The organism is Bacteroides ilei, from assembly GCF_900128495.1.
In the GTDB taxonomy this organism is placed as follows: domain Bacteria; phylum Bacteroidota; class Bacteroidia; order Bacteroidales; family Bacteroidaceae; genus Phocaeicola; species Phocaeicola ilei.
In genome coordinates, this window is sequence record NZ_LT635801.1 from 1,726,371 (window position 1) to 1,841,713 (window position 115,343).

The 115,343-nt window shown below is 45.6% G+C and carries 89 protein-coding genes and 3 pseudogenes (1 of these 92 only partly in view); 45 read left to right on the forward strand and 47 right to left on the reverse strand.

From position 1 onward, the window contains the following. A protein-coding gene (locus BQ7489_RS07450) for a radical SAM mobile pair protein A (RefSeq protein WP_072530506.1) crosses the window boundary here: on the forward strand, nt 1–33 show its final stretch. 636 nt of this gene lie to the left of the window's left edge; the window shows 33 of its 669 coding nt (coding positions 637–669); its start codon lies off the left edge, out of view; its stop codon occupies nt 31–33. Further along, the gene (locus BQ7489_RS07455) at nt 30–905 is read left to right on the forward strand and encodes a radical SAM mobile pair protein B (RefSeq protein ID WP_072530507.1); all 876 of its coding nucleotides are present in this window, start codon (nt 30–32) and stop codon (nt 903–905) included. Before BQ7489_RS07450 ends, BQ7489_RS07455 begins: the two co-directional genes overlap by 4 nt. A 33-nt stretch (nt 906–938) precedes the next feature. Here BQ7489_RS07455 and BQ7489_RS07460 read toward each other — a convergent pair whose 3' ends face one another. Then, nucleotides 939–1,298, reverse strand: coding sequence for a winged helix-turn-helix transcriptional regulator (locus BQ7489_RS07460; RefSeq protein WP_072530508.1), 360 nt, complete (start codon nt 1,296–1,298; stop codon nt 939–941). 163 nt (nt 1,299–1,461) lie between these two features. Here BQ7489_RS07460 and BQ7489_RS07465 point away from each other — a divergent pair, with 163 nt between their 5' ends. Next, the gene (locus BQ7489_RS07465; RefSeq protein WP_072530509.1) at nt 1,462–1,845 is read left to right on the forward strand and encodes a nuclear transport factor 2 family protein; all 384 of its coding nucleotides are present in this window, start codon (nt 1,462–1,464) and stop codon (nt 1,843–1,845) included. Between the two features lie 12 nt (nt 1,846–1,857). Beyond that, nucleotides 1,858–2,397, forward strand: a complete 540-nt coding sequence (locus tag BQ7489_RS07470; protein WP_072530510.1) for a flavodoxin family protein — start codon at nt 1,858–1,860, stop codon at nt 2,395–2,397. A gap of 142 nt (nt 2,398–2,539) precedes the next feature. Here BQ7489_RS07470 and BQ7489_RS07475 read toward each other — a convergent pair whose 3' ends face one another. Beyond that, the gene (locus tag BQ7489_RS07475) at nt 2,540–2,920 is read right to left on the reverse strand and encodes a winged helix-turn-helix transcriptional regulator (RefSeq protein WP_072530511.1); all 381 of its coding nucleotides are present in this window, start codon (nt 2,918–2,920) and stop codon (nt 2,540–2,542) included. Between the two features lie 101 nt (nt 2,921–3,021). Beyond that, entirely contained in the window at nt 3,022–3,888 is an 867-nt protein-coding gene (locus tag BQ7489_RS07480; protein WP_072532063.1) for an AraC family transcriptional regulator, read from the reverse strand. Between the two features lie 119 nt (nt 3,889–4,007). Here BQ7489_RS07480 and BQ7489_RS07485 point away from each other — a divergent pair, with 119 nt between their 5' ends. After that, nucleotides 4,008–4,823 (forward strand): SDR family oxidoreductase, encoded by an 816-nt coding sequence (locus tag BQ7489_RS07485; protein ID WP_072530512.1) that lies wholly within the window; start codon nt 4,008–4,010, stop codon nt 4,821–4,823. A 21-nt stretch (nt 4,824–4,844) separates the two neighbouring features. Next, the gene (gene uxuA, locus BQ7489_RS07490; protein WP_204352744.1) at nt 4,845–6,032 is read left to right on the forward strand and encodes a mannonate dehydratase; all 1,188 of its coding nucleotides are present in this window, start codon (nt 4,845–4,847) and stop codon (nt 6,030–6,032) included. Between the two features lie 94 nt (nt 6,033–6,126). Here the strand turns inward: uxuA and BQ7489_RS07495 are convergent, their stop codons facing one another. From BQ7489_RS07495 to BQ7489_RS07515, 5 genes are read right to left on the reverse strand one after another with little or no spacing between them, the layout of a single operon-like run. Beyond that, nucleotides 6,127–7,446, reverse strand: coding sequence for a TolC family protein (locus BQ7489_RS07495; RefSeq protein ID WP_072530513.1), 1,320 nt, complete (start codon nt 7,444–7,446; stop codon nt 6,127–6,129). Between the two features lie 41 nt (nt 7,447–7,487). After that, nucleotides 7,488–8,585, reverse strand: coding sequence for an efflux RND transporter periplasmic adaptor subunit (locus tag BQ7489_RS07500; RefSeq protein WP_072530514.1), 1,098 nt, complete (start codon nt 8,583–8,585; stop codon nt 7,488–7,490). 47 nt (nt 8,586–8,632) lie between these two features. After that, the gene (locus tag BQ7489_RS07505) at nt 8,633–9,877 is read right to left on the reverse strand and encodes an ABC transporter permease (RefSeq protein WP_072530515.1); all 1,245 of its coding nucleotides are present in this window, start codon (nt 9,875–9,877) and stop codon (nt 8,633–8,635) included. Between the two features lie 2 nt (nt 9,878–9,879). Then, entirely contained in the window at nt 9,880–11,130 is a 1,251-nt protein-coding gene (locus BQ7489_RS07510) for an ABC transporter permease (protein WP_072530516.1), read from the reverse strand. 13 nt (nt 11,131–11,143) lie between these two features. Beyond that, nucleotides 11,144–11,863: an ABC transporter ATP-binding protein gene (locus BQ7489_RS07515; RefSeq protein ID WP_072530517.1), complete on the reverse strand. Its 720-nt coding sequence runs from the start codon at nt 11,861–11,863 to the stop codon at nt 11,144–11,146. Between the two features lie 168 nt (nt 11,864–12,031). Between BQ7489_RS07515 and BQ7489_RS07520 the strand changes: the two genes are divergently transcribed. After that, nucleotides 12,032–13,000, forward strand: a complete 969-nt coding sequence (locus BQ7489_RS07520; protein ID WP_072530518.1) for an ROK family protein — start codon at nt 12,032–12,034, stop codon at nt 12,998–13,000. Nucleotides 13,001–13,090: 90 nt separating this feature from the next. Here the strand turns inward: BQ7489_RS07520 and BQ7489_RS07525 are convergent, their stop codons facing one another. The 3 genes from BQ7489_RS07525 to BQ7489_RS07535 form a co-directional block, all read right to left on the reverse strand. Next, nucleotides 13,091–14,764 (reverse strand): glycoside hydrolase family 43 protein, encoded by a 1,674-nt coding sequence (locus BQ7489_RS07525; protein ID WP_072530519.1) that lies wholly within the window; start codon nt 14,762–14,764, stop codon nt 13,091–13,093. A gap of 19 nt (nt 14,765–14,783) precedes the next feature. Next, on the reverse strand, nt 14,784–16,010 hold the full coding sequence (locus BQ7489_RS07530; RefSeq protein ID WP_072530520.1) for a DUF4861 domain-containing protein: 1,227 nt from the start codon (nt 16,008–16,010) through the stop codon (nt 14,784–14,786). A gap of 114 nt (nt 16,011–16,124) precedes the next feature. Next, nucleotides 16,125–17,738 (reverse strand): glycoside hydrolase family 28 protein, encoded by a 1,614-nt coding sequence (locus BQ7489_RS07535; RefSeq protein ID WP_072530521.1) that lies wholly within the window; start codon nt 17,736–17,738, stop codon nt 16,125–16,127. Nucleotides 17,739–18,227: 489 nt separating this feature from the next. On the opposite strand from BQ7489_RS07535, the gene BQ7489_RS07540 reads away from it, so the two are divergent. The 3 genes from BQ7489_RS07540 to BQ7489_RS07550 are packed head-to-tail and all read left to right on the forward strand — an operon-like array spanning nt 18,228 to nt 20,845. Next, nucleotides 18,228–19,085: an enoyl-ACP reductase FabI gene (locus BQ7489_RS07540; RefSeq protein ID WP_072530522.1), complete on the forward strand. Its 858-nt coding sequence runs from the start codon at nt 18,228–18,230 to the stop codon at nt 19,083–19,085. Between the two features lie 8 nt (nt 19,086–19,093). Beyond that, nucleotides 19,094–20,080 (forward strand): gliding motility protein GldB-related protein, encoded by a 987-nt coding sequence (locus tag BQ7489_RS07545; protein ID WP_072530523.1) that lies wholly within the window; start codon nt 19,094–19,096, stop codon nt 20,078–20,080. Nucleotides 20,081–20,140: 60 nt separating this feature from the next. After that, on the forward strand, nt 20,141–20,845 hold the full coding sequence (locus BQ7489_RS07550) for an SAM-dependent methyltransferase (protein WP_072530524.1): 705 nt from the start codon (nt 20,141–20,143) through the stop codon (nt 20,843–20,845). A gap of 31 nt (nt 20,846–20,876) precedes the next feature. On the opposite strand, the gene lipA is transcribed toward BQ7489_RS07550, so the two are convergent. After that, entirely contained in the window at nt 20,877–21,728 is an 852-nt protein-coding gene (gene lipA / locus BQ7489_RS07555) for a lipoyl synthase (RefSeq protein ID WP_072530525.1), read from the reverse strand. A gap of 277 nt (nt 21,729–22,005) precedes the next feature. Here lipA and BQ7489_RS07560 point away from each other — a divergent pair, with 277 nt between their 5' ends. The 3 genes from BQ7489_RS07560 (at nt 22,006) to BQ7489_RS07570 (ending at nt 26,768) form a co-directional block, all read left to right on the forward strand. After that, a complete protein-coding gene (locus BQ7489_RS07560; protein ID WP_072530526.1) occupies nt 22,006–25,206 on the forward strand; it encodes a TonB-dependent receptor in 3,201 nt (1,066 codons plus the stop codon). 33 nt (nt 25,207–25,239) lie between these two features. Then, complete coding sequence (locus BQ7489_RS07565; RefSeq protein ID WP_113745282.1) at nt 25,240–26,004, forward strand: glycerophosphodiester phosphodiesterase; 765 nt, start codon at nt 25,240–25,242, stop codon at nt 26,002–26,004. Nucleotides 26,005–26,120: 116 nt separating this feature from the next. Continuing rightward, nucleotides 26,121–26,768, forward strand: coding sequence for a hypothetical protein (locus BQ7489_RS07570; protein ID WP_072530527.1), 648 nt, complete (start codon nt 26,121–26,123; stop codon nt 26,766–26,768). 120 nt (nt 26,769–26,888) lie between these two features. Here BQ7489_RS07570 and BQ7489_RS07575 read toward each other — a convergent pair whose 3' ends face one another. Next, complete coding sequence (locus tag BQ7489_RS07575) at nt 26,889–29,090, reverse strand: S9 family peptidase (RefSeq protein WP_072530528.1); 2,202 nt, start codon at nt 29,088–29,090, stop codon at nt 26,889–26,891. A gap of 344 nt (nt 29,091–29,434) precedes the next feature. Between BQ7489_RS07575 and BQ7489_RS07580 the strand changes: the two genes are divergently transcribed. Continuing rightward, nucleotides 29,435–31,009 carry a DUF3943 domain-containing protein gene (locus tag BQ7489_RS07580; RefSeq protein ID WP_083580487.1) on the forward strand — a complete coding sequence of 525 codons (1,575 nt, stop codon included), beginning with the start codon at nt 29,435–29,437 and terminating at the stop codon, nt 31,007–31,009. Nucleotides 31,010–31,147: 138 nt separating this feature from the next. Here the strand turns inward: BQ7489_RS07580 and BQ7489_RS07585 are convergent, their stop codons facing one another. Together BQ7489_RS07585 and BQ7489_RS07590 are read right to left on the reverse strand one after the other, a co-directional pair. Further along, on the reverse strand, nt 31,148–32,587 hold the full coding sequence (locus BQ7489_RS07585; protein WP_083580489.1) for a RagB/SusD family nutrient uptake outer membrane protein: 1,440 nt from the start codon (nt 32,585–32,587) through the stop codon (nt 31,148–31,150). A 28-nt stretch (nt 32,588–32,615) separates the two neighbouring features. After that, on the reverse strand, nt 32,616–35,741 hold the full coding sequence (locus tag BQ7489_RS07590) for a SusC/RagA family TonB-linked outer membrane protein (protein ID WP_083580491.1): 3,126 nt from the start codon (nt 35,739–35,741) through the stop codon (nt 32,616–32,618). A 643-nt stretch (nt 35,742–36,384) separates the two neighbouring features. Here BQ7489_RS07590 and BQ7489_RS07595 point away from each other — a divergent pair. Then, a complete protein-coding gene (locus BQ7489_RS07595; RefSeq protein WP_072530532.1) occupies nt 36,385–36,981 on the forward strand; it encodes a hypothetical protein in 597 nt (198 codons plus the stop codon). Between the two features lie 378 nt (nt 36,982–37,359). After that, nucleotides 37,360–38,046 carry a hypothetical protein gene (locus BQ7489_RS07605; RefSeq protein WP_072530534.1) on the forward strand — a complete coding sequence of 229 codons (687 nt, stop codon included), beginning with the start codon at nt 37,360–37,362 and terminating at the stop codon, nt 38,044–38,046. Nucleotide 38,047: 1 nt separating this feature from the next. On the opposite strand, the gene BQ7489_RS07610 is transcribed toward BQ7489_RS07605, so the two are convergent. Further along, nucleotides 38,048–38,494, reverse strand: coding sequence for a GNAT family N-acetyltransferase (locus tag BQ7489_RS07610; protein ID WP_072530535.1), 447 nt, complete (start codon nt 38,492–38,494; stop codon nt 38,048–38,050). Between the two features lie 373 nt (nt 38,495–38,867). On the opposite strand from BQ7489_RS07610, the pseudogene BQ7489_RS17315 reads away from it, so the two are divergent. After that, nucleotides 38,868–39,005 (forward strand): annotated as a pseudogene (locus BQ7489_RS17315) (transposase); the annotation flags it as partial. A gap of 62 nt (nt 39,006–39,067) precedes the next feature. Here BQ7489_RS17315 and tnpC read toward each other — a convergent pair. From tnpC to BQ7489_RS07630, 3 genes are all read right to left on the reverse strand, one after another. Further along, on the reverse strand, nt 39,068–40,915 hold the full coding sequence (gene tnpC / locus BQ7489_RS07620) for an IS66 family transposase (protein WP_072530536.1): 1,848 nt from the start codon (nt 40,913–40,915) through the stop codon (nt 39,068–39,070). 90 nt (nt 40,916–41,005) lie between these two features. Beyond that, nucleotides 41,006–41,284 carry a transposase gene (gene tnpB / locus BQ7489_RS07625; RefSeq protein ID WP_230315480.1) on the reverse strand — a complete coding sequence of 93 codons (279 nt, stop codon included), beginning with the start codon at nt 41,282–41,284 and terminating at the stop codon, nt 41,006–41,008. Between the two features lie 47 nt (nt 41,285–41,331). After that, nucleotides 41,332–41,694 (reverse strand): hypothetical protein, encoded by a 363-nt coding sequence (locus BQ7489_RS07630; protein ID WP_072530538.1) that lies wholly within the window; start codon nt 41,692–41,694, stop codon nt 41,332–41,334. Between the two features lie 77 nt (nt 41,695–41,771). On the opposite strand from BQ7489_RS07630, the pseudogene BQ7489_RS17755 reads away from it, so the two are divergent. Beyond that, nucleotides 41,772–41,870: pseudogene (locus tag BQ7489_RS17755) on the forward strand (IS982 family transposase); the annotation flags it as partial. Between the two features lie 73 nt (nt 41,871–41,943). On the opposite strand, the gene BQ7489_RS07640 reads toward BQ7489_RS17755, so the two are convergent. The 5 genes from BQ7489_RS07640 to BQ7489_RS07660 are packed head-to-tail and all read right to left on the reverse strand — an operon-like array spanning nt 41,944 to nt 49,199. Then, a complete protein-coding gene (locus BQ7489_RS07640) occupies nt 41,944–44,967 on the reverse strand; it encodes a DUF4450 domain-containing protein (protein ID WP_021847689.1) in 3,024 nt (1,007 codons plus the stop codon). Between the two features lie 37 nt (nt 44,968–45,004). Continuing rightward, complete coding sequence (locus BQ7489_RS07645; protein ID WP_022040266.1) at nt 45,005–46,030, reverse strand: zinc-binding alcohol dehydrogenase family protein; 1,026 nt, start codon at nt 46,028–46,030, stop codon at nt 45,005–45,007. Nucleotides 46,031–46,060: 30 nt separating this feature from the next. After that, nucleotides 46,061–47,311 (reverse strand): L-fucose:H+ symporter permease, encoded by a 1,251-nt coding sequence (gene fucP, locus BQ7489_RS07650; protein ID WP_072532067.1) that lies wholly within the window; start codon nt 47,309–47,311, stop codon nt 46,061–46,063. A gap of 17 nt (nt 47,312–47,328) precedes the next feature. Beyond that, nucleotides 47,329–48,252 carry an amidohydrolase family protein gene (locus BQ7489_RS07655; protein ID WP_072530540.1) on the reverse strand — a complete coding sequence of 308 codons (924 nt, stop codon included), beginning with the start codon at nt 48,250–48,252 and terminating at the stop codon, nt 47,329–47,331. A gap of 14 nt (nt 48,253–48,266) precedes the next feature. After that, nucleotides 48,267–49,199, reverse strand: a complete 933-nt coding sequence (locus BQ7489_RS07660) for an aldo/keto reductase (protein WP_022040264.1) — start codon at nt 49,197–49,199, stop codon at nt 48,267–48,269. Nucleotides 49,200–49,382: 183 nt separating this feature from the next. Here BQ7489_RS07660 and BQ7489_RS07665 point away from each other — a divergent pair, with 183 nt between their 5' ends. From BQ7489_RS07665 to BQ7489_RS07675, 3 genes and pseudogenes are all read left to right on the forward strand, one after another. Beyond that, the gene (locus BQ7489_RS07665; protein WP_072532068.1) at nt 49,383–50,414 is read left to right on the forward strand and encodes a LacI family DNA-binding transcriptional regulator; all 1,032 of its coding nucleotides are present in this window, start codon (nt 49,383–49,385) and stop codon (nt 50,412–50,414) included. Nucleotides 50,415–50,575: 161 nt separating this feature from the next. Beyond that, nucleotides 50,576–52,026: pseudogene (locus tag BQ7489_RS07670) on the forward strand (IS4 family transposase). A 55-nt stretch (nt 52,027–52,081) separates the two neighbouring features. Next, a complete protein-coding gene (locus BQ7489_RS07675) occupies nt 52,082–52,885 on the forward strand; it encodes a hypothetical protein (RefSeq protein ID WP_072532069.1) in 804 nt (267 codons plus the stop codon). Between the two features lie 84 nt (nt 52,886–52,969). Here the strand turns inward: BQ7489_RS07675 and BQ7489_RS07680 are convergent, their stop codons facing one another. The 3 genes from BQ7489_RS07680 to BQ7489_RS07690 all read right to left on the reverse strand — a co-directional run bounded on the left by BQ7489_RS07680 (nt 52,970) and on the right by BQ7489_RS07690 (nt 55,861). After that, nucleotides 52,970–54,205, reverse strand: a complete 1,236-nt coding sequence (locus BQ7489_RS07680) for a DUF4377 domain-containing protein (RefSeq protein WP_083580496.1) — start codon at nt 54,203–54,205, stop codon at nt 52,970–52,972. A 396-nt stretch (nt 54,206–54,601) separates the two neighbouring features. Further along, nucleotides 54,602–54,796: a type II toxin-antitoxin system antitoxin gene (locus BQ7489_RS07685; RefSeq protein ID WP_072530541.1), complete on the reverse strand. Its 195-nt coding sequence runs from the start codon at nt 54,794–54,796 to the stop codon at nt 54,602–54,604. A gap of 105 nt (nt 54,797–54,901) precedes the next feature. Further along, nucleotides 54,902–55,861: an SPFH domain-containing protein gene (locus BQ7489_RS07690; RefSeq protein WP_072530542.1), complete on the reverse strand. Its 960-nt coding sequence runs from the start codon at nt 55,859–55,861 to the stop codon at nt 54,902–54,904. Between the two features lie 502 nt (nt 55,862–56,363). On the opposite strand from BQ7489_RS07690, the gene BQ7489_RS07695 reads away from it, so the two are divergent. Next, nucleotides 56,364–57,302, forward strand: a complete 939-nt coding sequence (locus BQ7489_RS07695) for a tRNA modification radical SAM protein MnmL/YtqA (protein WP_072530543.1) — start codon at nt 56,364–56,366, stop codon at nt 57,300–57,302. 13 nt (nt 57,303–57,315) lie between these two features. Continuing rightward, nucleotides 57,316–58,506 carry an FprA family A-type flavoprotein gene (locus tag BQ7489_RS07700; protein WP_072532071.1) on the forward strand — a complete coding sequence of 397 codons (1,191 nt, stop codon included), beginning with the start codon at nt 57,316–57,318 and terminating at the stop codon, nt 58,504–58,506. Nucleotides 58,507–58,603: 97 nt separating this feature from the next. Here the strand turns inward: BQ7489_RS07700 and BQ7489_RS07705 are convergent, their stop codons facing one another. The 3 genes from BQ7489_RS07705 to BQ7489_RS07715 all read right to left on the reverse strand — a co-directional run bounded on the left by BQ7489_RS07705 (nt 58,604) and on the right by BQ7489_RS07715 (nt 62,159). Then, the gene (locus BQ7489_RS07705) at nt 58,604–59,452 is read right to left on the reverse strand and encodes a mechanosensitive ion channel family protein (RefSeq protein ID WP_072530544.1); all 849 of its coding nucleotides are present in this window, start codon (nt 59,450–59,452) and stop codon (nt 58,604–58,606) included. A 76-nt stretch (nt 59,453–59,528) separates the two neighbouring features. Further along, nucleotides 59,529–60,140, reverse strand: coding sequence for an L-threonylcarbamoyladenylate synthase (locus BQ7489_RS07710; RefSeq protein WP_072530545.1), 612 nt, complete (start codon nt 60,138–60,140; stop codon nt 59,529–59,531). Between the two features lie 12 nt (nt 60,141–60,152). Continuing rightward, nucleotides 60,153–62,159 (reverse strand): AAA family ATPase, encoded by a 2,007-nt coding sequence (locus tag BQ7489_RS07715; RefSeq protein WP_072530546.1) that lies wholly within the window; start codon nt 62,157–62,159, stop codon nt 60,153–60,155. A gap of 736 nt (nt 62,160–62,895) precedes the next feature. On the opposite strand from BQ7489_RS07715, the gene BQ7489_RS07720 reads away from it, so the two are divergent. The 4 genes from BQ7489_RS07720 to BQ7489_RS07735 all read left to right on the forward strand — a co-directional run bounded on the left by BQ7489_RS07720 (nt 62,896) and on the right by BQ7489_RS07735 (nt 66,881). After that, nucleotides 62,896–63,258 carry a BlaI/MecI/CopY family transcriptional regulator gene (locus BQ7489_RS07720; protein WP_072530547.1) on the forward strand — a complete coding sequence of 121 codons (363 nt, stop codon included), beginning with the start codon at nt 62,896–62,898 and terminating at the stop codon, nt 63,256–63,258. A gap of 154 nt (nt 63,259–63,412) precedes the next feature. Continuing rightward, nucleotides 63,413–64,348, forward strand: coding sequence for a hypothetical protein (locus tag BQ7489_RS07725; protein ID WP_072530548.1), 936 nt, complete (start codon nt 63,413–63,415; stop codon nt 64,346–64,348). 46 nt (nt 64,349–64,394) lie between these two features. Next, nucleotides 64,395–65,261, forward strand: a complete 867-nt coding sequence (locus BQ7489_RS07730) for a TlpA family protein disulfide reductase (protein ID WP_162617783.1) — start codon at nt 64,395–64,397, stop codon at nt 65,259–65,261. Between the two features lie 12 nt (nt 65,262–65,273). Continuing rightward, entirely contained in the window at nt 65,274–66,881 is a 1,608-nt protein-coding gene (locus tag BQ7489_RS07735) for a TonB family protein (protein ID WP_072530550.1), read from the forward strand. A gap of 141 nt (nt 66,882–67,022) precedes the next feature. Here the strand turns inward: BQ7489_RS07735 and scpA are convergent, their stop codons facing one another. Further along, complete coding sequence (gene scpA, locus BQ7489_RS07740) at nt 67,023–69,173, reverse strand: methylmalonyl-CoA mutase (protein ID WP_072530551.1); 2,151 nt, start codon at nt 69,171–69,173, stop codon at nt 67,023–67,025. Nucleotides 69,174–69,178: 5 nt separating this feature from the next. After that, nucleotides 69,179–71,050, reverse strand: coding sequence for a methylmalonyl-CoA mutase small subunit (mutA, locus tag BQ7489_RS07745; protein WP_072530552.1), 1,872 nt, complete (start codon nt 71,048–71,050; stop codon nt 69,179–69,181). 179 nt (nt 71,051–71,229) lie between these two features. On the opposite strand from mutA, the gene BQ7489_RS07750 reads away from it, so the two are divergent. Then, on the forward strand, nt 71,230–72,909 hold the full coding sequence (locus tag BQ7489_RS07750; protein ID WP_072530553.1) for a putative transporter: 1,680 nt from the start codon (nt 71,230–71,232) through the stop codon (nt 72,907–72,909). 133 nt (nt 72,910–73,042) lie between these two features. Next, nucleotides 73,043–74,686, forward strand: coding sequence for an ABC-F family ATP-binding cassette domain-containing protein (locus tag BQ7489_RS07755; RefSeq protein ID WP_072530554.1), 1,644 nt, complete (start codon nt 73,043–73,045; stop codon nt 74,684–74,686). A 116-nt stretch (nt 74,687–74,802) separates the two neighbouring features. On the opposite strand, the gene BQ7489_RS07760 is transcribed toward BQ7489_RS07755, so the two are convergent. The 7 genes from BQ7489_RS07760 to purL form a co-directional block, all read right to left on the reverse strand. Continuing rightward, a complete protein-coding gene (locus BQ7489_RS07760; RefSeq protein ID WP_083580691.1) occupies nt 74,803–76,320 on the reverse strand; it encodes a potassium/proton antiporter in 1,518 nt (505 codons plus the stop codon). Nucleotides 76,321–76,351: 31 nt separating this feature from the next. Next, nucleotides 76,352–77,377 (reverse strand): iron ABC transporter permease, encoded by a 1,026-nt coding sequence (locus BQ7489_RS07765; RefSeq protein WP_072530555.1) that lies wholly within the window; start codon nt 77,375–77,377, stop codon nt 76,352–76,354. Nucleotides 77,378–77,390: 13 nt separating this feature from the next. Next, on the reverse strand, nt 77,391–78,530 hold the full coding sequence (locus BQ7489_RS07770; protein ID WP_072530556.1) for an ABC transporter substrate-binding protein: 1,140 nt from the start codon (nt 78,528–78,530) through the stop codon (nt 77,391–77,393). A 131-nt stretch (nt 78,531–78,661) separates the two neighbouring features. Then, a complete protein-coding gene (locus tag BQ7489_RS07775) occupies nt 78,662–79,243 on the reverse strand; it encodes a chromate transporter (RefSeq protein ID WP_072530557.1) in 582 nt (193 codons plus the stop codon). Further along, on the reverse strand, nt 79,240–79,806 hold the full coding sequence (locus BQ7489_RS07780) for a chromate transporter (protein ID WP_072530558.1): 567 nt from the start codon (nt 79,804–79,806) through the stop codon (nt 79,240–79,242). Before BQ7489_RS07780 ends, BQ7489_RS07775 begins: the two co-directional genes overlap by 4 nt. Before the next feature lie 6 nt (nt 79,807–79,812). Then, nucleotides 79,813–83,796, reverse strand: a complete 3,984-nt coding sequence (locus BQ7489_RS07785) for a hybrid sensor histidine kinase/response regulator transcription factor (RefSeq protein ID WP_072530559.1) — start codon at nt 83,794–83,796, stop codon at nt 79,813–79,815. Nucleotides 83,797–83,998: 202 nt separating this feature from the next. Next, nucleotides 83,999–87,703, reverse strand: a complete 3,705-nt coding sequence (gene purL, locus BQ7489_RS07790; RefSeq protein ID WP_072530560.1) for a phosphoribosylformylglycinamidine synthase — start codon at nt 87,701–87,703, stop codon at nt 83,999–84,001. 135 nt (nt 87,704–87,838) lie between these two features. Here purL and BQ7489_RS07795 point away from each other — a divergent pair, with 135 nt between their 5' ends. From BQ7489_RS07795 to BQ7489_RS07820, 6 genes are all read left to right on the forward strand, one after another. After that, entirely contained in the window at nt 87,839–88,498 is a 660-nt protein-coding gene (locus BQ7489_RS07795) for a LysE family translocator (RefSeq protein WP_072530561.1), read from the forward strand. Nucleotide 88,499: 1 nt separating this feature from the next. After that, entirely contained in the window at nt 88,500–89,048 is a 549-nt protein-coding gene (locus tag BQ7489_RS07800) for a DUF4924 family protein (protein WP_072530562.1), read from the forward strand. Nucleotides 89,049–89,078: 30 nt separating this feature from the next. Then, nucleotides 89,079–89,933: a dTDP-4-dehydrorhamnose reductase gene (gene rfbD / locus BQ7489_RS07805; protein WP_072532072.1), complete on the forward strand. Its 855-nt coding sequence runs from the start codon at nt 89,079–89,081 to the stop codon at nt 89,931–89,933. Nucleotides 89,934–89,956: 23 nt separating this feature from the next. Next, entirely contained in the window at nt 89,957–91,525 is a 1,569-nt protein-coding gene (locus BQ7489_RS07810; protein WP_072530563.1) for a peptide chain release factor 3, read from the forward strand. 226 nt (nt 91,526–91,751) lie between these two features. Further along, a complete protein-coding gene (locus BQ7489_RS07815; protein ID WP_072532073.1) occupies nt 91,752–92,372 on the forward strand; it encodes a hypothetical protein in 621 nt (206 codons plus the stop codon). After that, nucleotides 92,369–92,656, forward strand: coding sequence for a winged helix-turn-helix domain-containing protein (locus BQ7489_RS07820; RefSeq protein ID WP_072530564.1), 288 nt, complete (start codon nt 92,369–92,371; stop codon nt 92,654–92,656). The genes BQ7489_RS07815 and BQ7489_RS07820 overlap by 4 nt, the downstream gene beginning before the upstream one ends. A 200-nt stretch (nt 92,657–92,856) precedes the next feature. Here the strand turns inward: BQ7489_RS07820 and BQ7489_RS07825 are convergent, their stop codons facing one another. The 4 genes from BQ7489_RS07825 to dinB form a co-directional block, all read right to left on the reverse strand. Further along, nucleotides 92,857–94,071 (reverse strand): clostripain-related cysteine peptidase, encoded by a 1,215-nt coding sequence (locus BQ7489_RS07825; protein ID WP_072530565.1) that lies wholly within the window; start codon nt 94,069–94,071, stop codon nt 92,857–92,859. A gap of 45 nt (nt 94,072–94,116) precedes the next feature. Next, nucleotides 94,117–94,527 (reverse strand): hypothetical protein, encoded by a 411-nt coding sequence (locus tag BQ7489_RS07830; protein WP_072530566.1) that lies wholly within the window; start codon nt 94,525–94,527, stop codon nt 94,117–94,119. 165 nt (nt 94,528–94,692) lie between these two features. Continuing rightward, entirely contained in the window at nt 94,693–95,553 is an 861-nt protein-coding gene (locus tag BQ7489_RS07835) for a sigma-70 family RNA polymerase sigma factor (RefSeq protein ID WP_072530567.1), read from the reverse strand. A gap of 323 nt (nt 95,554–95,876) precedes the next feature. After that, nucleotides 95,877–96,962, reverse strand: coding sequence for a DNA polymerase IV (dinB, locus tag BQ7489_RS07840; RefSeq protein ID WP_072530568.1), 1,086 nt, complete (start codon nt 96,960–96,962; stop codon nt 95,877–95,879). A 111-nt stretch (nt 96,963–97,073) separates the two neighbouring features. On the opposite strand from dinB, the gene BQ7489_RS07845 reads away from it, so the two are divergent. The 10 genes from BQ7489_RS07845 (at nt 97,074) to glmM (ending at nt 108,438) form a co-directional block, all read left to right on the forward strand. Then, entirely contained in the window at nt 97,074–97,637 is a 564-nt protein-coding gene (locus BQ7489_RS07845) for an L-threonylcarbamoyladenylate synthase (RefSeq protein ID WP_072532074.1), read from the forward strand. A 14-nt stretch (nt 97,638–97,651) separates the two neighbouring features. Beyond that, nucleotides 97,652–99,451: a chloride channel protein gene (locus BQ7489_RS07850; RefSeq protein ID WP_072530569.1), complete on the forward strand. Its 1,800-nt coding sequence runs from the start codon at nt 97,652–97,654 to the stop codon at nt 99,449–99,451. A gap of 19 nt (nt 99,452–99,470) precedes the next feature. Next, nucleotides 99,471–100,442, forward strand: coding sequence for a methionyl-tRNA formyltransferase (fmt, locus tag BQ7489_RS07855; RefSeq protein WP_072530570.1), 972 nt, complete (start codon nt 99,471–99,473; stop codon nt 100,440–100,442). Nucleotides 100,443–100,635: 193 nt separating this feature from the next. Next, nucleotides 100,636–101,181 carry an RNA polymerase sigma factor gene (locus BQ7489_RS07860; RefSeq protein ID WP_072530571.1) on the forward strand — a complete coding sequence of 182 codons (546 nt, stop codon included), beginning with the start codon at nt 100,636–100,638 and terminating at the stop codon, nt 101,179–101,181. Further along, complete coding sequence (locus tag BQ7489_RS07865) at nt 101,178–102,503, forward strand: porin family protein (protein WP_083580500.1); 1,326 nt, start codon at nt 101,178–101,180, stop codon at nt 102,501–102,503. Before BQ7489_RS07860 ends, BQ7489_RS07865 begins: the two co-directional genes overlap by 4 nt. Before the next feature lie 60 nt (nt 102,504–102,563). Beyond that, nucleotides 102,564–103,226 (forward strand): ribulose-phosphate 3-epimerase, encoded by a 663-nt coding sequence (rpe, locus tag BQ7489_RS07870; protein ID WP_072530572.1) that lies wholly within the window; start codon nt 102,564–102,566, stop codon nt 103,224–103,226. A 55-nt stretch (nt 103,227–103,281) separates the two neighbouring features. Continuing rightward, a complete protein-coding gene (locus tag BQ7489_RS07875; protein WP_162617784.1) occupies nt 103,282–105,198 on the forward strand; it encodes a ComEC/Rec2 family competence protein in 1,917 nt (638 codons plus the stop codon). A gap of 47 nt (nt 105,199–105,245) precedes the next feature. Beyond that, entirely contained in the window at nt 105,246–106,283 is a 1,038-nt protein-coding gene (locus BQ7489_RS07880; RefSeq protein ID WP_072530574.1) for a DHH family phosphoesterase, read from the forward strand. Between the two features lie 81 nt (nt 106,284–106,364). After that, a complete protein-coding gene (locus BQ7489_RS07885; RefSeq protein WP_072530575.1) occupies nt 106,365–107,039 on the forward strand; it encodes a BamK family beta-barrel-assembly machinery protein in 675 nt (224 codons plus the stop codon). Nucleotides 107,040–107,049: 10 nt separating this feature from the next. Further along, a complete protein-coding gene (gene glmM, locus BQ7489_RS07890; RefSeq protein ID WP_072530576.1) occupies nt 107,050–108,438 on the forward strand; it encodes a phosphoglucosamine mutase in 1,389 nt (462 codons plus the stop codon). Between the two features lie 78 nt (nt 108,439–108,516). Here glmM and BQ7489_RS07895 read toward each other — a convergent pair whose 3' ends face one another. The 4 genes from BQ7489_RS07895 to BQ7489_RS07910 all read right to left on the reverse strand — a co-directional run bounded on the left by BQ7489_RS07895 (nt 108,517) and on the right by BQ7489_RS07910 (nt 115,097). Next, nucleotides 108,517–108,924 carry a hypothetical protein gene (locus BQ7489_RS07895; RefSeq protein ID WP_072530577.1) on the reverse strand — a complete coding sequence of 136 codons (408 nt, stop codon included), beginning with the start codon at nt 108,922–108,924 and terminating at the stop codon, nt 108,517–108,519. A gap of 105 nt (nt 108,925–109,029) precedes the next feature. Beyond that, on the reverse strand, nt 109,030–110,163 hold the full coding sequence (gene hemW, locus BQ7489_RS07900; RefSeq protein ID WP_072530578.1) for a radical SAM family heme chaperone HemW: 1,134 nt from the start codon (nt 110,161–110,163) through the stop codon (nt 109,030–109,032). Between the two features lie 207 nt (nt 110,164–110,370). Next, complete coding sequence (locus BQ7489_RS07905; RefSeq protein ID WP_072530579.1) at nt 110,371–112,956, reverse strand: glycosyl hydrolase 115 family protein; 2,586 nt, start codon at nt 112,954–112,956, stop codon at nt 110,371–110,373. Nucleotides 112,957–112,958: 2 nt separating this feature from the next. Beyond that, on the reverse strand, nt 112,959–115,097 hold the full coding sequence (locus BQ7489_RS07910; protein ID WP_072532076.1) for a glycoside hydrolase family 43 protein: 2,139 nt from the start codon (nt 115,095–115,097) through the stop codon (nt 112,959–112,961). Between the last annotated feature and the right edge of the window lie 246 nt (nt 115,098–115,343).

Consider the following 115,343-nt stretch of genomic DNA (forward strand, 5'->3'; position numbering starts at 1 on the left):
CTGCCTGCACAATTTATTGAACGCATACGATGAATATTGAAACAATTAAGAAAATAGATGTACAGAGCATTATGACAAAATCTACGTTGCCGGTTGGCGGATATTCGGTCAATCCTTACGTAGGCTGTCCTCATGCCTGCAAGTATTGCTACGCATCATTTATGAAACGTTTCACAGGGCATCCAGAGCCGTGGGGTGCGTTTCTGGACGTGAAGATCTGGAAACCGATAACGAATCCGCATAAATATGACGGTGGACGTATTGTGATAGGTTCCGTGACGGACGGTTACAATCCGTATGAAGAACAATTTCGCCGTACCCGTAAATTACTTGAAGAATTGTGTGGAAGCAATGCCGAAATTATGATATGCACGAAGTCCGACCTCGTGTTGCGCGACTTGGACCTGTTGAAGCAGTTCTCTAAAGTCACGGTTTCGTGGTCGGTCAATACACTGGATGAGGATTTTCGTAAGGATATGGACAACGCCGTGAGTATAGAACGTCGCTTGAAAGCGATGCGTCAAGTTTATGAGTCAGGTATCCGTACTGTATGTTTTGTGTCGCCCATTTTTCCGGGATTAACTGATGTGAAGGCGATTATCGAAGAAGTAAAGGGATATGCCGATTTAATCTGGCTTGAAAATCTGAATCTGCGCGGACAATTCAAAGGAGGGATAATGACGTATATCCGTGAGAAACATCCTGAACTTTTTCCGTTGTACGAGGAAATATACAACAAGAAAAGGCTTGATTATTGGCAGGCATTGGAGCAGGACATATCCCGGTATGCACAAACGAAAGGTTTTCCCTATCGAGTGAACGATTTGCCTTACGGACGCTCTGAGAAAGGGAAACCGGTGATTGTCAACTATTTCTATCACGAGAAAATCAGGCTGGGCCGATAAGATTAGAAAATCAAATACGGTGTTGCAGGGCATTCATTCGTTCCTGGCAACACCGTATTTCCGTTCGAATACTTCCGTATTCTGGTTGCCCCATTCAATCATGGAGTCGATAATCGGAATCAGGCTGCGCCCCAAATCAGTCAAGGCATATTCTGTCCGCAAAGGTACCTCATGGTACGTGGTTTTGGAAACGAGTCCGTCTTCTACCAGCTCCTTCAACTGGATGTCGAGTACTCGGGGAGTCGCTTCCGGAAAGAGTTTGTGCAGTTCGCTGGGCCGCAATGATTTATGCCTCAGCTCATCCAGCATACACGATTTCCATTTGGAGTCTATCAAACTCATGGTCAGTCGGAGCGGGCACTCCAAGTCTACGGGTATTTTTCTTTCGTACATAGTTTATAAGGAGTAAATAACTACATTATTGCAAAGATAATGATAACTTCCGGAATATATGTATACCGAATAATTTTTCGGTGAGTGAATAAATTTTCGGTACTTGTGTGAGTCACTTCCATCGTATACATTTGCGGCATTATAAATGCTTAAATTATGGACTATGAGAGCAAGTATAGAAGAGTATAAAGCTGTGGAAGAGGCAGCCTTGAAATTTGTGAAGAGTGTGGCTGAAGGTAATAGCCGTTATGCCAAAGAGTTGTTTATTGACGAAGCTGTCCTGTTCGGTTTCCTGGACGGAAAGCTGGAGCATGGAAGCATCGAACAGTTCTATAGAAATGTAGATACGGTCAGTGCGGGTAAGGAGTTTAAGGCCCGTATTGATATTGTAGACATTGAAGAGACCCTTGCCGTGGTGCGCGTGCTGGAAGAAAAATGGGGAGGACGCATTGATTTTACCGATTATCTTCTGCTGATGAAGATGGACGGGGAGTGGAAATGTGTGGCTAAGGCTTATAATCAGAATTCAGATACTATTCAAAAATAAGGAGGATACCCTATGAAAATTACAGTGATTACCGGAAGCCCGCGGAAAAAGGGAAACAGTTTTGCCATGACTGAGGCGTTTGTAAAAGCCGCCGAACAGCGTGGGCATACTATCCAGCGTTTTGATGCTGCTTTTTTGAAAATTGGTGGCTGTCATGCTTGCATGACGTGTTACAAGACAGGAAAAGCCTGCTCTTTCGACGATGACTTTAATCTTATCGCCCCCGCCATATTGGAATCGGATGCGGTGGTTTTTTCCATGCCAGTATATTGGTATTCCATTCCTGCACAGATCAAAGGTGTCATTGACCGTTTGTTCTCGCTTGTAGTGGGTGGAAAGGACATTGCCGGAAAGAAATGTGCCTTGATTACTTGTTGTGAGGAGGAAGATCCTACCGTAATGGATGGTGTTCGTATTCCTTTGGAACGTTCGGCCGCTCTGCTGAAATGGGACATGGTAGGAGAGGTGTTGATACCTGGTGTATTGAACGAAGGAGAGATTGAGAAAACTGACGGTTGCCGACAGGCTGCCGCATTGGGCGAAAAATTCTGATCTGTTTTCGGCTTATATCCGTTGCAGGATACGGGTTCTATCTTTAATGAAGAAATGAAGCCTCTACCTGCAACGGATATTTTTTTACCCAGTTTCATGATACAAAGGCTTCCGTGTGGAGGATTATATATTTTTATCAGAATTATATACTTTTATCGGCCGATTCATTCTGTCGGTCTTGAAGGATATCATTCATTTGTTCCTTTGCCCACTGTATCAGAGAATTTAAATGTGGAAGCAAGGATTTCCCACGGGAGGTCAGGGAATATTCTACCTTTGGAGGAATTTGCGCATACACTTTCCGGCTGACAAGTCCGTCTTCTTCCAGTGTACGGAGTGTGACTGTCAGCATTTTCTGGGAGATGTCTGGAATCATGCGGTGAAGTTCGCCGAAACGCATCACCGGAAATTGTTCTAAAGTAAAAATAATCAGGATGGACCATTTGTCGCAGATACGGGCCAGAACATTCCGGATCGGACAGTTTTTTATGTAAAAATCTTCACTCAGTTTGTTTTTATCCATAGGGTTGCTTTATACGGTTACTTTACAAAAGTAAATATAAATCGGATGTGATGCAAACTTCCTGTTTCCTAAAAATCATATGAAACAATAATGTGATTGTATTATTTCAATATATTCTTTTTATATTCAGTGGGTGACATTCCGGTATGCTTCCGGAAGCTCCTGTTGAAGTGGGAAAGAGATTCGAAACCACATTCCAGGCATAGTTGTGATATGTTGATGTCTTCTGCGGCTAACAGTTTGCAGGCATATCCGATGCGCATATCGAGTATATATTCTTTCAGAGTCTTGTCTGTATTGGCTTTGAAATAGCGACAGAAGGCGGCCGGGTTCATTGCGGCAAATGATGCTATTTCATTCAGAGTGATAGTCCTGGTGTAGTTTTTATGCAGGTAAGCGATGATTTTTTCAATCTTTTTATCTTTAAACGTTTCCGATGTCGGGGCGTAATTGGGGGATGCCGCCATTTTCCTTTCGTTGCATCCGGTCAATGCTTCCAGCAGGGAAAGTATCAGAATGATTTGGGATATACCCTGGCTGTCAGGAATCTGTCTGATGGTCTGTTGGATAGATGGGTATTTCTTCAAAGAAAAACAGATGCCACGCTGGCTTTCTTCCAGCATATGTTGGATGGGAAGGAACTGGATGTAATGTGAGAAGGAATATTGCATAAAATCTTTTTCAAGCTGGATAATCACTCCTTTTACCCGTAGTGAAGGATCTGTTTCGTAAGCTGCTGCACTTTGCATGCAATGGGGTAGGTTGGGACCGGCTAGAATCAGTGTTGCATCGAAATAAGGGATTACGCTATCGCCTATCAGGCATTGTCCGGATCCTTTTTCAATATAAACCAGTTCGTACTGGCTATGGAAGTGCCAAGGGTATGTGAATGCATGATAGTCGTAACTTCGGGCCTTGATGGGATTGGTGCTGGTTACCGGAAGTTGCTCATTGAGGATTTTTTTCATATTTTGTAATTCACTTTTGATTTTCGCAAAAATACGCAATATTTCTGCAAAAATACGCATATAACTAGATTGGTTTCTATATTATTTTTGCCACAGAAACCTAATAAACAAAATAATATATGAATGACATGTTTGATATATCCGGGAAGGTAGCGTTGGTTACTGGCGGATCTGGTGTTTTAGGCAGTAATATTGCAGAAGGGTTCCTCCGTGCGGGAGCAAAAGTGATTATTATAGGTGCTCATCAGGAGCGTGTAGACAAGGCTTTGGAGCATTTGAAGACGATAAGTGATTCTGTATGGGGAGTAGCTTGTAATGTTCTTGATATGGAAAGCCTCCAGGCCGTAAAGGACAAGATATTGGCCCAATGGGGTAGAATTGATATTCTGGTCAATGCTGCGGGAGGTAACATTCCGGGAGGAACATTGACTGTCGACCAGAATATTTTTGACATGAAGGTAGCCGATTTGAACAAGGTGGTTGATTTGAATCTGTATGGTTCGGTTTATCCGTGTCTGGTGTTTGGTGAAATCATGGCCAAGCAGCAGTCGGGCAGTATCGTAAATGTTTCTTCCATGGCTGCATACGAGTCGATTACCCGTGTTCCGGGTTATTCTATGGCGAAGAGTGCTGTTGAGAACTTTACCCGCTGGCTGGCTCAGGAAATGGCTATCAAATTCAGTGAGAAGATCCGCGTAAATGCTATTGCTCCGGGATTCTTTATAGGTAACCAGAACCGGGCTATTCTGATTAATCCGGACGGTTCGCTGACTGACCGCAGCAAGAAGGTCATAGCAAAGACTCCGATGAAACGTTTCGGAGATATTTCTGAATTGAACGGAGCTGTACAGTTCTTGTGTAGTGATGCTGCCAGTTTCGTTACAGGTGCTGTCCTTCCGGTCGACGGTGGTTTCAGTGCATTCAGTGGTGTATAAAAGAAAGGAGATTTTTGCGTTATGATGGAAAAAACTTGGAGATGGTTTGGAAAGAAAGATAAGATTACGCTTTCTATGTTGCGGCAGATTGGAGTGGAAGGGATTGTTACCGCTTTACACGATGTCCCGAACGGAGAAATCTGGACAGAAGAAGCCATCAATGATTTGAAGTCTTATATTGAATCATATGGTCTGAGATGGTCGGTGGTGGAAAGTCTGCCGGTCTGTGAAGCGATCAAATATGCCGGACCGGAACGCGACCATCTGATTGAGAACTATAAAATCAGTCTTGCCAATTTAGGAAAATGCGGCGTGAAGACGGTTTGTTATAATTTTATGCCAGTCATAGACTGGGTCCGTACCGATTTGCAGCATCCTTGGCCCGACGGAACCTGCTCCCTTTACTATGATCGTGTCCGTTTTGCCTATTTCGATACGATGATTCTGAAACGTGAAGGTGCTGAAAAGGACTATACTGAAGAGGAATTGCGTAAGGTGGCCGAACTGGACAAAGTCATAACAGAGGCTGAGAAGGATGAACTGATCGATGCTATCATTGTCAAGACTCAGGGATTTGTCAATGGAAATATTCGTGAAGGCGACAAGAATCCGGTTGCTATATTCAAACGTCTGCTGGGATTATATAAAGGCATCGATCGTGATGCTTTACGTGAGAATATGCGGTATTTTCTAGCTGCCATTATGCCTGTGTGTGAAGAATATGGTGTAAATATGTGTGTACATCCGGATGACCCTCCGTTCCAGATTCTGGGTCTTCCACGTATTGTAACCAATGAAGAAGATATTGCCTGGTTCCTGAATGCGGTTGATAATCCACATAACGGACTTACTTTCTGTGCCGGTTCCTTGAGTGCTGGCGAACATAATGATACACGTGAACTGGCGAAGAAATTTGCCCGCCGTACTCACTTTGTCCATTTACGTAGTACTGCCGCTATGCCGGGAGGTAATTTCATTGAAAGTTCCCATTTGGAAGGAAGAGGACATCTTATAGACCTGATCCGTATTTTCGAACAGGAAAAGCCAGGATTACCTATGAGAGTAGACCATGGTCGTCTGATGTTGGGCGATGAAGATAAGGGATACAATGCCGGGTATTCATTCCACGGACGTATGCTTGCCTTGGCTCAGGTAGAAGGCATGATGGCTGTAGTTGAAGATGAAATGAAGCGGGGAATCAAGTGCTGATTCTTCCTGTAGGATATGAAAAATGACGGACTGTCTGTTTCGTGCGATGAAACAAGATATGTCCGTCATTTTTGTCTATGATAGTTTGTCACATTTACAGGTCTAATGGGATACCGCGGTAGAAATCCAATATCTTGGTCCGGAAAATATAATCGTATTTGGCTTGTAAACGGTCGGAAACGGCTTTCAACCAAATGGTGCGTGCTTCGTTGTATTCTGTACCGTTGGCTTTCCCATATGCATACTTCTCTTTCATCAGGTCGAACGATGCTTTGGCGGCTTCATCGGCTACACGGCTGCTACGGTATTGTGTTTCGGAACTCAACGCATTATAATAAGCCTGTTGGATTTCTTTGTAGAGTGTCTTTTTACTTTCTTCCAATTGCCAGTTCAGTGTAGTTTGTTGGATCCGTGCACTACGGACACGGTTGCGTGTCGAAAAACGGTTGAATATGGGAATACTCAGTGACAATCCTACATACTGGCTGAAATTATCCTTAAGCTGCGATCCGAAATTTCCGTTTTCTCTGCCTGATACGTTATAATAGTTCGTACTGATTCCAGCTCCCAGATTCAATTGTGGATAGTATCCGCTTTGGGCTATGCGGATACTTTTTTGGGCACCTTCCAGACGATATTGTGCGGCTTTGATGGATGGTTTGGTCAGAACAGCTTCAGCATAGATGTCAGTGGGTGATATCAGCAGGCTGTTGTTGGATATGGAGTCTATCTGGGGTGATACAATGCTGAAGTTGTCTGGGGAAGACAGTTCCAGTAACTGGCTCAGATCCAATAAAGACAACGTATAGTTATTGTCGGCCTGTACAGCCGAAAGTTCGTCTTGGGCTACACGGGATTTGGCTTCGTAAAGTTCGGCCTCCGAAGCCTTTCCGTTGTTGAAGAATGCCTGTTTCTGTGCCAGCATTTCTTTACTCAGATCTACTTGGCTGTGGGCAACTTTGGCCAGTTCTTCGTTGAACAGTATTTGCAGGTAGGCCGAAGCGATCTGCAGACTGATGTCTTCTTTCGCTTTGTTCAGGTCTTCAATCGCTGCTTTCAGATTCAGTTTTGAGAGTGCAATGTTATTGGTTATCTGAAATCCGGTAAAAAGTGGGATACTGGTTGACAGGCTGAGTCCTGTATTTTGTGTGTTGATGCTTTGATACGTATTGTCCGACTGTAGGCTTCGCCCGAAGTTGAATGAATGTGACATACTTCCGTTCAGATCCGGGAGGCGGCTCCATTGGGCTGTGTTCAGTTCTACGGCACTTTGGTCTCTGGCAGCTTCCTGTTGTTTGATGGTCAGGTTATGCTCGATGGCATATTCGATACATTTCCTCAAATCCCATGCTTCCTGTGCTTGGGCTGAAAATATCGTCAATGCGCTTAGTGCCAATATATATTTGGTTTTCATGATTTCCTGCTCCTTTATGTTATAGATAAATTAAGTGTATGCTATTCTTCTGTTTTCAGGCCACGGACTAATTCATCGGCTTTCAGCCCTTTCTTGATTTCAATCTTGATTCCGTTGCTGATACCGGTTGTGACCTGGCGGCGTTCGAATTTCTGGACAGGAACACTGTCGGTCAGTACATAGACAAAGGTGGAATCTCCTTTGAATTCGAGTGCATTTTCAGGGATACACAGTACATCGTCGGCACGTTGTAGCTCCATTTCTGCGTTGGCACTGTAACCGGAACGGATGGTTACATCTGCAGGGACCTTGATGGCTGCTTTGATTTCAAACTGGTTGGCACCGTTGTTTTCAACGCTTTTTGGTGAAATGTATTCCAGTGTCGCATCGAATTGCATATCCTGTAGCGCTCCTAAGGTAATCTTTACCGGTATGCCTTCGTGGATACGTCCTACTTCAGTTTCATCTACATTGCCCCGGAAAATCAGGTCACTCATGTCGGCGACAGTAGCGATTGTCGTACCGTCGTTGAATGTATTACTCATGATAACCGAATTACCGACCTTGATAGGTACGTCCAGAATAAGTCCGTCAATAGTAGACCGGATCAGAGTACTGCTGAATGAAGCGCTGTTCTTGGTGATACCTTCCTTGACGATTTCCAGATTGTCTTTGGCTGCCTGCAACTCTTCGCGTGCCTGTTTGGCCGCCAGCAGAGTCTTTTCATATTCTTCGTTGCTTACCAGTTTTTTCTGGTGTAGCTGTTCCATTCGTTCCAGGTCGGTTTCAGCCTGTTTGCCATTGATTTCGGCCAGACGGACACGACTTTCTGCAGAGTTGAGTTGTCCCAATTCAGGGATAACCTTAACTTTAGCGATAACTTCCCCTTGTTTTACGGTTTGTCCGGCCTCTTTATATACTTCGGCTATGATTCCCGAAATCTGAGGCTTGATCTCTACTTCATCACGTGGCTCTATCTTGCCGGTAGCAACTGTGGTTTGTACTAATGTGTCTTTTTCAACTTTAGAAACTTCGTATGATGTTTCTTTCGGTTGAGATTTCTGGTAGAGGAAAACGAATGTTCCCACAAATACAAGGCCGATGATGACCAGCGCTGCAATTTTTACATATTTCTTCATAATTGTCTATGGTTTTTCGTTATTTATGGATTGTTCGGGGATTGGGTCTATTCATCACGGATTGCTTCTATCGGTTTGATGGCCATAGCACGATAGGCCGGTGCCAGCCCTGCCAATAGCCCCAGCAATATGAGCAGTATACCTGCCCCTATGGCCTGCCAGAAGCTGATCAGAAAATGTGCGGGTTCAGTAGGCGTAGAAACGACCTGTTCCATGATGTCGAGTAGGAATACAGCAAAGGAGAGTCCGGTCATTCCAGCTATGATGGTCAGTACAATACTTTCCGAAAGGATTTGCATCAATATATCATTGGGCTTTGCACCGATGGCACGGCGTATGCCTATTTCTGTAGTGCGTTCTCTCACCGTTACCATCATGATGTTGCTCACGCCGATAGCTCCAGCCAGTAATGTTCCCAACCCGACCATCCATCCAAGAACACGGATTCCTGAAAACAGATTGTCTATCATGCTGAACATGGCCTCTGCATTAACTTGAATTAGTGCCTGTTCGTCCTCGGGATGGATGAAGTGGGCTTTTTTTACTACTTCTCCTATTTTCTCTTCGACTTCGCTGATAGAGTACCCTTTTTTTGCCGTATAGCACAGCAGTTGTATCTTGTTTCCGAAATTATAGTTATTCTGCATGGTGCTGAACGGGATGGTTACCGTTGTTTCCGAGCGTCCCTGTATGGAAATATTGCCGTTTGCCATGCTGACCCCAATTATCTGGTAGTAAATACCGTTGACTTCGATATATCTGCCACAAGGATTTTCTCCACCAGGGAACAGAGTCTCGTAAATCCGTTTTCCTATGACACATACTTTCCGTTGGTCACGTATGTCCATATCATTGATGAAGCGTCCCATTACAATATCTGGTTCTTCAATTTTCCCGTATTCAGGGTAAAGTCCTTTCAGTGTCCCTGATATCTTTTTGTCCTGGTAGACGGCATTGATTCCCCATCGAGCCAAGGTCGGTGTTACAATATCCACTTCATCTACATTTTTACGGATACGGTCCACATCCAGATTCTCCAAGTCCCAGAAACGTCCTTGTTGGAACCCTTTATAGGCTTTGCTGGTCTGGTTGCTACCCAAGAACCCGGAGTTGGTAGCGAATCCTTGGAATTGCCGGGAAAGGATGTCCTGTAGCCCCTGAGCTCCTCCCATCAAAGCTACAAGCATGAAGATTCCCCAAAAAATACCGAATGCAGTGAGCAGGCTTCGGGTTTTGTTACGCGTGATGGTAACTAATATTTCTTGCCATGTGTCTAGATCAAATCTTTTCATAACTAATCGGCTCTAAGTGCTTCTATAGGTCGGATACGCACTGCTTTGAGTGCTGGAAACAGTCCGGCCAATGTTCCTGCGATGATTAATGTCAGTGTTGCTTCTATGGCGATACTGAGATCAACTGTCGGGTCTTCGAAGAACGTCATGGAATATACTCCCATGTCCATGGTCTGTTTCCCGGCTACTATATTCATATATTCGGTTACTGCAATGCCGGCTACCATACCTATATATCCGAAAAAGGTGGTAATCAACACACTTTCCGAAATGATCAGTTGCAGGATAGATCCTGGTTTTGCTCCCAATGCTTTTCGGATTCCGAATTCATGGGTACGTTCGCGTACTGTAATGAGCATGATATTGCTGACCCCTACAATACCGCTAAGAAGAGTGAAGATACCTATGACCCAGATGGCAATGTGCAAGGTATTTTGTCCGGCTTGTTGCTGAAGGTATTGGGTGAACCGGTTCCATATCCAGATGGCACTTTCATCATCGGCAGCAAAAAGTTTGCTTCTGCCCATCATGGCACGGTATTCATTCATCAGGGTATCGTTGGCTGCTTCACTTTCTACTCCTTCTGTTATGAAGGAGATATTATCAATGCTGTCTCCTTTATTATATACTAGTTGTACTGTAGTAAATGGTACCAGAGCAGAGGGGGAGAATGTATTCTGGTCGGAATAGACTCCTACTACCTGATAGATAGTTCCTTGTGCATTGACATATTTCCCGATAGGATTATCATTGTCCATGAGTTGCTTTACGGTCTTTTCATGTAGGATAATGACTTTTCGTCTTTCGTTCATGTCTTTCAGGTTGATGAAACGTCCTTTTTTCAGGTTGACAGCTTCCAGTTCCGTGTAGTTCGGAAATACGCCGTCAAGTGTGATGCTCACGCTTTCTTTTCCATAATTCAGGTATACACCGCTTTGGCTGACTGTGGCGCCCGATGAGGGAAGACGGTTGGAAAACCTTTGTTCTGCCTGTAGACGGTCCTGGTCTTTCAGGGTAATGTCTCTTCCTTCCTTCAAGCCTTTATAAGGTTTGGATGTTCTTCCAGGGTAGATTTTCATGGAATTCATCTTCATGTTTTCCGATTGTCCTTCGAATGCGTGGATTAGTCCGTTTCCGGCCCCCAGCAGTACAATCAGCATGAATATTCCCCAGGCTACAGCAAAGCCGGTGAGAACAGTGCGCAGTTTGTTGCGCATGATGGTACCATAGATTTCTTGTATAAGGTCAATCATATTGCAGATGAGTTTATTTCATGTAACCGTTTACTCCGAATGGAGATGCATTGTGGTTGATATTGTCTTCTATGCGTCCGATAATTCCATCCTTGATGTGAATGATTTTGTTGGTTTGGTTGGCAACACCGCTTTCATGGGTCACCACTACAATGGTGAGGCCTTCATTGTCATGCAGATCTTTCAATATATTCATCACTTCGATTGAAGTCTTGCTATCGAGGGCTCCTGTAGGTTCGTCGGCCAGAATTATCTGTGGTTTTGATATCAAGGCCCGGGCTATGGCTACCCGCTGTTTCTGCCCGCCCGACAATTCGTTGGGCATGTGGTGTGCCCATTCCTTAAGACCCAGCTTGTCGAGGTATTCCAATGCCAGTTCGTTGCGTTTCTTCCTGTTCACACCTTGGTAGAACAAGGGGAGCGCCACGTTTTCCATGGCGTTCTTGAATGAGATAAGGTTGAATGATTGGAAAATGAACCCGATCATGCGGTTGCGGTATTCGGCGGCACGGGTTTCACTTAGGTCTTTGATAAGTACTCCATTCAGATAATATTCTCCCGAATCATAGTTATCCAGGATGCCTAATATATTTAATAAGGTAGATTTTCCGGATCCTGATGCTCCCATGATGGAAACGAATTCTCCTTTCCCTATTGTCAGATTTATTCCTTTCAATACATGTAGAGGAGCTCCGTTATGGTATGTCTTGTTGATATTTTTAAGTTCGATCATAATTCTGGTTTTTGGTTTTGTCTGTGTAATTTCTATATGCTACTTGTTTAGACGCAGCTAAGGTATAAAAGTTACATTCAACGTTGAAATAAATGATGAAAAATTTGTTCGCTTGTACTCTAATCTGTACATTTGTTGGCACAACTAACCTTTAAATAATATAATGTCATGACAATAAACATGGAGAAGCCGTATGTCGTAGGAATGGATATAGGCGGCACAAATACGGTATTTGGAGTAGTCGATTCACGTGGAAATGTATTGGCTACCGATTCGGTCAAAACCCAGCAATATTCTGATGTCGATGAATATGTCGATGCAGTTTGTAAGAAACTTCTTCCGTTGGTACAGAAAGTGGGTGGAGCCGGTAAGATCAAAGGTTTGGGAATAGGAGCACCTAACGGGAACTATTATAACGGTAATATAGAATATGCAGCCAATCTTCCGTGGAAAGGGATTATACCGTTGGCCGCAAAATTTGAGGAACAGTTGGGAATTCCGACTGCCCTGACCAATGATGCCAATGCTGCTGCTATCGGTGAAATGACTTATGGAGCAGCAAGAGGGATGAAGGATTTCATCATGATAACATTGGGTACAGGTGTAGGTAGCGGTATTGTCATCAACGGTCAGTTGGTGTACGGCCATGACGGTTTTGCCGGTGAATTGGGGCATGTTACTGTAAAGGAAGACGGTCGTCTTTGTGGTTGCGGACGTAAAGGTTGCCTTGAAACCTATTGCTCTGCAACAGGAGTGGCGCGTACAGCCCGTGAGTTTCTGGTGGCACGTTCCGAACCGAGCTTGTTGAGAAATATTCCGGCAGAAGAAATTCAGTCGAAAGATGTGTACGAGGCAGCGCGGAAAGGGGACAAACTGGCTTTGGATGTCTTCAAGTTTACCGGTGAAATTTTGGGAAAAGCTTTGGCCAATTTCATTGCATTCTCCAGTCCGGAGGCGATTGTACTGTTCGGCGGGTTGGCCAAGTCAGGTGATTATATTATGAAACCTATCCAGCAGGCTATGGACGACAATGTATTGCCGGTATTTAAGGGGAAGACCAAGTTGCTGCTTTCCCAACTGAAAGATGCCGACGCAGCTGTTCTTGGTGCCAGTGCATTGGGTTGGGAAGTAAGATGATTATTTATTCCGGCCGATACCGGATGAAGGAAAAGATAAAACATGAAAAGGCGGATTCTGATTCTGGGAATCCGCCTTTTCATGTTTTTGTTACTTGTCGATTCTGAACCAATCGATATCTGCCCAACCGCCGTCATTGGTGACGATGTGTGGACGTGTACAGAATGTCCCTACCTTGGCACCTATCCATTTTCCTTCCCGTACCTGGAATTCTTTTCCCAAGGGCTTGAATTTCTTTCCATTGGTGCTGTAGCTTAACTGGCATTTGACAACCAGATCTGAACCTCCTTCACTTTTGCTTATCTTTTCACCGGTTGTTGTAATCTGAGCTTTCAAATAGATTTCGCCGTTTTTGAGCGGGATGCTTTCGTTTACAGTCTCTTTATTCCCTTTGTCTGCTTTCTTACATTCCACTTGCGACAAGACAAGTCCGTTTTCTGTATTTTCCAGTATGATACCTGCGTAGTCCATTCCCATGACGACTAGTCCGGTGCGCTCTCCTTTATATTTGGCGATGGGGGAGAATTTAAGTTTGACTGTCGCACTGAAGTCGGGTGCAGGAAATTTCTGTAGTAACAGGTTCGGGACATCCCAGAGACTGTTATAGCTTTCACAGACCGGGGCTGAGTAGAGACGGAGCATACCGTGTTCCTTGTCGGCGAAGTACCATTTGTCATCAATGTTCCCGTTGAACTGCCATTGTAATCCCAGTTCGTTATTGTCGAATTCGTCACTTTCCTGTGGGGTGCAGATAGGATAAGTCTTGCCGACATCGGGCTTCTTGTAGGTCAGCACAGGTTCTCCGCAACCGTCACCGTCTTTGTCTTCACCTATGACAGGCCAGTCGTTTATCCATTTCATCGGTTGCAGGTGTACCAGACGCCCGGCGGCTCCTACATCCTGGAAATGTATGAACCAGTCCTCTCCTGAGGGAGTATCTACCCAACCACCTTGGTGCGGGCCGTTAACCGGACTTTTTCCTTGGGCCAGTACCGTGCGCCATTCATAAGGGCCATAGACATCTTTTGAGCGTAGCACTACTTGCCATCCGGTAGGGACACCTCCAGCCGGGTGAAAGATATAATAATATCCGTTACGTTTGTAGAATTTAGGTCCCTCACAAGTCTGGTGAGCTTCGTGTCCGTCGAATATGATACGTGACGGTGATATGGTCTGTGTAGCTTCAGAATTCAGTTCGCATACAGCAATTACGCTCTTGAGACCTGCACGGCTTCCGGCAAATGCATGTGCCAGGTAAACACGTCCGTCATCATCCCATAGGGGAGTTGTGTCAATGATTCCTTTAGCTGCTTTTACCAGAACCGGTTCAATCCAAGGACCTTTTACGTCTTTAGCTTTGGTCATGAAGATTCCTTGGTCGGGATCTCCCCAGAAAATATAGAACTCTCCGTTGTGGTGGCGGATACAGGGTGCCCATACGCGGTTACCGTGCTGTGGGGCGACGTCGGTATGAGGAGCCAGTGAACGTGGTACGGCTACTCCGGCAATAGTCCAGTTCACCAGATCTTTCGAATGAAGAATCTGCAGCCCTGGCAGGCAGCCGAAGCTGGATGAGGTCATATAGTAGTCGTCGCCTACACGGCATACGTCCGGATCGGAATAATCGGCATAGAGGATCGGATTTTTGTAGGTTCCGTCTCCTTGGTCGGCAACCCATACCTTTGAAACATAGTTTTGCGTTTGTGCTGCTACAGGTATAAGACAGTTACCCAAGAGTAGAGAAAAAATAAGAAATGGCTTCATGTTATTTATAGATTAGGTGTTATTTAATGAGTCTTATTTTGATGGGTTGTTCCAGTGTTTTTTTCCATTCACGTACATAGGCAAACCATGCTTCCTGGGTAGAATAGCCGAAAGTTTCCTTGCAGGAGGTGAATGATGTATAATAACGGAATGATGTCTGTCCGGGTGCACTGATGGTATACAGGAAACTTTCCTTGTCGGAGGTCTCCTTTACGACCAGTTTTCGGGGAATGTAAGTGGCCAGTCCTACGGTTTCTTTTTTGTATTTTACCGTATCTTTTACTGGCCAGTCTGTACCCCAACTGGCAACCAGTCCTTCGTGATCCGAGAATTTTCCGGCTTTGCCGGTTATATTCTGAACTCCGGTACAGAATACTTCCTTATCCAGAGGACGGTCGAAAATGGCGTCAATCTGCACGTCACGGTGTCCGGCATATAAGGTGTACCGGTTAATCATGTTCAATTCTGAATTCTGGTATTTCCATCCTCTCACTTCAGCGTCTACAATGGTACGTACCGGGCCGTCTGCTATTATGCGCTGTCCTCGGATAGCAACCGGTTTGATAAAAGTGGATTCTGTGCCGTTCCAGCCTCTCAGAGTACCGGTTCCACAACTGTTGTTGACTAGAATGACATCGTCACCGTAACCTTTTTTCAACTGTTCATCTGTAGGGTAAAACTGGGTGGCTTCTATTTCCAGGCCTTTGTTGAACTTTCCATAAAGATCGGTTGTTTGTTTTTCGTTAAAATAGATCCGGTAGGCAACCAGTTCACTTTCGAATGCTACGCCATGGTGATGTTGTACATTATAAGTGTCATCGTTTCCATCGGCATATATGGCATATCCTCTAGCGTATTTGTTCTTTTTGGACGTACGGAACATCATTTCGGCATATACACGGGCAGGGTATTCTTTTCCACTCTTGTCGGCTGATAAGGTGATGTCCAGGGTCTTTTGTGAAGATGCCGGAAGGTTGATGACAAAGGCCAGTTCATCGGATTTGAAATCACCGTTCAGATCATCTATTTGTGACGGGACTTCCACCTTTCCGTCCATGACTACTGCCGATTTCACGTTGAATTCCGTGCCGATTGACAGGAGATCGATTACGACCGGTTCGTCCGTCTTGGCGGTATTCCATGGATTTTCTATGACAACTTGTATTTTCTTTTCCGTATTTTGTGCAAAGGCGTTGATGCCCCCGGAAATCAGGGCTAGGCAAATAATGGGTAATGTTTTCATAATTGTCTCCGTTAACTAAAGATTAAATGAGAGCTGTTTATGCGACAGGAGGTTGTTATCCATAACGATTACAACCTCCTGTCTTGTCATAAGGCAAAGATCTGGAATCTTTTCAGGTTAGAATTTGTATGATTCCGCTTTGTCTCCGATGTTCTTGTATGTTTTTCCACCTACGGTCACATTCTTTACATTTTTCATTTTCAGGTTGTTCCCGTTTTTTGTGGTAATGACTTTCACATTCTTTAGCGTGGCTCCTTCAGCCTGGTTCAGGATAACTCCTTCTTTGGCATCAGAAATTGTCACGTTTTCAATGTAGATATTTTTGATAGGCATTTCAGGCAGACCGTTGAAATAGATGGCCCGGCCTACTCCTTTGGCCTTTACATTCTTGATGAATATATCCTTGAAGCACGGAGTTTCTTCAGTTACAGGAGGGATGTTTGCTGTAACGTTTGCGTCGGCTGTATCTTCTTCGCCGGGAGCTTTGCCTCCGTAGAACAGATCGAATATCAGGCCTTCATTCGGAATGTTGATCATGTTGATGTTGTTGATATGGATGTTTTCAACTACACCGCCACGTCCACGGGTACTTTTGAAACGCAAGCCTACGTCAGTACCGAGGAATGTACAATTGTCGACATAGATATTCTTCACACCGCCCGACATTTCGCTGCCTACTACAAAGCCGCCATGTCCGTGAAGAACGGCATTGTCACGTATGATTACATTCTGGCAGGGCTCTCCACGTCGCCGTCCGTCGGCATCTTTTCCCGATTTGAGGCAGATTCCGTCATCACCGGCGTCGAAACTGCTGTTCAGGACCAATACGCGGTTACATGATTCGATGTCCAGTGCATCGCCGTTCTGTGAATACCATGGGTTGGATACGATTACCTTGTTTATTGTAAGATCTTCGCATGACAGCGGATGCAGACACCAGCTTGGTGAATTCTTGAAGGTGACTCCTTCCAGCAATACTTTCTTGCATTTCTGGAAACTCAGCAGTACAGGGCGCAACCAGTCGCGGATGCTGTTCCAGTCTTCATCTGTTTCAATTCCTTCGGGCACGTTGAAATCCTTACATGCCAGAGCTCCTTTGAGCGAACCTTCGCTTGGATACCAGATTCCGGCTTTTTCATCTACAACACCACCTTTAGCCAGCAGGGCTTTCCACTGTCCGGCTGTCATTTTACCTTTTTTTACCGGACGCCATGTGTCACCGTTACCGTCCATTACTCCTTTACCGGTAATGGCAATGTTTTCGGCACCGGTTGCCGAGACCGGAGACTGGCAACGACGTGTTTCCAGACCTTCGAAGGAAGTCTTGATGATCGGATATTGGGTATGGTCGGCTGTAAAGAGCACCAGCGCATTGTTTTCAAGGTGCAGGTTGATGTTGCTTTGCAGTACAATCGGTCCAGTCAGCCATAACCCTTCCGGAACCACTACAGTGCCTCCGCCTTTCGATGCTACTTCCTTTATGGCTTTGTCGAATGCTTCCGTATTTAGGACCAGACCGTCGCCTACAGCACCGAATTCAGTAATGGAACGTGTATAGTCAGGAAATGTAGGTTGCTGAACCTTGTCCATCTGGAAAGGCAAGTCTTCATAGATCTCATCCGAAATCTTTTCCGGATTGGCTGCTTTTGTTTGGTTGTTCGGACAGCCCCAAATGAAGGCTGCGATTCCAACAGAGAGAATCCATTGTCTCATTGTGCTTACTGTAATCATGAATACTGTTTTATAATGTTAATATTTGTTCTTGTCCTTTGGCTTTGACATTTGTTTCATTAGCCGTTCATTTTATTATCCTATATACCTGTCCACTGTCTTTCACAGATAATGGACAGGCAAGGATAATCCGTTAATTAAATTCTAACCTTAAAATAAATATTATGAAAAAACCTCTTGTTATGCAAATGTAGAAAATCAAATTCTCTTGGATGTGAATATTTTGGTACAATAGGTGAAAAAAATGTGCAATTTCTATCATTTGTTATGGGAAAAACAGACTTGTGTTGTATTTATTGTGTATTTCTTATTCCCGTAAAATGTTTTTTGATACATAGGCGTTGTAAAGACATTATGGCAGTTCTTGGAACTGATACGTCCTTTGTCGTTCATCTGTGATTTTATCCTTTTCTTGTTTTTACTCCCTGAAAATGGAGGTTTTATAAAGAATTGTTTATATCTTTGTCCCAAATTTACAATTGATAAAATATGAGTTATAATTTACTGAAAGGAAAAAGAGGTATTATTTTTGGTGCTCTGAATGAACAGTCCATTGCATGGAAAGTTGCTGAAAAGGCTGTTGAGGAAGGAGCGGTAATTACCCTGTCTAATACTCCGGTTGCAGTACGTATGGGAGAAATTTCGGCTTTGGCTGAAAAGTTGAATTGTGAGGTTATCCCTGCCGATGCTACAAGCGTTGCCGATCTGGAGAATGTATTCAAACGTTCAATGGAGGTTTTGGGAGGTAAGATTGATTTCGTTCTGCATTCTATCGGTATGTCTCCTAACGTACGTAAAAAACGTACTTATGACGATCTTGATTATGACATGTTGAACAAGACTTTGGATATATCTGCTATTTCATTTCATAAGATGATCCAGTCGGCCAAGAAGCTGAATGCCATCAATGACTATGGCTCAATCCTGGCTTTGAGCTATGTGGCTGCACAGCGTACTTTCTACGGTTACAATGATATGGCCGATGCTAAGGCTTTGCTGGAGTCTATCGCACGTAGTTTCGGATATATATATGGACGTGAACATCATGTCCGTATCAATACCATCTCCCAGTCGCCTACGATGACAACTGCGGGATCGGGAGTGAAGGGGATGGACAAACTGTTTGACTTTGCCAACCGTATGTCTCCTCTGGGAAATGCTTCTGCCGATGAGTGTGCCGATTATTGTATTGTAATGTTCTCTGATCTGACCCGTAAGGTTACCATGCAGAATCTGTTCCATGATGGTGGTTTCTCCAGTGTGGGCATGAGCTTGCGTGCTATGGCTACTTACGAAAAGGGACTGGATGAATATAAGGACGAAAACGGAAATATTATCTACGGATAAACTGAGACATGCAAAGGTTTATATTCATATTAATAGCTGCTATTGTTCTTGCTGCCTGTCAAAGTGACAAGCAGCAGGGCAATGCATCTTTTGATAAGGATATAAAAGTGTTCCGTTATGACCGTTTGCAGTACGAAGCTACTGCACTGAACAGTTTTTCGGCTTTGCAGAGAATGAATCTGGATTGTCCTAGGGCAACGAAAATACTGATAGAGGATGTATTGGGATTAGGGCGTGTGGATGATCCTGAAATCAATGACAAGTTGTGTGCCTATTATTCGGATTCTATCCTGCTTCGCATTATGAGAGATGTTGGTGTGGAGTTTAAGGATATGAGTGATATTGAAGAAGGGCTGACCAAGGGCTTTCGGCAGCTGAAGAAGGAATTTCCGTCTATTGTTGTTCCTCAGGTATATTCCCAGGTTTCGGCGTTGAACCAGTCGGTGGTGGTAGGCGATAGTCTGTTGGGGATTAGTCTGGATAAATATTTAGGGGCCGGTTATCCTTTATATCAGCGTTATTATTATGGGTATCAGCGTCGTTTTATGGAACGTTCCCGTATTTTGCCCGATTGTTTCACTTTTTATCTGCTGAGTCAGTATCCGTTTCAATGGAGGTTGGGACGTCGTACTCTTTTAGATGTTATCATGTATCAGGGTAAGATTAATCTGGTGGTACGTGAAATCCTGGATATCAAGTCGAATGAGGAAATGTTAGGATATACGCAGGAAGAAACTGACTGGTGCCGGAAGAATAAAGGTAAGCTGTGGAAGTGGATGATGGTAAACGGACATTTGTCAACAACCGATCCGATGGTGATCCGGGCTTATACGCACGCTGATCCAACAATGGTTTTTAATGGCGAAAAAATACCTCCTACAATTGGTATATGGCTGGGTATGCAGCTCGTTGAAAAATTTTTGAACGGACATCCGGAAATGTCACTAGAAGAACTGATGCATGTTTCTGATTTCGGTGTCTTGGATATAGATTGATAGATTAAGAAGAAGATTCTTTTACCTGGATTCCTGGGTTATTGATTTAATTTTTTATTCATGGAAACAGCATTGTATTTACTTCCTGTTACCTTGGGGGATACTCCTGTCGAAAATGTTCTTCCGGTTTATAATAAGGTTATTATCCGGCAGATCAAGTTCTTTATTGTCGAAGACGTAAGGTCGGCCAGACGTTTCTTGAAGAAGGTAGACAGCAGTATCGATATCGATAGCCTGACTTTCTATCCCTTGAACAAGCATACTTCTCCTGAAGCTATTTCGGGGTATCTGGATCCGTTACTTGCCGGAAATTCCATGGGGATTATTTCGGAAGCCGGTTGTCCGGCCGTTGCCGATCCGGGAGCGGATGTGGTTGCAATAGCACAACGTAGGAATCTGAAGGTTGTTCCGTTGGTCGGTCCTTCATCCATTATCTTGTCGGTTATGGCTTCCGGGTTCAATGGCCAGAGTTTTGCTTTTCATGGATATCTCCCGATTGAACCGGGAGAACGGGTAAAGTTCCTGAAGGAATTGGAACAACGGGTCTATACAGAAAACCAGACTCAGTTGTTTATCGAAACTCCTTACCGTAATAACAAGATGCTTGAAGATATTCTCAAAACATGCCGTCCACAAACTAGGTTGTGTATCGCGGCCAATATTACCTGTGAGGGTGAGTATATCAGGACCAGAACCATCAAGGAGTGGAAAGGAAAATTACCTGATCTGACCAAAATTCCTTGTATTTTCCTGATCTACAAATAAGAAAATCCTTTCCTGATCATCTTCTTTTCCTTTATTGGAACCGGATGTGTTTTTCTGCATGGTAAGATGAGCGTACAAGTGGACCGCTTTCTACGGTTGCAAACCCCTTTTGTTCTCCGATTGTTTTATAACGTTCGAATTGTGACGGCTCGATGTAGGCAGCTACCGGATAGTGTTTTCTGCTTGGTTGGAGGTATTGTCCGATAGTCAGTATCCTGCATCCGTTTGCCAGCAGGTCGTCCATGCATTCTTCTACTTCTTTTTCGGTCTCTCCCAGACCGACCATAATGCCCGATTTGGCGGTGACTCTGCTTTCAGCAATGGTCCGTATCACTTCCAGGCTGCGGTCGTAGGTAGCTACGCTTCTTACTGCTGGAGTAAGTCGTCGCACAGTCTCCATGTTGTGCGAGATGATGTCGGGATGTGTCTCCGCTACTTTTTTAATCAGTCCGATATTTCCCTGAAAATCAGGAATCAATGTTTCCAGAGTTATACCTGGGTTGAGGTGCTTCACAGCTTCTATAGTCTTTATCCAGTGTTCTGCTCCAAAATCAGGAAGGTCATCACGGTCTACCGAAGTTATGACAGCGTGGCTCAGCTTCATAAGGCGGATGGATTCGGCTACCTGTTCGGGTTCATTCGGGTCCAGCGGTAGCGGTTTTCCGCTCATGGTGTTGCAGAATTTACATGAACGAGTGCAGATGGCTCCTCCTATCATGAATGTAGCCGTACCTTTTCCCCAACAGTCTCCTAGGTTGGGGCAACGTCCGCTACTGCAGATTGTGTGCAGTTTATGGGTGTCGACAATTCTTTTAGTATCTGTATAGCGTTGATTGGTTCCAATCGAGATTTTCAACCAATCAGGTTTCTTTATATGTTCCATAGTCATATTTATTCATTTACCTGGTCGATAGGTTGTGTTATAAGATACAAATGTAGTTATTTTCTTCATAGGCTTGTCTTTTCTGCGGTAAATCTTGTTTCGATTTTCTCTTATTATGTATGATGGACAGTGGTATTTATGTCCTGGAAGCAGAACGTTTTTCGTCTCTGTAATATATTTTTCATATAAATTATACTCCTTCTTTATATTTCATTTATCGGAGTGTAATACTCTGCTTTTACTTTTGTTGCGTCAATTTAGAAATACTTAACCAAAAATGATGACAACAAAAATCAAACAATTATTATTAATCTTTACAGCGCTGTTCATTTATATGGGGCAGCTGATGGCTCAGGATAACCGTGCCATCATTTCGGGTATTGTGACCGATGAAACCGGAATGGGGGTTATCGGTGCAGCTATACAGGTAAAGAATGAGTCTACCGGTTTTAGTACCGGATCAATTACAAATGAAAATGGTGAATACACGATCAAACAGCTTCCGTTAGGAGGTCCGTATAGTGTTACGGTAACTTATGTAGGTTATGGTGATCAGAAGAAAACGGGTTACACGCTGAATCAAGGGGATTTGCTTCGGCTCGATTTTCAGCTGAAAGAGGAGAGTGTGGTGATGGAGGCTGTAGAGGTAGTGGCAAATTCCTTGAAGAATACCATTGCCACTACGGGTGCGGCTACTTCCGTAACGGAACGCGATTTGGAAAAGTTGCCGGTGAACGGACGTAACTTTACTTCGCTGGTGGATCTTTCTCCGCTCAGCACGGGTTCCAGCCTGTCGGGACAGCTGGCTTCGTCTACCAATTATACCATCGACGGCATGACGGCCAAGAACCCTACTTCGGGAGGTAGTACCACGAGCCGTAACAGTGTGCCTTATGCCATCTCCATGGAGGCTATCCGTGAGTTCAAGGTGGTGACTAACCAGTACGATGTGACAAACGGACGTGCCGGTGGAGGTACGGTGAGCACCGTCACCAAGTCGGGTACCAATACGCTGACCGGTAGTGCGTTCACCTTTGCACGTGCCAACTGGTTGTCCAGTCCGTACGATATCCGTGGTAACAAGCGCGACAACGACTTTTCTACTTATCAGTTCGGTGCTTCGCTGGGTGGTGCGCTGGTAAAAGACCGTGTGCACTTCTTCATCGCATGGGATCATCAGGCAGACTCTCGTCCGTTGTATATTGCAGATATCCAGAGTGCTGCCGATGAGAAGCGTTACAGCCTGACAACCGATGTGCGCGACCGTTTCCTGCAGATTGCACGCGACAAGTATGGAGTGTCTTCGAATCCGCAGTTCGGGGCGTTCGACAAGAAGCAGAGCACCGATGCGGTGTTTGCCCGTGTGGACTGGCAGATCAATGCAACGAATCTCTTGACGTTTACCGATAACTTTGTAAACGATATGAACAATATGGGACTAGGGGATAATACGGCTATCTGTCTGTACGAAACGTATGGCAACGTGCATTCGCTGAACAACAGTGCCATGGCGACCTTACGTTCGGTAGTGGGTCCGAGGGGTACCAACGAACTGAAGGTGCAGCATCTCTATACGCTGGAAAAATCGATGCCGGGCGATGAGCTTCCGGCCGCCAATATCCCGCGTGCCATTGTGAGCAACGTAGAGTCGCAGATCGACGGCAACGTGGCGACTACCAGCATTCAGCTGGGGGGGCAGCGCTACTGTCCTGAAAACTTCTACAACCATGTGCTTCAGGCGGTAGATAATTTCTATTACAACACGAACAAAATCAACTATACGTTTGGTGTGGACATGATGTATACACACATGAATTCACGCTATGGCAGTGAAACGAACGGACGTTTCTACTTCAACGGACTGGACGCTTTCGAAAATCTGGAACCGTACCGTTATGTCCGTGAACTGTATCTTACTCCCGACGACCGGGTGAAGCAGAATATCCTGAATGCAGGGGCTTATGCACAGTTGCAGACCAAGCTCTTCCCGGGATTTGAACTGATTGCTGGCTTGCGCCTGGACAATGCTACTTATTTTAATAAGGGTACGTTCAACCAGACGGTATACGATGAACTGGGACTGAGAACAGACAACGGCTTGTCTACTTTCCAGGTTCAGCCGCGTTTGCAGTTTACGTGGGATATCAACGACAAGCATCGGGACATCATCCGTGCCGGTGCCGGTATCTTTGCTTCCGATATCAACAACTATGCCATGATTAACAATATGGTGTTCGACGGTACACGTACTGCCTCACTGGATATCACGCTCGATAAAACGGCTGCCAACTATCAGGAGATGCTGGACCTGATTCGTCCGGATTTTTCTTCTTACCGCAAGGATCCGTCTACCGCACCGGGTGCCGAACTCTTTGACAATCCGAATGTAGAGAAGCTTTCTACCATCAACATGAACGGGGCCGACTGCAAGGTGCCTGTTATCTACAAGGCTAATCTCTCTTATACTCATTTCTTTAATGACCGCCTGAAAGTAAGTGTTGCAGGATATATGACGCTGGGACGCAACAACTACATGTATGTAGACCGCAACATGGTGGACGAGCCGTACTTCCGTATCGCTGCCGAAGGAAATCGAGGTGTATATGTGCCTGCCAATACCATCGATGAGAATGGTGTAGCCGACTGGAAGGAGAGCAGAAAGACCGACAAGGTGGGGCGTGTGCTCGAAATGGTGAGCGAAGGTAAGGTGAATCAGTTTGCGTTTGTCATTGACGGTACGTGGCGTTACTTCAAGGACGGTGAGCTTTCGTTCAGCTATACCTGGAACGATACCAAGGACAATACTTCCTACAACGGAAATGTGGCAAACTCGGCTACACTTTCTCAGATGGTGGTCGACGATCCGCGCGATTTGAGCCGTATGAGCTATTCCAGCAACCAGTTCCGTCATAAAGTAGTAGTGTATGGTACGGCTCCTACTTTCTGGGGTATCAGCGTCGGTGCACGCTTCTCGGGTATCGGTGGTACACGCTACTCGCTCATCGTGGGTGGAAATGTAAACGGAGACTTTGTCGATTCGAATGATTTGGCCTATATTTACGATCCGAACGATCCGAATACGCCGCAGTACCTGAAAGACGGTATCAACAACATTCTTTCCAATCCGGATGTGGAGGAAAGCACGAAAGACTATATCCGCAAGAGTTTCGGTAAGGTAGTCGAACGGAACGGGGGCGTGAACGGATTCTATGGTACACTCGACTTACGTTTGGCCAAGAAATTCCAGCTTTACAAGAAGCACAGCCTGGAGCTTTCTGTCGATATCTTCAATGTAATGAACATGTTGAACAAGAACTGGGGAGCAGGACATAACCTGAGTTCCCAGAAGATTTATACCATTAAAAGCTTCGACAAGGAGAAGAAGGAATACGTATACAATGTCAATGCGAATACCGGTGTATCGAGCCTGAACGGTACTCCTTATCAGGTTCAGATTGGTTTGAGATATGCGTTCTGATAATAGATAAACTGAAAAATAATAATGATGATTATGAAAACAAGAAATTTACTGATGGCCTGTGCCTGTGCTTTCTTTGCACTGGTGGCACAAGCACAGACGCAGGTGATTGCTCACCGCGGATTCTGGAAGACGGAAGGTTCGGCACAAAACTCTATTGCGGCGCTGAACAAGGCGGCCGAGGCAAAAGTATATGGCTCTGAGTTTGATGTGCAACTTACTGCCGATGGAGTGGTGGTCGTAAACCATGATGATTCCATAAACGGTCTGGTTATAGGAGAAACGGCTTATGACAGGTTGAAGGATCTGAAACTGAAAAACGGAGAGAAACTTCCTACACTGGCTGATTATCTGGCAGCCGGGAAGAAGTTGCCCGACGTGCAGCTGATTCTTGAAATCAAACCTCACAAGACCAAGGCACAGGAAGACCAGATTGCCGAATCGACCGTGAAGATGGTAAAGGAATACGGCATGGAGAAACAGGTGGAATATATCTCGTTCAGCATGAATGTGTGCGAACAGCTTGCACGCCTTACTCCGGGTTCGGAAATCGCTTACCTGAAGAGTGACATTGCTCCCAAGGAAGTGAAGGCTAAGGGACTGACGGGTATTGATTATTATTACAAGGTCTTTTACAAGCATCCCGAATGGGTGAAGGAGGCCCATGATCTGGGTATGAAGGTCAATGCATGGACGGTAGACGGTAAAGAGGATATGGAGAAGATGATCGGTCTGGATGTGGACTATATCACGACCGACCAGCCTTTGGAAGCTTCTGCATTGTTTGAAGGAAAATGACTTGAAAAAGTATTTCCTGTTTGTAACAGGTTCTAAATGAATTTATCATATCATGGAAATAGGAGTGTAATATTGCACTCCTATTTTTGTATCGTAAAATTTAAAGCGAAGAATCAATGAAAACTGCATTTGTAAAAAGTATTGTTCTTGGATTGTTTGTAATGGCTTCTGTAATGGTTGTGAAGGCTGAAGAAGCCGGGAAAGATGCTTCTGGTAAAAACAATGCTGTTGTGAAAGTATTGGTGGTAGGACTTGATAATGTAAATTCAAACTATTTTCCTGAGAGTATGATCACTGAAGAAACGGGGATTCCGGAAGACAGTATAGGTGAAACATATAACCGTATTATTACGGATAATATTATCCAGGCCAATAAGGATAAAGGGGTTGCCTTTATCTCTTCAGAGAATATCTCCGATGCAGACCAGCTGCTGGGTAATGTGGTAGTAAACGGAGAGAATGAGGAAAGCTATGCCGATGTAGAACAGATTGACCATAAGAATTATCAGCAGCTGATGGATGAGGCTCAAGCCGATTATGTCTTGTTTCTCAACCAGCATTACCTGAAATGGCAGGAAAAGCCTTTGCGCACTTTGTTCCATTTTGTAAGCTATTCGCTTTACGACAAGAACCAGCAGGAAGTGACAAAAGGGAACAATTATTTTACCTGCATGAATCTGGAAAAAGCCGACAGGTTGACTAAAGCCAGCCGTAAGAGTTCTTCGAAAATTGCTTCAGCAATAGTCAAGAGCATCGACAAATGAATAGATACCGACATCGAGTATTTTGAATGATAGCATACAAACTTAAAAAGTCACAGACTATACAAACGTACTGTCTGTGACTTTTTTTATGTTTCGTGTCAATCTGTTGAATCCGTCGGATTACAGGTTCTGTATAAAGAAACCGGCTACACGGTTCATCAGATGGATGCGTGTGTTTCCTCCTGTAATACTGTGGTTACGGTTGGTGTATACCTGCATATCGAACTGTATACCTGCCTGTACCAGTGCTTCACTGTATTCCGCGCTGTTCTGGAAATGGACATTATCGTCGGCCGAACCGTGGATAAGTAACAGTTTTCCATGCAGTTTGGGTGCACGCAGGATAGCCGATCCTGCCTGGTACCCGTCACCGTTTTCTTTTGGGGTCCGCATGAAACGTTCTGTGTAGACACTGTCATAGAATCTCCAGTCGGTAGGAGGAGCTATGGCTACGCCTGCCTTGAAAATCGGGGTACCTTCGCTCATGGACATCAGGGTGTTATAGCCGCCGAAGCTCCATCCCCATATTCCGATACGGCTTCCGTCAATGTATGGAAGTCCGCTCAGGTATCTGGCTGCTTCAACCTGGTCGTGAGATTCCTTGACTCCAAGGAACATATAGGTGCATTTTTCGAATTCGGCTCCACGTCCTCCGGTTCCACGTCCGTCTACACATACCATGATGTAACCTTTGTCGCACATGTATGCTTCAAACATACCTCCGTCTCTGAAACTGCCTACACCCCAGTTGTCAAGTACCTCCTGTGATCCGGGACCGCTGTACTGGTGCATGATGACCGGGTATTTTTTGTTCGGGTCGAAATTGGCCGGTTTCATCATCCATCCGTTCAGTTCCACGCCTTCCGTCGTCTTGAATTTGAAGAATTCTTTGGTTGGCATATTGAGTCCTGCTATCTGTTTTTTCAGCTTGGCATTGTCCATCAGCGTGGCCAGTTCCTTACCTTTATTGTCGTTGACAGTGATGAGGGTAGGGGTCGACAGGTTGGAGAACTTGTTGATATAGTAGGTCAGTGTGCTGTTGAAGATTGCTGTATTGGTACCTGTACGGACAGACAGTTTCGTTTTCTTGCCTTTTGCATCAATCTTGTAGACAGCGCTGCGCAGTGGGCTTTCTTCATTACTGCTGTAATAGAATATGTTTCTGTTTCTGTCCCATCCCAGAAAATCTTTCACTTCAAACTTGCCTTTGGTAATCTGTTTTACCAGGTTACCTCCGATTGTATAGAGATACAGGTGGTTATAACCGTCGCGTTCACTCATCAATACTATGTTTTCAGGGTAGAAGGCTATGTTTGAATAGGCCTGTTCCTTGATATATTGGGGAGCGTTTTCGCGGATAGTCAGTTTGCAGAGCCCGCTTCTAGGATTGGCCATGTACAGGTCAAAACGGTCCTGATGGCGGTTCAAGGTCATGATAGCCAGTTTTTCCGGATTGGAGGTGAATTTGATGCGTGGAATATAGCCGTCGGCATCCAACGGGAGATCCATCTGGCGGGTTACGTGCGATTTGATATCGTAGGTGTGTACGGTGACTGTAGAGTTCACTTCACCGGCCTTCGGATATTTGTAACGGTATTCGCCTGGATAGGTGGTATATTCCTTCTTCTCGGGAGCCAGACCTTTATACCATGGGAAACTGTACATGGGTACCTTGCTTTCATCAAAACGGATGTAGGCAATCATTTTACTGTCGGCACTGAATTCGAATGCACGGTTAAAGCCGAATTCCTCCTCATAGACCCAGTCGGGGATGCCGTTCAGTACTTTATTGAATTCTCCGTCCTTGGTTACCTGCGATTCGCTGTTGCCGAACAGCAGCTTGACCAGATAAATGTTGTTGTTTCTCACAAAGGCAATCTGGAATCCGTCCGGAGAAAACAGCGGGGCTTGTTGCGGACCGTTGTTTGAAAGGGGCTCCAGTTTGTTGTTCTGTACATTATAAATGTAGTATACGGCGGTAAAAGAACGCCGGTAGATCGGCTTGGTTTCGGTCTGGATCAATATCAGCTTTTCATCCGGCGACATGATGTAGTCGTCGAATTCCTTGAAGTTACACTCTCTGGCAGTGTTGACATCAAAAACGGTAGCGACTTCCTTACCTGTCTTGAACGAATACTTGACAATGCGTTTCTTGTCGGCACTGATCTGCGTGTAATAGTTGCCGTCGAGCATCGGTTTGATGCCGTAGATATTTTCGGCCCGGTAGGTTCCTTTGGCTACATCTTCCAGGCTGACCTTCTGCTGTGCCTGGATTCCAGAAATGAAGGCCAGCAGAAAACATAGAACAAACAGTTTTTTCATCGTTGGTTATACGTTAGTATTAATATTTTCCATATCTGTATTTGCAAAGTTACGGAAAATCGATGGAATAACCTTATAAGATAGAATCATACTTGATATTTTATGCTGTGTTACAATATTGGCACGGTTGATCTGGTCGGGGCAAAGAATAGACAGTAAGTCATTGTAGCTGTATTCGGCTGCTTATTACCAATTGCTGTCTGTGACAGTTTGTTGTTCCGTGAGGGCAAATGTTAGAAGTGTCGTTTTGGGTCTTTTCTATGAATTTTATATTTTTGTAGACTGTTATCGTAAGCGTATCGGCGGTGATAAAGTAAGTGTATAAGATAAAGTAAGTGTATAAAATGAAGGAAGAGATTCTATGGATATTCGCGCATCCGTTTCGGTGGATCCGGTGGTGTATGTTGATGCTGGTATTATTTCTTGGAATATTCCACATGCAGGCAGGTGTTCCGTTTGCCCTCGATTCCACACTCTGGAAGGACAGCCTGTTCCATTACGAGGAGCCTGCATTGATCAAAAATAAATCGTTTGTAAGGGCGGCAAGTGAGGTATTCGGACTGAATATCGGACTTTGGGCGTTCGACCGGTTTGCTTTGAAGGGACATTATGCCTATATTTCCCTGAAAACCATCGGGGCAAATTTCAGGCACGGATTTGAATGGGACAACGACCACCTGAATACGAATATGTTTGCCCATCCGTACAATGGCTCCTTGTATTTCAATGCGGCCAGGTCGAACGGATTTAATTTCTGGCAGTCGGAACTTTTTGCCATTGGGGGAAGTGCCATGTGGGAACTGTTCATGGAACGGGAATATCCTTCTACGAACGACATTATCGCCACTCCGGTGGGAGGGGCTGCTTTGGGGGAAGTGTTCTACCGGACTTCCGACCGGGTACTGGATGACCGCAGTTCCGGGGCTGAGCGCGTGGGACGCGAGGTGGCAGCCTTTGTACTATCGCCCATGAGGGGCGTCACGCGTATGATTACCGGAAAGGCATGGAAGAAAAGTCCCGTTACCGGGCGCGAGTTTGGAAGACCGCCGTTGAATCTTGAATTCTCACTGGGGACACGTATCCTGTTGTATCACGACGATCATCGTACCACACATGCGGGGGCCAGTGCGCGTCTGAATATGGAATATGGCGACCCGTTTACCGATTCAAAGATTCCCTATGAATATTTCTCCTGTCTGGCTGAATTCAACGTCATGAAATCGCAACCCTTGTTGAGTCGGGTGGAAATCATCGGAAGGCTATGGTCAAAAGAGTTGGTCGATACCCGTAAATGCGATCTTTCCGTCGGTCTCTTCCAGCATTTCGATTTTTTCGACTCGGATACCATCAGTAAGTACAGTCCCGATGCGTTGGAGCATTGTGTGGTTCCTTATAAGTTGGGGACGCCGGCTTCGGTAGGAGGAGGTGCCCTGTTCCGTTACCAGGATCACCGTTCCCGGCTGCTTGCGTCGCTTCATTTGAACGGAGTCATTTTGGGAGGTATCCTGAGCGATTATTACCGCTATTATCACCGTAATTATAACTGGGCTTCCGGTTTTTCTTTAAAATTCGGTTTCAAAGGTCATTTCCTGCATGACAAGCTCTCCTTTGCGGTCAACAATCAATTTTACAAATTCTACACCCGAAATGCCAACGGATCAAATATAGACTGGTCTGCCACTCCGGGAGGAAAGCCTGTCAATGTAAATGGTGATGAGTCGATCGGGACTTTTGCGCACTGGGAGGGACAACTCACTTACAAGTTGGTAAAGTCGTTGTCTTTTACCGCTAAATTTGATCTCTATAGAAGAAGCACTTATTACGTGGGAGACTTAAAATATGAATATGGAACTACCTACAACTGGTTTGTCGACAGCAGACAGCAGAGTTTCCAGCTTATGCTGACGTACACGCTTTGAGCGCCGTTTCATGTGAAAGTGAAGTACTTAAATAGCTGATATACCTTATATTTGAATCTTTAAAAATACGAAAAAGCCAACTGATTCTTAATTTGGAAAGTTGGAATCAGTTGGCTTTTCATGTTTTTACCGGACAACCTATTCGCTTAAGGCTGTGTTGACAGTAGTTTCATAAAGTGGGAACGGCCAGCAATAAGTCGTTTTATCCGATGGTGTGGCAACGACAGTCCAGCTTCCATCTGTTTGTGGATGACGGTAATCTTCCGCTCTTCGTGAAATATCATAGCCACGAATTCCTTCTGCCATGAACTCCCAACGGCGTTCATTGTCTATTACTGTCCAAAGCGCTTCACCAGTCTCTTTATACGTTACCAGAGGATCCTTGTCTGCTGCGATTGAACGGGTACGGACTTGTTTTACACAATCGATGGCCTTACTCTCATCTCCTGTATTATAATAACATTCCGCAAGATTCAGCAAAATTTCTGCATAGCGGAATACAGGAATCCATTCATATCGGGTGGAACGTTCGTTGTATTTTTCGCAATACGTATAACCACGTTCGTCTGTATAGAGGAAGTTTGTGCGGTCATCACCTTCAATGCCATAAATGGTTGCAATGCCGTTGATGTTATTGACAACCGTAATCTGTCCTGATTCATGATAGAAATACCCGACCGGATGGGTCTGGCTGTTCGATTTATCGCTTTCGCTCATCGGTATCGAGAATATATTTTCAGCAGTCTGTGCATAAGGTGAATCGAACATGGTAGAGATTGAAGGGATCAATGAAAATCCGCTGATTGCATTTCCTTCCGCAATGGCAGCATCCCAATCTTCCATGCACATATAAACTCGCATCCGTAGGGCGTGTGCCGATGCCTGTGAAGCCTTGGTTGACGAAAAGCCTGTCGACTCATAGTTTGCAGGCAGTGCGTCAATCTCTTCCGTGTCGGCCAGTATCTGTTTGAATACTTCCGAAATGGTAGAAGCCGGACAATCATTATGTCCTGCACCGGTAATCGCTTCGATCCTTAAAGGTACATTCGATGCATTAGGGTCGGTTTTATATGGCAAGCCATACAGCTGACTCAGATAATAATAGGATATTGCCCGGACGAATTTACATTCCTGTACATAGCGTCGTGCTGTCTCTGCATCGCACGGCAATGAATTCGCGTAAGTTTTCTCGATACCGTCAATGATCATGTTCGCGTAATTGATGGCCAGGTATGCGTTACGGAATAAGGCATCGTTTTCAATGCTTGATGCATTGACCGAATGACTGTAGGTATCACGCATTGTATAACCGTTGTCTCCGTAGTTTATCATATCATCAGAGCGGTTATCACCGGCTAATGTAGCAAAACCTCCCATAAAATAACCGTCGCTTACTGAATTACTGCCTTTAAGAGCTGTATATGTTCCCTCTATTGCCGCTTCAAGCCTTGTGGCGCTTCCGAAGATGGATGCCTCCGTTACTTTCAAATCGGGGGTCTTGTTGATAAAATCTTCGCTACAGGCGGTTACTAAGCTCATTGTGACCGCTGCTGCTATATAGTAGATATATTTTTTCATATCAGTGGAATATTTAGAAAATGTTGGTTTAGAATGATAAGTTGATACCAAAAGAGTAAGTCCTTGTCAATGGGGCTGTATTTTTATCGATTCCGGAAATAGTATTCGAGCTATCGGCGCGGGAGTTGATTTCCGGGTCCATGCCGCTATATTTTGTTATGCAGAACAAGTTTGTTGCTGTAGCGTAAAGACGTAGCTGCGAGATACCGATCTTTTTGGACCAATTCTTTGTATTGAAGGTATAGCCGATCATAAGATTTTTCAAACGGAGGTAGTCACCGTTTTCGATAAAGTCACTGATAGGATTGGCCGAACCGTTTGAATAGTTATCATTCACTTCCGGTTTTGCATAATCGGATACGTCACCCGGTTTTCTCCAGATTGTTTTATAAACATCGGTAGAATTGTTCCAGAAACGCATATCCGACATGGTTGCTTTCATACCGTTATAAATTTTGTTTCCACCTGAGAACTGGAAGAAGAGTGTGGCGTCCCAGCCTTTCCAGCTAAAGTTGTTTGTCCATCCACCATAGTATGTCGGTTTGGTGTTACCCATGATGTGTGGGTGCCAGTCGTTAATATCCAAGGTTTCGCCTGTTGTGCGGTCATAAACCGACGCTCCGCGTCCATAGGTATAGACCAGTAGAGCTTCTCGTGTAGGATTTCCGTTTGCATCGTCGAGCAATATTACACGGCGTCCTGTTTCCGGATCAACACCTGCGGTGGGATAAACATAGAGCTGTGCCATAGACAGACCTTCTGTTGTTATGTTGCTGGCTCCTGTACCGTCTTCTATGATATCACTTTCCAGTTCAAGTACTTTATTCCTTACGAAGGTAAAGTTTACGCTGCTATCCCATGAGAACCCATTGATATGCAGAATATTTCCACCCAGCGAAAATTCCAGACCCTGATTCTGTGCCTTGCCAAGGTTGGTCGTGATGGAGAAATTTGGAATACCGGTTGAGTAAGCCTGGCTGGAATTTAGAATCAGGTTCTTTGATCTTGACCTGAAGTAGGTAATTTCAAAATTGAAGCGGTTGGCTATTTGTCCGGTAATACCGATATCTGTTTTTGCTGTCTGTTCCCAGCCCAGTGATGAGTCGGCAATGGAAGTCGGGTAGTAAGCACCTGTACCGTTATAGTAAGTCGAACTGTAAGTCGATAAGGAAGCATATGTACTTACATTGGTATTACCAACGATACCATAGCTGGCTTTAAAACGCATGTCGGTGATTGCATTCTTTAAAGGTTTAAAGAAATTCTCATCAGAAATACGCCATGATGCCGATACTCCCCAAAAGTTACCCCATTTATCGCCTAACGCTGAAAGACCGTCCCTACGGAAACTTCCTTCCAGGTAATAGCGGTAATTCCAGTTGTAAGTGAGACGGCCAAGGTAGGAAATCATAGACCGTTCCTCACGTCTGTTGGTTGAGGCACTACTTGAATAGGTAAGATAAGGAGCTTCCTCGTATACCATTTCCTTATCGGCAAGAGTTGAGGCACTGTAGTAGCGGCGTTTAAACTGCATTTCCTGTGCCTCCATACCAATTGTTGCAGCGAAGTGGTGATTTTGGGCCAGATCGAACTGATAATTGGCAGTGTTGGTCCATGTCCAGGTCTTGCGGGTTGTTGCATAGGCGTAAAGATTTCCCTCTGAGGCATAACCATCACCACCGTGGGGTGAATACATGGTTGTTGAGTTGGTGATGAACCAGTCAACTCCATATTGTGAGCGGATGTTCAATCCTTTTATCGGGTGTAAATCCAGAAAGCCACTGGCAATGATACGGTTGTTTTCCATGCGGCTGGCCTGTTCATCGATATAAGACATCGGGTTATAATAAGTACAGCCTATTTTGTTGTTTCCGTAACCAAGGTAGTTTCCATTATCCATGTATGGAGTTCCATCTTCATTGAAGGCTGGAAGGTTGGAAGGCAAAATGGCTGCCATACGTGAGAACCCGTTGATAGAGAATGATCCTGAACCATAACCGGAATCGACATTCTTTTGTTGCGTGTTGGAGTAACTGGCGTTGAATCCTCCACTCAGCCAATCTGTAGGATTGAAGTTGGTGTTGGCTTTAAATGAATAGCGCTTGAATTCATCGCCTACCGTAATACCATCTTGGTCCATAATGCCCGTACTGATGTAATAGTTTGCGCCGTCATTTCCGCCTGAGATACTTAAATCATGATTCATGATACTTCCTGTCTGGAAAAGTAGCTTGCTCCAATCGGTATCGACTACATTTCCATTGCTGTCGTACATCAATCCATAGGCATATTGGTCATAGAATCCTTTGTCGTCCAGACGAGAAGCGGTATTGGAAACAGAGAGATTCTTTAATTCGACGTATTGTTCTGCGTTCATGGCCTCAATCATGTTGGTCGGTGTACTGATAGTATAGCTGCCGTTGTAGGATATTTTCGCTTTTCCTTTTTGACCGGTGTTTGTTGTAATCATGATAACACCGTTGGCGGCCCGTGAACCATAAAGGGCTGTTGCAGCTGCATCTTTTAAAATCTCAATTGATTTGATATCTGCAGAGTTGATATCCGCCAGTGGGTTTTGTCGGGTGCTTGATGTTCCATCCATTGATATAATCATGCCATCGACTACATACAATGGGGTTGTACTGTTTGAAATGGAGGAAACACCACGGATATTGATGACTGGAGTCACGCCGACGGATCCAGAAGGTGAGGAAATCATTACACCGGAAGCACGTCCTTGTAGCATTTCGTCGACCGAAGGGCCAGGCAAGTTCTTGATAGCTTCTCCTCTGACCGATGAAACAGCTCCTGTCAGGTTTTTGGATGATGTGGTACCGTAGGCAATGACTACAATTTCATCCAGATTCTGACTGTCTGATTTTAATGTGATTTTTAAATCAGGTTTGATTCCTACTGTTTGAGGAACCATACCCACAAATGACACTTTGATTTGTTTGGAGCCTTCCGGAGGTGTTAATGTAAAACTACCGTCTATACCCGTAATTGTTCCTCTATTAGTTCCAACAATGATAATTGAAGCACCAATTACAGGTTCACCATTCTCGTCGAAGACTTTTCCTTTAAAAGGAGTCTGTGCCATGGCTAGAGTTGAGCATAAAGCTAAACCAATACCTAAGGGAATTACCTTTCTCATAATGAAAACTGTTTTTGCGTTGTAAATTACGCGTGTTGTTAATTTAAAATAAATACTGCTGAACAATCTTTAATACAAAGATATATATTTTTGTTTTATAAATGCAAATAAAAATAGAAATTTGTTTTGAAATACTTTTTTATTATGTCTATTTGCTATGTATATCTTAATATATGTATCATAATGAGATTTGTTTTATGGAGGGTGTATTTTTGTATTGCAAAATAAAGTTAATGGGTGTGCTCTGTCGTTGCTCGTATATTTCTCAAAGGATATTCGTTTTATAATCAATTGAAAGATAAAGGCTATGATAAATTTGAAAAAATGGCCGGAAGCCGGTTTATATGTCAGACAGAGATGAAGGTACGAATAGATTAAAGGGATATTCAAGTGGGTGATATAAATCCCTATCAGGGAATGTGATGTTTTTATTATTAACAAATATTAATAAGTTCTCGTAGGGATATTTTGCCCAAGAATTGTTTTTAAATAAAAGTCGCCATGGAGAAACTTGCATGTATCCCTAAAAATCGGGTTACTTTAGTCTTATCTATTGCGACAAATATCCTTTGGACTCTTGTTGTCTATTCTTAGAAATGAATTACAAGAGTTTTCCAGTAATCAGGAATAAAACCGAAAAAATATGAAGACAAAACACATTTTTCTGGCAGGGACATTATTTTTACTCAGTCTTGGAGAGATATCGGGACAGGAATCTCGGAGTACGGTAAAAAACGATCCGAAATTTCATGTGCTATTGGACTATCACTACAATCTGGGATTGGCGACCAAACAACAATGGCAAAACAGTGGCATGTCAAAAGGAGGGCACTCTCTTCACCTGACTGCCTTATATGATTTTACCTCCAGGATAGCTGCCGGAATCGGTATCGGAGCCGACCGGTATACCTATCCTCATTTCAATACCATTCCCGTTTATGCGACGTTCCGTTATAAACCTGTTTCAAGTATTCCGAACGGTTATATCTATACGAATTTGGGTTACGGATGTTTTTCCAATGAGGCCATAGCGCCTGGATGGTTGTGGGATTTAGGCATCGGCTATACGAAAATGTTCCGCCAGCATTTTGGATTGAATTTTCAGATAGGATACAACTTAAAGGAATTTGGCGGTATTCCTTCTTACAACTATAATATCGATACTGAAGAGATTACTTATCTGGGTACAATAAGTGATTTGCGTCATTCGCTTTCTGTGGGAATAGGATTCGTATTCTGACTCTTGGTACATCCAAGGGGAGATTTCTGTTTGTGGGTCATGACTTGTCAATGCGGGTTAATCCTATTTATTGCTGTCATAACTTCTGATGAAATCGGGATTTCCATCCTTCAGCTTGTAAAATTCAATAATATAATCCTTTAGCATATTATCATCGTTCTTATGTTTGAAAGAATATGGAACGGGTGACTTGACGTGACCAGATTCCTCTTTTATATACACTTTTGCTACATCGTAATCAGAGAATTTTAAAGAGTCAAATCTGTTTTCTTGCTGATTTCTGCTGTTATTATAAAATGGCCAATTATGCAATTGAAAATTCTCTAAAATACATATATATTTGTATCCGGATACCAATTCATTGATGGCAAAAACTACATGGTAAAAAAAGAGATAATTGATGACTGGCAAGAGAGATTTCCTATTTTGTCTTCTTATACACCTTCTACGTTATATATGAAGGTAGACATCGTTTTGTGGGGATTACGGATTGATAAAATTTTTTCAAAAGAATATCGTATTCTCTTCGAATGTCTGCCATTATGGGAGGATTCCGTACAGAAAAGAAACATTCCCGTTTTTTACACTGAACTTTGGGGTAAGAATGGAACCCAATTTTTTATAGATTATGCTTCTCATGACAAATTGTTTCAAACAGCTTCTGAGTTTGCCGAGAAACAGTTCGGGCTATTCTTTCACCCTGAAGTTACAGTCAGCGATGTATGGAAATGGCTTGATCAATTATCTTCTTCATTAATCCCAAAACATAATCCGATTAATCTCTACCGTATTTTTGAGTTCAAACTTGCCTTGGCTCTTTTTTTTAATGACAGGAGTTTGATGGATAAAGCAAAAAAAGAGGTTAATAAAGAAATCAGGCATTGGGACGTGCTGCATTTTCAAAAGCTATTTTCAAAATCTCCTGATGAGTGGCGTGCAGAATTGTATGCAAAGTTTGGAAATCGGGATTCTTTTATCCGGTCGGTTGATTCCAATATGAATGATAAAAGAATTATAAGATTAAAAGAAGCTCATTTCTGTACCTTGGGTTTTCCTAAAATATGAATTAAGAGAAATCTTTTCGCAAATACACCATGTCGGTAAGCTGTTTCCCATCTTCATAGATCGGTTGATCATAATTATCTATGAAGAAGTTTTTCAGTCGATGTGAAATACGAAAGCCGCAATGTTTGTAGAAAGAGAGAGTAGAAGGCGTATCTCCTGTACCGACATACATGACAGAACATCTCCCCTGATAATATTCGAAAAGATAATCAACGAGCTGTTTCCCGTATCCTTTGCGTTGAAAAGAGGGATAAACGGCTATGTTTTTTATTTCGTAAATACTTTCTCCTTCACACGTAACTACAGAGATTGCCTTAAGTTCATCATCATAAAGAGCAAACATTTCACCACGTTCCAGGTATTTGTCTATCATACTCTCTTGCTCATCTGCTAACAACAGCAAATCCAAGAATTGTTTCTTGTTAGAAGTAATAAGTTTTATTTCCATGTTACTATCATTTATAGTTCTATATTTACTTGAAGTAGATCCGGACTTCTTTTAATAGGTTGCCTGTACCGTTCTTCAGGAGCTAACCTATAAAAATTGGTATATCTTGAATAGTCTGAAAGCACATTTGTTTTGCTGCGATGCGTGCAATATATTGATTTAGCAAGTGTATTTTATGATATCTGATTCTATATATCCCCAATAAGGAAATATATCACCTTCTTTAGAGATATATTCCCCTTTTTTATAGGAATTATGCGCTTCCATATTTTAGGCATAAGCTCTTAAAAAAAAGTCAGTGAGTATGTTAACATATATGTGTTAAATGCATCCATTTTCATATAATAGTCATTTTAGGAAGTTGTTTTCTTGCAAGATCCTGATCAGAAAAAGAGCCTTGATTGAAACAGTGAATGACGAGCTGAAGAACATTGCACAGATAGAACACTCCAGGCATCGTTCATTCAATAACTTTATAGCCAACTCTTGTAAGTTTCCAATTTTAGGGTAGCCCCTTTTAGACGGGTGCCAGCAGGCACCCGTCTAAAAAAGAGTTCACAAATTTAACGATTATTATTTGCATATTGTCATGGGAAGCAGGTTTTCGTAATCCGTTCTTCCCTTTTTTAATTCTCTGAGCAGCCTGCAGAAGTAATCCCTGAAGGAGACACCTACCTGTTTGCAGGTTTCTATAAAGGTATTATAGATTGCGGAGTTCTGTATTCCTTTCACGCTTCCGAAGAACAGACTGTTCTTTCGTTGGACAGTGATTGGTCTTATCGCTCTTTCCGCCGCCATATTGTCTATTGAGTATTCTCCGTCATTTCTGTAGGCGAAGATCTGATTCCAGAAGTTCTTCAGATAGTTAAGGGCCTTGCTCATAAGTTCACTTCGGCTCTCATCCGGATTTGCAAGCAGATCATAAAGCTCTGTCCTTATCTTATCAATGATTTCCGTCGTTTCCTTACTGTTTCTTCTGTGGTAAATCTCGTCTGCGGTAAGTTTTTCCCGGCGGTAAGTATCTTCCATGCCGTATAACTTTCCTATCAGCTCAAGGAAGATTCTTGCCTGCAGGCTTCCCTGGTCGAAGGCATACTTGAACTTAGCCCTTGCATGAGCCAGACAACAGAGATGCTCTATATCCATAAGTTCGTTGTCAAGATACATATATACGTTATAACCGTCACTCTGCAGTGATTTGATTTTTGCATCACCAAGGAACTCCTTCAACACATTTCTGCTCCTTCCTCCATGTTTCTGCAAACCTTCATCGTCCGTTGTGTCCTCATAAAAGAAGATGACAATACGGGCTTTTCTGTTTACCAGACACCACATATAGGTCTTGCGTTTCTTATTGTAAGCGTGGTAACGAAGCCATGTCTCGTCCACATTCACGTTCGCACCGTCCTGAAGGGCAATTTTCTTGAGGGCAGGTATCAGCTTGTTCAGCTGCATGGCACCTTTGTCGGCCCAGTTCAGCAGGTTCTGCACAGAAGTGTTCCAGTCCATATCCGACAGACGGTTTTTAGCTTCCCTGTATGCTGGCGTTGACATCTGGAAGCGGTTGAACATAAGATACGAGAGCATGTTTGCCGTAATGCTTGTACCCGGTACAATCTCATTGTAGATGTCAGCCCGGGCGTCATCTTTCATGGGAAGGAACATGCTTTCAATCCTGCCGTCGGCATGCTTTACCTTAAGCACTTCAAAGTGATGTTCCTCAATATGGCTCACGATATTTCTTATTTTACGATAGCTCGATGATATCACTACAGACCCCTCAGGAAGCATTGTATAATCGGACTTGTGTATTATCGGGGTGCCTACACAGTTCTTGTTGTATCTCATTCCTTTTCTATACGGTCTTTCCTTGGAATGAGGAGTGGCCGGAGTATCCTGCGTGTCGCATGATGCGGAAGGCTCTGACTGTGGAACTTCACCAGCCGGAGCAGTGGGAGTACCGTCAAAGTCATCCTTGTCGTCATGCTTTCCTTTTACGACCTTTTTGCGGTCAATGCCTTTAAGGCTTTTGGATGAAGCGTAAGTCTGGTTATTCATAAGTGAAAGACGCTCGACAAGGGCGTTATGCTTTTTCTCAAGCTTTTTGTATTCCTTGTCGCGGAGCTTGCATTCAATGGCAGCCTTCTCTGCCTTGCTGTTTGCCTTAAGCAGGGCATCTGTAAGGGAATCAATCTTACGGTTGGCTTCCTTCAGGTCTTTTCCTATTTCATCAAGTCGTGCTATCATTTCATCAAGCTGCTTGCTCTTGTTCTGATTCTCCTCAAACAGGAACAGGGCGAACCTCTTTATCTGCTCATTATCCATACCTTCAAGGGGTGTATGCTCCTTTTCAGGCCTGTTCATCATCTCTTCAAGATGCTTCTGTCTGAGTATGTGTTCTATGAGTTCCTCTGTTTCCATGTTCTCTAAATTTTATGTAAAGATACTCATTTTCAGTGAGATACACAAATATTTAGAGAACTTTTATTGCTGATATTCAGAGTTATATCATTAAATTCTTATGCTCGTTATTACCGGAGTTTCAAGTATCGTGACCAGGTCTTTCCAGTCTATCTTATACACTGTCACATCGTCCTTGCGCTCTATCCTCATGAACCTGTAGCCCTTTATGAAGGACTTCTCATGAAGATAATAGGCATTGCGCTCATAGTGTATCATGCGAACCTTGCGCTGGTCTTTAGACATGAACATGTAAACATCGCCGTTCATCGGGTCACGGTGGTACCTGCCGCGGATTATTTCACATATACGCTGAGCCTTGCATCTCATATCATGAAGCTCAGGAAGGTAGTAGAAGTTGTGAAGACCGTTGATGCTCAGCATAAGCCCTCCAGTTTCTCTACCAGCGTTTTCAGCCCCTGATAGTCTAAGCCTTTCTTCTGAATGCACAAGCCCTCACGGGTTCTTATCGTTACCATGATACTTCCTTTATGGGGAGTTGTACGTTTGGGCTTGTCCTCAGTAACATCCTCATGTGTATTGTCGCTTTGGAGTAACTCTTCAGGAATACCTTCCACTTCTACAGGTACAACCTTCTTCTGTGTCTTCTTGAACCAGTCATAGAATGCCGTGTATGGAATATTGTTGCCAATGCAGAACGAGTTGATGGAAACTCCATTGGGCTCACCCTCGGTTTTGTAGAGGAACCACAGTCTTTCAAAATCTTTTTCGCTAAACATAATCTTTCGAGTTTTAAGTTTAGCACGAAGGTATGGGAAAGAACCATGCTAGTCAATACGCCAATTTTGGAAGCTTACCCAACTCTTTGTCGGCTATTGCAGCATACTGCTTTTTTGAGAAGAAACCCGCCATTGATGTAAACTTTATCAATGACGGGCAACTTACTATCTTTTGATTTTATGTCGAACTCACGTTATTTATATTTTCAATTATTTTATTACCTATAACTTGTTTATTCATCATATCCATCATAACTGCAAGGTTATTCCCATTAGACCTATTACCACATCATTACTTAGTGTCGTAAGGGTCAACTCTTTCAGTTCTTTCCGTGAATCGAGCTTTATATCAAGCAGTTGTCCAGCACCACCCGGAATTTCCCGACCATATACATCTTCTATATTCAATTGGTCACCCAAATTCCGACTTACAAGACCGGACATCAAATGAACCCGATAAGGACGTTTACTCGTGACATAAAACGCGTATTTGTCTATGTAATAATCTTGTTCTATCGGACACCAGTTATAAGGATTGACCAACTCCATTATTTCTTTGCTCCCATCTGTATATGAAATGGTTATGCGACCGTTAGCTATGCGGCTTTGCATGTGATTGGTTGTTCCAGCCAGCATCAAATAAGCATGCGAAGCCTTCCCTTTCAGCGGAAGAGTCAGGCTATCCGGATAATTATTCCATAGGGACGTGTAGGCTATATTACGGCCTTCAGCTACCGACCGGAATGGGATTATCGTCTTCGTATCGTCCAGACAAGCCTTAAAAATACCGTTATCGACTTGCGAACGAAATACGGAGTCATTTGTTTCCGCATAAAACAAGGGGTGGCACCACTCGCCAAAACCGTTCTTGGGTATACGCAACGTGGTATATGGAGAAGCCGGAGATACATATTCGTTCTTAAATATATCCGTTACCTCCGCATTGAAATAGCGGGTCATGTCAACTGGGCGGCATTGCGCAGTCCGTACTTCGTCAAAGTCAGTCCCCATGTCTTTGTTTATCATCGGGTCTTTCCTCATCCATGCATACATGTCTGCTTCCGGTTCTTCCACATGCGCCACTGCATCAAGTACGATATGCTGATGTTTGTCGTTTGTGAAAACGCTTTCTTTATACTGCCCTTTAGCCGTATTCTGGCGAATGACAATCTGCAAGGGACGCGCGAAGTTCTGTTTTATGTCATAAATTTCCTGGTTGCCTACCCGTTTAAACGTATATTCTATATAAGGAGTGCGGATGAAAGCACTGTCCCACGAAGAAGGAAAGCCGGGGCGGATGACACAACGACCATGAAGCGCATCCGGACTAATGCCAAAAAGGCCTTGAACAGCAGCCTTGGCCGTCACTCCTACATTATCAGAAAAATCACGGTAAGTCTCACCACGAGCTGCATCATACGCGCTCACTTGCCCTATGTTGCCCGGACTTCCGCCCAAATACATGCCGTCCAACAATACACCTTTCATAATACGAAATGCCTCATTGGGACGTCCCGCATGAAAATAAGCCAAGGCTGTGTGCATGGTCTCCGCCGGTGCCACATTGTTGATACTCCAAGAGTAAGGCAACCAGTTTGTGGTACTCAGCACATAATACCGCGGAGTTTCTTCACCTTCAATACGAATAGGTATGTGAGGAATGCAGTTGTCTACATATTGAGTAGCCCTATACGCCTGCTCCGGTGAGCATGAATAGCTGTCTATCGGCGTATAGACCGACCATAATGCCGCACTTGTATGCAGACGTTTCAACCCCATAAAATCTCTATATTCAGCCCAGCATCCTTTATCATCCATCCATAGAGATTGATTCATTGCTTTCAATATCTTTTCCGCTTCGGCACGATAAGAAGCCGGATCATAACCTAAGATTTCCGCAATACGTGCAGCCACTAAGTTACCACGATAGTTATAAGCGGATGAATGTGTTACAGCACCGCTATTATAATAAAGTGCATCACTTGCCCATATGCAACAATATGCGTCATACAAACCATCATCATTCGGATCGAAGTTCAATTTCTCCCATTTCAGATGCCGCTCCAATACCGGCCACATCTTGCGCATGTAAGCTGTGTCCGCATCAAACTGAAAATGCCATAACAGTTCATCTATATAGTTAAGGTTCATATCATAATGGTGCATCACATCGTTACGATGGGGAGCACGGCAGATATAACCATTGCTATACATCGGAGTTCCCCATTCTTTTACAGCCCGGCAAAGATTGTTCAGCGAGTCTTGTGTCGGATGGGGAATGGTGTTGGGCACATTGGTCACTTGGCTCTCAGCATAAGCCGAGAAATGCCGTTTGGCGCGGTCGTTCCATCCTAAAAAGTCACCCATATAGGCAGCCCTCCAACCAGGCAAAGGAGAATGCCAACCTATAGCTCCGTGAAGGAACGTATCACCATCCCATGAACCGTCGCCGGCTGTGACCAATACACCTCCCAGCGTATTGATATAAGGATCCGGTGTATGAAACTCCACCATCGAAGCCAATCGGGAACGATGAGCTTCCGCCTGTTCATAATAAGAAGAATAGGTGTTGAACAAGGTCTCGTCTGCAACCGTTGCCGCATAAAACACTTGTCCTTCTATAATGGCGTAGCTCAGATTGTTCTTGCCATTCCATGTCACTGTTTGGAGTTGCTTAGGAGACGATGCTGCTTCAAGCGATCCAGGTACCTCGGCTCCCATATCTCCCCAACGTCTAAGATTCTGATTCTGTATCTCGCATACCCGAGCCGTCAGTTGCACCGTTCCTGTAAAGTTTTCCGTCTGAATTTTCCAAATTCCTCCTTGCCGGTCAGGAAACGCCAACACCGAGATGTAGATAATGCCTTTCCCCCATCGATGGTCAGTCAGTTTGTAAGTACGTCGTCCGGCAGTATAACGAGCTTCACAAAAATCAGTCTTATCCAACTCAACCATTACCCCATCAGTTGTCAAGCTAAAACTGATATTACGACTATCTTTTGCCTTGTAAGCTACAAAGACAGGACGATCACTTGTCTCAATGCGATCCTCTGTGGGACTTCCGTAAAGTGCACGAGTATATCGATTATTACCATTTATGCAAACAAAATCTTGTCCATCGGGTTTGTATTGCAACGTGCGAAGCTCATCCACACCCACATAATTCACTTCTATTGTTTTAAGATGGTCGCTAACCTTTTGAGGTTTTTGTCCAACAACGCCTACCGGTACTAACAACAATAAACATCCAACAATTTTTCCTATTTTGTTCATATATTAAATCACCTCCTATTAATCTATAAAAACCTTATTATGAAAGAGTTAGATTTACTAAAATACGGAATACTTTTCCGGGATTGGCAGCCCATTGCTTCATCGCAGCCTGCGCTTCTTCAGGAGCGACAACAGCCGAAATAAATTCTTCTATCAGACAATTTCCGCTTTGTAAATAATGAATAACTGCACGGAAATCAGCAGGCAAAGCATTACGCGAACCACGGATGTCCAATTCTTTCTGCACAAAGTACTTGGTTTGGAAAGCCACTTCGCTCTTGGCATAACCGATACATACCACCCGACCGGTAAAGCTTACCACATCTACAGCCATTACGTATGTAGCCGGACTACCTACGGCTTCTATCACCACATCCGCGCCCAAGCCATCTGTCAACTGACGCACACGTTCGCGCACATCTTCCGTTTTAGAATTAATGACATACGTTGCCCCTGTCCGATGCGCCAATGCTAATTTTTCGTCATCCAAATCAACCGCTATCACAGTAGCTCCACGCAACGAAGCACGTACCACGGCTCCCATGCCTACCATACCACAACCGATAACCACAACCACATCATTATCAATAACCTGTGCACGTGAAACGGCATGAAATCCTACACTCATCGGCTCTATCAAAGCACAATCACGCGGAGATATGTTTCCCGCAGGAATAATCTTCGTCCAAGGTAATACGGCATATTCACACATCACCCCGTTACGTTGTACACCTAAGGTTTCATTATGCTCACAAGCATTGACACGACCATTGCGGCATGAAGCGCACTTACCACAATTGGTATACGGATTTACCGTCACATGCATACCCTTACTGAAGCTCTCAGGCACATCCGGACCAATTTCCTCTATCACCGCACCAACTTCATGACCGGGAATGACCGGCAACTTCACCATCGGATTACGTCCCAAATAAGTATTCAAATCCGACCCACAAAAACCTACATAGGCAATCTTGACCAACACTTCGCCGGCATGCAACTCCGGGCGTTCTATTTCTACAACCTTCATATCAGAAGGCGCTACAATTTGAACTGCTTTCATATTCAACTTCAACACTAAATAATACGATTCTTAATTTATCACTTTATATCCTTTCCAGCCATAGTAAGCACAGAAAAGGAAACATACTAAAGGTACAATATATGCCACATGATACATCTGTTCGTTGATGTGCATCAAATATGCCGTAAACTGAGGCAGACAGGCATTGCCTACAATCGCCATGACCAAGAAAGCCGAACCGCTTTTAGTCTGCTCACCTAACCCTTCCAATGCCAAAGAAAACTGCGTAGGATACATGATGCTCATAAAGAACGAAATACCCAACATGGCATACAGTCCTATCTGACCGCCAAATGCCATTACTACCGCACAAAGCACCACATTGGCTAATGCATAAACTAACAACATATCCTGCGGACGGAACTTCACCATCAGTCCGGTACCAATCCACCTTCCCAACAAGAACATCAGCATATACAGTCCGAAATAAGTGGTAGCCGTAGCTTCGGGCAATCCGGCATACGTACAACAATACACCAAAAACAAACTGTTGATAGCCGTCTGCCCGCCATTATAAAAGAACTGAGCGATTACACCCCAACGCAAATGTCTGTGTTTCAACACACCAAAGTCAATCAGTTTTTCTTTCAACTCGCTTTTCCGTCCTTCATCACCAATCTTAGGCAACTTAGAAAAAACAATCACCACAGCAATCAATAACAAAAGTAAAGCCAATGCCATGTAAGGCAATTTCATTGCGTCCGTCTCCATCTGAATATAAGCATCCCAACCTCCGGGATAGTCCATAGGAAGCGTTTCGCGGGTGTATGTGTCACCGCTTAGTATCAATTTACTCAAGAACATAGCGGCAATGAATGCGCCCAGTCCATTAAAAGATTGTGCCAGATTCAATCTACGAGGTGCTGTAGCTGGGTCGCCCAATGCCGTAACGTAGGGATTGGCAGCCGTTTCAAGGAAACACATCCCTGTAGCGATAATAAAGAAGATACACAAGTACGCCCAATATTCCTTAATGGCAGCAGCCGGAAAAAAGAGCAGTCCGCCTATGGCGGCAAGCAACAAGCCGAAAACAATACCCGCCTTATAACTATACCGCTTCATAAACATAGCGATAGGTATCGGGAAGATAAAATATGCCAGCCAGTAGGCTGATTCGGTAAACGAAGCCTCGAACGTATTCAATTCGCACGTCTTCATCAGCTGCCGTATCATCGTAGGCAACAGGTTGCTGCTGATAGCCCACAGGAAGAACAAGCTGAAGACCAGTGCAAGAGGCAATGTATAATTCTTGTTTTTCATACGCATACCGATTGGGGTTATTCCGACATATTCTTAATGTAAGGCAATTCGGGCAAATCGCCAAAGCCGTAAAAGCTACGTGCATTCTCGCCCAAGAAAAGCCGCTTTTCCTCATCCGACAATTCCGATGATTTCGTAATAAAATCATACGACATACGGTAAGTGATAGCCGTAATCGTACGCGGATAGTCCGAACCCCACATCAGTTTCTCAAAGCTCACCAAGTCGGCTGCCTCACGAATAGCCCTTACCGCTCCTCGGAAAGGATAAAACTCCTCATTAAAGAGCCACGTAATGCCACCCGACTCAATGCGGACATGAGGATGACGAGCCAATTTAATTTGCTCGGTCCAGCCCGGAGTCGTGACCATGCCGAAATGACCGATAGCTACTTTCAGCCCGGGACATTCGGCTATCACTTCTTCCAACTCGCCTACCTGTGTATCACCGTCTGCCATATCAATCGAAAGCAATACTCCGTTCTGCTCCATTAGGTGAAACATTTCCATCATTTCATCACTGTTGAGCATCACACGCCCTTCCTTCAACAACAAACGCTGGGCTGGTATTTTGATTCCTTTAAACCCACGAGATATCAACCGGCGAGCCTGTTCCAAGAACCCGGGTTTACGGAACTCGCACATACCGCATACAAAAAAACGGTTGGGATAACGCCGGACGACATCTTCCAAATAATCATTCTGAAACCCATCAATGAATTCTTGCGTAATCACGGCTGCCCCTACCTGGGCATAATCCATATTCGAAAGAAAGACCTCGGCACTGTTCACCCCATCTACCATAAAGGGAGGAAGCATCTGCCGTTCTTCGCCCATAAACATCGAACGGCCGTTTGCCAGCGTACGGATGGGCAGGCCATCCACCACTGTATCCTGCCTCAGCCACAAATGGGCATGGGCATCTATTATTGTATAAGCCATAACGCGTCCCTCCGTTATGTATTTGCCCAACTGACACGCATCTGGTCACCGATGATGGCACGGACCTCCTGCAACAAGGCCTCGTCCATCGGTTCTTCTACAAATGCCACATTCTTGCGGACATTCTGCGGATTCGCCGTACTGAACAACGTCGTAGCGATACGCGGATTGCTTACGGCATATTGCATGGCAAGTTTCTCTATCGGATAACCTTTCGCCTTACAGTGTTCCATTGCCCGGCGGCAAGCCTCTACCAACGGTTTCGGTGCCGGATGCCAATCGGGTACACCCCGCTCGGTAAGCAATCCCATCGACAAAGGCGAAGCATTGATGACACCGATGCCTTTCCCTTCAAAATAATCCAGGAAATCCGCCAGCTTGTCATCGCAAAGACAATAGTGGCAAAAGTTCAGTACGGACTCCACCGTGCCTGCCGGCGAATGGTCAATAACCCATTGCAGGTTTTCCAGTTGCAAATCGGTAATGCCCACATGGCTTACTATCCCTTTCTCGCGCAAGGCTACCAAAGCGGGCAATGTTTCGTCTACCACCTGATGAAGGTCGGCAAACTCGATATCGTGCACATTTATCAAGTCGATATGGTCAATGTGCAGACGTTCCATACTTTCGTACACGCTTTCCGTAGCACGTTTGCCCGAATAGTCCCACGTATTCACTCCGTCCTTACCGTATCTGCCCACTTTCGTAGAAAGATAATATTTGTCGCGCGGAATCTCCTGCAACGCCTTGCCCAATACGGTCTCCGCCTTGTAGTGCCCGTAATAAGGCGACACGTCAATGAAATTCATTCCTGTTTCGATAGCGGTGAACACCGCTTCAATGGCTTCTTTTTCTTTAATGTCATGGAAAACGCCTCCCAACGAAGAAGCGCCAAAACTGAGCGATGATACCTTCATGCCCGTTTTCCCGATTTCATGGTATTGCATAATTCTTTCAGGTTTAATGGTTACGAAAACAAAGGTAAGCAAGGATAAACCTCGTCTGTCCGTAGCATTACCAGAAAAAGCACGTAATGGTTTACGTAAAATTTCCGTATATCCACATGGCTGTTGCATGAAAAAACGCTTTCTTTGCAAATGGATACAGAAGGAACCAATAATCAAACATTCATGAACAACCCGAAACATACCTCGCTGAAAGACCTCGCCCAACGGCTCGGCGTATCTATTCCCACCGTTTCGCGGGCACTAAAGGACAGTCCCGAAATCAGCCGTGAACTATGTGCCAAAGCCAAACAGCTTTCCAAAGAAATGAATTACCGCCCCAATCCGTTCGCCATGAGCCTGCGGAAAAACACGCCCCGCATCATCGGAGTCATCGTGCCCGACATCGTGACACATTTCTTCTCGTCCATCTTAAGCGGCATTGAGGATACAGCCATAGCCAACGGATATTTCGTCATCATCACTACCTCGCACGAACGTTTCGAACATGAAAAACGAAACATCGAAAACTTGGTGAATATGCGTGTAGAAGGCATCATCGCCTGCCTTTCGCAAGAGACTACCGACTATTCGCATTGGGCATCACTAACAGACATCAATATGCCGCTCGTCTTTTTCGACCGCGTATGCCTGACCAACCGCTTTTCTTCCGTCGTTGCAGACGGAGCGCAATCGGCACAAGCCGCCACCCAACATCTGTTGGATAGCGGAAGCAAGCGGATAGCATTCATCGGAGGTGCCAACCACCTATATATCGTCAAGCAACGGAAACACGGCTATTTGGAAGCCCTACGTGCCAATAAGATTCCCATAGAAAAAGAATTAGTCGAATGCCGCCGCATCGATTACGATGAAGGGATGCGGGCTACCGAAGCCTTGCTTGCCCTGCCCAATCCGCCCGATGCCATCTTAGCCATGAATGACACTTTGGCTTTTGCCGCCATGGAAGTCATCAAAAGTCACAGCTTGCGCATTCCGCAAGATATCGCCCTGATAGGCTATACCGACGAACGCCATGCCAATTACGTCGAGCCTAAACTTTCCTCGGTATGCCATCAGACTTACAAGATGGGCGAAACGGCATGCCGTCTCCTGATAGACCAACTACGAGGAGACCGTACCGTACGCCAAGTGGTGATACCTACCTCACTTCAGATACGGGAAAGCAGTATGAAAAAGAAAATCACAATTGGATGAAAACTATTAAAAAAGAAGGGAATACAAAGAAAAATCATTATTCAAGTTTCGCAAGTTAATAGAAAACCTTCTTCTTGGGATATAAAAGGGGCACAGGGATTTCCGCATATCGCAGAAAATGAGTAATTTTATAGTTGCAAATCAAAACATTACTCAGCCCTATGCCCTTGCACAAAGTTACAGACTTTCTTTCAGAAATCAGCTCATTTTTTAGAAAAATGACGCACATAAAGCGATGTATTCCATACTGGACGTTATCAAATGGTTAAAAATGAATGAATCCACCTTGTTCGGCATGAAGAGCAAGTGCAACAATGTGTATCCGTTGTTGCAGGTGTTCCAGGCTTTGCTGTTGTTCCCGTGTTTCATGGTCCGTAACCCTTATCGTTTCACCGGGTCTTCCTTAAGCGGCTTGCTGGGATGCCAGAAAGACGTGTTCTACCGCTTCATGAGTAATCCCAAGATAAATTGGCGGAAGTCCGTCTATCACCTCACCCTTCAGCTTTGGTCGAAGATCAGACTCCGTTCCGGGCGCAAGGAAGGCACGGTCTGCCTGATAGTCGATGACACGGACTATCCCAAGACGGGACGGCGCATGGAGAACATCGGCAGGGTGTTTTCCCATGTCCATCACAGGTGCATCCTCGGTTTCAATGCTTTGTTCCTTGCCGTCACGGACGGGACAACCCAAATGCTTCTGGATTTTGCACTGCTGGGTGAAAAAGGAAAGGATGGAAAGTTCGGGATGTCCGATGAAGAGCTCGCAAGACGTTTCACCAAAGGACGTGACAGCGGCGACGCCTTGCAGGAGCGTATCGATGAATACACGGCAAAGAAAACCGACCTGATGATTGCCATGATAGGACGCGCCATCCGCAAAGGGGTCAGGTTCAGGTATGTGCTGGCAGACAGCTGGTTCGCCTGCAAGGATGTCATCCGGTTCATCCGCTCCCGTCACGTCAAGTGCGATTACCTGGGCATGATCAAGGTGGGAGAAAACAGCAGGACAAAATACTGTCTGGACGGGAAGCCCTATACCGCGCCGGCCTTGATCAGGCACCTTGACAGGCAAGGCAGGCGGAAGTACAGCAGGAGACTGCGTTGCTATTACATCGTGGCGGACGTGACCTTTGCGGATACCAAGGTACGTCTGTACTTTGTCAGGAGAAGCAAACGGGGCGCATGGAACGGACTGATGACCACGGACATACGGCTTGAGTTCCTTGAAGCGTACCGGATTTATGCCCAAAGGTGGTCTTTGGAAGTCGTGTTCAAGGAAGCGAAGGGACTGTTGGGACTGGGCAAATGCCAGGCCGGAAACTTCGCCTCGCAAATCGCGGCGACATCCCTGACGGCTTTGCAATACAACATCCTTTCCTTAGTGAAGAGGTTTGCAGCCTACGAGACCATGGGAAAGCTCTTTGAGGACGTAACCAAGGATTCTTTGGAACTGTTCGTTGCGGAAAGGATGTGGGGCGTCATGCAAGAACTGGTCATTGCGGTTGCGGAACTCTTCGGATTGACTGATGAAGATATCTATCAGGCTATCATCAACAGGGAGGAAGATATGAAACATATTTGCGACATTTATAGATTAAAAACTGCAAGTTGAACTTGCGAAACTTGAATTGTATATTTGTATTATATTCATCAACATAACCTGCAATATGAGCATCAGAATATTTTTAATTACGGTATTATATTGCATCACAGCCGGTGTATATGCTCAGGAAAACATCTCCAGCCTGAAAAAAGATAGCCTGAAGACAATATCGAATGACTATTTAGGCAATGAAAATCCGACGGTGAAACCATTTGCTGTAAAAGAAGAAATACCGGAAATAAAGTCAGAAACGGATATTCCTCAAATGGAGATTCAGCAAATAAGGTATCGTCGCCCATTTTATATGCCATACTACACAAATCCTTCTCCGATGTTCTACGGCGATTACAGCACAAGCGGAAAGATTGCTCCAAATCTGTATGGTTATGGTTCACAATCTACATTGCCCGGAATTGGTAGAATCAACGAAGCCTCACTGATGTACCGATATGGTATAAACGACTTCCTGGAAGTTCAGGGAGGGGTGGATGCAACAAAGTATAATTTCCCATTCAGTACAGGTCAGGCTTTCGGTGCCACAGGAGCCATCATCTACAGACCCACCGATAAATTGAGTTTCAGAGCCTTTGGCTCATACGCTCCAACAACTGCCTACGGGTTTTACATGAACAGTTACGGAGGGACTATCGGCTATGAGTTCAATGATCGTTGGGGAGTAGAAGTGGGTGCTGAAAGAATATACGACCCTATGAGAAGAAGCTGGGATACCCGCCCCATAGCAATACCTTACTATAAGTTCAATAAGACCAAGATAGGCTTGGACGTTGGAGGTATTCTGTATGAAATAATAAGAGGCGCTAAATTTAAAAACCAAGGTGGCAATCCTACCATAATGCCTGGAAGATAAATTTTAATGCATTGTGCCTACATTCATATTTTTTTCAGTAATCCCATCTTTTTCTTAAAATAGATTTTTTATGCCTGCCGGGTATTATTCTTTTGCTTTTACAAACCAACTGTTGTCTTTTACATATTGTCCTCTGCATGAAATGGGATATCCGTAGGTCTCTTCATCTCGGAAAGGGCTCTTTAGATAATCTGCCAAGGCTTCAAACGAATCATTGACTGTTGCGGTCTGGTCCACATCCGAAACCGTCAGTAAGACGATTTGGGATGTGTGCAATGTGCCGTGAGGTCGGCTGTCTTCATGCACGAATGCACCTTTAAAGGCCGATAACATATCTTCATAAGGAGACTCACTGGCTATTACAAAGTAGGCACTCGTCCCGTAAGTCAGTTCGCGTACAAACACCAATTCGTTCAGATTGGACGGCATATTCACGAACAGTCCGTCGGCCGGCGTATCCATTGATACCGTAAAACCTTTGAAAACAATCTTGCCGAGTGTCAGGCTTTTCACCTTTTTCATATCGAATTTCTGTCGGCAAATATCTCTCAGTGTACGACCAAATGTTTGGTTTTCAATGAAGCTGTCACCCAAGGCTTCCAGGTTTTTCAGTTCGGCCAGTTGTGCGGTATAGGGTCGGTCGGGGGTCATATAATTTGCATATTCCTCCGAGTGTATCGCTTCCTTGATTTTTTTCAAATACTCAGACCATCTGGCCTTCACCAGGGTGGTGAGATAGGGATTGGAGAAATTGAATGTCAGGTCTACAGGTCTCTTTTCATCTGTGACTTCCCTGTCGAAGGAAGTGGCAAACGCGCTTTCCGGAAAGACTGCTCCCACATAAATGGCTGGAGGATTGGCAAGAGCCGGCCATATTTGTATGCCAAGATAGGAAGTGCTGATGTCTATATCATGTTCCTTGCGGTTATCAATGAGGAAAGTCCATTGCGGAGACCACGGGGTGATGGAAGTGTCCTGCATAATCTCAAGCAGCTTATATCTGACACGGGTACCGTCAGCCAGAGGGGCAACCGATATCTGTTTTTCTACCTTTAAGACATATTCATGTCCTTGTTCGTACGTAAATCCAGTGATACCCTCGAAGGAAAGTTTCGAAAATTTACGTGCGCCTTCTTCTTTGGCAAGCAGACATTCTATAGGGTTATTACTACCTGGAGGAATATATGTACTTGTTTCAGGAGAAATGTACATTTTGATAATTTCATATTTATCCTCAAGTTCGTTATTCTTATTACATGCTACGAAGTTACATAAACAAAGGAATAGCATAAAGATACCAAATAAATTTTTCTTTTCCATATACTTAACTTAAAGGGATAATTTATAAAACTGATTCTGCGTAATTATTGCTCAGAATTCATCTATTGATTTTGAAAATAGTTCGTTCTGTAAAAAAGCTTGTTTTTTAATAGTAAATCAAAACTTTATTATTTAATGCAGAAAGGCAAAAATTCCCCTATTTCAGAAATGTTAAAATACCGAAAGTGTATATCGTGTGACAATTTAAGAAAAATCTTTTAATGCGTAATCAGCCCTATATTTTCAGTAAGATTACTTTGATGTATCTTTCATTGAATAATAAAAATGACCGGACAGAGGTACTGACAGGTCCCTGAAGGTCGTTGGATTCTCAGCTGCTTTTTCCCGGAAAGCTTGGCTGGCGGGCACCAAAATGTGAGGCATTCTGCCACCATGTCAATCGTCTTCTTTCTGCTTTTTGTTGTTTTTCTTTAGCCGGCCGCTTTTCTTTAATGCTTCGTTGATGATCCATTGAAGCTGGCCGTTGGTACTGCGAAATTCGTCTGCCGCCCATTTCTCGATGGCATCCATTGTAGCGGCATCCACACGCAGAACAAAACTTTTGGTTGTATTTTCATTTTTATTAGCCATTTCATTGTTTCTTTCATCCTGTCTTCACGTCTTTTCTTTCCGGAATAAATCCTGAATGTTTCCGCTACATATGCGGGTATAGGATATTCCGGAAAGAAACTTCAATCAATGATTCAATGTCCCGGTATTGACTACCGGCTGTGCGGCTTCGTCGGCACAGAGTACTACAAGCAGGTTACTTACCATGGCTGCCTTTTTCTCTTCATCCAGTTCTACAATCTCGTCCTTCGACAGTTTGTCAAGTGCCATGTGGACCATCGAAACTGCGCCTTCCACAATTTTTTCACGGGCGCTGATGATGGCCGACGCCTGTTGGCGTCGTAACATGACGGCGGCGATTTCGGGCGCATAAGCCAGGTAATTGATACGTGCTTCCAGTACTTCGATTCCTGCCATGGCCAGGCGTTCGTTCAGCTTCTGCTCCAACTGTTCATTGATTTCCTCACCGCCCGAACGCAGTGTCAGTCCACCGTCGGTACTATCGTTATCGTCATAAGCATATTGGCCGGCTACCTGTCGCAAGGCGGCGTCACTTTGTATCCTTACAAAGTTTTCAAAGGCATTCATCCGGTTGGCTACGGTATTGCCTAGGTTTACTGTCTTTCCGTCGCTCGATGTTGTTCCTGCACTTGCCATGGTCTGGGCATCAATTTCGAACATAGCCTTGTATGTATCTTTCAACTTCCATACCAATACGAGTCCGATGAGGATAGGGTTGCCTATTTTATCGTTCACCTTGATCGGTTCCACGTCCAGGTTCCGTGCGCGCAGGGAGAGTTTTTTCGCTCCCATAAACGGGTTCACCCAGAAAAATCCCGTCTCACGGAATGTCCCTTTATATTTGCCGAAGAATACCATGGCCCGGGCTTCATTCGGTTCCAGCATTATGTATCCGCAGTTCAGGATAATCCATAGCACAACCATGATGCACCCCAATACCTTGAAGAGTACATCACCCGCCATGAAACACCAGACCATAAGTCCTGCCCATATAAACACGAAAAGGAAAACGGCCAGAAAACCGTTCATTTTGAAACCTTTAAAAATAACTTCTTTTGTTTCCATATTTTTCAGTTTTAGATATAAGATTACAAGTCCTTCTGCCGGTCAAGCGTTCGCCACAAAAATAATTGTCCATGCCATTCCGGTTGATAGATAAATTAAATGGAACCGATATTTTTTATGATATCGTTTTAATATCGTAAAGATATGAATTTAAAACGGGAAAAACAAGTCATCGTATTTTTTTTGATGTTTATTTTTCCTTGGAATCCTCAGGAAAATGACTTGATGTATTTACAGATACAACTTGACATTTCCGGAAGAATGCCTTGAACTTTCCGGATAAAGAACTTGAAGTTTTTCAAAAAGACTTTCATCTTTTTCGGGGAGGGAGCAAAACTATCAAAAGTTATCAGGACTGTCGTCTGTCTTCCGGATGCTTGTAAAGATTGATGTTTATTTAAAATAAAGATGTTTATTTAAGATAAATCTAAGGATTAGGAGAACCGATTCTTTTAAGATTCGGCGAAAAAGGATTATCTTTGTAGCCGCAAACGGTATATATATGGATAAAGGCTCAAGATACAATGATTTCTCAACTTTTCTGGCGGGACATTTTCCTTTCAAGGTGCAGAAAATCTCTGTAAATGCGGGCTTTACTTGTCCTAACCGCGACGGTTCGAAAGGCTATGGCGGTTGTACTTATTGCAACAACCAGACTTTCAATCCGGCCTATTGCCGGACTGGAAAAACGGTCACTGCACAGCTGGAGGACGGAAAGGCGTTTTTTGCCCGGAAATATCCGGAAATGAAGTTTCTGGCCTATTTCCAGGCGTATACCAATACATACGGTGAACTGGAGACATTGAAACGGATGTATGAAGAGGCGCTGGCTGTGGAAGGGGTGGTAGGACTGGTTATCGGTACGAGACCCGACTGTATGCCCGATTCCCTGCTCGACTATCTGGAAGAACTGGCCAGACGTACGTTCCTGCTGGTGGAGTACGGGATTGAAAGTGCCGATGACAGGACCTTGGAGAGAATAAACCGCGGACATGACTTCGCCTGTACGGCTGATGCCGTGCGCAGGACCGCCGCAAGAGGCATCCTTACCGGAGGACATGTGATACTGGGACTTCCGGGTGAGAGCCGGGAACAGCTTATGGAACAGGCGGAGACACTTTCCGGTCTGCCTCTCACTACCTTGAAGCTGCATCAGTTGCAGCTGATCAGAGGGACCCGCATGGCCCGTGAATTTGAAATGCATCCCGAAGATTTCCATCTGTATACGGCCGAAGAGTACATCGGGCTGGTTATTGATTACGTGGAGCATCTGCGGAAAGACATCGTGCTGGAACGCTTCATATCGCAGTCGCCCAAGGAGCTGCTGATTGCTCCCGATTGGGGATTGAAGAACTATGAGTTTACCGAACGGTTGAAGAAACGCATGGAGGAAAGGGATGCCTGGCAAGGAAAATATTATAGTAGAAATATAAATGATTAATTCAAGTAGCAACATGAAATTGAAAGGGAATGTTCATTATGTTGGGGTGAATGACCGCACGAAAGCGTTGTTTGAAAACCTCTGGCCGTTGCCTTACGGTGTGTCTTACAATTCATATCTGATTGCAGACGATGAAATGGTGGCACTTGTCGATACGGTAGACGTGGCTTTCTTCGAGGTATACCTGAAGAAGATCCGTAGCATTATCGGTGACCGTAAGATCAATTATCTGATCATCAACCATATGGAACCCGATCATTCGGGATCTATCGCTTTGATTAAGCAATATTATCCGGAAATCGTATTGGTAGGTAACAAGAAGACTTTCGATATGGTGGAAGGTTATTACGGCGTTACCGGCGACCGTTACGTGGTAGGTGAAGGCGACTTCCTGAAGTTGGGGCACCATAACCTGCGTTTCTACCTGATACCGATGGTACACTGGCCTGAAACCATGGTCACTTTCGATGAAACGGAAGGTATCCTGTTCTCGGGCGACGCTTTCGGATGTTTCGGGGCTCTGAACGGCGGATGCATTGACAAGAATATCAATACCGACATCTACTGGAATGAAATGCGCCGTTACTATGCGAACATTGTAGGCAAGTTCGGTAATCCGGTACAGAAGGCTTTGCAGAAATGCAGCGGGCTGGATATCAAGATGATCTGTCCTACACACGGTCCGGTTTGGGAGGAACATATACCGGAAGTGGTGGCCATGTACGACAAGATGAGCCGTTACGAAGGCGAGGAAGGTGTGGTAATTGCCTACGGAACCATGTATGGAAATACCGAAGAGCTGGCCGAAACCATTGCCGAAGAACTGAGTGCACAGGGTATCAAGAATATTATACTGCATAATGTATCGCATACCCATCATTCATATATCCTGGCCGATATCTTCAAGTACAAGGGCCTGATTGTGGGATGTACTACCTATAACATGCATCTGTATCCCGAAATGGAAAGCCTGTTGAGCAAGGTGGCTGCCCGTGAGATGAAGAACCGTGTAATGGGTTATTTCGGTTCTTATACCTGGGCCAGCGCTGCTGTGAAGAAGTTGGGTGAATTTGCCGAGAAGCTGAAGTTCGAAGTGGTAGGTAACCCGGTAGAAATGAAGCAGAGCATGAAGCAGGACAATTATGCACAGGCTAAGGAGCTGGCTAAAGCCATGGCCGACCGCCTGAAGTCCGACAGAAAATAAGCAACTGTTTTTTTCATGATAAAGAAAAAGTCCGGTGCACGCAGTGAGCGGTGCATCGGACTTTTTTTTGCCGTTGTGCGGCGGTATGTGTGATTGGTCAGTCTTGTGCCTGATGTACGGTGAGTTGAGGGAAGGGGAATCCGATTCCTTCTTTGTTGAATGTAGCATACACGTTCTTGTTCATATCGAAATAGACGTCCCAGTAGTCGGCCGTCTTGGTCCATACACGCAGGGTAATGTTTACGCTGCTGTCGGCCAGCGCTCCCAGACCGATAAACGGTGCCGGGTCGGCCAGTATGCGGGAATCGGCTGCGATGATGCGTTTCAATACTTCCTTCACATGCTCGAAATCTTCTCCGTATTCAACTCCGAAGGTCCATTCGGCACGACGGATTTCCTGTTTGCTGTAGTTGACTACCACGTTGCTGCTCATGTTTCCGTTAGGAACATAGATGATACGGTTGTCGGTAGTCGACAATATGGTGTGGAAAATCTGTATTTCCTTTACTGTTCCGCTGGCTCCGGGACCGTCAATGTAGTCGCCTACCTTGAACGGTTTGAATACAAGGATAATCAGTCCGCCTGCAAAGTTCGACAGGTTGCCTGAGAGGGCCATACCGATGGCTACACCGGCTGAGGCCAGCAGAGCCGCAAAGCTGGTGGTTTCCACTCCCAGCCGCGCGAAGATGGCGAAGGCAAGAATCAGGTTGAGCAGGATGTTGAGCAGGCTCTTGACGAAAGTCTGTACGCTTATCTCGAATTTCCGCTTTTCCAGAAGTCCGCTGACCAGACGTGATATGAGTTTGATCAGTATCCGTCCCACTACATAGATGATGACGGCGCCTATAATGTCTTTCCCACATTCGATACCCCAATTGACGAACTTGTCGAGCAGCTGTTCCACATTGATTTTGGACATCGTGCTTAATAATGTTGCTGATAACATGAATCTTTAAATGTTTTTTAGTGTTATAAATATAATGTTATGTTGTCTTTCCAGTGTCCGTTTCTGTGCCTGGCGTCTATTCCTGCAGGATGCCTTTCCCCTGACGGACGATTTCGGGATCGCCTTCGCAGCAGTTGATTACGGTAGACGGTTCGATACCTCCCGGACCTCCGTCGATTACCAGATCTACTTCCTCCCCGAACTTCTCGTCAATCAGTTCCGGATCGGTGATGTATTCGATGTCTTCACCTGGCCGGAGGGGCAGGGTAGTGGTGAGGATCGGTGCGTCAAGTGCCTTGCATATTTCGCGGATAATGTTGTTGTCGGGCACACGGATTCCCACTTCCTTCCGGTTCCGGAATATTTTGGGAAGACGGCTGTCGGCGTTCAGGATGAATGTGAACGGTCCCGGCAGGTTCCGTTTCATCAGCTTGAAAGTCGTGTTGTCTACACGGGCATATTCACTGATGTTACTTAAATCATAACAAATGATCGACAGGTTATGTTTACGCGGATCGATATTTTTCAGTTTGCAGATGCGTTCTATGGGACGTTCTTTCAATGCATGGCACCCTATGGCATACATGGTGTCGGTAGGGTATATGATGATCCCGCCCTCGTTCAGGATATCAGCAACGTGCTGGATTGCGTAGGGATCATTGTTCTTTGAATAGAATTTCTGTAGCATAGGTTCTTTTATTTATTTTTCTTTTCTTTTTTTCAGTTCTTCGGCCAGCCGGTATTGGATGGCCGCTTCCATTTCTTTTCCTGCCTGTTCCAGGGCATCTCCGAAGCATTCGTGCGCCCCGGCGTGCTGGGGCTTGAGTGTGGTAGCCTTGTCGAGATCGGCTATGGCTCCTTCTATGTTGCCTGTATGGAGCCGCAGCTTGCCCCTGTTATATACGGCCTTGAATTCCGTTGGGCGTATCCTGACTGCCTGGTTCAGGCATTCTTCCGCTTCACCGATACGCCCGTCGTCGAACAGGGTCACTCCTTTCCGTATCCAGGCATCCGTAAATCCGGGATAGAGTTCGATAGCCTTGTCGTAATTGGCTAAGGCAGCCCTCACATCGTGCATGCGGGTAACACATTCATTTCCCATGAGGTAATATTCGTGCGCATACTTCTGGAGATTCTTCTGCTGTTCATGCATCGCTTCCTTCAGACGTCTGTTCTCTTCCTTGAGCTGGGTGATGATGCCCAGTTTCTTGCGTATGAAGCGCTGTTGGAGCGGCTTTTCTATGTCGTACCGTGAGTGGATGGCTTTGAAGAACTGCGAGAGACATTCCTTGAAGTCGCCTTGGTCGAACGCCTTGACGGCCGCTACATACTGTTCGTCGGCCTGAGCCTGTTTCAAGGCCCGTCCGATAGCCTGCGGATTGTTGAACCGTTGTGCAAACGAGACGATTTCGGGGCGGACAAAGATATCGCCACGGGTTATTTCCCGTTTCAGGCAGATGCCTTCGAGTGATGTGCAGCGGCTCAGCGCCACATAGGCCTGGCCTCCGGCAAATACGCCTCCCGTGAAGTCGATGACCACATGGCTGAAGGTCAGTCCCTGGCTCTTGTGTACGGTGATGGCCCATGCCAGCCTGATGGGGTATTGGGTGAAGGTGCCCAGTTCTTCTTCCTCGATCTTTTTTTCCTGTTCGTTATATTTATAGCGGATATTGCTCCAGCTTTCTTTGTGTACATCCAGTTCGCGTCCGTCTTCCGTGATTATATAGATGATTCCGTCTTCGTCCATACCCGAAATGGTTCCTATGGTTCCGTTCACCCACCGTTTTTCCTGGTCGTTCTTGATGAAGATGACCTGTGCTCCGGGCTTGACTGTCAGTTCCATCAGGGTGGGGAGGCTGCTTTCCGGGAATTCGCCGTGGATTTCTCCCTGTAAGGTTACGGGATCGCCCGGCAGTTCTGCCAGCTTCTGTTCGTTGATGAAATCTACCGTATCCCGTCGGGTAGCCAGGGTGATATACATGTCGTTTTCGGATGTGGCTACCGGAATGTTGTACCGTGTATTGAGCAGTTGTAGGTCGGCAGCGTTCGCCGTGTTGGTGCGGATGTGGTCCAGTACCCCCACGAAGACCTTGTCGGTCTGCCGGTATACTTTGGTCAGTTCTATGGCTACCAGTTCCATTTCACGGAATACACGTGCCGAAAAGAAGTAAGGGTTCGGGTAGAAACGGCTGATGATTTCACGTTCGTCGTTCTTGACGACCGGTTCCAACTGGAAAATATCGCCTACCAGCAGCAGCTGTTTGCCGCCGAACGGTTCACGCATGTTCTGTGAATAGACCCGCAGTATCTTGTCGATGAAGTCGATGATGTCGGCCCGTACCATGGATATCTCGTCAATGATGACCAGTTCGATGTTCTTGATGAGCTTGCGGTGGTCGGCCGAGTATTTCAGGAAGCTGTGAAGTTTCCCTCCTTTCAGGCTGAAGTTCGGGTCGTCGGGCAGCAGCGGATGGAATGGAAGCTTGAAGAAACTGTGCAGGGTGCTTCCTCCGGCATTGATGGCCGCTATGCCTGTAGGTGCCAGTACTACATATTTCTTTTTGGTGTGCTGGCATACATACTTGAGGAATGTAGACTTTCCGGTACCTGCCTTTCCTGTCAGGAAAACCGACTGGCGGGTATACTGGATCAGTTTCAGGGCGTTCTGAAACTCCGGATTGTCTGTGTCGATGGAAGTGTATGCCATTTTACGTAAAGATTGGTCAGGCAAAGATAAAGAAAATCAATTCTCTATCCAATAGGAAAAGAAAAAGGATGGTTGCCGGTCGGGGCAGCCATCCTTTGATATGTGAACAACCTTGCGGTGTTTATCAGATGCTAGTTTAAAGCCGTCGGCTGTAAAAGCCTGTGGCAACAAACAGAATTCTTTATTTGCTGATTCTGTCATTCAGCATTACGTAACCCCAGATCATAGGATCTGCATTTACGATTTTGTGGAAAATTCTTTTTACCTTTTTCATAATGTTATCCTTTCTTCTTTAGTTAAACAATAATACCTGAAATTTTCTCTTTTTTTCTCTTTTTACCTTTGTAAGCGGACCTCGCGGCCGGCTTTTCGTTAACCTAAAAACTTTTACCTTAAAAACAATAGTTTAGTTAAGTCTAGAACTTGTTGTTCTTTAATTACACTGCAAATATATAGCCTTTCTGAATAGAATATATGTTCTAGAGCATAAAAAATACGTTTTTACTGCTTTTATTGACCTAAATCAATCGGGTTATCCGGGAAATGACGGAATGGTGACAAAATGGCGGTATTCTATGAAAATATGTCGTATAACATGTTTTTATGCTGGTAGGGAAAGATCGGAAAAAGGAATCCATACTTTGCTGCAGTTGTATTTACATATATTAACTATAATAATTAGTTTATGAACTAAATTATATAGTTATTTGCATAGTCAAAATAAAAAAGAGGAAAGATGAAACATTTAACTGCAAAAGAAGAAGAAATCATGGGTTTCTTTTGGGAGCGGGGTCCTTTGTTTGTAAAGGAACTGCTGGAGTTCTATGATGAGCCGCGTCCTCATTTCAATACCTTATCTACCATTGTACGAGGACTGGAGGAGAAGGGCTATCTGGCGCATAAGGCTTATGGCAATACCTATCAGTATTATGCAGTGGTGAGCCGTGATGATTTCAGTCGCCGTACGCTCAAGGGAGTTATCAGCAAGTACTTCAACAATTCATATCTGGGTGCTGTTTCTTCGTTGGTGAAAGAAGAGGATATCTCTCTGGAAGAGCTGAAGAAGCTGATTGAAAAAGTGGAGAAAGGACGGTTGTGAGTAAATGTATCGTCTTGTTGATATGCCTGCCGGTGGATGGTTGCTTCTTTACCGGGGCATTCTCCGGACTTCAAGGGAACGGTTGCAGGATGTGAGTCCCGAAGAACGGCGAAGGCAGGAAAGAGTTGTTGTTTGATATTGAAGATTGATTTTTATGAAAAAAGTATTATTGATTGTGTTCGCTCTGTTCTGCTGGTTGAGCGGACAAGCTCAGCTGAAAGTGGTGGAGAGACCTTACTTCCTGGGAGGGGAAAGAACGCTGGAAGTGACCCGTGTATCTCTGTACAATGACAGTACCGTGCTCGATGTGGACTATTATGCCGGAGCCATGGGCGGTAAAATCAAGCTGGCTCCTTCGGCTGTCCTGTTGGCCGGAGGCAAGCAATATGCCTTGAAGGGAACCGAAGGAATTTCTACCGAAAAGGAGTTGACGGTACCCGGTAACGGGAAAGTCGGTATGAAGTGGATTTTCGAGCCTCTTCCGGCTGATGTTGATACGTTCGATTTCACTGAGAATATGAATGGCAGTTGGGAACTGCTTCAGTTGCATCTGGACGGCAAGAAGCCTGAAATAGACGTGCCGGAACGTTTGGTTGATTATCGGCCGAACTACAACCGTCCTTTGCCGGCAGCTAAGCCTGCGTTCGGCAAGTTCCGTATTACCGTCCGTTTCCTTGGCCAGGTATCGCCGGGCAGCATCCGTTACAGATTGGATGAATGGGGGGCACAGTCGTTCCTGCCCATTTCTGTCAAGGAAAAGGACGGTGTTTGTGTGATCGAGGAGTATCTGACGCATCCGGGGTTGAAGTCGTTTTATGTGGGTACGAGGAAGTTTTCTGTCTTTGTGGTGCCGGGCGGTGAGGTGACGATGACCGTCAACTATCATGCCTTGCAGATGGCGGATACACATCTCTTTGGCAAAGAATACAAGGATGTGCAGAAAGTGTGGTTCGAGGGTGATTACGACGGATTGAACACGGCCTTGGCCAATTGTCCCTACAGTCTGGATGCTACCGACGGACTGTACGACAATATCGATACTTTATCGGTAGATGAGCTGAAAAAGAAAATATTGACTTATTATAATTAATAAGGTAGAACAGTGGCTGGAGAACGATGCTTCACTCAGTGCGCCTGTGAAGAGGCTGCTGCACTTGGAGTTGCAGGCCCAGACATTCAGCAATGTCGCTTCTGCCAAGTACACCATAGGTTTTGCCATGCGGGCCAAAGGACAGAAGCAGGGTAACCTGACCGAGGGGCCCGGCTTCCGCGACGAGATCATGGCACTTGACTCGCTCCGTTCGCCGGCCATGATGATGACTACGCACTATTCGAGCATTATATCGGCCTTGAGTGAGGCTCACGACCCTGCCGCAGACCATCCCTGGTGCAAGGATCTGGAAAGTACGGTCCTGACGGAGATTGCGCGTCGCTACTTGGGACGCATGACTCCGCTGCCCGATACGTTGCTGGCCAAGGTGGACAGCCTGCAGACACCTGCTATCCGTGAATATATACTGACCAAACACCGTGAATATGCGGAGGCAATGGAGGCAACTGCCGATGGAGGGGAGGGCTATACCGTTGCTACGCTGGATGCTTCCGTCAGGGGCGACAGTCTGCTGCCGGCCATTGCTGCCCGACATAAGGGGCGTGTGGTACTGATAGACTTCTGGGCCACGTGGTGCGGTCCTTGTAGGCAGGCTATGGAGAGCATGAAGCCTATAAAGGAGGAACTGAAGGGCAAGGATGTGGATTTCGTCTTCCTGACCGACGAAACTTCTCCAAAGGTTTTGTGGAAGAGGATGATAACCAACATTCATGGCGAGCACTATTACCTTACCAACGGACAGAATGGCGACCTGCTGAAGAAATATCAGTTTGACGGCATACCTGCCTACCTGATATTGGACAGAAATGGGAAGGTGGTTTACCGGCATGTGGGTTTCCCCGGCACGGATGTCATGAAGCAGGAATTGGAGAAAGCATTGGGAACGCTTTAAGCTTAATGAAATATGGGAATCTTTTTAGTCTACATACTTAAGTCTGCTGTCTGCCTGGCAGTATTCTATCTGTTTTATAAGATATTGCTGAGTCGCGAGACATTTCATCGTTTCAACCGCTTTGCTTTGCTGGGAGTGCTGGTCTTGTCGGCTCTGATACCGCTGGCGGAAATCAGCGTAGACAAGCCTGTGCCTGTACAGAAAACCATGTTTACTCTGGAACAGCTGCTTATGTTGGCCGATATGGAGGGAAGCCAAGGAGAGGTAATGCCTGCACAGTCTGCTACGGTACTCTGGATACAGGTGGCGTTGTGGGTCTATCTGGCCGGAATCTGTTTCTTTGCTGTCCGTAATCTTTGGGCGCTTGTACGGCTGTTGGCTTTACTGCGTAGCGGAAAGTTGGAGCCTATGCCTGCCTATCTTTCAGACTGGAAGAAAAGGGCGACATTGGTGGTGCATGAGTGCGATATCGCTCCATTCAGCTGGATGCGTTACATTGTCATCTCACGGAAAGATCTGGAGGAAAGCGGTCGTGAAATCCTGATTCATGAACTGGCACACATCCGTAACGGACATTCGTGGGACGTGCTGCTGGCTGACTTGTGCATCTTTGTGCAGTGGTTCAATCCGGCTGCCTGGCTTTTGAAGCAGGAATTGCAGAATATTCACGAATATGAGGCGGATGAAACCGTTCTGCGGGAGGGTGTAGACGCCAGGGGTTACCAGATGTTATTGATAAAGAAAGCTGTTGGCGCAAGGCTCTACTCAATTGCCAACAGCTTGAACCATAGTTCACTTAAAAAACGTATCACTATGATGATGAGAAAAAAATCAAATCCGTGGGCACGTGCAAAGTACTTGTATGTACTGCCATTGGCAGCTGTCGCTGTAGTTGCCTTTGCACGTCCTGAAATCTCCAAGCCATTGGCAGAGATTTCTAAAGTCAAAGTTAATGATTTGGCAGCGATTGTAGAAGAAAATCCTGTTAAATCTGTTGAAACAGAAGATTCTGTAGTTAAAGTGAAAGTCTCTGGGAAAGATGAAGAAAAAAAGCCGGCATCCACTCAGCGTGTATTTATGGTGGTGGAAAATATGCCTGAATTTCCGGGAGGCATGAAAGCCTGTATGGAGTTTTTGGCCAAGAATATCAAATATCCGGCTGAATGTCAGAAGAAGGGTATTCAGGGAAGAGTGGTTGTCCAGTTCATCGTTAAGGCGGATGGTAGTGTGGATTCTCCCAAAATCATGCGTTCGGTCGATCCTTTGTTGGACGCGGAAGCGTTGCGTGTAGTTGGGCTGATGCCTAAATGGAAACCGGGAACTGAAGGGGGTAAAGCGGTAAATGTCAAATTTACCATTCCTGTAAGTTTCAAGGTCTCCGCCGATGGTTCGGAACACACGACAACGGGTTCAGTAAAGTTCGGCGTCAAGAACGAGAAGAATATCTTGGTGATTGTGGATGGTGTCGCAATCGAAGGAGGTATGTCTGAGTTGGAAAAGATCGATCCTGAAACGGTTGAGTCAGTTGAAGTCATAAAGGATCAGAACCGGCTTCCGGAATATAATGCCCAAGGAAAGGAGGGAGTAATACTGATTAACACAAAGAAGAACAATAAATAAACTATAGTTATGGACTGGAGGAATATCGGAATGTGACCGGTCCGCATTGAAAACTGAAAAAGCCAGCTAATTCTAATCTAAGCGTTATGAATTAGCTGGCTTTTATATGATATGCCGGGGAATCAGCCTGTATGGAACGTTTTATTCTCCTTGTTCAAGCAACATTTCCATTACCTGGCATGCCGATTTGGCTACGGATGTTCCCGGTCCGAAGATAGCCAGTACACCTGCCTTGTAAAGGAAATCATAATCCTGCGGAGGAATTACTCCACCGGCAAAGACCATGATGTCTTCACGGCCCAACCGTTTGAGCTCTTCGATGATCTGGGGGATCAACGTCTTGTGACCGGCAGCCAGTGAAGAAACACCTACTGCATTTACGTCGTTTTCTACCGCTTCTCGTGCCGCCTCTTCCGGAGTCTGGAACAAAGGTCCCATATCTACGTCGAAACCGCAGTCGGCAAAGCCTGTAGCTACCACCTTGGCGCCACGGTCGTGTCCGTCTTGTCCCATCTTGGCAATCATGACACGCGGACGGCGTCCTTCCCGTTTCGCAAATTCTTCTGTCAGTTCGCAAGCACGTGCGAAATCTGCATCTTTCTTACTTTCTGATGAATACACGCCCGAAATAGTTCTGATAATTGCTTTATAACGTCCTACGACTTTTTCGCAGGCATCTGAAATTTCTCCCAATGTAGCACGTACGCGTGCTGCTTCTACGGCCAGTTCCAACAGGTTGCCCTTGCCTGTCTTGACACATTCGGTAATGGCATCCAGGGCCTTGTCCACTTCGGCCTGGTTACGTCCTTCCTTCAGACGGCGGAGGTTCTCGATCTGTTCCTGACGTACGGCCGTATTGTCCACTTCCAGAATATCGATCGGATCTTCCTTTTCCAGACGGTATTTGTTGGTACCGACAATGGTCTGTTCGCCTGAGTCGATGCGGGCCTGTGTACGTGCTGCCGCTTCTTCGATACGCATCTTAGGAATACCGGTTTCGATGGCTTTGGCCATACCGCCCAGCTTTTCGATTTCCTGGATATGTTCCCAAGCCTTGTGAGCCAGTTCGTTGGTCAGTGATTCTACATAATAGGAACCTGCCCACGGATCGACGTTCTTGCAAATCTGGGTTTCTTCCTGGATATAGATCTGTGTGTTACGGGCAATACGTGCCGAGAAGTCGGTAGGCAATGCAATCGCTTCGTCCAGCGCATTGGTATGTAAGGACTGGGTATGACCCAGGGCGGCAGCCATAGCTTCGATACAGGTACGTCCCACGTTATTGAACGGATCCTGTTCCGTCAATGACCATCCGGATGTCTGTGAATGGGTACGCAATGCCAATGATTTCGGGTTCTTCGGATTGAACTGCTTTACAATCTTCGCCCACAGCATACGTGCGGCGCGCATCTTGGCGATTTCCATGAAATGGTTCATGCCGATGGCCCAGAAGAACGAAAGACGCGGGGCAAAAGCATCGATGTCAATACCTGCGGCGATACCTGCACGGAGGTATTCAAGTCCGTCGGCCAAGGTATATGCCAGTTCGATGTCGGCAGTGGCACCGGCTTCCTGCATGTGGTATCCCGAAATGGAGATTGAGTTGAATTTCGGCATCTTCTGTGATGTATATTCGAAGATATCGGAAATAATCTTCATGGAGAAGGCAGGCGGATAAATATATGTATTACGTACCATGAATTCTTTCAGGATATCGTTCTGGATAGTGCCCGCCATTTCTTCCAGTTTGGCTCCCTGTTCCAGTCCGGCATTGATATAGAAAGCCATGATAGGAAGTACGGCACCGTTCATGGTCATGGATACGGACATCTTGTTCAATGGGATTCCGTCGAACAGTACCTTCATGTTTTCCAGCGAGCAGATTGAAACTCCGGCCTTACCCACATCACCTACTACACGCGGATGATCGGGGTCGTATCCTCGATGGGTAGGCAGGTCGAACGCAACCGACAATCCTTTCTGACCGGAAGCCAGGTTACGGCGATAGAACGCATTCGATTCTTCAGCGGTGGAGAATCCGGCATACTGTCGGATAGTCCATGGACGGAAGGTATACATCATGGAATACGGACCGCGCAGATACGGCGGAATACCGGCAGCGTAGTTCAGGTGTTCCATGCCTTCCAAATCTTCTTTAGTATATACCGGTTTGACCTGAATCTGTTCCGGTGTTTTCCAATTGGCGGTGATGCCATTGGTCTTTTGCCATTCCATCCCGTCTTGCGGATGGAATCCGGCATATATGTCGATGTTTTTGAAATTCGGTTTCATAGTACTTACTTAATTCCTAACTTTTCATTATACTCTTTGAGGGTCTCGAGAACGTTGCAGCGTACGTGGATGAAGTTTTCGATGCCTGCTGCCTTAAGGTCGTCCATACATGCCGGAGCACCGGCTACGATGAACATGGCACGTCCGTTGAGGGCTTTGAATGCCGGGATGGCATATTCGGCGTATTCGTCATCGCTCGAACAGATTACCACGATATCGGCCTGAGCCTTCATGGCGGCATCTATACCTTCTTCTACAGTATTGAATCCCAGGTTGTCGATGACCTGATAGCCTGCGCATGCCAGGAAGTTGCAGGAGAACTGTGCGCGTGCCTGGCGCATGGCCAGGTTGCCGATGGTGAGCATGAACGCTTTCGGACGTTTGCCCGAATGTTCGGTCTGCAGACGGAGCGCTTCAAATTCGCTGGCCGCACGGTCGGTCACCAGTTTGGCTAATGAAGCTTCTTCCTCGTGATGTCCGCCTCCGCAGCCACATTTCTGTTCCTTGTCGGCTGGAACTTTGTCGCCTGCCAGTTCGTTGAAGTTAGGATATTGGTTGGTTCCCAAGAGGATTTCCTTGCGTTTGGATACAGCTTCATGACGGGCCTTGTTGCTGGCATTGATGGTGGCTTGTACGCTTCCGGCCTGTACTGCCTTTACCATTCCGCCTTCGTCTTCTACCTGCAGGAACAGGTTCCATGCCTGTTGTGCGATGGCTACGGTCAGATTCTCTATATAATAGGAACCTCCGGCAGGGTCAACGATGCGGTTCATGTGAGATTCTTCTTTCAGCAGCAGCTGCTGGTTGCGTGCGATACGTTCCGAGAATTCGTTTGGAGTTTCGTAAGTCTTGTCGAAGGGAGTTACGGTAATGGAGTTGACGCCGGCAATGGCTGCGCTCATGGTTTCGGTCTGTGTTCGTAGCAGGTTTACATGAGCGTCGAAAAGTGTCAGGTTGAAGCTGGATGTTTCGGCGTGGGCTGTCATCTTGCATGCACAGTCGCAAGCCGGGTTGTAAGCTTTCACGATATCGGCCCATAGCATACGTGCCGCACGGAATTTGGCGATTTCCATGAAGTAATTGGAGCTGATACCGAAGTTGAACCGGATTTTTTTTGCAGCCAAGTCAACGGGGACTCCTGCTTCGATCAGGCGGTTCAGGTATTCGTTACCCCAGGCCAGTGCATAGCCCAATTCCTGATAGATATAGGCTCCGGAATTGTTCAGCATGACCGAATTGACTGCGATGCACTGGAAATGCGGGTAACCGGCCAGCGTCTCGACCAATCCTTTCGCCTGACTTATGATAGGACTGGTATCCTTTCCTTTTTGCAGCATTTTGCTGACAGGGTCGAAATTTACCGATCCGTACAGTTTTTCGGGATCATATCCTTTTTCCTTGAAATAGGTGTCCAGCAGTTCGGCCAGCTGTTGTGTATGTCGCTGGCAAGTCCTGAAATTAAGTTCTACACATTCGCAGCAGATATCTTTCAATAAAGTGCGTATGTATTCAATGTTCAGTTGGGATGCCTTGACCTTGAAGCCCAGCGAGTCGACACCTTTATTTAGTATATCCAGTGCCTTGGCGTTGGCTTCAGCCGGATCTTCTACCGTAATGTCCTGGCGGATGAACCAGGTATTGTCATCTTTCTTGTTTCCTCTGATATAGGGGAACTGTCCCGGAAGTCCTTCTGTGGTTTTCAGTCCTTCCAGATCTTCCTGACGGTAAAAAGGTTTCACTTTGAATCCTTCATTGGTCTTCCACACCAGTTTCTTTTCATAATCGGCGCCTTTCAGGTCGGCCGTTATCTTATCCATCCATTCTTGAGTAGATACGGAGGGAAAATCCGAAAAGAGTTTCTCTTTACTATCTGCCATAGTGAATCAGTGTTTTTATGTGATATTAAGATTTAATGTTTCATGTCTGTCTGAGGCATGTGTAGGCAAATATACAAATTAATTGCACATAGCGGAATAAAGTGAGAATTTTTTTAAAGTCAATATTTGACGTTGTCTTTTAATTTTTTTACATTTGCCGACACTTAGAAATTAATATTATGAATTGGCTACAGGATTTATTGACAAACCCTAACTCAATAGCACATATTGTCGCACTTTATGCCTTTGTGATAGCAGCTGGGGTGTTATTAGGGAAGATAAAGTTCTTCGGCATTTCGCTTGGAGTGACTTTTGTATTGTTCGTCGGAATTCTGGTAGGACACTTCGGATTCACAGGAAATCCGTCTATCTTATCGTTTTTACAAGATTTCGGCTTGATTTTATTCGTGTTCTGTATCGGTCTGCAGGTAGGTCCGTCTTTTTTCTCTTCCTTCAAGAAGGGAGGCATTACGATGAATCTGCTGGCGGGAGGTATTGTAGCACTTAATATTGCGGTGGCTTTGATCGTCTATTTTGCTTTGCAGGGACGTATTGAAATCCCGATGATGGTAGGTATCCTTTGCGGTGCCGTGACGAATACACCGGGGCTCGGTGCCGCCAATGAAGCTTTGCAGCAGTTGCATTACCAGGGACCTGAAATTGCGATGGGATATGCCTGCGCCTATCCTTTGGGAGTGATGGGTATCATTCTTTCCCTGATTGTAATCCGATATATCTGCCGTGTGAACCTGGATAAGGAAGCCGACGATATACAACGGGAAGAGGATGCCAATCCGCATCTGAAGCCTTACAATATTCTGTTACGTGTACAGAACGAGGCTTTGAGCGGAAAGAAACTGTCGCAAGTACAGAGTTTCCTTGCCCGTGATTTTGTGTGTTCCCGTATCTTGCAGGATGGGCGTGTTCACATTCCGAATGCCGATACGGTATTGCGTCTGGGAGATGAAATGAACATTGTATGTGCGGAAGATGATTCGGAAGCGATTGAGGCTTTTATCGGTCCGAAAATTGATCAGATCAACTGGGACGACCAGAAGCAGGACAAACCGATGGTTTCCCGTCGTATTTTGGTTACACAGCCGGCCATCAACGGAAAGACCTTGGGTGAGCTTCATTTCAGCAGTATGTATGGAGTGAATGTGACCCGTATCAACCGTTCGGGTATGGACCTGTTCGCCGCCCGCCAGTTGACTCTGCAGGTGGGCGACCGTGTGATGGTCGTCGGTCCGGAAGATGCCATTGAGCGTGTGGCTGATCTGTTGGGTAATCAGTTGAAGCGTCTGGACCATCCTAATATCGTGACAATCTTTATCGGTATTCTTTGCGGTATCCTCTTCGGTAGTCTGCCCATAGCCATTCCGGGTATGCCTACTCCGGTAAAACTGGGTCTGGCCGGTGGCCCGCTGATTATTGCCATCCTGATCGGACGTTTCGGTCATAAAGTGAAACTGGTGACCTATACAACCATGAGTGCCAATTTGATGCTTCGTGAGGTGGGACTGGTGCTTTTCCTGGCGAGTGTGGGTATCAAGGCCGGAGAGAATTTCGTCCAGACTGTGGTTGAAGGTGACGGTCTGCTTTATGTGGGCGTAGGTTTCCTGATCACGTTTATCCCGTTAGTGATTATCGGTATCATAGCCCGCTGGCGACATAAGATCAACTATTTTACATTGATGGGACTTATTGCCGGTAGTAATACAGACCCTCCAGCCTTGGCATATGCTAACCAGACTGCAGGTAACGATGCTCCGGCTGTAGGATATTCGACTGTATATCCGCTGTCCATGTTTTTGAGAATCCTGACGGCACAGCTTCTTGTCTTGCTGATGGCCGGATAAAATCTGGTTGTCTTATTTGGGTATCCCGATGCACGCTGATTGATCCATTGTCTGATATCAGCCTGCATCGGGATTTTTTTTCATCGGAAATTCGTACCTTTGCACGCAAATTCTAAAACTCCACTAATTTAGTATGATATCAGTAGATGGATTGACCGTCGAATTCGGCGGAACCACCTTATTTAGTGACATCTGTTTTCAGATCAATGAGAGAGATCGTATAGCTCTGATGGGCAAGAACGGTGCAGGAAAGTCTACCCTGTTGAAAATTCTGGCCGGTGTACGTCAACCTACACGCGGAAAGGTGACGGCACCCAAGGATTGTGTAATAGCCTATTTGCCCCAGCATTTGATGACAGAAGATGGGCGTACCGTATTTGAGGAGGCTTCACAGGCTTTTGCACATTTGCAGGAGATGGAAGCTGAGATTGACCGTATGAACAATGAGTTGGCTACCCGTACCGACTACGAGAGTGATTCGTATATGGATCTGATCGGGAAGGTTGCGGCCATGAGTGAAAAGTTTTATGCCATCGATATGACACATTTTGAAGAGGATGTGGAAAAGGCATTGTTGGGATTGGGCTTCGTGCGTGAGGATTTCAATCGTCCTACCAGCGATTTCAGCGGCGGATGGCGTATGCGTATCGAACTGGCGAAACTGCTGCTGCAGAATCCGGATGTCCTGTTGCTGGACGAACCGACCAATCATCTGGATATCGAATCGATCCAGTGGCTGGAAGATTTCCTTATCAACAGTGCAAAGGCTGTGGTGGTGATCAGCCACGACCGGAAGTTCGTGGACAATATCACAACACGTACCATAGAAGTGACCATGGGACGTATCTATGATTATAAAGTGAATTACTCGCAATATCTGATACTGCGAAAGGAACGCCGGGAGCAGCAGATGAAACAATATGAAGAACAGCAGAAGATGATTCAGGAAACGAAGGACTTCATTGAACGTTTCAAGGGTACCTACAGTAAGACCTTACAGGTACAGAGCCGTGTGAAGATGCTTGAAAAGCTGGAACTGATTGAAGTGGACGAAGAAGATACATCGGCGCTCCGCCTGAAGTTTCCTCCTGCTCCCAGAAGCGGAAGTTATCCTGTGATTATGGAAGGGGTAGGGAAAAGCTATGGCGACCATGTAGTATTCCAGAATGCCAATCTTATTATCGAGCGTGGTGATAAGGTGGCATTTGTAGGCAAGAACGGTGAAGGTAAGTCGACTCTGGTAAAATGTATTATGGGAGAGATTGAACATGAGGGGAAACTGACACTCGGCCATAATGTGCAGATAGGCTATTTTGCCCAGAATCAGGCGTCGCTATTGGATGAGAACCTTACTGTTTTTCAGACTGTCGATGATGTGGCGAAAGGGGAAATACGTAACAAGATACGTGATTTACTAGGGGCTTTTATGTTCGGAGGCCCGGAAGAATCAATGAAAAAAGTGAAAGTGCTTTCTGGGGGTGAGCGTACACGTCTGGCCATGATCAAGCTGTTGCTAGAACCTGTAAATCTCCTGATTCTGGATGAGCCTACCAACCATCTTGATATGAAGACGAAAGATATTTTGAAACAGGCATTGATGGACTTTGACGGGACATTGATCGTTGTTTCACATGACCGTGATTTTCTGGACGGACTGGTTACGAAAGTCTATGAGTTCGGTAATCATAGGGTAAAGGAACATTTGTGTGGCATCTATGAGTTCCTGGCAGAAAAGAAGATGGAATCACTTCAGGAACTGGAAAAGAAAAGCAGATGACATACAGACGAAAAGGATGACGGAGGGCAGCCTCCCTTTCTGCTCCGGAGTTGCCGGAAAAGAAGGGGAGGCTGTTTTTCTGAAAGGAATCAGACTGTTTTTTACCGTTTCCCAGTCTATTTTTGAGATAAGGTGCTTCCGTTATCGGAATCCTTTTCCTGGTTTGTAAGTGTACGGGTCGGGTCTTTTTCGCTTTTATCGGAAATGAAAAGTAACTTGTCGCCGACTTTCAGTTCTACCTGTCCGTTGGGGATGATGAATTCACTGCCACGTTTGACTAGCATGACCAGCGTTCCTTTGGGGATGTTCATATCCATCAGCCGGTTTCCATTCTGTAGCGCTTCTTTGGTAAGTGTCATGTCCTTCAGGGTGCTGTCGATGTCATCCGGAAGTTCTACGCCGAAATCGTTTCCTTCTTTTTCTTCCGGAAGGTCAAGTTTCAGCCAGCGTGCCATGGAAGAGATACTCATTCCCTGTATTACCAGCGACAGTAATGTAATGAAGAAAACGATATTGAACAACTGGTTCGATCCCGGTATTTCCGCTATGACAGGATAAGTGGCGAAGATGATGGGGACGGCTCCGCGTAATCCTACCCACGACACGAAGAGTCGTGCCTTGTTGCTGATGCTACGGAAGGGGAGCAGGCAGATGAATACGCTCACCGGACGTGCTATGACAATCATGAATACACCGATGAGTATGGCTACTCCTGCAACCGACAGCATTTCATGCGGATTGACAAGCAGACCCAAGGTAAGGAACATGATAATCTGGAAAAGCCAGGTCAGACCGCTCATAAATGTGTTGGTTTCTTTCCTGTAGGCAAGCTTGGCGTTTCCTGTCACTACGCCCGCAATGTAGACAGCCAGGTAGCCGTTGCCGTTGACCAGGTCGGTCAGTGTAAAGGTTATGAAAACGATGCTGAGCAGCAGGATGGAATATAATGAGCTGTTTGATAAAGTTATGCGGTTAATCAGCCATACGGCAAATTTTCCGAATGCATATCCGATAACACCGCCGAAAAGGAACTGGATGAACAGGTCCTTGAAGATAATCAGAAGATTCAGATCGCTTCCGCTGCTGATGACCTGTATCAGTACGATAGTCAGCATGTAGGCCATCGGGTCATTACTTCCGCTTTCCAGTTCCAGCATCGGACGCAAGTTTTCCTTGAGGTTCATGCGTTGTGAACGGAGCAGGCTGAATACGGAGGCAGAATCGGTTGATGACATGGTAGCTGCCAGCAACAGTGATACGAGCAGCGTCAGTTCGATGCTTGCTCCTGTATGGTCGGACAGAAAGAAAATGAAGAGTCCGGTAAGTACGGTAGTTATCAGGACCCCAACGGTCGAAAGTAATATTCCTTGTGACAGTACTGGCTTGATATCCTGGAATTTGGTATCCATACCGCCAGAGAACAGGATGATACTTAGGGAGATCATACCCACAAACTGTGCATCGGAGGCACTGTTGAACTGGATGCCGAAACCGTCGCTTCCGAATAACATTCCTACAATGAGGAAAAGGAGCAGGGTAGGTATGCCGAAGCGGTATCCGGTCTTGCTGATAAGGATACTGATGAATATAAGGATTGAACCGACTAATAGAATGTTTTCTGCTGTAATCATAATGTTATATCTGAGTGTGAATGAATATTGGTTTTTACTGGAAGTTTCTTTGGCGTGTAATGACATAGAGTATTATGGGAGCACCAAGGATGGGAGTGACGGCATTCAGTGGGATGAGGCCCAGTTCGCCCGGTGCCGTGCATATCAGGTTACAGAGCAATGCTATGGCACTGCCGGTAAGCAAGGTATTGGGAAGCAGAGACTTGTGGTTCGATGTTCCCAATATGAGGCGGGTGATGTGGGGAACTGCCAGACCGATGAAGGAAACAGGGCCGCAGAAAGCGGTGGTAACGGCCGTCAGTAGTCCGGTAGCCAGAAGCAGCAGGTTACGTGTCCGCTGTATGTTGATTCCCAGATTGGTGGCGTAACGAGGTCCCAGAAGCAGGGCATTTAGTGGCTTTATCAACATGACAGATATGCTCAGGCCCGCAATGACAGCCAAACTGAAGTAAGGGAGTTGTTCCAGCGATACTCCTCCAAAATTTCCCAATCCCCAGATGACAAATGAATGGACTCCCTCTTGTGTAGAGAAGAAGTTCAGTAAGGAAATGACTGAAGACGTGACATAGCCTGTCATGATTCCTGCAATGAGGAGCATAATGCTGTTCCGGATAACAGTGGACAGGAATAGAATCAGGCCCATGATCAGAATGGCTCCGATAAAGGCTCCGGCTATGACGGCCAGAAATCCGGAGAGGACAAAAGTGCCGGAAGCAATCATTCCGCCACTTCCAAGCATGACCAGTGCCACTCCCAGACTGGCTCCTGAACTGAGACCTAAGATGGAAGGATCGGCTAGTGGATTGTTGAATACCGTCTGGAGCATCAGACCGCAGGCCGACAGGGCGGCTCCGCACAAAAGTGCTGTGATACATTGCGGAAAACGTGATTCCCAGATGATGAAACTCCAGCTTGATTTTTCTGCCGTTTCACCCAACAGAATATGCCCTACAGCCCGGAGCGGAATATCGACCGATCCGAAGAATAGGTTTGCTCCGGCAAGCAGCAGTATGGCTGCCGCAGCTATGATGCCATATAAGTATCCTTTTGACAGATTCAATGCCTTGTATTTTTTATTCAGCTAATTTATGAAAATATTTTGGAGATTCATCCTTCATAGCGTCCGGATGGAATATTTTAATCATGTCTTCAAGCAGCAGCTCCGGATGAAAGGGCAGATCTTCGTAGAAATGAATGTAACGGGTATTGCATCCGTAGATCTTTTTGTTGCGGAAAGCGTCGAAGTTGGCATAGGGTGCATAGTCGTTCTTCAGTTCGCGGTAGGTCTTATCTGTCTCCTGGTTGTATTTGATCAGCCAGAAGTCGGCATGCTGTCCGCGGTCGAACACTGTTTCGAACGATAATGAAACAGAACCGCTTTGAGGTATGTCGGCAAAGACATAGCGTGATCCCGCATCGGCCAGCACTTTTCCGGTTGTACTGTTTCCTCCCGGGACATACCAGGCCGAACCGGTTTTCAGTTCCGTGATTACTGTAGGACGGTACGGTTGTGCTTCTGCCAGTTTTTTCAGTTCCTTATATCGTTTTTCAATACCTTTGAATATCGAATCGGCCTTTTCTTCCTTGCCATATAACATGCCGTAGAATCTGATCCATTCGGCTCGTCCCAAAGCAGAGGTCTCCATGTAGTCGGCACATTCAATGATGGGGATGTTCAGTTTGTCGATACGTCCGTATCCGCCACTGTTCTCGAAAGGTGAAAGCAGGATGGCGTCGGGGTGCATGTCGATAATGCGTTCTATGTTGGGATTCATGCTGTTACCTGCATCAATGATATGCCCTCTGCTGTATCCTTCCCTGATGAACGGAACATTGATATAGGGAAGGTCACATACTCCTTTGATACTTTGCGGTGCTCCCAGTTCACCTATCAGTGCGCAGTGGACGGAGGAATAGACCAGTGACTGCCGTAACGGTACGGTTATGACAGTTCCTTCCGGAAGATGAGGCTGTTCGGACTGCATTCCGTTTGTCAGTATATAAGTATGGAGATTCTTCAACGTATCCCAGGGGTTGCGCAGATTTACTATCGTGTAGTCACTGTATTTTATTATCGACAGGTTCTGGGCATAAGACAATCTGATGGTATCGCCTTGCAGGGCGTGCATGGTTTTGCCTCGCTGTCCGCAGGATAGCAGGAGCAGGGCTATAAGTACTATATTGGCAGATACTGCTATTTTGTTCCGTTTCATTAGGTTGGATTAAATATTAAAATAGAATTGTGTGCTGTCAGACATATGGCTATGCCTTCAAGGAATATATTTCCTGAATTTTTTGCCTGTCTATTTAATAACATATGGTGTTAGGGATATGTTCAGTAATGTTAAGCCGGGATGATGAAAGTGAACAGCAGATATCCCAGAATTCCGGCTCCGATAATGAGCAGTATCGGATTTATCTTGTAGCGGTACGTCCCGATAAAAGTTCCGATAAAGAGCAGGCAACTTACGATGACTTGTAACGTATCTGTACCGAAGTTTTCTCCGTTCATCAGTACCAGGGCTGCAGCAGCCAGCAGTCCTACCACTCCCGGACGAAGTCCGCTGAATACGGCAATTACAGCCGGATGTTTCTGGTATCTCATGAACGCCTTACTGATGAACATCATCAGGAGGAAGGAAGGCAATACTACCGAGATGGTGGCTAGTGCTGATCCGAGTACCCCTATGTAATGAGGAAATCCTGCGTTCACTACAGCCGAGTAGCCCACATAGGTCGCCGAGTTGATTCCGATCGGGCCCGGAGTCATCTGGCTCATGGCGATGATATCGGTAAATTCATTTGAACTGAGCCAGCCGTAACGGGTCACAACCTCACCTTGGATCATGGAAATCATGGCATATCCGCCGCCGAAACCGAACAGCCCTATCTTGAAGAATGTATAGAAAAGTTGCAGGAATATCATAATGTATTTTTCTTTTGTTCGTTTTTGTTCTTGTTCTTATAACGTCCATACAGATAGCCTCCCAATCCGCTCAGGATGATGATATAGATGGGAGAAAATCCCAGGCACCAGATGAGCAGGGCAGACACTATGGGAATCCATAGGTTGTACCGGTTGATTTTTGCCGATTTTGCCATTTTGAATGTAGGGGCGGCAATCAGGGCCACAACAGCCGGACGGATACCTTTGAAAATATTCTCTACAGCCTGATACTGCTTGAAATGCTGGAAGAAGAGAGCAATGGCAAGCATGATGAGGAAGGAGGGCATGATAGTCCCCAATGCCATCCAGAAAGCCCCCCAGAATTTCCGGAGTTTATAACCGATAAAAATGGCGATATTTACGGCAAAGATACCGGGTACTGTCTGTGCCAACGCCATCAGGTCGAGGAAATCTTCTTTGCTTATCCATTTTCGTTTGTCTACCAGTTCGGCTTCGATCAGTGGGACCATGGCATATCCTCCACCGATAGTGAAGGCACCGATACGGCAGAAAATGAGGAAGGAGTTCAGATAGAATTTCATGTTATGTCAGTTTTGTTGTTTCATATATACACTCGGTGGCATTCCGTAGTATTTCTTGAAAATGTCGGTAAAATATTTCGGATCGGCAAATCCTGTCATGTCGGAAACTTCGGCAACGTTGTAGCGTTTGCTTTTCAACAGTCTGGCTGCTTCCTGCATGCGGATGTTACGGATAAAGTCGGCCGGTGCAATTCCGGTCAGAGCCTTCAGCTTGTTATAGAAGCTGGTCCGGCTCATGTTGACCTGTGCACAGAGCGTGTCTACCGTAAGGTCTTTGGTCAGCCCTTCCTTGATGAGTTCGGTCACTTTGAGGATAAACTCATCGTCCAGACTTGTAGGCAGTGAGATTTCCTCCAGTTGGGCAGGATTTTGGATCTGTTGGAACTTTTTCTGCATCTGTTCCCGATTTTCCAATATATTCTTGATGTTTGCCTTTAGAATCATGAGGTCGAACGGTTTTACGATGTACATGTCGGCCTTGCTTTCCAGTCCTTTCAGTATATTTTTCTTGTCGCCAAGAGCTGTCAGCAGTATGATAGGTATATGACTGGTTTCCAGGTCATCCTTCAGGTGGCGGCACATTTCTTCTCCAGTCATCAGTGGCATGAGTATGTCCGAGATTATCAGGTCAGGCTGCTGTTTCTGTACAGCCTCTATTGCTTCCTGCCCGTTTTCAGCTTCTTCCACCCGGTAAGTCCCCGCCAGATTATTCATCAGAAAATGACGGAGGTTTGTGTTGTCTTCCACTACCAGGATAAGCGGTGCGTCTTCCTTGCCTGTATTGCTTTCTTTATAGTCGATGGCAATGTCGACAGAGTCTGTACCGTCCTTCTTAAGCATATTGTCGGAACCGGCAGAGTGTATGCTCTCTTCGTCGTTCCTGTATTGGTAATGCGGGTTTCTGATCGGGAATGTGAGCAGGAATGTTGTTCCTATGTTTTCTATGCTGTTAAAGCTGATTTTTCCCTGATGGTTCTGGATGAGGCGATAAGTGAGCAGCATACCTATGCCCGATCCTGCAATAAGCTGGTCGGTAGCGTTTTTCCCGCGGAAAAGTTTTTTGAACATTTTCTCCTGATCTTCTTTAGGTATACCGATTCCCGTATCGGTAATCTTGATGGTCCAGCTGTTTTTCCCCATACTTGTCTCTATGGTGATGGAGCCTCCCTGGGGAGTGTATTTCAGAGCATTGGTCAGCAGGTTGCATAAGATTGTATCCATCTTGTTCCGGTCAATCCATACCTCCTGTCCGCCGGATCCGTTTCTGTATTCTACGCTGATGTTTTTCTGCGCGGCATAGTCCTTGAACTGTTGCAGGTATTCCTGCAGGTATCCGTTAAGTTCGTACCGGCTTACGTTGACTGTAGAACTGTAGAATTCCTCTTTCTGGAAGTTCATCAGGTTGTTGGCCAGTTCCGACAGGGTTTCTGAACTCTGGATAGCCAGCTTCAAGTTGTTTTCTCCCTGTTCGCTGAGCTGTTCGTTTTTCCGGATTTCCGCCAGCGGGGCTTTGATCAGTGTAAGCGGTGTACGGATGTCGTGTGCGGTATGGATAAAGAAGTTGATCTTTTCTTTCGAGGCGCGGCGGTCGCGGTTGGCTAACTGGTAGCGTATAATGGCATAGATGATTCCAACGATAGCCAGTGCATACACGAGGAAAGCCCATATGCTCATCCAGTACGGGCGTCCTACCACAATACGGATGGTCCGTTCTTCCAGTACATCTCCATTATCTTGAAGTATGGCTCTTACGTGCAGTGTATAGCTGCCCGGCGACAGGTTGGTATAACGGATCTGCGCATTGGGGCTGGGTTGGGTCCAGCCGTCATAGAAGCCTTTCAGTTCCCAACTGTACAGGATGTTCGACGGATTATCGAAGTTGATGGACGAGACGTTCAGTGAAAAGGTATTTTCTTTGTAGTCCAGATGGATTACCTCTGTCTTGTCCAAGGGTTGGGTAAGTGGGGATCCCTTTTCGCCCGGATGAACTTCGTGGTACATGATGTTCAGGTCGGTGAATACCATGTGGCTCTGGAATTCGCTGGGGATACGTGTGCTGTCGGGCAGGATGATAACCCCTTCATTGCTTCCGAATATGAGTCGTCCTTCGGCATGGACGGCGGCATTGGGATTGAAGCTGGCTGCCATTAGTCCCTGCTCCCGGGTCCAGTTCACGAATTTCTGTGTCTTCAGGTCGTAAAATGAAAGTCCGTTTTCTGTACCCAGAAACAGGTTGCCTTCCTTGTTCGTAACTATGCTGAAGATATTGTCACTCAGCAGTCCGCTGTTACGGGTATAGTAGCGGGTCATTTCATGGGTACGGTTATCGATAACGTAAAGTCCGTTCCCGTTGGTGCAGAAATAGCTTTTGTCTGCTTGTTTGTCGGTATAGATGTCATTGATACCTCCTATATCGAATTTGGATTCGAACGGGTCTATTCTCCTCTGTTGCTTGTTGAATACATATACCCCGTTACTGGTTCCTATCCACAATGAATTGCTGTCTCTTTGTGATATGTGTGTTATCGGGTATCCCAAGTTGTATTCGGTAACTTTGCGGGTCTGTATATCGAATGACTTCAGTCTGTAAAAGCCGCCTATCCAGATAACTTTTTCCTTATCTAGGTAAATGCTCCGTATGTATTTGTCGGGACCTTCCACATTTTCAAGTTCCTTTTGGTTGTAGAAAGTGGCTTTACCGGCCTTCTTGTTAAAGTCGTAGTACCCCGACATATATCCTCCGGCCAGAATTCTTCCCGGAGTTATCTCGCAGAGTGCCAGGAAAATATTGTTTTCGCTGTCGGATCCGGGGATATTTCGGGTAGGTATGCTGACCCATTTCCTTTTGTCTTTATCATAATAGCACACTCCGTTGTTGGTTGCATACCACTGGTCGCCTTCCGAGTCGGTCATGATGCAGTTGATGCAGTCGTCAACGAGTGAATTCGGATTGTTGGCAGAGTGTTTCAGCCATCGGTATTGCGGGTATTTTTCCGAATAGACAGTTATTCCTGTCGGGTAAACCACATTCCAGATCCGTCCGGCCTGGTCCATGTAGATATCTTTTATTACACTTCCGTTCATCCGGTTGGGGTTGACCGTATCTTCCTGAAGGAACGGAGATAACTTCAGCTTTTCCGTATCCAGTTTGTATACGCCGTCTCCATCACTTGCTATCAGCAGGATTTTGTCGTTGTTCCGGTCCGGAATGATTGTATTGATGCCGATATCGCGTAATGCGGTACCCATATAAGTGGTCTTATGTGTATCGATATGGTATAGGAAAAGTCGGTCTAGCAATGTGTTCACGATCAGTTGCCGGCTAGGAGCGTGATAATAGATGTAGTCAATCATATGAGGTTGGCTGATGCCGGTCTTGCGGATATTCTTAAGTGAATTTCCGGACAGTTGTGCTTCATATACATCTGGTCCGCAGGCAAAGTAGTACCGGTTCCCTTCACCTTGTGTGATGCAGTTGATGATGCCGGGAATACTTCCTGATACGACGCAGCTTTTTTCCGTCAATCCGTTGTAGATGTACTGCCGGTTGTTACTGCAGAACCAGATATTACAATATCGGTCCATGTAGGCACAGGTTACGGGGGATCTTCTGATACCGGAAAAAGTAGCTTTCAGGTCGAATTTCAGTAGGAATGAATCTTTTGCCGTATCATATAGGAATACAAATCCGTCGCGTCCTATTTCCCATATATTGTGTTTTTTGTCGGTACGGAGGAAATTGATGTTCGGGAAAAAATTGACGGTACCGTCATCCTTGATGATGGAGTAATGTTTGAATTGTTTGCCGTTGTACCGGTCGATACCTTTGTGTGTAAGTATCCACATATAATCTTGTGCATCCTGGCGGATGGAGATGACCCGGCGGCTGCTCAGCCCGTTTTCCATTCCGATATACTCAAATATCTGGGCCTGCAGAGACAAGAAAGAAAACAATAAAAGATATGTTATGCCTATAATCTTTAGTCTCATTACACTGAATGATTTCTGATATTATCTGCAAAGTTCGTAAAAATAAGCGGGTTAGCCAAAGAACTGGATTAAATTTTTCTAATTCGGAAAGACTGTCTGTAAAGCAATGGGATAGCTGGCCTGCAGGATATGAAAAACCCCTTATACGGGCTTGTCATCGCAATGACCGGTCGTATAAGGGGTATAATGTATGATTCTATTTTTATTTCTTGTGAGCTTCAACCCATTTGCGTGCGTTCACGAACGCTTCCATCCACGGTGTGATCTGGTCTTCGTTCACGCGGTCGGCAGGGTAGAATGCATTGTTCCACGGGAAGCATGCACGTTCAAGATGAGGCATCATGGCCAGATGGCGGCCGTCCTGTGATGCGATACCTGCTACACTGTAGTCAGAACCGTTCGGATTACCCGGATATTCATCGTAAGAATATTTCAGTACCACGTTGTAATGGGCTTCCGGATAAGGCAATGAAAACTTACCTTCTCCGTGTGCTACCCAGATACCTAACTTGGAGCCGCTCAGTGAACCGAACATCACGCTGCGGTTCATCGGAACCGTTACACCCAGAAATGCCGATTCGAACTTATGTGAGTCGTTATGCAGCATCTTGCCTTTCTTCTTGTCTTCCGGAGTGATAAGGCCGAGTTCCATCATCAGCTGGCAGCCATTGCACACACCAAGTGACAACGTATCCTGGCGTGCATAGAAATTGTCGAGGGCTGCCTTGGCTTTCGGGTTGAACAGGAAGGTACCGGCCCATCCTTTAGCCGATCCCAATACATCGGAGTTGGAGAATCCGCCGCAGAATACAATCATGTTGATGTCTTCCAGTGTTTCCCGTCCGCTTACAAGGTCGGTCATGGTAACGTCTTTTACGTCGAAACCGGCAAGGTAGAGCATGTAAGCCATTTCACGTTCGCCGTTTGTTCCTTTTTCACGGATGATGGCTGCCTTGATACCGCTTGGTGTACGACGGTCCGGATCAAGTCCGAACTGTGACAGTTTTCCTGTAAATGACTTGTCGAATACGAATTCTATCGGTTGCTGCTTGTAGTTTTCAAAACGCTTCTTGGCACAGCCGTTCATGCTCTGTTTGCGGTCGAGCAGGTATGAAGTGGAATACCACATGTCACGTTGGTAGTCGATGCCGAACTGATAAGTTGCGTCATCCTTAGTGACAAGGATATGGCGTTCCTCGGTCGGTTTACCCAACTTGATATAACCGACTCCGGCATCTTCCAGAATCTTTTTCACTTCTGCCTTATGCTTGTCGGCAACCTGGATGACTACACCCGGATTTTCGGCGAACAGCATCTTGACGATATCGTGGTCCTTGAACTTGTCAAGACTGATTTCCATACCGCCCTCTACATTGGCGAAGCACATTTCGAGCAGTGTAGTAATCAGACCACCTGCCGAGATGTCGTGACCGGCTAGAATCAGGCCTTTGTTGACCAGTTCCTGGATTGCCAGGAATGCGTCGCGGAAATATTCCGGATTCTGTACGGTAGGGACATCGTCGCCTACCTTGTTAAGAGACTGGGCGAATGCGGAACCTCCCAGGCGAAGCTTGTCGAAGCTGAAGTCTATATGGTAGAATGTACTCTTTTCTTTGTTGACCATTACCGGAGAAACGACCTTCTTTACATCCGAAACTTCACCGCCTGCCGAAACGATAACGGTTCCCGGGCTGATGATTTTTTCCCCGTTCGGATATTTCTGTGTCATTGACAGGGAGTCTTTTCCGGTCGGCACGTTAATCTGCAGTTCGCAGCAGAAATCGGACAATGCCTTGACTGCAGTATACAGGCGCGCGTCTTCACCTTCCTGTGAGCGGCAAGGCCACATCCAGTTGGCCGACAATGAAATGCTGTCCATACCGTCTGCCATCGGAGCCCATACAAGATTGGTCAGCGCTTCGGCTACAGACAAGACAGAACCTGCGGCAGGATTTGCCAGACCGGCCTGAGGAGCATGTCCGATGGCTGTAGCGATACCTTTTTCTCCACGGTAGTCGAGGGCTACCACACCACAGTCGCTTAACGGCAGTTGCAGTTCACCCTGGCATTGCTGGCGGGCAATCTTACCTGTAACGGAGCGGTCTACCTTATTGGTCAGCCAGTCCTTACATGCTACAGCTTCCAGTTGCAATACGCGGCTTACGTATTCGTTCAGCTTGGCTGTATCGTAGGTAACGTCTTCGTAATGGCGTTCTACGGTCTTGTCGACCATGTATGTCTTCGGAGAAGAGCCGAACATCTGGTCTACTGCCAGGTCGAACGGGCGTACGCCGTCGGCCTGTTCGAAAGCGAAGCGGTGGTCACCGGTCGTTTCCCCTACCACATACATCGGGGCACGTTCACGTTCGGCAATTTTCTGTACGTGTTCAATGTATTTTTCATCGATCAGCAATCCCATGCGTTCCTGTGATTCGTTGGCGATGATTTCTTTTGCCGAAAGGGTTTCGTCACCGATAGGCAACTTATCCATGTGGATCAGTCCGCCGCAGTCTTCAACCAGTTCCGACAAACAGTTTACATGGCCTGCCGAACCGTGGTCGTGGATAGAAACGATCGGGTTAGAGTCTTCTTCGCACAGGGAGCGTACTACGTTGTAGGCACGTTTCTGCATTTCAGCGTTGGCACGCTGTACGGCATTCAACTCGATACCGGAAGAATAACGTCCGGTTTCAACCGATGATACAGAGCCTCCGCCCAGACCGATACGGTAGTTGTCACCGCCGACAACCACTATCTTGTTACCTGGGGTAGGAGCACCTTTCAGGCAGTCACGCTGTGTTCCGTAACCTACACCGCCGGCCATCATGATAACCTTGTCGTATGCATATTTCTCACCGTTTTCCTGGTGTTCGAACGTGAGGACAGAACCGCAGATCAGCGGCTGTCCGAATTTGTTACCGAAGTCGGAAGCACCGTTGGAAGCCTTGATCAGAATCTGTTCCGGTGTCTGGTACAGCCATTTGCGCACCGGCAGGATATTTTCCCATTCACGTCCTTCTTCCGTACGTGGATAGGAAGTCATGTATACGGCAGTACCTGCAATCGGCCATGATCCTTTACCTCCGCCCATACGGTCACGGATTTCACCTCCGGTACCTGTAGAGGCTCCGTTGAACGGTTCTACCGTTGTGGGGAAGTTGTGTGTCTCCGCTTTCAGGGAGATTACGGATTTGATATCTTTGATTACGAAGTAGTCGGAAGTGGCATGGTTCTGCGGGGAGAACTGTTCGATGACAGGACCTTCGGCGAAGGCCACATTGTCTTTGTATGCAGAGATGATTTTGTTCGGATTTTCCTGGGTGGTTTTCTTGATCATCTGGAAGAGTGAGGATTCCATTTCTTTTCCGTCGATGATGAATGTTCCGCCGAAGATTTTGTGGCGGCAGTGTTCTGAATTGATCTGCGCAAAGCCGAAAACTTCGGAGTCGGTCAGCTTGCGGCCCAGATCCTTTTCTACTTTCAGCAGGTAGTCGATCTCTTCACGTGAAAGGGCCAGACCTTCTTTCTCATTATATTCCTCCAGGTTTTCTACGTAAATGATCGGTTGGGGCTTGATGTTTACATCGAAGATTTTCTGGTCCAGACCGTGATACATACGTTGCAGCATCGGGTCATGTTCTGCATTCTCGTCTTTGACCGGAAAATATTCCTCGATACGGCGGATGCCCTTGAGTCCCATATTCTGGGTAATTTCTACAGCGTTTGTACTCCATGGAGTAATCATTTCACGGCGCGGTCCGATGAACCAGCCTTTCAGATTGTCTTCAGACTCAACCGTAGCGTCGCTGTAAAGCCAGCACAATTTCTTGATGTCTTCAGAGTTCAGTTCTTTACTACATTCTGTAGCAATTACACTGTGGGTGGGTGTTCTGAAAAATAGAATCATAGCACTTAATTATGTTTTATGTTGAAATTTCGCTAATTTCTTAATGTCATGCAAAGTTACATAAAACCCCGCTTGTACGAAAGAAAAGACATGAAATATATAGGTTCTTTCGTAAAAAAATAGCATCTTTGCATCATGAATTGGATTGAACAGGTTACAGTACTTGATTTGTTGTGCAAAGGGGTGATTGTGGGGATTGTTGTGTCTGCACCCTTGGGCCCTGTGGGCGTGCTTTGCATACAGCGGACGTTGAATAAAGGCCGCTGGTTTGGCTTTGTAACCGGATTGGGAGCTGCCTTAAGTGATATATGTTATGCTTTGATTACCGGTTACGGCATGAGTTTCATGGACGAGCTGATAGTGAAGCATCAGTTGTTCCTGCAGTTTGTAGGTAGCATCATGCTGCTGGCGTTCGGTATCTATACTTTCCGCAGCAATCCTGTCAAATCGCTCCGTCCTACATCTTCAAGCAGGGGTACTTATCTGCATAACTTCGTGACGGCGTTTTTCGTTACGTTCTCTAATCCGTTGATTATTTTCCTTTTTATCGGTTTGTTCGCCCGCTTTTCATTCGTGATGCCGGGAAGCCCCTTGGGGTTCCAGCTGGTAGGGTATCTGGCCATTATTCTCGGAGCTTTGGTATGGTGGTTCAGCATCACTTATTTTGTAAACAAAGTACGTACCCGCTTCAATGTGCGCGGAATCTGGATGCTGAACCGTATCATCGGTGTGGTGGTCATGATTGCGGCGATTGTGGGGCTGGTTTTTGCGGCTACCGGAAAATCTTTAGCTTGATATGTATATTTCAAAACAACTGAAACAAAAGAATATTGCCGAATACCTGCTCTACATGTGGCAGGTTGAAGATATGATCCGTGCCAACAATTTTGACATGGAAAAAATCCGTAAGAACATCATTGATCCGTATCCTTCCTTAACGGACGAACAGCGTAAGGAACTTGCCCAATGGTATCAGGATCTGATCAATATGATGCACGATGAAGGAGTGATGGGAAAAGGCCATGTGCAGATCAACAAGAATGTAATTGTGTGGCTTACCGACCTGCATCTCCGTCTGCTCCGTTCTCCCAAATTCCCTTATTACAGTGCTGCCTATTACAAGGCGCTGCCGTTTATTGTTGAGCTGCGCGCCAAAGGGGCCGACAAGGATGAACCGGAACTGGAAACATGTTTCGATGCACTTTATGGAGTCCTGATGCTGAAACTCCAGAAAAAGGAAATCAGTGAGGAGACTCAGAAAGCGATGAAGGTAATCAGTGACCTGCTGGCTATTCTGGCAGGGTATTATATCCAGGACAAGAACGGTGAACTGGATTTGGATTGATAAAGCTGGATTATATAAATGGAATCTGTGATGAAGAATATTTTGATAACCGGCGCCAACGGACAGCTTGGAAACGAAATGCGTCTGCTGGCCGGTGAAAATGAAGGTTATAATTATTTCTTTACCGATGTGGCGGAACTTGATATCTGCGACGAACGGGCGGTAATGGATTTTGTGGCGTGTCATCAGATTGATATCATTGTGAATTGTGCCGCATATACGGCCGTAGACAAGGCGGAAGACAATCAGGAGTTGTGTAACCGCTTGAATGCGGTAGCGCCGGGATTTCTGGCAAAGGCTGTGGCTACCCGTAACGGGTACCTGGTGCAGGTCTCTACCGATTATGTATTCGACGGTACGGCTCATATACCTTATAAGGAAGATCAGCCTACTTGCCCCAATTCGGTTTATGGAGTGACAAAGCTGGCGGGTGAGAAGGAGGCCTTGAAGTATTGTAGCAATACGATGGTTATCCGTACGGCCTGGCTGTATTCCACGTTCGGAAATAATTTTGTGAAGACTATGATCCGTCTGGGAAAGGAAAAGGAAAGTCTGGGAGTCATTTTTGACCAGATTGGTACTCCCACGTATGCCCGGGATCTGGCGTCCGTCATTTTTGCAGCCATAAATAAAGGTATTGTGCCGGGTATCTATCATTTCAGTAACGAAGGTGTCTGCTCCTGGTATGATTTCACCAAGGCCATCCACCGCCTGGCGGGAATTACGGCCTGTCATGTGAAGCCGCTGCATACCGAAGATTATCCGACAAAGGCGGTACGCCCGCATTATTCGGTGCTCGACAAAACGAAGATAAAGGAGACTTACGGGGTGGAGGTTCCGTACTGGATGGACAGCCTTGCCGAATGTATTGAAAAATTAGCATAATCCCATACATATTGTAACAGACAATGAATGCAGAAATAGAAAGAAGACGTACGTTTGCGATTATCGCACATCCGGATGCCGGTAAGACGTCACTGACCGAAAAGCTGTTGTTGTTCGGTGGACAGATTCAGGTAGCCGGTGCCGTAAAATCGAACAAAATCAAGAAAACTGCCACATCCGACTGGATGGATATCGAAAAACAGCGTGGTATTTCGGTAACTACCTCCGTGATGGAGTTCGATTACCATGATTATAAGATCAATATCCTGGATACTCCGGGTCACCAGGATTTTGCGGAAGATACTTACCGTACGCTGACTGCCGTAGACAGTGTCATCATCGTGGTCGATGGTGCGAAAGGTGTGGAAAGCCAGACGCGTAAACTGATGGAAGTCTGCCGTATGCGTAATACTCCGGTCATTATCTTTGTAAACAAGATGGACCGTGAGGCGAAAGATCCGTTCGACCTGCTGGATGAACTGGAGGAAGAACTGGTAATCAATGTACGTCCGTTGAGCTGGCCTATTGAAAGTGGTCCCCGTTTCAAGGGTGTCTATAATATCTATGAACAGAAACTGAATCTTTTCCAGCCGTCTAAACAGGTGGTGACCGAAAAGGTGGAGGTGGATATCCATACGGAAGAGCTGGATAGCCATATCGGCAGTCCGCTTGCCGAGAAATTGCGTAGCGAGCTGGAACTGATAGATGGAGTATATCCGGAGTTTGATGTAAATGAATACCTGAAGGGAGATATGGCTCCGGTATTCTTCGGGTCTGCCTTGAACAACTTCGGTGTACAGGAACTGCTCGATACGTTTGTAGAAATCGCTCCCTGTCCCCGCCCGGTACAGGCTGAAGAGCGTATCGTAAATCCGGATGAACCTAAATTTACCGGATTCGTATTCAAGATTACGGCTAATATCGATCCGAACCACCGTTCTTGTGTGGCATTCTGCAAGGTCTGCTCCGGTAAGTTTACGCGTAATACGCCGTATCTGCATGTGCGTCATAACAAGACGATGCGCTTCTCTTCACCTACCCAGTTTATGGCTCAGCGTAAGACGACAGTCGATGAGGCTTGGGCAGGTGATATCATCGGTTTGCCGGATAACGGTACTTTCAAGATCGGCGATACTTTGACGGAGGGTGAAATCTTACATTTCAAGGGCCTGCCTAGCTTCTCTCCGGAAATGTTCAAGTATATCGAGAATGCCGATCCGATGAAGACCAAACAGTTGAATAAGGGAATTGACCAGCTGATGGACGAAGGTGTGGCCCAGTTGTTTGTCAATCAGTTCAACGGCCGTAAGATTATCGGTACGGTGGGACAGCTGCAGTTTGAAGTGATCCAGTACCGTCTGGAGAACGAATATAATGCGAAATGTCGCTGGGAACCGGTAAGCCTGTATAAAGCTTGCTGGATAGAAAGTGACGATGAGGAGGAATTGGAAGCATTCAAGAAACGCAAATACCAGTATATGGCCAAGGACCGTGACGGTCGTGATGTGTTCCTTGCCGATAGCGGCTATGTGCTACAGATGGCGCAGAATGATTTCAAGCATATCAAGTTCCACTTTACATCCGAATTCTGATATTGTTGGAATATCCTATTTATATATATGAAGCAGTCCTGATTGGGGCTGCTTTTTTTATGCCAGCAGTTGCAGACGGAAAAAGATATAAAAAAACTTTGGATTTTACTTGGTTTATAAAATAAACTTATTTATATTTGTATAAGTCAAGGGAGGAAAGCGCGCATCTCCCTTTACTTTAATTTTTATAGTTTATAAAATAAACTTATTTATAAAAACAATGATTATGGAAGAAAAGAATTTGTCTGGAAATGAAAGTCTGGAACTGATTGCCAGAATGATCCGTTCCACACGTGAAGGCCTGAAGGTAGGTGCCGGGAATACATTCCTGTATTTCGGTTATTTTACGACTATATTGTCTGTCCTTCTTTTTTTGCTGGTGTTCTTTACGCAGAATAAGATATGGGCATATGGATGGTTTCTGATGTTTGTGTTTTGGGGAATTATGGAGGTCAGACGCCGGAAAAAGCTGAAACAGGAAACGGTGGTGACCTATACGGATACGGTACTGGCGAAGGTATGGTGGATTATAGGATGGCTGTTCCTGATAACCGTCCTGATTATGGGATTACTTTCGGGCATTCACGGTTATGGCGACTTTTCGCTGATGTTGCCTCTTTCTCTGCTGTATGGAGGAATAGGGACATCCATTACCGGCATCATCATCAAGGAACCGAGTGTGATGTATGCTCCTTTGGTGGGGTTTGCGTTTGCCATCTATATGTTGATGCAGTACACTTTCCATGAACCGGCCACGGTTGACTGGTATCTGTATTTCGGACTTTCCTTTATAATCATGATGATTATACCGGGGCATATCTTAAACAGAAAGGCAAAAAAGTCATGATGAAGGAACTGAATCCATTATTGCATTCACAGTTACGTCTGGCGGTCATGTCCTTATTGCTTTCGGTAGAGGTGGCCGACTTCGTGTACCTGAAGGAGAAGACCCAGGCTACAGCCGGAAACCTGAGCGTACAGATTGAAAAACTGGGAGAGGCCGGCTACATTGAAGTGAAGAAGGAGTTTGCGGGGAAGAAACCGCGTACGCTCTGCCGCATTACGGAAGCCGGAAAAGATGCCATGGCCGAATATGTGGAGGCATTGAAAAGTTATCTTCCTGGTTTCTGATATCGAGATATGGGCTTTTTGCAGGATGTAGACAAAGAAAAAAAACTCCGGAAATTATCAGTTTCCGGAGGTGTTCTTTTATCAAGTTCTTTTCAGAATATTCCTTGAATTTCTTCGGAAAATAACTTGATATTCTTTCTTGTTTATCAAGTTCTTTTCCTGAAAATACCTTCATCTTTGAGGTTAGGCGATAAGGTGTGTCAGTTACCTGCCGAAGCGGCTACAGAATCCCATCCGGCAGCCTTGTACCATGCGATGGATGAGCGGTAGTAATTGTTCCAGCTCCTGTTGACCAATGTAGGCAGGTACATGCCTATGCCGCAGAATTTGTCTTTGTCGGTTATGATGTCATACGGCCATTGGTTGAATGTATCGATACAGTCTTGCGCTACGACGGTTTCGTCCAGAACCTGCTTGAAATCCTGAGGCAGGGAACCTCCGTTCAAAGCCTTGATGACTTCGGCCACGTCGAAAGAGAAATATTTGAAGTCGGAAGCGTAGGAGCTGGTTACGCCGAATTGCTGTATGGTGGTATAGTCCAATGCATTCAGCTCTTCTATGTGGGTGGTCAGCTGATTTTTCACAGCTTCGGCCAGTTCTTCCATCTTGGTACAGTCTACTGCGGCAAATGTCCCCCAAAGACCTTCCGATCTGTTGTATGAGATGATGTTGCTGCATACAGATGTCCAGTTGACATTGGCCGAGAACAGATCGTCCATCAGTCTGTGGTAAGGGATACCGTCGGCAGGAGTTTCCATGGCCGAAACCAGGCAGTAGTGTGTAGCGTTACGCAGTTCGTAGCATACTTCAGTCGTTCCCATCATGCAGGCGTCGAAGGCGATGTAGTCCAGGGTACTGTTTGAAAAGCTCCGTTCCATGGTCTGGGCGAATTCCGGGAGGTTGATTACATATACTCCGTCCACCCCGATGGAGAACGTGCTTATGCCGCTGTTATGCACCGGTTCACCCTCCAGCCATCCGGTGGCATGTGAGCCGAACAGCAGTCCGTAACTCAATGCAGGGGCTATAGTCTGCATTTCCTTGAGGTTGGCTTCCATGACCGCCGCATCGGTCGATACTCCGGCTATGGCAGTATGTACGTCGGCCTGTGCCACTATGTTCCTGAAGTTTTGCAGAGAGTCGGCCAGTGCCGGCTGGTTGTTTATGTTTCCGTAACCGTCGGTCTTGTATACCAGAATTTCGGCTTGTCTGATGCTGGGGTTACTGCTGCTGGGCTTGTAGTAGATTACCAATGTAGATTGTTTTTTCTGCCGGGCCAGTCCCTGGTACATCCAGATGACATTCTGCTGGATATATCCGTCGAGGTTGTTGTTGGCAGCCAGATATGCCAGTATGGTACGTTCGTTTTTTTTCGGCAGGAGTAAGTCCCGGTGTATCGTCCGAACATGCGGCAAGCATCAGGACTGAAATGACATAAAACAGGAATTTTTTCATCATGATCAGTATTGTTCGGCTTTTTGGAATTTGAAGTCGGGTGCCGTAATGTCACGGATCACCAGTGCGCCTCCTTTCTGGTATTTCTCTTTCAGTTTGTTCACTTCTTTCTGCAGCTTCTTCTTCTTGATGTTGTAGTAGATGAAGCAGGTGCGGTTCTTGCCGTTGAGGTGCTGTTCCAGGTAATCTTTCAGCTGCATGCTGTACTGTGAACGTCCTTCCAGCAGATCGCTTTTGTTCAGGAAGGCGCTGTCTACATACTGTATGTCTGTAAAGTAGATCAGGGAATCTGTAAATGAGGCGGAGACTCCAGCAATATATACGCCGTATTTGTTCTTGTCTTTCGGGGTCTGTGCACAGACGGGGATAATCATTGATGCGATGAGTAGCCCGCAAAGGATTTTGATGTTTCGCATGACATTTAATTTTTATTGAAGGCAAAAGTAAGCAATTGCGTGAAATTACGGAAATGCTGAAATGGGAAATTCATGATGGGAACCTATAAAAAAACAAAAGATGTAACGTCGGGGTTTTGCCCCACCGTTACATCCTTGATTGTCTTTTGAGAAATCAGTCTTATCTTACCCCAGATAAGATTTGAGCAGCTTGCTACGAGAATTTTGTCTTAATCTTCTGATAGCTTTTTCTTTGATCTGGCGGACACGTTCACGGGTGAGCCCGAATTTGTCGCCGATTTCTTCCAATGTCATTTCCTGTGTGTTGATACCGAAAAACATCTGGATAATCTCCTTCTCCCTTTCGGTCAGCGTAGAAAGCGCCCGGTCGATTTCCCTTGAAAGTGATTCATTAACCAGTGAGCGGTCTGCCATAGGTGAATCGTCATTCACCAATACATCCAACAGGCTGTTGTCTTCTCCTTCAACAAACGGAGCGTCTACCGAAATGTGCCGTCCCGATACTTTCAGGGTATCGGAGATTTTGTCGACTGGAATCTCGAGTTCGTCGGCCAGTTCTTCAGGTGAAGGGCGGCGTTCGTTTTCCTGTTCGAATTTAGAGAAGGCCTTACTGATCTTGTTCAGTGAACCTACCTGGTTCAACGGAAGACGTACAATACGTGACTGTTCGGCGAGCGCCTGAAGGATAGACTGGCGGATCCACCATACAGCGTAGCTGATGAATTTGAAACCACGGGTCTCATCAAACTTTTCGGCAGCTTTGATCAGTCCCAAGTTTCCTTCATTGATCAGGTCCGGAAGACTTAATCCCTGATTCTGGTACTGTTTTGCGACTGATACAACAAATCGTAGGTTTGCACGTGTAAGTTTCTCTAACGCGGCGCGGTCGCCTTTGCGGATACGTTGGGCGAGTTCCACTTCTTCTTCAACTGTAATAAGGTCTTCACGGCCGATTTCCTGTAAATACTTGTCAAGAGAAGCACTCTCTCGGTTAGTGATACTTTTGGTAATCTTTAGTTGTCTCATTATTATATAACGAATTTGGCTTACAAAATTGCAAAAAAACTTTCAAACTTCATCCCTTTATTAAGAAAGATTAAATATATAACTGACTTTTTGTCTGTAAAAGAATGACAGGTCTCTGATATATTAACGTTCTTCATGCAGGAATGTTCAAGTTTTAAGTTCTATTTTTTTGTATATACAAAATTTGTGCCGTTAAATAGCCATGTTATTTGTTCTTTAGTTTTTGCCTGTTATTAACAGGTTGATTGCTAGCTTATTGTCTTTTTTGTGGCGAAACCGGATATGGGTATGCCGTTTTTGCAGCAGAAACTCCGGGTACATTTTTACCGGTTGAAATCGAGGCTGAGCTGGATCCATTTTTCTTTTCCGGAGTCTTCTTTTTCTTCCGGCGGATTGGAGACTGAAAGTCCTATCAGTCGGATAGGGTGATTCTGATAATCAACTTCTTTTAACAATTGTTTTGCCAGCGGAAGTATATCTTTGAGATTGTATAGGGGAGTATGTACACTTTGGCTGCGGGTAATCTGTGTAAAGTCGTGGAACTTGATTTTCAGAGTCAGGGTTGTTCCGGAGAAATTTTTCCGCTGCAGGCGTCCGATGAGTTCGGTCGCTACGTGGTAAAGTTCAATGATTACGGACGATTGCAGGGAGATGTCTTTCTCCAGTGTATGTTCACAACCTATTGACTTACGTATACGTACAGCTTCTACGGGACGGTCGTCGATTCCCCGTGCAAAGTTGTAGTAGATTTGTCCCGCTTTTCCGAATTGGCGTACCAGCATGTCCAACGGGCATCGTTTCAGGGTTTCGCCGTTATAGATTCCCAGTGAATACATTTTTCTTGCGGTTACAGGTCCGATGCCCCAGAAAGACTTGATGGGGAGTTTGGCAATGAACTTTTCAGCCTGGTCGGGGTGTATGGTACAGAGTCCGTCGGGTTTCCGCAGATCGGAAGCGATCTTTGCCAGAAACTTGTTATATGAAACACCGGCAGATGCCACGAGGTGCAGTTCCTCCCGGATTCGCCGTTTGATTTCGCGTGCGATATCGACTGCCAGTTCGATGCCTTTTTTGTTTTCGGTCACGTCCAGGAAAGCTTCATCCAGGGATATGGGTTCGACCATGTCGGTGTAGTCGTGGAATATGGAATGGATATGGGCAGAGATTTCCTTGTATACGTCCATCCTTCCTTCAACGAAGATGAGTTGCGGGCAAAGCTTCATGGCCTTTACAGACGACATGGCCGAGCGTACTCCGAACTTCCGTGCTTCATAGCTGGCCGTGGCCACAACCCCACGTTTCTCGGCATGCCCCACTGCGATGGGTTTGCCCTGTAATTCAGGATTGTCGCGCTGCTCTACGGAAGCATAGAACGCATCCATGTCGATATGAATGATTTTCCGGTTCATGCTGGTACTTGAAACACTATTTCATGCAAATTTAATGAATGTTTTTTGGGCAATCATAAAAATCATTTGTACTTTTGTCGTAATTGTAAAAACTAGCGAGACGTCATTATGATGAAAGATGAAATTAAGAAGGCATGTGAGGTCATGCAGAAAGGCGGCGTAATCCTTTATCCGACTGATACGGTGTGGGGAATCGGCTGCGATGCGACAAACGAAGAAGCTGTAAAGAGAGTTTATGAAATCAAGCACAGGGCTGACAGCAAGGCGATGCTGGTCCTTGTCGACAGTCCGGTAAAAGTGGATTTTTATGTACAGGATGTTCCTTCCGTGGCATGGGATCTGATCGATATGACCACCAAACCTCTTACCATCATTTATGACGGTGCACGTAATCTGGCGCCCAATCTGCTGGCGGACGACGGTAGCGTGGGTATCCGTGTTACAGGAGAAACGTTCTCCAAGGAACTCTGTTTCCGTTTCCGCAAAGCGATAGTCTCTACATCGGCCAATATCAGCGGACAACCGGCTCCGGCCGTCTTTTCCGAAATAAGCGAGGATATAAAGAATGCGGTCGATTATGTGGTGGATTTCCGCCGTGACGAAACCGGACACCCGAAACCTTCCAGTATAATAAAATTGGGTAAAGGTGGTGAAATCAAGATTATCAGAGAATAAATCAGGATGGTCAAATGGAGCTAGCAGAAGAAAAAATCGGTTTTCTTGAGCGCTTTATCAATTGGCGTGTTAAGCATATCAAGGATCGTCAGTTTATCTTGATCTTGAGCTTTCTGGTGGGGATATTTACTGCATTGGCGGCCTATATCCTGAAATTTCTGGTGGAATACATCAAAGAGTTCCTTACCGAGAATTTCAATCCGATGGAAGCCAACTGGATGTATTTGGTTTATCCGGTTGTAGGTATTTTCCTGACAGGCCTGTTTATCCGTAAGGTGGTGCGTGACGATATCAGTCATGGGGTAACGAAGATTCTGTATGCGATATCGCGAAAGCAGAGCCGTATCAAACGGCATAATGTCTGGTCGTCGGTCTGTGCTTCTGCCATAACTATCGGCTGTGGTGGATCTGTCGGCGCTGAAGCGCCGATCGTATTGACCGGATCGGCTATAGGTTCTAATCTGGGCAGTATTTTCCGTATGGACCATAAGACATTGATGCTGTTGGTGGGATGTGGTGCCGCCGGTGCCGTTTCGGGTATTTTCAAGGCTCCTATAGCCGGACTGGTATTTACCCTGGAGGTCATCATGATTGATCTGACCATGGCTTCCCTGCTTCCGTTGCTGATTACCAGTGTCACTGCAGCTTCGGTCTCTTATCTGCTTACAGGAACCGAAGCGATGTTCCAGTTCCACCTGGATTATCCGTTTGCCCTGGAGCGTATTCCGTATGCCATAGGTCTCGGTATCTTCTGTGGTTTGGTTTCCTGGTATTTTACACGGGCCATGAACTGGATTGAAAACATATTCAGGCGTTATCCTAATCCGTATGTGAAGTTTGTTATCGGCGGTTCGATGCTGAGTATCCTGATCTTCCTTTTTCCGCCGCTTTACGGTGAAGGTTATGATACGATCAGCCTGCTGCTGAACGGTACTTCCCAGGCCGACTGGAATACGGTGATGGACCGTTCCTTCTTTTATGGAAACGGGAATCTGCTGGTGGTTTATCTGTTGCTTATTATCTTATTGAAGGTTTTTGCCTCCAGTGCAACCAATGGAGGTGGAGGTTGCGGTGGTATTTTTGCTCCCAGTCTGTTTTTGGGATGTATAGCAGGTTTTGTCTTTTCGTATGTGTGCAACATGCTTCACATCGGTAATGTGTATATTCCGGAGAAGAATTTTGCGCTGATGGGTATGGCCGGACTAATGTCGGGCGTCATGCATGCTCCGCTCACAGGTATTTTCCTGATTGCCGAGCTTACCGGAGGTTATGACCTTTTCCTGCCGCTGATGATTGTCTCGGTGTGTGCATACCTTACCATCATCGTATTCGAACCTCACAGCATCTACTCCATGCGTCTGGCCAAGTCGGGCGAGCTGATTACTCATCATAAGGATAAGGCCGTACTTACATTAATGAATATGGAAAGTATCATAGAGACAGATTTCCTGAAAGTACAACCGGATATGGATCTGGGAGATATGGTCAAGGTCATTTCCAAGTCGTCTAGAAACTTGTTTCCTGTAACCGAGCCTACCGGTGAGCTGATCGGAATCGTTTCGCTGGATCATATCAGGAAGATCATGTTCAGGCAGGAACTTTACCACCGGTTTACCGTAGAACGTTTCATGGAGAGCCCTAAGGCCTGTATCATCAATACCGATTCGATGGAAACGGTCATGGAGAAGTTTGACAAGACCGGTTCCTGGAATTTGCCGGTTGTGGATTCTGAAAATAAATATATGGGTTTTGTATCAAAGTCGAAGATGCTGAATACGTATCGGCAGGTGATGGTCGACTTGTCGGCGGAATAACATAATTTTAAAAGGAAGTATGGATAAGAAAGATTTGAGAATTGTTTATATGGGAACTCCGGAATTTGCCGTAGAAAGCTTGAAGCGGCTTGTGGAGGGAGGATATAATGTAGTGGGTGTCATTACCATGCCCGATAAACCGATAGGGCGTCATGGAAGTGTCCTGCAGCCGAGTCCGGTCAAGCAATACGCTGTTTCCCAGGGTTTGAAAGTACTTCAGCCCGAGAAGCTGAAGGCCGAAGACTTTGTAGAGGAACTTCGTTCTTTGAAGGCCGACCTGCAGATTGTGGTAGCTTTCCGTATGCTGCCGGAAATTGTCTGGAATATGCCCCGCTTGGGTACGTTCAACTTGCATGCTTCCTTGTTGCCCCAATACCGGGGGGCGGCACCTATCAACTGGGCTGTCATCAACGGTGATACAGAAACGGGTATCACTACATTTTTCTTGAAGCATGAGATTGATACCGGTGAGATCATTGACCAGGTGCGTGTTCCTATTGCCGATACGGATAATGTGGAGGCAGTATATGACCGTCTGATGTATCTGGGAGGTGATCTGGTAGTCAAGACTGTGGATTCCATTCTGGCGGGAACAGTCAGGACAATTCCTCAGGAAGAGCTGGCCCGTGCGGAAGAATTACGTCCGGCTCCTAAAATCTTTAAGGAGACCTGTCGTATCGATTGGAATGCAGGAGTGAAAAAGGTGTATGATTTTGTTCGTGGACTTTCTCCTTATCCGGCAGCCTGGACCGAACTTTGCCAGACGGATTCTGCTCCTGTAATGCTGAAGATTTACGAAACATCCAAGGAATTCTGTGAACCTGCGTCTGCTCCAGGTACCGTGGTGACCGATAAGAAAAGCTATTTCAAGATAGCTTCTACCGACGGGTATGTGAATGTCTTGTCATTGCAACTGGCAGGAAAAAAACGTATGTCGGTAACAGATTTTCTGAGAGGATACCGTCATTCGGATGAGACATATGTGAAATAACGGTAATAGATATATAAATAGATATATAATATTGAGGAGGAACTCCGGTTGCCCGACAGGTAGCCGGAGTTTTTTGTCTAAGAGCTTTCGGATCTTGATTGTTAAAACAAATTAATGTGATATTTTTCTACAGGTGATGCAGTATTTTTGTTCTCCGTCTATTTAATGTATGAGATTAGGTAAGAAAACAGAGATGTCGGAAGAAGAGTTATCGTTGCAGTGCAAACGAGGAGACAGTCATGCGTGCCGTATGTTATATGAACGGTATGGTGGAGGGCTTATGGCTATCTGTCTCCGTTATATCGGGAATAAGGATAACGCCGAAGATGTGTTGCACGATGGATTTATACGTATCTTTCAGTCTATCAAGAAGTTTACATACCAGGGGGAAGGCTCTCTGAAAGCATGGCTTTCGAAAATTATGGTCAATGAAGCATTGGGGTATCTGAGAAGGCAGAATGTGCAGGCACAGCAGGAAGTGTTGATGGAGGATATTCCCGATACGGCTGATGATGCTGACAGTCTGGATGATATTCCTCAATCGGTTCTGATGAAGATGATTTCGGAACTTCCCGACGGATACCGGAATGTGTTCAACCTGTATGTGTTCGAGAACAAAAGCCATAAGGAAATTGCGTCTCTGCTCGGTATAACCGAGCATACCTCATCGTCTCAGTTTTACAGGGCAAAGAGTTTATTGATAAAGAAAATAAATGAATATAGAAGAAACGAAGAATGATGGAGAACGAGGATAAATGGGTGAAGCGCCTTCGGGAAAGGATGGAAGACTATGCCGAACCTTGTCCGGAAGGGTTATGGGAGAAGCTGGAAAAGGATCTTCCTTCTTTTCATGTTATTCCGATGTGGCGGAGAAAATGGTTCGTTTCTGCTGCCGCAGTTGCCATGTTGTTGGCTGTATCTTCTGTAACAGTATGGTTTACGGATTCTTCTTCGGAGGCTTTGCATCAGGGGAACCAATTGGCCCGGCAGATAGAAGAGCAGGTCAGTGCTCCGACCGGTATGGAACCGAGTGCGGCAGAAACATTGTCGGATCCGGTGAAAGAGATATTGGCTGAAGGTACACCTCTTTTTCATGGTTTGGATAATTCTCCAGTCCCGAAGGCTCCGGACAACTCTCTGGCATTAGCTGTCATGGCTGTGCCGGCTGATTCGGTTGATGGAATCTGGGTAGAGAAAGAAGGACAGGTTCCAGACAGCAGAGGCATCCCGGAAGAAACAGAACGGAAACCGGTCGTGGATTCGAAAAGAAGAATGAAAGAAGATCGCCGTAAGATGCAGCGGAACCGTTCGTATCTGGCAGAAGAAGGTGGGGAAAAGAGGAAAAGAAGGCATGTAGCGATAGGATTGAATGCAGGGAATACCCCCCTTACTTCCTCTACGGCTATTGACGGGTTTGCCCGTTTCGCTTCATTGACGGATAACAGTGTGAACCTGGAAGGATCGTTGCAGGATGTAATATCTCCTTATCCCAGCAATACCTTTAACAAGCAGCCTATCATGTATAAGAGTGATGCTCAGTCTACTACGCGTGTCAACCATAAAATGCCGGTAACTGTAGGTGCTTCCGTCAAGTGGGCATTGGATGACAAGTGGGCGGTAGAAACCGGATTGAACTATACACTTCTGTCGTCGGAACTGACAACAGGTGAAATTACCTACGTCAAAGAAGAACAGAAACTGCATTATATAGGTATCCCGTTGAAATTCCAGCGTTTCCTGTGGGAAAACAAACTTTTCGTATTGTATGCGTCGGTTGGCGGAATGATTGAGAAATGTATTTCCAATACGCTGGAATCGGTCTCAGTCGACAAAGATCTGCATAAGCATAAAGAGCGGGAATCTGCCGGTGAAAAGCCTGTTCAGCTTTCGTTGGGAGCGGCAGTGGGAGCTCAGCTGAATTTGGGCCGGTATTTCGGTATCTATGTAGAGCCTGGCGCAGCCTATTATTTTGATGACGGGACGAATCTGGAAACCATCCGTAAGGAGCATCCGTTGAATTTCAGCCTGCAGTTGGGTGTACGTGTAAATCTTAATGAGTAATTGGTCGGCAGTTCAATAAATTTTATTACCTTTGCTTGAAACAAAGACCAGTAAGGATATATGGATAATAAGTTATTGATTGCCCCATCTATGCTGTCTGCCAATTTTGCGGATCTTCGGGCTGATATAGAGAACATCAACCGCAGTGAAGCCGACTGGCTGCATCTTGATGTGATGGACGGAGTGTTCGTGCCTAATATTTCGTTCGGATTTCCTGTCATGAAATATATGGCGGAACTTTCGGAAAAGCCTCTGGATGTGCATCTGATGATAGTGCAGCCCGAAAAGTTTATTCCTGAAGTCAGGAATCTGGGAGCCATGATGATGAATGTACATTATGAGGCGTGTGTACACCTGCATAGGGTAGTCCAGCAGATCAAGGATGCTGGTATGAAGGCAGGGGTGACCTTGAATCCGGCTACTCCGGTATCTGTCCTTACCGATATTATAGAAGATCTGGATATGGTGCTGCTGATGAGTGTCAATCCGGGTTTTGGCGGGCAGAAGTTTATTCCCCGTTCGTTAAAAAAAGTACGTGATCTGCGTAATCTGATCATAGAAAACGGTTCACATGCGTTAATAGAAGTAGACGGTGGTGTGAACTTGGAAACCGGTCGTTTGCTGGCTGAGGCGGGTGCCGATGTGCTGGTGGCCGGTAGTGCAATATTTAAGGCGCCAGATATGGCAGATATGATTCATCAGATGAAATGCTTGAAACAATGACAGGAATGTGAATTCCTCTTTACTATCTTACCCCATGTTCCGGTTGACCATCGCTATGGCAACCGGAATTTTTTTGTCCGACAGTTTCCTGCCGGACGGTAGAGATATATCTCTTTTACAGGGGGTATCGTCTGTGTTTTTGTTTGTTTCCTGTGTCGTTCTCTTTTGCAGGAAGTTCCACAGGCGTTGGATATTCGGTTTCATGGTTTCCTTGTCGATGGTTTGTCTTGGGGCGGTCCTGTTGCTTTTTGCGCGGCAACGTATACGTTTTTCCTGGCCGGAGGAGGAGAGGCTGTATGTAGGGTGGGTGACAGATATTCCCCGGAAAAAAGGAAAGACTATGGAAGCGGAAGTTGATATAGTATGGATGAGTCGGATTGATACTGTCGGGTGGCAGCCGGTAGACCGGAGAGTTTTGTTGCGGTGGATTCCTGATTCTTTACATTATGGATTACAGTGCGGTGACCGTTTCTGTTGCCGGGCAGTAATCGGCCGTCCGTACAATGATTGGAATATTTCGGATTTTGACTATGGCTTATATCTGGAACGTCAGGGGATAAGTGGTACAGGTATCTCTTTTGCAGGCAATTGGAGGAGATTGTCCGGACGTTCTCCTGTATCTTTTCGGCAGACAGCCTTGTCGTGGCGTGAGGAAGTGTTGGATATTTTTCGTTCCTGGTCGTTGGATCCGGATGTATTTGCCGTGGTTTCTGCTTTGGCTGTAGGAGACAAGAGTATGTTGACGTCCGAACTTAAGGATTCATATACAGCAGCCGGGACGAGTCATGTGCTGGCTTTGTCGGGACTGCATATAGGTATTCTTACGGTCTTGGTTTCTTGGCTTTTGCGCCCGTTGAGATATATGCGGGGAGGGAAGTGGATAATCAGTCTTTGCTTGTTTTTCTTTTTGTGGGGATTCGCTTTCCTGTCGGGTTTGAGTCCTTCCGTCATCAGGGCCGTATTGATGTTTTCCATTTATGTGATAGCTCCGGTTTTTACAGAGAGCCGTTATTCGGGATTTTACGCCATATCCCTGGCAGCTTTTCTGATGCTGCTCTATAATCCTTTGTATTTGTTCGATATCAGTTTCCAGCTTTCATTTACGGCGGTTCTTTCCATTATGCTGTTTTATCCGTGGATAGAAAGAATATGGAAGGTGAAAGGTAGGATTTTCCGTTACGTATGGCAGACGGTTTCACTGTCGTTGGCTGCCCAGTTGGGAACTTTGCCTTTAATCTTGTATTGTTTCGGGAGTTTTCCTACTTATTTTTTGATAGCCAATGTCGTTGTCGCTCCTTTGACCGTGTGTATTTTAGGTGGAACCTTGCTGGCTTTATGTCTTTCTCCCTTTCCTTGGGCGTGCAAGTGGGTTGTGATACCGATAAATTGGATTACTTCCTTTCTAAATGATACGATGTATTCTATCCGGCAGTGGGAGGGGGCGCAGATTTCTTCCATTTACCTGACCGCCTGGCAGTCAGCTATCCTGGCGGCTATAATTATCGGATGGTATGTGTATCGGACAAGGCGGAAGTGCCGGACGTTATTGTTTGTGTTGTGTCTGTTTGATTTGTTGCTTTCTACAGTCGTATACGATGTTATGCATCCAGCCGGTAACCGGATACATTTTGTCCGTTCCGGAGTTTATTTGTGTCAGAATCGGGACAGCCGGAAGCTGGAGTTCACTTCTTTTTCTCCTGTCAAGGTAGATACGTTCTATATCGTGAGATTGGATGACGGTTCATGGAGGAGGCATAGGTCGGATATTCCTTTCAATGTCCATTTTATGTATCTGGTCCGGGGATTCAGAGGAGATATCGGTGACTTGTGTTCTCTTTTCCGGCTACAAATTGTGCTTCTGGCCCCGGACTTGCCCGACTGGCAGCGTAGTAAGCTTCAGGAAGAATGTGACGCTATGGGGGTGCAATATATTGACTTGAAAGAAAAAGGTTCTTATACAGTTTTATTATAATTAAGATTTTATTTGTACTTTTGCTCCTTATTAGAAATTAAGTATATATGTTGTCGAAAATTATCCTTCAAGCGAATATTGATAAAGTAGCCAAATATTTCGAAAAGGCTGAAAATCTGGTGATAGTAACACATGTTTCTCCAGACGGTGACGCGTTGGGTTCGTCATTGGGACTGGCTCACTTCCTGGAAACACAGGAAAAGAACGTGCATGTCATTGTTCCGAATGCGTTTCCTGATTTCCTGCGCTGGATGCCGGGAGCCAAGGATATTATCCGTTATGATAAATACGCCGAATTTGCAGACAAGCTTATAAGCGAGGCAGAGGTGATTTGTTGTCTGGATTTCAATGCATTGTCGCGTATAGACGCTCTTGCAAAGCCGGTAGCCGAATCCCAGGCCCGCAAGGTCATGATTGACCATCATCTGAATCCGGAACCGTTCTGTAGGGTTACTATATCTCATCCCGAGATCTCTTCCACTTCCGAACTGGTTTTCCGTCTGATCTGTAGGATGGGTAATTTCGAGGATATAACCCGTGAAGGTGCCGAATGTATTTATACCGGTATGATGACTGATACGGGTGGATTTACCTATAATTCGAATAACCGTGAAATTTATTTCATCATCAGTGAGTTACTTTCCAAGGGGATAGACAAGGACGATATCTACCGCAAGGTATTCAATACTTATTCCGAAGGCAGGTTACGCCTGATGGGGTATGTATTGTATGAAAAGATGCAGGTATTCCCGCAGTTCCGTTCCGCTCTCATCTGCCTGGGAAAGGACGAACAGAAAAAATTCCAGTATGTAAAGGGAGATACCGAAGGGTTCGTGAACATGCCGTTGCAGATGAAGGGAATCTGTTTCTCTGTATTCCTGCGTGAAGATACGGAAAAGAACATGATCAAGGTCTCCTTACGCTCGGTGGGAGCTTTTCCGTGCAACAAGGTTGCTTCCGAATACTTCAACGGTGGAGGACACCTGAATGCTTCAGGGGGTGAATTTTATGGATCAATGGAAGACGCTGTAGGACTTTTCAAGCAGGCTTTGGTGAAGTATGAAGATCTCTTGTTGAAAAATTAGTTATTAATTTTATAATAGCATGAATTTTTAATGATGGATAAAACCATTTTATTACTTTTGTTGTCATAAAATTGAATTGAAATGAAAAAGATAAATCTGCTGTTTATAGCTTTTGTAGGGATAGTCTGCTTTCTGCAAAGTTGTGATAATTCCAAGACTTATGCCGAATTGAAGGAAGAGGAGGCCGATGCAATCAATGCTTGGATTGCCAAGAACGATTACAAGATTATCAGTGAGAAGGATTTTTATGCTCAAGATACCGTTACCAACGAAAATGAATATGTACTTCTTGAAGAAAGCGGTGTCTATATGAACATCATGTCATTGGGACCTGACGGAAAGGAAGGACAACATCTTTCCGACGGTTATTATGATGTCCTTTCACATGTAGTGGAAATTGCGCTTCAGGACCGTTCGGAATTATCGATGGAAGCAGGAGATACACTGGTTGTCAACATGCATATAGGTAATCCGCAGTATGAGATATTTCCGGAGGAATATAAACTGACTATTTCGGACAATACGTATTCTGCCTCGTTCTTGACGGCACGTGATTATGGTATGTATTATACTTATCAATCTACAGTAGTTCCTTCCGGTTGGCTGATTCCGCTCAAGTTTTTGCGGCCGGGACGTACCCAGTCTTCTTCTAAGGTTGCACGTGTCCGTCTGATTGTTCCTCACAGCGAGGGTACAGCTAATGCGTCGAGATATGTATATCCATGTTATTATGAGTTGACATACAATTTAAAATAATCGGATTGATATGACTTTGATAAAATCTATATCCGGTATCCGGGGAACTATAGGAGGTAAGGCCGGTGACGGATTGAATCCGTTGGATATTGTGAAGTTTACCTCGGCTTATGCTACTTTGATACGTAAGACGAGTGTGGTTAAAAGTAATAAGATTGTAGTAGGTCGTGATGCCCGTATTTCGGGTGAGATGGTAAAGAATGTAGTGTGTGGAACCTTGATGGGAATGGGGTTCGATGTGGTGAATATCGGACTTGCGTCTACTCCTACTACCGAGCTTGCCGTTACAATGGAAGGAGCTTGTGGTGGAATCATCCTGACTGCCAGTCATAATCCGCGGCAATGGAATGCATTGAAGCTTTTGAACGAGCATGGTGAGTTTCTGAATGCTTCGGAAGGTAATGAAGTCTTGCGTATCGCCGAAGCCGAGGCCTTTGAATATGCGGATGTAGACCACATTGGCAAATATACGGAAGACAATACTTATAACCAGAAGCATATCGACAGTGTATTGGCTCTGAAACTGGTTGATGTGGAAGCCATCCGCAAGGCTGATTTCCATGTGGCGTTGGATACCGTCAATTCTGTAGGCGGCATCATTCTACCTGAACTATTGAAACAATTGGGGGTCCGTCATGTAGAGACGCTGTATGCTGAGCCTACAGGTGACTTCCAGCATAACCCCGAACCTCTTGAAAAGAATCTGGGTGATATTATGGATCTGATGAAGGCCGGAAAGAATGACGTGGCTTTTGTTGTCGATCCGGATGTGGACCGTCTGGCTATTATCTGTGAGGATGGTACCATGTATGGTGAGGAGTATACATTGGTGACAGTAGCCGATTATGTATTGAAGCATACTCCAGGAAATACCGTATCTAATCTGAGTTCAACCCGTGCCTTACGTGATGTAACCCGTAAATACGGCATGGAGTATAATGCGGCAGCCGTGGGTGAAGTGAATGTGGTTACCCGTATGAAGGAGACGCACGCCGTTATCGGAGGTGAAGGAAACGGAGGAGTCATCTATCCCGAATCACATTATGGTCGGGATGCCTTGGTGGGAATTGCCTTGTTTCTGAGTCATCTGGCTCATGAAGGAATGAAGGTCTCTGAGCTCCGCGCTACCTATCCTAATTATTTCATTGCTAAAAACCGTATAGATCTTACTCCGGAGACCGACGTAGATGCTATTTTAGCCAAGGTGAAGGCTCTTTATAAAGATGAGGAGATCAATGATATTGATGGGGTGAAGATTGATTTCCCGGACAAGTGGGTTCATTTGCGTAAAAGTAATACCGAGCCGATTATCCGTGTCTATTCGGAAGCTTCAACTATGGCCGAAGCCGATGAGTTGGGCAAGCAGGTAATGGATATTGTATATAGTCTGGCAAAATAAAGAATCCAGATTTCCTACATAAGTTAAAGAAAACCGGAAGCTCCTGTAACGGATTTTCCGGTTTTTTCGTCTGTCTACTTACATCCTGCTTTTTAAGTGAATAGAGATCTTATGTATTTGGTTTGGATGTCCTTTGGGAGCACATGTTATATTGATGAAGCGCACTCTTTTCTCGATTTTGGAAGAATAGAGCTCGAATACCAGGGTGGTTTCTTTTTTACCTTTCGGTATTTGGGGGGCCGGAGTCTTTAATTTGACGATGGATTTGTTGGGGGACTCTATGACAAGAGGAATATCTTCACCGGCTTTGGTACCGGTTACAATCTTGAGTGAAAATTCTTCGGTCGTTTTACTTTTGTCGTAGACCCATTCGGCAGTACCTTTTTCAAATCCTATGTATCCTGCTGGAACGTTATCATTATTGCACCCGGTCAATGCCAGTGCGAAAAAGAAGGGGAGTACCCCTATCGGCCTTCTGTTCATCATATTCGGTGTTTTTAATGGTTATCTATCATGAAAACAGAAAACGGGCCTTTTCCCCCTATCTTTATTTGGTAAAATAGCCTGAAAGAAGATTTATAAACGTTAAATTCAGTCGTCTACCCAGAGCATGTCACTCATAATGCCGTCTGAAACGAAGATTCCCTTTTCGGTCAGTTTCAATATGTTTCCCTTTATTTCCAATGTACCTTGTTTCAGATGAGGCTGTGCCATTTCCATGCAATAGTCGTAAAGCCTGTTTCCGAATTCTTTCTGCAGTTGGTCCAGCGGAAGTCCCCAGCAGGTACGTACAGATGTGATGATGAAATCGTTGTATCGGGTGTACAGATCCAGGTATTCGATATCGAAAGTTGTTTTTCCGGCTTCGGTGGAAGCGATATATCGATCGAGTGAAGCAATGTTCCATTGACGGGATTGTCCGTCGTAAGAATGTGCCGAAGGACCGCATCCCAGGTATTTCTTGCCGGTCCAGTAGCTTGAATTGTGTCGTGAATGTCTGCCGGGAAGACAGAAGTTGGATATTTCATAGTGGCTGTATCCCGCTTTTTTCAGCCGGTGTATAAGCATGCTGAAAAGTTCTACGCTCAAGTCCTCGTCTGCTTCTTCCACCCGGTGCTCTTCCCTGAGCCTCCATAAGACAGTACCTTCTTCATAAATGAGGTGGTAGGCAGAAATATGCTCCGGTTGCATCCCGACGGCTTGTTTCAGGTCGTATTCCCATGTGGAGATACTTTCTCCCGGAAGTCCGTACATCAGGTCTATGCTGATATTTCCAAAACCGGCCTCCCTACAGTTATAAAATGCTTCTTTAGCCTGTATGGCCGTGTGGCGGCGTTGCAGAAGCTTAAGTATCTCTTCATTGAAAGTCTGTATCCCCATACTTAGGCGGTTAAAGGGCAATGTACGCAGCATGCTGATGTATGGAGGGATGAGATCATCCGGATTGGCTTCCAGGGTGATTTCAGGATTGGGAATGATCGGGTAGTTTTTATAAATCGTATCAAAAATGCGGTTGAAATCGGATTCTTCCAGTTGTGAAGGGGTTCCTCCACCGAAATAGATGGTTTCTATCGGTTCGTTTTGGAGATATTCTTTTCGTATTTCCAGCTCTTTGCATAGGGCGGTGACATAGGCCGACTTCTTTTCACTTTGTGTGGTCGAAAAGAAATCGCAATAGATGCAACGTCGTTTACAGAATGGGATGTGTAGATAAATTCCTGCCATTTTCCAGTTTTATGGGTCAAATGTACAATTTTCGGACCGGATTTTGGGTTAACAGACCTTCTTTTTGTATTTCCTTGAAATCATTTCATTTTGTTCATGATTATGTGTCTCTTCGGCAGACCGGTCAGACTGGAAGGATAAAGGAAATGAAGCCCCGCCGTTGATTCTTGGAAAGTTATCAGTGGCGGGGCTTGAAAAATCAGATGCTTAGTCGTTTGTCGGTTGGGGGCCTACATAGGTTTTCCGTAATCCTCCCCAGTCTATGATTATCCGTTGTATCATTGCACCGGGATCGCCGCATGACAGACGTAAACGGTGCTGTTTAGCTGACGGGTCAATCGGGAAGGTCGTTTTATATTCGATACCGTTCTGTAATACCCGATTTTTCCATTCCAATGAATATTCTTTGCAGATCTGCTCGAAAACTTTTACATCGCTATTGTCTACCGATACTCCGAAACAGTTGCTTTTTCCCTGATAGAGAGGAAAGAACGGTATGGCATGGACGATAACCGTAATTTCACTGGCAGGTATTTCTCCAAGTTCATATTCAAAGTAAGGGGCTTCCTTGCTTTTCGGATCTACCGACGGTTCGGTAGCTTCACCTAACTGAATACATTTCCAGTCGTATCCTAAACCTTTAATCAGGCGTAAGGTATGTTGGTTTGTTGTCTGTTCTTTATAGTCCGCCAGGTCTAGTACCTTGAATCCTTCTACCTTGTCCTGTTCGGGTTGGGGGCGTATGTCCACTTCCCGTGCAGGGATTCCTTTGGTTACGGTTACATCGGGCATGCCTTGATATCTGGCACAGAACCCGGGAGCGATATCCATCATGTAATTCCATTTTCCGTCAAGCTGTGTGTTGTAGATCTTGTTCAATGCCTGGATACTGTCGTATGCTGTCTGTGACTCAAGGGCAGCCCAGTTGGCACCGGCTATATCGTTTTTCTTGAGCAGTTCATGGTTCAGTTGTGCCATCAGGAACTTGCGGTTCATTTGGTATGACGCCATAGCCGGGTAGGCAAACATTTCGAAGAAGGCCGGACGGTATGTTTCAGGCAATTGTTTCCATAGTGCGGCGGATTTGTCCGACAATTCCCGGTAATCGGCTATGCGGTGACGGGCATCGTTATGATTCTCGAACGAGAAGTTCGTATCCTGTAGCTTTTCCCTCTCCGGTTCGTCCCATTCTCTTTCCCAACCCATGAATTCGGGCTTACGGCTCCATGCCAGGCGATAATATTCATCGAGCAGATCCTGGAATTCACGGATATATTGGGAGCCGAATATTTTTCCCAGAAGTGCAGCCTGGTGTTTGTTTACATTGTCATAATTGAAACGGTCGAAATCCCATGCCATTTCAAAGAATGTGCTTGTAGCCAGTTCCATCGGTTTGATATCGCCTACGTTAAGCAGCCAGTAACGGTCGGCGCCTGTGTCGTATGCCTTTTTCAGTTCTTCATACATCAGTACGGGCGGGGTGGTGTTGAGCCACAGATAGTCGTGCGGAGCACCTAAATAGGATGTATGGTAATAGACCCCGGCACGTCCGCTCCGTTTCTGTTCTTCAGGATTGCTCAAACGTTTGATGTATCCGTAATTGTCGTCTACCCAGACCAGAGTCACGTCATCGGGAACCTCAAGCCCCAGTTCATACAGATCCAGCGCTTCCTTGTAGGGTATGAATATCTGCGGAATATCCTGGATAGGCCGGTCTATGTGTCTGGTCAGGATTTCACGCTGGTCTCTGATGGCCTGTGCAAGAACCTGTACCTTTTCCTGATCGCTCAGATTGCCGCGCATACCTGCATCATGCAGACCTCGCATGGCCAGTGTATAGATGTTTTCATAGGGAGAGGCTTCCTTCACCCGGTTATCCAGCTTGTTGTATATGGTTTCCCGGTTTTCTTTATAGTTCCAGTCTCCGTCGCGACTGCTGTCCCATTCTTTGAGGGAAGCATTGTTGAACAATAGCGGTTCACAGTGTGAGGTTGTAATCATGATACCGTATTCGTCCGCTACTTTCTTGCTGTCGGGGTACGAGTAGAAAGGTCCTGTACATGTGTGCATGGCCGGTGCCAGCATGTTCCCTTTCAGGCGCAGAATCAGTTCGCATACCTTGGCATAGGTTTTGGGACCGATATCACCCAGTTCCTTTTCGAAATTTTTTTCCGACCAAGGTTTCATGCCCCAGTCTTCATCGTTGATGAAGATACCGCGATACTTGATGGACGGAGTTTCTGATGTATATCCGGCTTTTACAAAAAGTTTGTTCTGATGAACTACCGGAACATCGGCCCACCAGTACCAGGGAGAAACTCCGATGGCTTCACTTACCGAGAATACGCCATAAGCTGTCCCGCGGCGGTCACTACCGGCTATAACCAGAGCTTTGGCTACTCCTTTGAACGGGTGTTCCAGCGTAGTTATTATGAACTGTTCCCATCCGTTTTTTATGGCTGAAACGTTTATTTTTTTGTCTGCGGCCAACTGGTCTATCCATTTACTTTTCCCGATGGTACCGATCAGAACGATATCTCCTTCTGTGGGTAGGTCGTTCTGTAAAGTTATTTCCTTTTCTGTTACCAGATTGACGTCTGAGGCAAACAGTCGGGCTGCATTCCTTACTACATTCCAATCGTCTTTGTCGAATACTACGGTGGCTTTTGTCAGGTCTACATAATCTTTTCCGGATTCATGTGTAACCGTTATCCCCTGTTCTTTTTCTGTCCCTGCATTTGTACACGAAGCCAGCAGGAACAGACCGAGGATTACTGATAAGATTTTTTTCATATTTAATAGATATTTGGTGTTTCTGTCGGTCTTACGATACCGTCACTTTCTATTTCTTTCCATTCAAAAACAGTCCCGTCTTTCCTGTCGGGACGGCATCCGGTCCAGTCGGCTCCATATGGTTCTCCTGTAGCCGGATCCATTCCTACATAGCGTTGGGTCTTTAGGGAGAGCAGCATACACTGGCCGCGCAGCATGTCTTGCCAGAGGAACAGGCTTCCTTCACTTTCCTGTTTCATCAGTCGTACATCCGAAGAGAGTCCGGCACCTACTACCGTAAGGAATCCTGTACCGTTCATGGCTTCCAGAACTACACGTCCCTGTCCTCTGTCGTGTACTTTGAAAAAGCATCCCTGGTTCTTATAGTTCGGACTGTCTTTTGCCGCCGAATGGAGCATGCCGTGCGGATTGGCCCATGCATAAGTCCCGTTACCCAAGTTCTTCAAAGAGATGACTTTACCTGTAGGCAGGTTGTTACGCCTGTCGGCCATGGGTTCTTCTACCGTGAAGTTGTCGAACAGGGCGCGTCCTCCGTTCTTTTCCTTTACGTTGTAGGCAAATAAGGCATAGCGTGTTCCCTGGAAAGTCTTCAGCTGATAAGGGAGGAGGTATCTTTTACCTACAGTTTCGAAATCTGTGCCGTTACGGCTGAAAGCCAGACGGGCAGTGTCATTATCCAGATCGGTTGTGATACGCAGGTAAACGTTTTTTTCTTCAAACGGAAAACATATGTTTTCGTTCTGTTGCTGCGAACGCATTTCCAGGAAATTTTTTGTTCCTTCACGTTTTATCCCGATATATAGATAAGGTATGTTGAGTATTCCCAATCCGGCAATGTCACCGTTCTTCAATTGTGAAACGTCCAGGGTGACGGTTGCAGTAGATACTGGTCCGATACAGCGCTGCGTGAGGGTATTTTTTGCCCACAGGAGATTCGGAGCAGGTAGAGTGCGCAGGTTGAGTTGTCCTTTGGACAATGACCACATCTTATTGTTGGGATTGTGGTTCCATTGCCAGATAGGTAACAATTTCTTGCCGTTGAAGTTGTCACTGCGCTGATAGGGAGCACAAGGTTCTGTTTCCGCTTCGACATTGGGTTTGAACCAGGTGCGGGGAGTACGTCCCAGGTTACCTGGCAGTCCGAAATAAGGCCATCCGTCAACCCATGTAACGGGCGACAGGCAGGTAGTACGTCCTACCGACCGGAAGTCCTGCATGGAAAATCCCCACCACTCTCCGTTGGGTAAATCAACGATTCCTCCTTGATGTAAAGTAGCCGCTCCCTGGTAACTGCCTGAAGGGTCGGACACCTTGAAATCGGTGATTTCTTCGGTGATGGAACTACCCAGGCCCACATTACCAACCAGATGGCCGCACTGGGTTCCCATGGTTTCGCGCATACTGATCGTTACGGTTTCGTACGGACCTTCCGGGCGGTCGGCACGTGCGCACTGCATACGGCCCACTGGCGAATAGTTGGCACTGATAATATAATATTTGCCGTTTATCTTGTAGAAGTGGTGACCTTCGCCCATTGCGTTCCCTGCAGGTATGATCACTTTTTCACTGCCTTCCACAAAACCGCTGAAGTCGGGCTTCATTTCTATGAGATGAACTTCATTATATTGATATACAGCGTATATTTTCCCGTCATCGTCAAACAGGACAGAGAGGTCGTATATTTTTACTCCGGTGTTGATGTGCTTCCATGGTCCGGCCGGATTTTCTGCAATGAATACCTGCAGTCCGTGTCCGTTGATGTTGCTGAATACATAAAATTTACCGTTGTGATAGCGGATACAGGGAGCCCAGATTCCTTGACCATATGCTTCTTTTCCGTTTTCCAGATTAAATTCGTCTCCCATATCGAAACGGTCCATGCAATAGCTCATGAATTTCCAGTTTACGAGATCCTTAGAGTGGAGAATTACAATTCCCGGTGTGCTGTGCATGGTAGTCCCTGCCAGGTAGAAGTCATCTCCTACGCGGATAATATCAGGGTCGGAAAATTCATCATAGAACAGCGGGTTGGTATAGGTCCCGTTTCCATTGTCGGCACTCCACGAAACTGGTGGAGTGAACTCTTGTGCAGAAGCGGCGTATGCCAATAGGCAAAGACAAAAGGTTATCAAATTTTTCATAAAAGTATATGTGTTATTAAGTCGGATGACAAAGGTGGCCGGTATTTTAGGTCTTTTGATATTCATGACTTCCGATACCATGCAAATTTAGGGAAAATGATTTAGGGAATATTAGAAATCCTGCAGTATTTTTAATTTTTTACAGGCGTTTTATGGAAGGAAACGGGAAAATAGGAGGGGCTGGTAGGGATAGTCTGGAAAGAACAAGATATATTCCGGAAAGAGCAAGTTCTTCCGTTACGGAGA

Coding starts and splice junctions, on each gene's coding strand:
- mutA (WP_072530552.1), bottom strand. CDS start 71,050: ATGGCAGATAGTAAAGAGAAACTCTTTTCGGATTTTCCCTCCGTATCT.
- BQ7489_RS07585 (WP_083580489.1), bottom strand. CDS start 32,587: ATGAAAAAATATATCTACTATATAGCAGCAGCGGTCACAATGAGCTTA.
- BQ7489_RS07480 (WP_072532063.1), bottom strand. CDS start 3,888: ATGAAAAAAATCCTCAATGAGCAACTTCCGGTAACCAGCACCAATCCC.
- BQ7489_RS07535 (WP_072530521.1), bottom strand. CDS start 17,738: ATGATTACAGTAAGCACAATGAGACAATGGATTCTCTCTGTTGGAATC.
- BQ7489_RS07720 (WP_072530547.1), top strand. CDS start 62,896: ATGAAACATTTAACTGCAAAAGAAGAAGAAATCATGGGTTTCTTTTGG.
- BQ7489_RS07610 (WP_072530535.1), bottom strand. CDS start 38,494: ATGGAAATAAAACTTATTACTTCTAACAAGAAACAATTCTTGGATTTG.
- BQ7489_RS07725 (WP_072530548.1), top strand. CDS start 63,413: ATGAAAAAAGTATTATTGATTGTGTTCGCTCTGTTCTGCTGGTTGAGC.
- BQ7489_RS07675 (WP_072532069.1), top strand. CDS start 52,082: ATGAGCATCAGAATATTTTTAATTACGGTATTATATTGCATCACAGCC.
- scpA (WP_072530551.1), bottom strand. CDS start 69,173: ATGAAACCGAATTTCAAAAACATCGACATATATGCCGGATTCCATCCG.
- BQ7489_RS07750 (WP_072530553.1), top strand. CDS start 71,230: ATGAATTGGCTACAGGATTTATTGACAAACCCTAACTCAATAGCACAT.
- fmt (WP_072530570.1), top strand. CDS start 99,471: ATGGATAAGAAAGATTTGAGAATTGTTTATATGGGAACTCCGGAATTT.
- BQ7489_RS07685 (WP_072530541.1), bottom strand. CDS start 54,796: ATGGCTAATAAAAATGAAAATACAACCAAAAGTTTTGTTCTGCGTGTG.
- BQ7489_RS07865 (WP_083580500.1), top strand. CDS start 101,178: ATGATGGAGAACGAGGATAAATGGGTGAAGCGCCTTCGGGAAAGGATG.
- glmM (WP_072530576.1), top strand. CDS start 107,050: ATGACTTTGATAAAATCTATATCCGGTATCCGGGGAACTATAGGAGGT.
- rfbD (WP_072532072.1), top strand. CDS start 89,079: ATGAAGAATATTTTGATAACCGGCGCCAACGGACAGCTTGGAAACGAA.
- BQ7489_RS07680 (WP_083580496.1), bottom strand. CDS start 54,205: ATGGAAAAGAAAAATTTATTTGGTATCTTTATGCTATTCCTTTGTTTA.
- BQ7489_RS07770 (WP_072530556.1), bottom strand. CDS start 78,530: ATGAAACGGAACAAAATAGCAGTATCTGCCAATATAGTACTTATAGCC.
- BQ7489_RS07660 (WP_022040264.1), bottom strand. CDS start 49,199: ATGCAATACCATGAAATCGGGAAAACGGGCATGAAGGTATCATCGCTC.
- hemW (WP_072530578.1), bottom strand. CDS start 110,163: ATGGCAGGAATTTATCTACACATCCCATTCTGTAAACGACGTTGCATC.
- rpe (WP_072530572.1), top strand. CDS start 102,564: ATGGATAATAAGTTATTGATTGCCCCATCTATGCTGTCTGCCAATTTT.
- BQ7489_RS07500 (WP_072530514.1), bottom strand. CDS start 8,585: ATGAAGAAATATGTAAAAATTGCAGCGCTGGTCATCATCGGCCTTGTA.
- BQ7489_RS07590 (WP_083580491.1), bottom strand. CDS start 35,741: ATGAGAAAGGTAATTCCCTTAGGTATTGGTTTAGCTTTATGCTCAACT.
- BQ7489_RS07815 (WP_072532073.1), top strand. CDS start 91,752: ATGGAAGAAAAGAATTTGTCTGGAAATGAAAGTCTGGAACTGATTGCC.
- BQ7489_RS07860 (WP_072530571.1), top strand. CDS start 100,636: ATGTCGGAAGAAGAGTTATCGTTGCAGTGCAAACGAGGAGACAGTCAT.
- BQ7489_RS07885 (WP_072530575.1), top strand. CDS start 106,365: ATGAAAAAGATAAATCTGCTGTTTATAGCTTTTGTAGGGATAGTCTGC.
- BQ7489_RS07630 (WP_072530538.1), bottom strand. CDS start 41,694: ATGTTTAGCGAAAAAGATTTTGAAAGACTGTGGTTCCTCTACAAAACC.
- BQ7489_RS07575 (WP_072530528.1), bottom strand. CDS start 29,090: ATGAAAAAACTGTTTGTTCTATGTTTTCTGCTGGCCTTCATTTCTGGA.
- BQ7489_RS07485 (WP_072530512.1), top strand. CDS start 4,008: ATGAATGACATGTTTGATATATCCGGGAAGGTAGCGTTGGTTACTGGC.
- BQ7489_RS07830 (WP_072530566.1), bottom strand. CDS start 94,527: ATGCGAAACATCAAAATCCTTTGCGGGCTACTCATCGCATCAATGATT.
- BQ7489_RS07665 (WP_072532068.1), top strand. CDS start 49,383: ATGAACAACCCGAAACATACCTCGCTGAAAGACCTCGCCCAACGGCTC.
- BQ7489_RS07775 (WP_072530557.1), bottom strand. CDS start 79,243: ATGATATTCCTGCAACTTTTCTATACATTCTTCAAGATAGGGCTGTTC.
- BQ7489_RS07735 (WP_072530550.1), top strand. CDS start 65,274: ATGGGAATCTTTTTAGTCTACATACTTAAGTCTGCTGTCTGCCTGGCA.
- lipA (WP_072530525.1), bottom strand. CDS start 21,728: ATGGAACATATAAAGAAACCTGATTGGTTGAAAATCTCGATTGGAACC.
- dinB (WP_072530568.1), bottom strand. CDS start 96,962: ATGAACCGGAAAATCATTCATATCGACATGGATGCGTTCTATGCTTCC.
- BQ7489_RS07795 (WP_072530561.1), top strand. CDS start 87,839: ATGAATTGGATTGAACAGGTTACAGTACTTGATTTGTTGTGCAAAGGG.
- BQ7489_RS07820 (WP_072530564.1), top strand. CDS start 92,369: ATGATGAAGGAACTGAATCCATTATTGCATTCACAGTTACGTCTGGCG.
- fucP (WP_072532067.1), bottom strand. CDS start 47,311: ATGAAAAACAAGAATTATACATTGCCTCTTGCACTGGTCTTCAGCTTG.
- BQ7489_RS07910 (WP_072532076.1), bottom strand. CDS start 115,097: ATGAAAAATTTGATAACCTTTTGTCTTTGCCTATTGGCATACGCCGCT.
- BQ7489_RS07655 (WP_072530540.1), bottom strand. CDS start 48,252: ATGGCTTATACAATAATAGATGCCCATGCCCATTTGTGGCTGAGGCAG.
- BQ7489_RS07570 (WP_072530527.1), top strand. CDS start 26,121: ATGAAAACTGCATTTGTAAAAAGTATTGTTCTTGGATTGTTTGTAATG.
- BQ7489_RS07515 (WP_072530517.1), bottom strand. CDS start 11,863: ATGATCGAACTTAAAAATATCAACAAGACATACCATAACGGAGCTCCT.
- BQ7489_RS07850 (WP_072530569.1), top strand. CDS start 97,652: ATGGAGCTAGCAGAAGAAAAAATCGGTTTTCTTGAGCGCTTTATCAAT.
- BQ7489_RS07520 (WP_072530518.1), top strand. CDS start 12,032: ATGACAATAAACATGGAGAAGCCGTATGTCGTAGGAATGGATATAGGC.
- BQ7489_RS07580 (WP_083580487.1), top strand. CDS start 29,435: ATGAAGGAAGAGATTCTATGGATATTCGCGCATCCGTTTCGGTGGATC.
- BQ7489_RS07810 (WP_072530563.1), top strand. CDS start 89,957: ATGAATGCAGAAATAGAAAGAAGACGTACGTTTGCGATTATCGCACAT.
- BQ7489_RS07505 (WP_072530515.1), bottom strand. CDS start 9,877: ATGAAAAGATTTGATCTAGACACATGGCAAGAAATATTAGTTACCATC.
- BQ7489_RS07755 (WP_072530554.1), top strand. CDS start 73,043: ATGATATCAGTAGATGGATTGACCGTCGAATTCGGCGGAACCACCTTA.
- BQ7489_RS07715 (WP_072530546.1), bottom strand. CDS start 62,159: ATGGCATACACTTCCATCGACACAGACAATCCGGAGTTTCAGAACGCC.
- BQ7489_RS07460 (WP_072530508.1), bottom strand. CDS start 1,298: ATGTACGAAAGAAAAATACCCGTAGACTTGGAGTGCCCGCTCCGACTG.
- BQ7489_RS07640 (WP_021847689.1), bottom strand. CDS start 44,967: ATGAACAAAATAGGAAAAATTGTTGGATGTTTATTGTTGTTAGTACCG.
- BQ7489_RS07710 (WP_072530545.1), bottom strand. CDS start 60,140: ATGCTACAGAAATTCTATTCAAAGAACAATGATCCCTACGCAATCCAG.
- uxuA (WP_204352744.1), top strand. CDS start 4,845: ATGATGGAAAAAACTTGGAGATGGTTTGGAAAGAAAGATAAGATTACG.
- BQ7489_RS07455 (WP_072530507.1), top strand. CDS start 30: ATGAATATTGAAACAATTAAGAAAATAGATGTACAGAGCATTATGACA.
- BQ7489_RS07475 (WP_072530511.1), bottom strand. CDS start 2,920: ATGGATAAAAACAAACTGAGTGAAGATTTTTACATAAAAAACTGTCCG.
- BQ7489_RS07550 (WP_072530524.1), top strand. CDS start 20,141: ATGGAAACAGCATTGTATTTACTTCCTGTTACCTTGGGGGATACTCCT.
- BQ7489_RS07595 (WP_072530532.1), top strand. CDS start 36,385: ATGAAGACAAAACACATTTTTCTGGCAGGGACATTATTTTTACTCAGT.
- BQ7489_RS07875 (WP_162617784.1), top strand. CDS start 103,282: ATGGCAACCGGAATTTTTTTGTCCGACAGTTTCCTGCCGGACGGTAGA.
- BQ7489_RS07605 (WP_072530534.1), top strand. CDS start 37,360: ATGGTAAAAAAAGAGATAATTGATGACTGGCAAGAGAGATTTCCTATT.
- BQ7489_RS07700 (WP_072532071.1), top strand. CDS start 57,316: ATGAAATTGAAAGGGAATGTTCATTATGTTGGGGTGAATGACCGCACG.
- BQ7489_RS07780 (WP_072530558.1), bottom strand. CDS start 79,806: ATGAAATTCTATCTGAACTCCTTCCTCATTTTCTGCCGTATCGGTGCC.
- BQ7489_RS07495 (WP_072530513.1), bottom strand. CDS start 7,446: ATGAAAACCAAATATATATTGGCACTAAGCGCATTGACGATATTTTCA.
- BQ7489_RS07560 (WP_072530526.1), top strand. CDS start 22,006: ATGATGACAACAAAAATCAAACAATTATTATTAATCTTTACAGCGCTG.
- BQ7489_RS07835 (WP_072530567.1), bottom strand. CDS start 95,553: ATGAGACAACTAAAGATTACCAAAAGTATCACTAACCGAGAGAGTGCT.
- BQ7489_RS07905 (WP_072530579.1), bottom strand. CDS start 112,956: ATGAAAAAAATCTTATCAGTAATCCTCGGTCTGTTCCTGCTGGCTTCG.
- BQ7489_RS07645 (WP_022040266.1), bottom strand. CDS start 46,030: ATGAAAGCAGTTCAAATTGTAGCGCCTTCTGATATGAAGGTTGTAGAA.
- BQ7489_RS07690 (WP_072530542.1), bottom strand. CDS start 55,861: ATGGAAACAAAAGAAGTTATTTTTAAAGGTTTCAAAATGAACGGTTTT.
- tnpB (WP_230315480.1), bottom strand. CDS start 41,284: ATGAGATGCAAGGCTCAGCGTATATGTGAAATAATCCGCGGCAGGTAC.
- BQ7489_RS07545 (WP_072530523.1), top strand. CDS start 19,094: ATGCAAAGGTTTATATTCATATTAATAGCTGCTATTGTTCTTGCTGCC.
- BQ7489_RS07525 (WP_072530519.1), bottom strand. CDS start 14,764: ATGAAGCCATTTCTTATTTTTTCTCTACTCTTGGGTAACTGTCTTATA.
- BQ7489_RS07695 (WP_072530543.1), top strand. CDS start 56,364: ATGGATAAAGGCTCAAGATACAATGATTTCTCAACTTTTCTGGCGGGA.
- BQ7489_RS07470 (WP_072530510.1), top strand. CDS start 1,858: ATGAAAATTACAGTGATTACCGGAAGCCCGCGGAAAAAGGGAAACAGT.
- BQ7489_RS07800 (WP_072530562.1), top strand. CDS start 88,500: ATGTATATTTCAAAACAACTGAAACAAAAGAATATTGCCGAATACCTG.
- BQ7489_RS07465 (WP_072530509.1), top strand. CDS start 1,462: ATGAGAGCAAGTATAGAAGAGTATAAAGCTGTGGAAGAGGCAGCCTTG.
- BQ7489_RS07565 (WP_113745282.1), top strand. CDS start 25,240: ATGAAAACAAGAAATTTACTGATGGCCTGTGCCTGTGCTTTCTTTGCA.
- BQ7489_RS07540 (WP_072530522.1), top strand. CDS start 18,228: ATGAGTTATAATTTACTGAAAGGAAAAAGAGGTATTATTTTTGGTGCT.
- tnpC (WP_072530536.1), bottom strand. CDS start 40,915: ATGGAAACAGAGGAACTCATAGAACACATACTCAGACAGAAGCATCTT.
- BQ7489_RS07880 (WP_072530574.1), top strand. CDS start 105,246: ATGTTGTCGAAAATTATCCTTCAAGCGAATATTGATAAAGTAGCCAAA.
- BQ7489_RS07705 (WP_072530544.1), bottom strand. CDS start 59,452: ATGTTATCAGCAACATTATTAAGCACGATGTCCAAAATCAATGTGGAA.
- BQ7489_RS07510 (WP_072530516.1), bottom strand. CDS start 11,130: ATGATTGACCTTATACAAGAAATCTATGGTACCATCATGCGCAACAAA.
- purL (WP_072530560.1), bottom strand. CDS start 87,703: ATGATTCTATTTTTCAGAACACCCACCCACAGTGTAATTGCTACAGAA.
- BQ7489_RS07895 (WP_072530577.1), bottom strand. CDS start 108,924: ATGATGAACAGAAGGCCGATAGGGGTACTCCCCTTCTTTTTCGCACTG.
- BQ7489_RS07785 (WP_072530559.1), bottom strand. CDS start 83,796: ATGAGACTAAAGATTATAGGCATAACATATCTTTTATTGTTTTCTTTC.
- BQ7489_RS07845 (WP_072532074.1), top strand. CDS start 97,074: ATGAAAGATGAAATTAAGAAGGCATGTGAGGTCATGCAGAAAGGCGGC.